The 115,343-nt window shown below is 57.7% G+C and carries 91 protein-coding genes and 2 tRNA genes (1 of these 93 only partly in view); 59 read left to right on the top strand and 34 right to left on the bottom strand.

What is annotated here, in order from left to right; translation table 11 throughout:
* Both RBB47_RS13245 and RBB47_RS13250 read left to right on the top strand, forming a co-directional pair.
* Positions 1-519, top strand: the 3' portion of a protein-coding gene (locus tag RBB47_RS13245; protein ID WP_305986290.1) for a helix-turn-helix domain-containing protein. 39 nt of this gene lie to the left of the window's left edge; the window shows 519 of its 558 coding nt (coding positions 40-558); its start codon lies off the left edge, out of view; it ends in the stop codon at positions 517-519.
* Complete coding sequence (locus RBB47_RS13250) at positions 516-1,052, top strand: GNAT family N-acetyltransferase (RefSeq protein ID WP_305986291.1); 537 nt, start codon at positions 516-518, stop codon at positions 1,050-1,052. Before RBB47_RS13245 ends, RBB47_RS13250 begins: the two co-directional genes overlap by 4 nt.
* A gap of 199 nt (positions 1,053-1,251) precedes the next feature.
* On the opposite strand, the gene RBB47_RS13255 is transcribed toward RBB47_RS13250, so the two are convergent.
* A complete protein-coding gene (locus RBB47_RS13255) occupies positions 1,252-3,057 on the bottom strand; it encodes an ATP-binding cassette domain-containing protein (protein WP_305986292.1) in 1,806 nt (601 codons plus the stop codon).
* A 205-nt stretch (positions 3,058-3,262) separates the two neighbouring features.
* Between RBB47_RS13255 and RBB47_RS13260 the strand changes: the two genes are divergently transcribed.
* The 5 genes from RBB47_RS13260 (at position 3,263) to RBB47_RS13280 (ending at position 9,400) form a co-directional block, all read left to right on the top strand.
* On the top strand, positions 3,263-3,799 hold the full coding sequence (locus RBB47_RS13260; protein WP_305986293.1) for a BA14K family protein: 537 nt from the start codon (positions 3,263-3,265) through the stop codon (positions 3,797-3,799).
* Positions 3,800-4,021: 222 nt separating this feature from the next.
* Positions 4,022-5,608 (top strand): peptide ABC transporter substrate-binding protein, encoded by a 1,587-nt coding sequence (locus RBB47_RS13265; protein WP_305986294.1) that lies wholly within the window; start codon positions 4,022-4,024, stop codon positions 5,606-5,608.
* Positions 5,609-5,702: 94 nt separating this feature from the next.
* Positions 5,703-6,626 carry an oligopeptide ABC transporter permease OppB gene (gene oppB, locus RBB47_RS13270; RefSeq protein ID WP_305986295.1) on the top strand — a complete coding sequence of 308 codons (924 nt, stop codon included), beginning with the start codon at positions 5,703-5,705 and terminating at the stop codon, positions 6,624-6,626.
* A 19-nt stretch (positions 6,627-6,645) separates the two neighbouring features.
* A complete protein-coding gene (locus RBB47_RS13275) occupies positions 6,646-7,764 on the top strand; it encodes an ABC transporter permease subunit (protein WP_305986475.1) in 1,119 nt (372 codons plus the stop codon).
* A 10-nt stretch (positions 7,765-7,774) separates the two neighbouring features.
* Positions 7,775-9,400, top strand: coding sequence for an ABC transporter ATP-binding protein (locus tag RBB47_RS13280; protein WP_305986296.1), 1,626 nt, complete (start codon positions 7,775-7,777; stop codon positions 9,398-9,400).
* Positions 9,401-9,438: 38 nt separating this feature from the next.
* Here the strand turns inward: RBB47_RS13280 and RBB47_RS13285 are convergent, their stop codons facing one another.
* Both RBB47_RS13285 and RBB47_RS13290 read right to left on the bottom strand, forming a co-directional pair.
* Positions 9,439-10,155 (bottom strand): GntR family transcriptional regulator, encoded by a 717-nt coding sequence (locus RBB47_RS13285; protein ID WP_305986297.1) that lies wholly within the window; start codon positions 10,153-10,155, stop codon positions 9,439-9,441.
* Positions 10,156-10,549: 394 nt separating this feature from the next.
* On the bottom strand, positions 10,550-11,617 hold the full coding sequence (locus tag RBB47_RS13290; protein WP_305986298.1) for a dipeptidase: 1,068 nt from the start codon (positions 11,615-11,617) through the stop codon (positions 10,550-10,552).
* A gap of 155 nt (positions 11,618-11,772) precedes the next feature.
* On the opposite strand from RBB47_RS13290, the gene RBB47_RS13295 reads away from it, so the two are divergent.
* Positions 11,773-12,504 carry a L,D-transpeptidase gene (locus tag RBB47_RS13295; RefSeq protein ID WP_305986299.1) on the top strand — a complete coding sequence of 244 codons (732 nt, stop codon included), beginning with the start codon at positions 11,773-11,775 and terminating at the stop codon, positions 12,502-12,504.
* A 69-nt stretch (positions 12,505-12,573) separates the two neighbouring features.
* A complete protein-coding gene (locus tag RBB47_RS13300) occupies positions 12,574-13,107 on the top strand; it encodes a hypothetical protein (RefSeq protein WP_305986300.1) in 534 nt (177 codons plus the stop codon).
* 21 nt (positions 13,108-13,128) lie between these two features.
* Here the strand turns inward: RBB47_RS13300 and RBB47_RS13305 are convergent, their stop codons facing one another.
* The 3 genes from RBB47_RS13305 to RBB47_RS13315 form a co-directional block, all read right to left on the bottom strand.
* Complete coding sequence (locus tag RBB47_RS13305; protein ID WP_305986301.1) at positions 13,129-13,773, bottom strand: hemolysin III family protein; 645 nt, start codon at positions 13,771-13,773, stop codon at positions 13,129-13,131.
* A gap of 15 nt (positions 13,774-13,788) precedes the next feature.
* Entirely contained in the window at positions 13,789-15,141 is a 1,353-nt protein-coding gene (locus tag RBB47_RS13310; protein ID WP_305986302.1) for an MFS transporter, read from the bottom strand.
* A gap of 102 nt (positions 15,142-15,243) precedes the next feature.
* Positions 15,244-16,197 (bottom strand): LysR family transcriptional regulator, encoded by a 954-nt coding sequence (locus tag RBB47_RS13315; RefSeq protein WP_305986303.1) that lies wholly within the window; start codon positions 16,195-16,197, stop codon positions 15,244-15,246.
* Positions 16,198-16,275: 78 nt separating this feature from the next.
* Here RBB47_RS13315 and RBB47_RS13320 point away from each other — a divergent pair, with 78 nt between their 5' ends.
* Both RBB47_RS13320 and RBB47_RS13325 read left to right on the top strand, forming a co-directional pair.
* Positions 16,276-17,196, top strand: coding sequence for a DMT family transporter (locus RBB47_RS13320; protein WP_305986304.1), 921 nt, complete (start codon positions 16,276-16,278; stop codon positions 17,194-17,196).
* A 99-nt stretch (positions 17,197-17,295) separates the two neighbouring features.
* Positions 17,296-17,880: a nitroreductase family protein gene (locus RBB47_RS13325; RefSeq protein ID WP_305986305.1), complete on the top strand. Its 585-nt coding sequence runs from the start codon at positions 17,296-17,298 to the stop codon at positions 17,878-17,880.
* A gap of 46 nt (positions 17,881-17,926) precedes the next feature.
* On the opposite strand, the gene RBB47_RS13330 is transcribed toward RBB47_RS13325, so the two are convergent.
* Both RBB47_RS13330 and RBB47_RS13335 read right to left on the bottom strand, forming a co-directional pair.
* On the bottom strand, positions 17,927-21,076 hold the full coding sequence (locus RBB47_RS13330) for an efflux RND transporter permease subunit (protein ID WP_305986306.1): 3,150 nt from the start codon (positions 21,074-21,076) through the stop codon (positions 17,927-17,929).
* 15 nt (positions 21,077-21,091) lie between these two features.
* Positions 21,092-22,195, bottom strand: a complete 1,104-nt coding sequence (locus tag RBB47_RS13335) for an efflux RND transporter periplasmic adaptor subunit (protein WP_305986307.1) — start codon at positions 22,193-22,195, stop codon at positions 21,092-21,094.
* Between RBB47_RS13335 and RBB47_RS13340 the strand changes: the two genes are divergently transcribed.
* Positions 22,161-22,283: a hypothetical protein gene (locus RBB47_RS13340; protein ID WP_305986482.1), complete on the top strand. Its 123-nt coding sequence runs from the start codon at positions 22,161-22,163 to the stop codon at positions 22,281-22,283. The two genes, RBB47_RS13335 and RBB47_RS13340, sit on opposite strands and share 35 nt — an antisense overlap.
* Positions 22,284-22,458: 175 nt before the next feature.
* Positions 22,459-22,995: a DUF2867 domain-containing protein gene (locus RBB47_RS13345; protein ID WP_305986308.1), complete on the top strand. Its 537-nt coding sequence runs from the start codon at positions 22,459-22,461 to the stop codon at positions 22,993-22,995.
* Between the two features lie 9 nt (positions 22,996-23,004).
* On the opposite strand, the gene RBB47_RS13350 is transcribed toward RBB47_RS13345, so the two are convergent.
* Positions 23,005-23,661 (bottom strand): cupin domain-containing protein, encoded by a 657-nt coding sequence (locus tag RBB47_RS13350; protein ID WP_305986309.1) that lies wholly within the window; start codon positions 23,659-23,661, stop codon positions 23,005-23,007.
* 237 nt (positions 23,662-23,898) lie between these two features.
* Between RBB47_RS13350 and RBB47_RS13355 the strand changes: the two genes are divergently transcribed.
* Together RBB47_RS13355 and RBB47_RS13360 are read left to right on the top strand one after the other, a co-directional pair.
* The gene (locus RBB47_RS13355) at positions 23,899-25,374 is read left to right on the top strand and encodes an ATP-binding protein (protein WP_305986310.1); all 1,476 of its coding nucleotides are present in this window, start codon (positions 23,899-23,901) and stop codon (positions 25,372-25,374) included.
* A 369-nt stretch (positions 25,375-25,743) separates the two neighbouring features.
* The gene (locus RBB47_RS13360; protein WP_305986311.1) at positions 25,744-26,214 is read left to right on the top strand and encodes a DM13 domain-containing protein; all 471 of its coding nucleotides are present in this window, start codon (positions 25,744-25,746) and stop codon (positions 26,212-26,214) included.
* Positions 26,215-26,262: 48 nt separating this feature from the next.
* On the opposite strand, the gene RBB47_RS13365 is transcribed toward RBB47_RS13360, so the two are convergent.
* Positions 26,263-26,580, bottom strand: a complete 318-nt coding sequence (locus tag RBB47_RS13365) for a hypothetical protein (protein WP_305986312.1) — start codon at positions 26,578-26,580, stop codon at positions 26,263-26,265.
* Positions 26,581-26,802: 222 nt separating this feature from the next.
* On the opposite strand from RBB47_RS13365, the gene hmgA reads away from it, so the two are divergent.
* The 9 genes from hmgA (at position 26,803) to RBB47_RS13410 (ending at position 37,720) form a co-directional block, all read left to right on the top strand.
* Positions 26,803-28,176, top strand: coding sequence for a homogentisate 1,2-dioxygenase (gene hmgA, locus RBB47_RS13370; protein ID WP_371932783.1), 1,374 nt, complete (start codon positions 26,803-26,805; stop codon positions 28,174-28,176).
* 6 nt (positions 28,177-28,182) lie between these two features.
* Positions 28,183-29,052 (top strand): MBL fold metallo-hydrolase, encoded by an 870-nt coding sequence (locus RBB47_RS13375; RefSeq protein WP_305986313.1) that lies wholly within the window; start codon positions 28,183-28,185, stop codon positions 29,050-29,052.
* Positions 29,053-29,057: 5 nt separating this feature from the next.
* Complete coding sequence (locus RBB47_RS13380; RefSeq protein ID WP_305986314.1) at positions 29,058-30,065, top strand: fumarylacetoacetate hydrolase family protein; 1,008 nt, start codon at positions 29,058-29,060, stop codon at positions 30,063-30,065.
* Positions 30,066-30,162: 97 nt separating this feature from the next.
* Positions 30,163-31,122: an MBL fold metallo-hydrolase gene (locus RBB47_RS13385; RefSeq protein ID WP_305986315.1), complete on the top strand. Its 960-nt coding sequence runs from the start codon at positions 30,163-30,165 to the stop codon at positions 31,120-31,122.
* A gap of 5 nt (positions 31,123-31,127) precedes the next feature.
* Positions 31,128-31,652: a DinB family protein gene (locus tag RBB47_RS13390; protein ID WP_305986316.1), complete on the top strand. Its 525-nt coding sequence runs from the start codon at positions 31,128-31,130 to the stop codon at positions 31,650-31,652.
* A 100-nt stretch (positions 31,653-31,752) separates the two neighbouring features.
* Positions 31,753-33,390 (top strand): FAD-dependent oxidoreductase, encoded by a 1,638-nt coding sequence (locus RBB47_RS13395; protein WP_371932784.1) that lies wholly within the window; start codon positions 31,753-31,755, stop codon positions 33,388-33,390.
* A complete protein-coding gene (locus RBB47_RS13400; RefSeq protein ID WP_305986318.1) occupies positions 33,387-33,578 on the top strand; it encodes a DUF2783 domain-containing protein in 192 nt (63 codons plus the stop codon). The genes RBB47_RS13395 and RBB47_RS13400 overlap by 4 nt, the downstream gene beginning before the upstream one ends.
* Before the next feature lie 301 nt (positions 33,579-33,879).
* Positions 33,880-35,046, top strand: coding sequence for an ABC transporter substrate-binding protein (locus RBB47_RS13405; protein ID WP_305986319.1), 1,167 nt, complete (start codon positions 33,880-33,882; stop codon positions 35,044-35,046).
* 157 nt (positions 35,047-35,203) lie between these two features.
* On the top strand, positions 35,204-37,720 hold the full coding sequence (locus tag RBB47_RS13410) for a methyl-accepting chemotaxis protein (RefSeq protein WP_305986320.1): 2,517 nt from the start codon (positions 35,204-35,206) through the stop codon (positions 37,718-37,720).
* A 136-nt stretch (positions 37,721-37,856) separates the two neighbouring features.
* On the opposite strand, the gene RBB47_RS13415 is transcribed toward RBB47_RS13410, so the two are convergent.
* Both RBB47_RS13415 and RBB47_RS13420 read right to left on the bottom strand, forming a co-directional pair.
* On the bottom strand, positions 37,857-38,822 hold the full coding sequence (locus RBB47_RS13415; RefSeq protein ID WP_305986321.1) for an AraC family transcriptional regulator: 966 nt from the start codon (positions 38,820-38,822) through the stop codon (positions 37,857-37,859).
* A 978-nt stretch (positions 38,823-39,800) separates the two neighbouring features.
* On the bottom strand, positions 39,801-40,829 hold the full coding sequence (locus RBB47_RS13420) for a helix-turn-helix domain-containing protein (RefSeq protein WP_305986322.1): 1,029 nt from the start codon (positions 40,827-40,829) through the stop codon (positions 39,801-39,803).
* A 1,012-nt stretch (positions 40,830-41,841) separates the two neighbouring features.
* Between RBB47_RS13420 and RBB47_RS13425 the strand changes: the two genes are divergently transcribed.
* The 7 genes from RBB47_RS13425 (at position 41,842) to RBB47_RS13455 (ending at position 53,652) form a co-directional block, all read left to right on the top strand.
* Complete coding sequence (locus RBB47_RS13425) at positions 41,842-44,208, top strand: hypothetical protein (protein WP_305986323.1); 2,367 nt, start codon at positions 41,842-41,844, stop codon at positions 44,206-44,208.
* A gap of 291 nt (positions 44,209-44,499) precedes the next feature.
* Complete coding sequence (locus tag RBB47_RS13430; RefSeq protein WP_305986324.1) at positions 44,500-45,483, top strand: LysR family transcriptional regulator; 984 nt, start codon at positions 44,500-44,502, stop codon at positions 45,481-45,483.
* Between the two features lie 420 nt (positions 45,484-45,903).
* Entirely contained in the window at positions 45,904-49,083 is a 3,180-nt protein-coding gene (locus RBB47_RS13435) for an S-layer family protein (protein ID WP_305986325.1), read from the top strand.
* 94 nt (positions 49,084-49,177) lie between these two features.
* Positions 49,178-50,917 carry a type I secretion system permease/ATPase gene (locus RBB47_RS13440; RefSeq protein WP_305986326.1) on the top strand — a complete coding sequence of 580 codons (1,740 nt, stop codon included), beginning with the start codon at positions 49,178-49,180 and terminating at the stop codon, positions 50,915-50,917.
* Entirely contained in the window at positions 50,914-52,284 is a 1,371-nt protein-coding gene (locus RBB47_RS13445) for an HlyD family type I secretion periplasmic adaptor subunit (protein ID WP_305986327.1), read from the top strand. The genes RBB47_RS13440 and RBB47_RS13445 overlap by 4 nt, the downstream gene beginning before the upstream one ends.
* Before the next feature lie 248 nt (positions 52,285-52,532).
* Entirely contained in the window at positions 52,533-53,021 is a 489-nt protein-coding gene (locus RBB47_RS13450) for a twin-arginine translocation pathway signal (RefSeq protein WP_305986328.1), read from the top strand.
* 19 nt (positions 53,022-53,040) lie between these two features.
* On the top strand, positions 53,041-53,652 hold the full coding sequence (locus RBB47_RS13455) for a ferric reductase-like transmembrane domain-containing protein (protein ID WP_305986329.1): 612 nt from the start codon (positions 53,041-53,043) through the stop codon (positions 53,650-53,652).
* A gap of 15 nt (positions 53,653-53,667) precedes the next feature.
* Here the strand turns inward: RBB47_RS13455 and RBB47_RS13460 are convergent, their stop codons facing one another.
* Together RBB47_RS13460 and RBB47_RS13465 are read right to left on the bottom strand one after the other, a co-directional pair.
* Entirely contained in the window at positions 53,668-54,825 is a 1,158-nt protein-coding gene (locus RBB47_RS13460) for an alpha-hydroxy acid oxidase (RefSeq protein WP_305986330.1), read from the bottom strand.
* Positions 54,826-55,190: 365 nt separating this feature from the next.
* Entirely contained in the window at positions 55,191-55,847 is a 657-nt protein-coding gene (locus RBB47_RS13465) for a protein ligase (RefSeq protein WP_305986331.1), read from the bottom strand.
* Positions 55,848-56,107: 260 nt separating this feature from the next.
* Here RBB47_RS13465 and ilvA point away from each other — a divergent pair, with 260 nt between their 5' ends.
* Positions 56,108-57,364, top strand: coding sequence for a threonine ammonia-lyase IlvA (gene ilvA, locus RBB47_RS13470; RefSeq protein ID WP_305986332.1), 1,257 nt, complete (start codon positions 56,108-56,110; stop codon positions 57,362-57,364).
* 214 nt (positions 57,365-57,578) lie between these two features.
* On the top strand, positions 57,579-60,371 hold the full coding sequence (locus RBB47_RS13475; protein ID WP_305986333.1) for a bifunctional aconitate hydratase 2/2-methylisocitrate dehydratase: 2,793 nt from the start codon (positions 57,579-57,581) through the stop codon (positions 60,369-60,371).
* A gap of 148 nt (positions 60,372-60,519) precedes the next feature.
* Here the strand turns inward: RBB47_RS13475 and sstT are convergent, their stop codons facing one another.
* Positions 60,520-61,785 carry a serine/threonine transporter SstT gene (gene sstT / locus RBB47_RS13480; protein WP_305986334.1) on the bottom strand — a complete coding sequence of 422 codons (1,266 nt, stop codon included), beginning with the start codon at positions 61,783-61,785 and terminating at the stop codon, positions 60,520-60,522.
* Positions 61,786-62,471: 686 nt separating this feature from the next.
* On the opposite strand from sstT, the gene RBB47_RS13485 reads away from it, so the two are divergent.
* Both RBB47_RS13485 and RBB47_RS13490 read left to right on the top strand, forming a co-directional pair.
* Entirely contained in the window at positions 62,472-67,118 is a 4,647-nt protein-coding gene (locus RBB47_RS13485; RefSeq protein ID WP_305986335.1) for a cellulase family glycosylhydrolase, read from the top strand.
* Positions 67,119-67,361: 243 nt separating this feature from the next.
* Entirely contained in the window at positions 67,362-68,099 is a 738-nt protein-coding gene (locus RBB47_RS13490) for an alpha/beta fold hydrolase (RefSeq protein WP_305986336.1), read from the top strand.
* A 358-nt stretch (positions 68,100-68,457) separates the two neighbouring features.
* Here the strand turns inward: RBB47_RS13490 and RBB47_RS13495 are convergent, their stop codons facing one another.
* Together RBB47_RS13495 and RBB47_RS13500 are read right to left on the bottom strand one after the other, a co-directional pair.
* A complete protein-coding gene (locus tag RBB47_RS13495) occupies positions 68,458-69,282 on the bottom strand; it encodes a hypothetical protein (protein ID WP_305986337.1) in 825 nt (274 codons plus the stop codon).
* A 534-nt stretch (positions 69,283-69,816) separates the two neighbouring features.
* Positions 69,817-69,969 (bottom strand): hypothetical protein, encoded by a 153-nt coding sequence (locus RBB47_RS13500; protein WP_305986338.1) that lies wholly within the window; start codon positions 69,967-69,969, stop codon positions 69,817-69,819.
* Positions 69,970-70,409: 440 nt separating this feature from the next.
* Between RBB47_RS13500 and RBB47_RS13505 the strand changes: the two genes are divergently transcribed.
* Positions 70,410-71,243: an oxaloacetate decarboxylase gene (locus tag RBB47_RS13505; protein ID WP_305986339.1), complete on the top strand. Its 834-nt coding sequence runs from the start codon at positions 70,410-70,412 to the stop codon at positions 71,241-71,243.
* A 120-nt stretch (positions 71,244-71,363) separates the two neighbouring features.
* Here RBB47_RS13505 and RBB47_RS13510 read toward each other — a convergent pair whose 3' ends face one another.
* The gene (locus RBB47_RS13510; protein WP_305986340.1) at positions 71,364-72,821 is read right to left on the bottom strand and encodes a peptide MFS transporter; all 1,458 of its coding nucleotides are present in this window, start codon (positions 72,819-72,821) and stop codon (positions 71,364-71,366) included.
* A 492-nt stretch (positions 72,822-73,313) separates the two neighbouring features.
* On the opposite strand from RBB47_RS13510, the gene RBB47_RS13515 reads away from it, so the two are divergent.
* Together RBB47_RS13515 and RBB47_RS13520 are read left to right on the top strand one after the other, a co-directional pair.
* Positions 73,314-74,510, top strand: a complete 1,197-nt coding sequence (locus RBB47_RS13515) for a hydantoinase/carbamoylase family amidase (RefSeq protein ID WP_305986341.1) — start codon at positions 73,314-73,316, stop codon at positions 74,508-74,510.
* A gap of 204 nt (positions 74,511-74,714) precedes the next feature.
* Positions 74,715-75,251 carry an AAA family ATPase gene (locus RBB47_RS13520; RefSeq protein WP_305986342.1) on the top strand — a complete coding sequence of 179 codons (537 nt, stop codon included), beginning with the start codon at positions 74,715-74,717 and terminating at the stop codon, positions 75,249-75,251.
* Between the two features lie 218 nt (positions 75,252-75,469).
* Here the strand turns inward: RBB47_RS13520 and RBB47_RS13525 are convergent, their stop codons facing one another.
* A complete protein-coding gene (locus RBB47_RS13525) occupies positions 75,470-76,327 on the bottom strand; it encodes a hypothetical protein (protein ID WP_305986343.1) in 858 nt (285 codons plus the stop codon).
* 297 nt (positions 76,328-76,624) lie between these two features.
* Positions 76,625-76,701 (bottom strand) — tRNA-Pro (locus tag RBB47_RS13530).
* Between the two features lie 338 nt (positions 76,702-77,039).
* Here RBB47_RS13530 and RBB47_RS13535 point away from each other — a divergent pair.
* Positions 77,040-77,114, top strand: a tRNA-Gln gene (locus RBB47_RS13535).
* 57 nt (positions 77,115-77,171) lie between these two features.
* On the opposite strand, the gene RBB47_RS13540 is transcribed toward RBB47_RS13535, so the two are convergent.
* Complete coding sequence (locus RBB47_RS13540) at positions 77,172-77,675, bottom strand: PilZ domain-containing protein (RefSeq protein ID WP_305986344.1); 504 nt, start codon at positions 77,673-77,675, stop codon at positions 77,172-77,174.
* A gap of 121 nt (positions 77,676-77,796) precedes the next feature.
* Positions 77,797-78,300, bottom strand: a complete 504-nt coding sequence (locus tag RBB47_RS13545; protein ID WP_305986345.1) for a PilZ domain-containing protein — start codon at positions 78,298-78,300, stop codon at positions 77,797-77,799.
* A gap of 650 nt (positions 78,301-78,950) precedes the next feature.
* On the opposite strand from RBB47_RS13545, the gene cysQ reads away from it, so the two are divergent.
* From cysQ to RBB47_RS13565, 4 genes are all read left to right on the top strand, one after another.
* Entirely contained in the window at positions 78,951-79,790 is an 840-nt protein-coding gene (gene cysQ, locus RBB47_RS13550; protein WP_305986346.1) for a 3'(2'),5'-bisphosphate nucleotidase CysQ, read from the top strand.
* Positions 79,791-79,860: 70 nt separating this feature from the next.
* A complete protein-coding gene (cysD, locus tag RBB47_RS13555) occupies positions 79,861-80,790 on the top strand; it encodes a sulfate adenylyltransferase subunit CysD (RefSeq protein ID WP_305986347.1) in 930 nt (309 codons plus the stop codon).
* A 1-nt stretch (position 80,791) separates the two neighbouring features.
* Positions 80,792-82,702: a sulfate adenylyltransferase subunit CysN gene (gene cysN, locus RBB47_RS13560; RefSeq protein WP_305986348.1), complete on the top strand. Its 1,911-nt coding sequence runs from the start codon at positions 80,792-80,794 to the stop codon at positions 82,700-82,702.
* 232 nt (positions 82,703-82,934) lie between these two features.
* Positions 82,935-83,948, top strand: coding sequence for an SDR family NAD(P)-dependent oxidoreductase (locus tag RBB47_RS13565; protein ID WP_305986349.1), 1,014 nt, complete (start codon positions 82,935-82,937; stop codon positions 83,946-83,948).
* A 13-nt stretch (positions 83,949-83,961) separates the two neighbouring features.
* Here RBB47_RS13565 and RBB47_RS13570 read toward each other — a convergent pair whose 3' ends face one another.
* Complete coding sequence (locus RBB47_RS13570; protein WP_305986350.1) at positions 83,962-84,438, bottom strand: YbaK/EbsC family protein; 477 nt, start codon at positions 84,436-84,438, stop codon at positions 83,962-83,964.
* A gap of 440 nt (positions 84,439-84,878) precedes the next feature.
* The gene (locus RBB47_RS13575) at positions 84,879-86,078 is read right to left on the bottom strand and encodes an FAD-binding oxidoreductase (protein WP_305986351.1); all 1,200 of its coding nucleotides are present in this window, start codon (positions 86,076-86,078) and stop codon (positions 84,879-84,881) included.
* Between the two features lie 31 nt (positions 86,079-86,109).
* On the opposite strand from RBB47_RS13575, the gene mnmD reads away from it, so the two are divergent.
* Positions 86,110-86,898: a tRNA (5-methylaminomethyl-2-thiouridine)(34)-methyltransferase MnmD gene (gene mnmD / locus RBB47_RS13580; protein WP_371932785.1), complete on the top strand. Its 789-nt coding sequence runs from the start codon at positions 86,110-86,112 to the stop codon at positions 86,896-86,898.
* Positions 86,899-86,904: 6 nt separating this feature from the next.
* On the opposite strand, the gene RBB47_RS13585 is transcribed toward mnmD, so the two are convergent.
* Positions 86,905-87,780: a LysR family transcriptional regulator gene (locus RBB47_RS13585; RefSeq protein WP_305986352.1), complete on the bottom strand. Its 876-nt coding sequence runs from the start codon at positions 87,778-87,780 to the stop codon at positions 86,905-86,907.
* Positions 87,781-87,936: 156 nt separating this feature from the next.
* Between RBB47_RS13585 and bla the strand changes: the two genes are divergently transcribed.
* The gene (gene bla, locus RBB47_RS13590) at positions 87,937-88,818 is read left to right on the top strand and encodes a class A beta-lactamase (RefSeq protein WP_305986353.1); all 882 of its coding nucleotides are present in this window, start codon (positions 87,937-87,939) and stop codon (positions 88,816-88,818) included.
* A gap of 45 nt (positions 88,819-88,863) precedes the next feature.
* Here bla and RBB47_RS13595 read toward each other — a convergent pair whose 3' ends face one another.
* Both RBB47_RS13595 and RBB47_RS13600 read right to left on the bottom strand, forming a co-directional pair.
* On the bottom strand, positions 88,864-89,817 hold the full coding sequence (locus RBB47_RS13595) for a 2-hydroxyacid dehydrogenase (RefSeq protein ID WP_305986354.1): 954 nt from the start codon (positions 89,815-89,817) through the stop codon (positions 88,864-88,866).
* 137 nt (positions 89,818-89,954) lie between these two features.
* Entirely contained in the window at positions 89,955-90,320 is a 366-nt protein-coding gene (locus RBB47_RS13600) for a metalloregulator ArsR/SmtB family transcription factor (RefSeq protein WP_305986355.1), read from the bottom strand.
* 222 nt (positions 90,321-90,542) lie between these two features.
* On the opposite strand from RBB47_RS13600, the gene RBB47_RS13605 reads away from it, so the two are divergent.
* From RBB47_RS13605 to RBB47_RS13615, 3 genes are all read left to right on the top strand, one after another.
* Positions 90,543-91,559: an acyl-CoA desaturase gene (locus tag RBB47_RS13605; RefSeq protein ID WP_305986356.1), complete on the top strand. Its 1,017-nt coding sequence runs from the start codon at positions 90,543-90,545 to the stop codon at positions 91,557-91,559.
* A gap of 344 nt (positions 91,560-91,903) precedes the next feature.
* Positions 91,904-93,553: an energy-dependent translational throttle protein EttA gene (ettA, locus tag RBB47_RS13610; RefSeq protein WP_305986357.1), complete on the top strand. Its 1,650-nt coding sequence runs from the start codon at positions 91,904-91,906 to the stop codon at positions 93,551-93,553.
* A gap of 589 nt (positions 93,554-94,142) precedes the next feature.
* Positions 94,143-95,126: a peptidoglycan-binding protein gene (locus RBB47_RS13615; RefSeq protein ID WP_305986358.1), complete on the top strand. Its 984-nt coding sequence runs from the start codon at positions 94,143-94,145 to the stop codon at positions 95,124-95,126.
* A gap of 139 nt (positions 95,127-95,265) precedes the next feature.
* Here RBB47_RS13615 and RBB47_RS13620 read toward each other — a convergent pair whose 3' ends face one another.
* Entirely contained in the window at positions 95,266-95,583 is a 318-nt protein-coding gene (locus RBB47_RS13620) for a DUF2834 domain-containing protein (RefSeq protein ID WP_305986359.1), read from the bottom strand.
* Between the two features lie 250 nt (positions 95,584-95,833).
* Here RBB47_RS13620 and RBB47_RS13625 point away from each other — a divergent pair, with 250 nt between their 5' ends.
* From RBB47_RS13625 to RBB47_RS13640, 4 genes are all read left to right on the top strand, one after another.
* Positions 95,834-97,933, top strand: a complete 2,100-nt coding sequence (locus RBB47_RS13625) for an FUSC family protein (protein ID WP_305986360.1) — start codon at positions 95,834-95,836, stop codon at positions 97,931-97,933.
* 176 nt (positions 97,934-98,109) lie between these two features.
* Positions 98,110-98,898: a hypothetical protein gene (locus RBB47_RS13630; protein ID WP_305986361.1), complete on the top strand. Its 789-nt coding sequence runs from the start codon at positions 98,110-98,112 to the stop codon at positions 98,896-98,898.
* Between the two features lie 187 nt (positions 98,899-99,085).
* On the top strand, positions 99,086-99,703 hold the full coding sequence (locus RBB47_RS13635) for an MOSC domain-containing protein (RefSeq protein ID WP_305986362.1): 618 nt from the start codon (positions 99,086-99,088) through the stop codon (positions 99,701-99,703).
* A 67-nt stretch (positions 99,704-99,770) separates the two neighbouring features.
* Positions 99,771-100,145, top strand: coding sequence for a RidA family protein (locus RBB47_RS13640; protein WP_305986478.1), 375 nt, complete (start codon positions 99,771-99,773; stop codon positions 100,143-100,145).
* Between the two features lie 8 nt (positions 100,146-100,153).
* On the opposite strand, the gene RBB47_RS13645 is transcribed toward RBB47_RS13640, so the two are convergent.
* The 3 genes from RBB47_RS13645 to RBB47_RS13655 all read right to left on the bottom strand — a co-directional run bounded on the left by RBB47_RS13645 (position 100,154) and on the right by RBB47_RS13655 (position 103,408).
* Entirely contained in the window at positions 100,154-100,474 is a 321-nt protein-coding gene (locus RBB47_RS13645; RefSeq protein ID WP_305986363.1) for a DUF2293 domain-containing protein, read from the bottom strand.
* Positions 100,475-100,518: 44 nt separating this feature from the next.
* Complete coding sequence (locus RBB47_RS13650; RefSeq protein ID WP_305986364.1) at positions 100,519-102,516, bottom strand: bifunctional diguanylate cyclase/phosphodiesterase; 1,998 nt, start codon at positions 102,514-102,516, stop codon at positions 100,519-100,521.
* Between the two features lie 433 nt (positions 102,517-102,949).
* Positions 102,950-103,408 carry a GNAT family N-acetyltransferase gene (locus RBB47_RS13655; protein ID WP_305986365.1) on the bottom strand — a complete coding sequence of 153 codons (459 nt, stop codon included), beginning with the start codon at positions 103,406-103,408 and terminating at the stop codon, positions 102,950-102,952.
* Positions 103,409-103,828: 420 nt separating this feature from the next.
* Between RBB47_RS13655 and RBB47_RS13660 the strand changes: the two genes are divergently transcribed.
* Positions 103,829-104,473 (top strand): metalloregulator ArsR/SmtB family transcription factor, encoded by a 645-nt coding sequence (locus RBB47_RS13660; RefSeq protein ID WP_305986366.1) that lies wholly within the window; start codon positions 103,829-103,831, stop codon positions 104,471-104,473.
* A 30-nt stretch (positions 104,474-104,503) separates the two neighbouring features.
* Positions 104,504-106,387, top strand: a complete 1,884-nt coding sequence (locus tag RBB47_RS13665) for an ABC transporter ATP-binding protein (RefSeq protein WP_305986367.1) — start codon at positions 104,504-104,506, stop codon at positions 106,385-106,387.
* A gap of 9 nt (positions 106,388-106,396) precedes the next feature.
* On the opposite strand, the gene RBB47_RS13670 is transcribed toward RBB47_RS13665, so the two are convergent.
* Positions 106,397-107,491, bottom strand: coding sequence for a hypothetical protein (locus tag RBB47_RS13670; RefSeq protein ID WP_305986368.1), 1,095 nt, complete (start codon positions 107,489-107,491; stop codon positions 106,397-106,399).
* Between the two features lie 325 nt (positions 107,492-107,816).
* On the opposite strand from RBB47_RS13670, the gene RBB47_RS13675 reads away from it, so the two are divergent.
* Positions 107,817-108,662: a helix-turn-helix domain-containing protein gene (locus RBB47_RS13675; RefSeq protein WP_305986369.1), complete on the top strand. Its 846-nt coding sequence runs from the start codon at positions 107,817-107,819 to the stop codon at positions 108,660-108,662.
* A 30-nt stretch (positions 108,663-108,692) separates the two neighbouring features.
* Here RBB47_RS13675 and RBB47_RS13680 read toward each other — a convergent pair whose 3' ends face one another.
* Complete coding sequence (locus RBB47_RS13680; RefSeq protein WP_305986370.1) at positions 108,693-109,046, bottom strand: nuclear transport factor 2 family protein; 354 nt, start codon at positions 109,044-109,046, stop codon at positions 108,693-108,695.
* 287 nt (positions 109,047-109,333) lie between these two features.
* Here RBB47_RS13680 and RBB47_RS13685 point away from each other — a divergent pair, with 287 nt between their 5' ends.
* The 4 genes from RBB47_RS13685 (at position 109,334) to RBB47_RS13700 (ending at position 113,358) form a co-directional block, all read left to right on the top strand.
* Complete coding sequence (locus RBB47_RS13685) at positions 109,334-109,840, top strand: hypothetical protein (RefSeq protein ID WP_305986371.1); 507 nt, start codon at positions 109,334-109,336, stop codon at positions 109,838-109,840.
* A gap of 157 nt (positions 109,841-109,997) precedes the next feature.
* Complete coding sequence (locus RBB47_RS13690; protein WP_305986372.1) at positions 109,998-110,681, top strand: PspA/IM30 family protein; 684 nt, start codon at positions 109,998-110,000, stop codon at positions 110,679-110,681.
* Between the two features lie 2 nt (positions 110,682-110,683).
* Complete coding sequence (locus RBB47_RS13695) at positions 110,684-111,442, top strand: YqiJ family protein (protein WP_305986373.1); 759 nt, start codon at positions 110,684-110,686, stop codon at positions 111,440-111,442.
* 65 nt (positions 111,443-111,507) lie between these two features.
* Positions 111,508-113,358 (top strand): flotillin family protein, encoded by a 1,851-nt coding sequence (locus RBB47_RS13700; RefSeq protein WP_305986374.1) that lies wholly within the window; start codon positions 111,508-111,510, stop codon positions 113,356-113,358.
* Positions 113,359-113,477: 119 nt separating this feature from the next.
* Here RBB47_RS13700 and RBB47_RS13705 read toward each other — a convergent pair whose 3' ends face one another.
* A complete protein-coding gene (locus RBB47_RS13705) occupies positions 113,478-115,157 on the bottom strand; it encodes an FMN-binding glutamate synthase family protein (protein WP_305986375.1) in 1,680 nt (559 codons plus the stop codon).
* Positions 115,158-115,343: the final 186 nt, after the last annotated feature.

Raw genomic sequence — 115,343 nt, forward strand, 5'->3', positions numbered from 1 at the left:
GGATTGCGCAAGGCACGGGAATGGCCGTTGGAAACACTTGCGGAAAGATCGGGAGTAAGCCGCGCGTCCTTGTCACGGATCGAGCGGGGAGACACCAGTCCGACGGCAGTTGTGCTCGGTCAGCTTGCCCGGGCGTTTGAAATCTCCATGGCCGATCTTTTCGGTTTTGGCGCGCCCGTCCTCGATGCAAAAATCGCACATACCGATCAGCCCGTCTGGGAGGACCCAGCGACAGGATTTCGCCGCCGCAGCGTGTCGCCGGCGAGCGGCGGTTTTCGCGGATCCGTCATCGAAGCTGAGCTGCCTGCGGGGGCAACGATTTCCTATTCCGTGCCGCCACTACCGGATCTTGAGCACCATCTGGTGCTTCTGGAAGGGAACCTGGTGATGACGATCGGTGAGGACCGCCACGAGCTTTCAGCCGGAGACTGTCTGCGCTTCCGGCTGAACAGCGCCAACGCCTACCACGCGCCGGGACCTAACCCGGCACGCTATTTGTTGACAGTGATCACGCCATGACCGAGTTTTGCCCGGAACCGCCGGTTTTTGTCCTGACGCCGGCCGAAGTCCGTTCGTCTGTGCCTGCACTTGGCAGCTTGTTGAGAGCCTGCGTTGAAGACGGCGCCGGCATCGGTTTCGTTCTGCCGCTGCCCCGGGAAAGGGCCGCCGCTTTCTGGAGCGCGCAGGTTCCCGCTTTGGAGGCGGGACAAACCTATCTGATGGCAGTGCGGGAAGGAGAGGCGATCGCCGGTGTTGTCATGTTGGCGCTCGCCCCTCAGGACAATGGCCGCCACAGGGCGGATGTCGCCAAGCTGATGGTGCACCCGGATCACCGGCGCAAAGGGCATGCCCGCAAGCTGATGGCAGCGATAGATGGTCTCGCCCTGTCGCTGAACCGGTGGCTGCTTGTCCTCGACACGGTCACTGGCGACCGCGCCGAACAGCTCTATCCCACTTGTGGTTATAGCAAGGTCGGCGTCATACCCGACTACGCCTATCGCAGCCACGGCTCCCTCGATGCAACGACCGTGTTTTTCAAGGACCTTCGGTAAGGGTTTCTTGCCGACTGTGAGTCCTCGACATTCTGAACCTCATCCTGAGGAGGACCGTCAGGTCCGTCTCGAAGGATAAGCAGCACACGCGCTCGCAAGCGGCCATCCCTCGAGACAGCGCTGCACGTTTCCTCAGGATGAGGGTCATTGTATTGAGGACAGTCTTGCAGTCAGGTCGTGCGCAGGTGTTGGCCCGTGATCACTCGTTCAGCAACTCCAGCTCCAGCCATTGTTCTTCGGCCGCATCCTTTTCCGCTGTCAGCTTGGTGATCTGTTGCGAGAGCTTTTGAAACCTGTCCGGGTTCTTCGTGTAGAGCTCCGGGTCGTTCATTTCGGACTGTAGGGTCTCAAGCTTTGCTTCAAGTTGCTCGATCGTGTCGGGCAGGGTTTTCAGAAGATGCTGCTGGGTGAAGCTCAGCTTCGATTTCGCTTTAGGGCTTTCCGCTGAACCATTTGATTGACTCTGCTTTTCCTTCTTTGCCGGCGCTGCTTTTTCTGTCTTGCGCGCGGTCACGCCTTCGCCGCGCTGGGCCAGCATGTCGGTGTAGCCACCGGCATATTCGCGCCAAAGGCCGTCGCCTTCCGAAACGATCACCGAGGTCGCGACCCGGTCCAGAAAATCTCGGTCATGTGAAACGATGAGAGCAGTCCCGGAATAGTCGGCAAGCAGTTCCTGCAGCAGATCAAGTGTCTCGAGGTCAAGATCGTTGGTCGGTTCGTCGAGCACCATCAGGTTGGATTTGTTTGCAAGCGCTCTGGCGAGCATGGCCCGCGCACGCTCGCCGCCGGACAACGCGTCAACCGGGGTCCTGGCCTGCTCCGGGGTGAACAGGAAGTCCTTCATGTAGGACATGACATGCTTGGTCTCATCGCCGATGACAACCGTGTCGCCGCGCCCTCCGGTCAATGCGGATGATAGCGTGTCGTTGAGATCGAGGTTCTCACGTTTCTGGTCAAGCGTGACCATTTCCAGGTTGGTGCCGAGCCGCGTGCTGCCAGAATCCGGTGTCAGCTCGCCGGTGAGCATTTTCAAAAGCGTCGTCTTGCCGGCGCCGTTCGGGCCGACAAAGCCGACCCGGTCTCCACGCTGAATGCGGGTCGAGAAATCCTTGACGATGGAGCGGGGGTCATAGGCCTTGGAAATGGCCTTGGCTTCGATCACAAGTTTACCCGAAACCTCTGCATCCGCCGCACTGAGCTTGGCAGTGCCTTGCGGCCCCCTGTGCTCCCGTTTTTGCTTCCTCAGGTCAGCAAGTTCGCGCACCCGACGCATGTTGCGCTTTCGCCGGGCCGTGACGCCATAGGTCATCCAGTGCTCTTCGCGCTTGATCTTCTGCGCGAGCTTCTGCTGGTCGATTTCTTCCTGCTCGAAGACTTCATCGCGCCAGGCTTCAAAATGCGCAAAGCCTTTCTCCAAACGCCGTGAGACGCCGCGATCGATCCAGATCGTGGCCCGGGAGAGATTTTCCAGAAACCGGCGGTCATGCGATATCAGCACGAGCGCGGATTTCAGGCTCTTCAATTCTTCTTCCAGCCATTCGATGGCCGGAAGATCCAGGTGGTTTGTCGGCTCATCCAGAAGCAGAATGTCCGGTTCCGGTGCCAGCGTACGAGCAAGAGCCGCGCGCCGGGCCTCACCACCGGAAAGCGCGTTCGGGTCTTCCTTGCCGGTCAGGCCGAGGACTTCGAGAAGATAGGCACCGCGATAGGGGTCATCGCCTTCGGTCAAACCTTCGTTGACATAATCGAGTGTCGATGCGTAGGCCGAAAGATCCGGATCCTGCGGCAGGTAGCGCACAGTGCGGCCGGGCTGGAAGAACCTTTCACCACTGTCCATTTCGATCTGTCCGGCGGCAATCTTCAAAAGAGTGGACTTGCCCGAACCGTTGCGGCCGACAAGACACAGACGCTCGCCTTCTGAAACGGACAGCTCGGCACCCGTCAGGAGCGGCGTGCCGCCGAAGGTCAGATGGACGTCGCGAAGAGTCAGCAGGGGCGGGGCCATGGCAACCTGTCTGGTGGTCGAAAGAACGGCGCCCGGTTTACTGGTCCCGTAGCACCCGCGCAAGCGTCAAAGCGGCGCTGGAAAAAGGGTGCGCAGATTTTTGATCGTTTTCAGCCGGATTTTTCTCCGGATTTGCGCTATGATCTTCCTGTGGTCAGGGGCCGATCATCAAATCGCCGGCTGAAAAGCCGGCAGGAGACTAAAGATGTTTGATCTGATCAAGGGTCCCGTCAAAGCCGGGAAAATCCTCAGGATTGTGAGATCCTGCGGTCTTGCGCTTGCCCTGTGTGTGGCCGGGACAGGCCTGACGAGCCTGGCAACTTCGGACACTGCGGAAGCCGACAGTTTCTATTTCGGCGGCAGCGGTATCGGTTTTGCGTTCGGTACGCGCGGATATCGCGGCGGTTTCTATTACGGCGGGCGTGGCTTCTATGGGCCCCCATATCGTCCGTATGGCGCTCCATATTATTATCACCCTTATGACCGCCGGGCTTATCCTTACCGCTCGCGCGTCTATGTCGCGCCTCGGCGCTATGTAGCTCCACGGCGTTATGTAGCTCCGCGACGTTACGTGGCGCCGCGCGCCTACGCCCGTGGACCCCAGCGTGTGCCATATACCAAGACCGGGCTGCCACCGTTTACGCCGCAATGGGTTGCTTATTGCTCGCGCAAGTTCAAATCCTTTAATCCCAACACCGGCACATATCTCGCCTACAGCGGAAAGTATCGTTTTTGCCGATAGGATTGAAATTTTGTTTCGTGCCCGGCAATCGGATTATTTGACGAAATAGCGATCCGGGGAAATATCCTTCCTTTTTTCTGGCGGTAGCCGCAAAAACATCGCCTTTTTGCGGCGTCGCTTGGAATATGCCGTTGGGAGATGCTTGATTGCTCGTAAAGAGCGTGGAATCTTGTCTACTATCGTTTCAATAGCTTCAACAAAAACCCATGAGGGGAGAGCGATATGTTCAAGTCCATGCGTGTGACAGCGCTTGCGGCTGCTTTGATGGCTGCTACTTCACTGACCGCATTTGCCGAGGTGGTCTACCACCGGGGTAACACCGCCGATCCGGAGACACTGGACCAGCACAAGACGTCGACGACTTACGAAGCGCATATCCTGCGCGATCTCTATGAAGGTCTTGTCGCCTACAGTGCGGACGGCAAGGTGATCCCGGGTGTCGCCAAGGACTGGAACGTTGCCGAAGACGGCATGGTCTACACCTTCAACCTGCGCGACGATGCCAAGTGGTCCAATGGTGACCCGGTCGTTGCCGGTGATTTCGTTTATTCCCTGCGCCGCATCATGACACCGGAAACCGGCGCGAAATACGCCAACATCCTTTATCCGATCAAGAACGCGGAGAAGGTCAACAAGGGCGAGCTGGCACCGGAAGAAATCGGTGTAAAGGCGCTGGATGACCAAACGCTGGAAATCACGCTTGAATCTCCGACCCCCTACTTCATTGAGCAGCTGACGCACCAGACCGGACTGCCTGTCCATCCGGCATCTGTCGAAGCGCACGGCACGGATTTCGTGAAGCCGGAGAACATTGTCACCAACGGCGCTTACACGCTTGCTGAGTTCATTCCGAACGCACACGTCAAGGCCGTCAAGAACCCGAATTTCCATGACGCGGACAATGTCCAGATCGACACTGTCTTCTACTATCCGACCGAAGATCGCGGCGCTGCGCTTCGCCGGTTCCAGGCTGGTGAGCTTCACACCAACAATGATGCTCCGACCGAGCAGGTCGCCTTCATGAAGGAGAGCCTGGGCGATCAGTTCCGTGTCGCACCATATCTCGGCACCTACTATTATGCCCTGAACCACGAAGACGAGACGCTGAGCAATCCGGACGTCCGCCAGGCTCTTTCCATGGCGATCGACCGTGAGTTCCTTGCTGACGAAATCTGGGGCGGCACCATGGTGGCCGGATACTCTTTCGTCCCGCCGGGTATTGGCAACTACGGCGAACCTGCCTTTGCCGACTACATGGACATGTCCCAGATTGATCGCGAGGAAAAGGCGATTGAGCTTCTGGAAAAGGCTGGCTTCGGTCCGGACAATCCGGTCAAGCTGACCATCAACTACAACACCTCCGAGAACCACAAGAACACTGCTGTCGCGATCGCCGACATGTGGAAGCCGCTTGGTGTTGAAGTGTCCATGCTGAACACCGACACGAAGACTCACTACGCGATGCTTCGCGACCGCCAGGACTTCGACGTTGCACGTGCCGGCTGGATTGGCGATTACTCCGACCCGCAGAACTTCCTGTTTATGGTTGAAAGCGACAACACCGGCTTCAACTATGCGCGCTACGAAAATCCGGAATACGACGCGTTGATGGACGAAGCTGCCGCCACGGTCGATCTGGAAAAGCGCTCGGAAATCCTGAAGCAGGCCGAAGAAATGTTCATGCGTGACCTGCCGTTCATTCCGCTGATGTACTACGGCTCGATGAACATGGTGTCCGACAAGGTCTCCGGCTTTGAGAATAACCTGCTCAATGTCCATCCGACCCGTTTCATGAGCATTTCCGAATAACCCAAGAACCAGAACCGGCAGGGACCTCCCTGCCGGTTTTTGCAAGGCGGCACTAAAAAAGACCGCCGGCACAACAACAACAGGGGCAGAACCTATGCACCGCTATGTGCTCGGTCGATTGCTCAGTGCAATCCCGACCCTCTTTCTGATCGTGACAATCTCGTTTTTCCTGATCCGGATCGCGCCTGGCGGTCCGTTCGATTTGGAACGTCCCCTCGAAGCCAAGGTGATGGAGAATCTGAACAAGATCTACCATCTCGACGAGCCGCTCTGGAACCAGTACCTGCTCTATCTGAAGAGCATCGTGCAGCTTGATTTCGGACCGAGTTTTTATTTCCGGGACTTCACGATCAATGAGCTCTTTGCGGCAAGTTTGCCCATTTCCATTCAACTTGGTCTGACGGCGCTGTGCCTGGCGCTCGTGGTTGGCGGCACCCTTGGCGTCATCGCGGCCCTCAGGCAGAACCAGGCGACCGATTACACGGTGATGGCTGCTGCGACACTCGGCGTGACCATACCGAATTTCGTCGTCGCACCGATCCTGACCCTGATCCTGGGAGTCTGGCTGGGCTGGCTGCCTGTGGGGGGCTGGAACGGAGGGGCCTTCGTCAACATTATCCTGCCGGTTGTGACGCTTGCACTGCCGCAGGTCGCCGTTGTCGCGCGTCTGACGCGTGGCTCGATGATCGAAGCGCTTCGCTCCAATCATGTGCGCACGGCACGGGCTTACGGGCTGACCGGTTACATGGTCGTTGTCGTCCATGCATTAAGAGGTGCGATCCTGCCGGTCGTTTCCTATCTCGGGCCTGCGGCGGCGGCGCTGCTGACCGGGTCGGTCGTGATCGAGACCATCTTCGGCATCCCCGGTATCGGCCGCTATTTCGTTCAAGGCGCGCTCAACCGCGACTACACGCTTGTCATGGGCACCGTCGTTGTCGTCGCCTGTTTCGTCATCCTGTTCAACCTCGTCGTGGATCTGCTTTACGCGCTGCTTGATCCGCGTGTGCGCTACGATTGAGGAGGGACAGACCATGACAATGACCGCAACAAGCAACGACGTTCCGGCAAAAGGACGCTCCTTATGGGACGACGCCCGCGACCGACTGCTCGCCAACCGGGCCGCCGTCGCCTCCATGTTCGTCCTCGTGACAATTGCACTCGTATCGATTTTCGGACCGATGCTGTCGCCGCACCAGTTCGACACGGTCTACCGCGACTACGTCAAGGTACCGGCCAGCCTGCAGGCCTATCCGAAGCCTGAGCAGGTCGAACCGGCATTCATGTCGGTCGCCAAGCGCGCCCGCATGACGGTGGACAGCTACGAACGTGACGGCGACACGGTGGTTGCAAACGTGACGTCAAGCCGGGAGATCGATCCCAGAGCGTCCCGGTACTTTGACCGGAGCAACCTCTTCAAGGATACCGAGATCGTCGACCTTGCCGCGGACAACAAGTCCGCGACCGTCCGGGCGCAAATCAACTTCATGCACTTTTACTTCGGCACCGACGCGAACGGCCGGGACATGATGACCCGGACTTTCATCGCCGGCCGGATTTCGCTGACGATTGGTCTTCTTGCCACCGTGGTTGCGATCTCCATCGGCGTGATCTACGGGGCTACCTCCGGTTATCTCGGTGGGCGGGTCGACCAGATGATGATGCGGGTCGTCGACATTCTTTATTCGCTGCCCTTCATCTTCTTCGTCATCATGCTTGTGGTGTTTTTCGGCAGGAACTTCATCTTGATGTTCATTGCCGTTGGGGCGGTTGAATGGCTTGATATGGCCCGTATCGTGCGTGGCCAGACACTGACCATCAAACGTCAGGAATACGTTCAGGCCGCCGAGGCGATGGGTGTTGCCGACGGTGGCATCCTGAAACGTCATGTCATCCCGAATACGCTCGGCCCGGTCGTTGTCTACATGACACTGCTTGTGCCCAAGGTCATCCTGCTGGAGAGCTTCCTGTCCTTCCTGGGGCTCGGCATCCAGGAACCGATGACAAGCTGGGGCGTCCTGATTTCAGAAGGCGCACGGAACCTTCAGGGCGCTGCCTGGATGCTCATCTTCCCGTCGATCTTCCTGACATCGACGTTGTTCGCGCTGAACTTTATCGGCGACGGACTGCGCGATGCGCTGGATCCGAAGGACAGGTAAGGAGATGACAATGACAACGGAAAACAACAAGACCGTCCTCTCCATCAAGGATCTGAAGGTCGATTTCGAAACCGCCACCGGCACCGTCAATGCCGTGCGCGGCGTTGATGTTCACGTAGAAGCCGGCGAGACGGTCGCCATCGTGGGCGAGAGCGGCTCCGGCAAGAGCCAGACCATGATGGCGGCGATGGGGCTTCTTGCGTCAAACGGGCGCACGCAAGGCGAAGTCATTTACGAAGGGCGGAACATCCTCGGGCTGCCGATTAGCCAGTTGAACAACGTGCGCGGCAAGAAGATCACGATGATCTTCCAGGAGCCGATGACGTCGCTCGATCCGCTCTACACCATCGGACGGCAGCTTGCCGAACCGATGGTCGTCCATGGCGGTCTCTCGTGGAGGGCGGCCAAGGCCAAGGCGCTGGATCTCCTGAAGCTGGTGAACATTCCGGAGCCGGAGCGCAAGATCAAGGCCTATCCCTATGAATTGTCAGGGGGGCAGCGTCAGCGCGTGATGATCGCCATGGCCCTTGCCAACGATCCGGATGTTCTGATCGCGGATGAACCGACCACGGCGCTGGACGTGACCACACAGGCGCAAATCCTCGATCTTCTTCGTGACCTGCAGAAGCGTCTCGGTATGGCGGTAATCTTCATCACCCACGATCTCGGCATCGTTCGCCGGATCTCCGATCGCGTCTACGTCATGAAAATGGGGGAAGTCGTGGAGAGCGGCGAGACCCGTCAGATCTTCTCACAGCCCGAGCATCCCTACACGAAAATGCTGCTGGACGCTGAACCGACAGGGCACAAACCCCCGGTTCCGGACACCACGCCCGTTCTTCTGGAAGCGCAGAAGGTGGAAGTGGAGTTCGAACTCGATTCCGGGTTCCTTCAGCCCAAGCATATTCTGCGCGCGGTTGACGATATCAGCTTCTCCCTGCGGCGGGGACAGACGCTCGGTATTGTCGGCGAAAGCGGCTCGGGCAAGTCGACGCTCGGCCGCGCAATTTTGAACCTGCTGCCTGCCGGAGGCCGAGTTGTCTTTCAGGGCCAGCAGATTTCCGGAATGGACAAGGCAGCCATGCGCGCCCTGCGCAAGGACATGCAGCTCATATTCCAGGATCCCTTCGGATCTTTGAGCCCGCGCATGACAGTCGGGCAGATCATCTCCGAAGGCTTGTTGGTTCATGAACCGTCATTGACTGCAAAGGACAGGGACGCGCGTGCCTGCCAGGCTCTGGAGGAAGTGTCTCTGGACCCGGTCATGCGCAATCGCTATCCGCACGAATTCTCCGGCGGGCAGCGTCAGCGCATCGCCATCGCACGGACCATGGTCCTGAAACCGGAACTCGTGGTGCTTGACGAACCGACATCGGCGCTAGACCGCACGATCCAGAAACAGGTCGTTGAGCTGTTGCGGGATTTGCAGAAGACCTACGACCTCACTTATCTGTTTATCTCGCACGATCTGGCAGTCGTCCGGGCCTTGTCCGATACGGTCATGGTCATGCAAAGCGGCAAGGTTGTGGAAGCCGGGACCGCGGACGCGATCTTTGAAGCGCCCAAGTGCGACTACACCAAGGAGCTGATCGGCGCTGCCATGCTGACGCAACAGCAGATGATGGAAACTGCCTGACTTTGGTGAGTTCTCGGCGATCGATCAGGGCGCGCTGCTCAGATCTTCGCAAAGACCTCTTCACGGATTTCCGTTTTGACCTCGATCGAGTTTGCAGTGGCATGTTCAATCACAAGCCGATTGGCCGCTGCCTTGTCACCGCTTTCGATCGCGTCAAGAAGAGCCTCGTGTGAGGCTTCAATGTGGGTGGACCAAACCATGTTGTTGCGATGACTTGTGACGATGAACAAGTGCAGATGCAGCAGGGTGCGCATCAGCACCGGTTCCAGGATCGGCATGTCGGCGACACGCAGCAATGCCATGTGAAAGGCAACATCAGACTGCGATATCATCAATTTGTCGCGTCTCAAGCGCGCCACTTCATAGTCTTCTGCAAGCGAACGCAGCTCTTCCATGACGGAGGCAGACATCTTGTCGATCACTTGTTCAATGACTGCCGTTTCAATATTGAGACGCAGGCGCAGCAGGATAACGGCCTCAGTATTGCTGGTCTGCGTTACAAACGTGCCCTGGTAACCCCTGCGAACGACAAGACCGTATTCCTGAAGAGCCATGAGCGCTTCACGAATTGTACTTTGTGAACAGGCGTACTCTTGCGCCAGGGATTGTTCCGTTATCGGGCTGTCGGATGTCAGCGCACCGGTGAAAATCTGCCGCTTGAGATCCAGAAAGACGGACTCGGACTTCCGCGTGCGCTTGTCGCCCGAAATCTCTTTTGCTTGCGACTCTTTGCCTGCAGCAACTTGAATATTCACGCCGTTGCCCCCACCAATGGCTCCGGACCGGTGCGGCCACATCGCGTTCGCAAGTCATCGCCGGGACAAAGCCGGCCCAGATGTGCTTCGTGTCGCCAGGTCCACTACCAATGGCAGGAAACTGGCCGATGGGGCATACCAGTCTTCCGCAGCCGCCCATCATTTTTTGAGATTTGTCCGCGCGTCTTGGTCATTGAAATGGTTGAAACCAGTCTCACACGGACTTTTCACATTGCCTGAAAAGCTATTGGGTCGGCCACATAATTTAGAATGAATTTAAATATGAACGGCTACTCAGATTTTGCAATCGCGAATTTGATAGATCCGGTAACAAAAATGCGAGCTTGAGAAATCCCGGAAATCTCCCGTTTCCGTGGGCTGCTCTCCTTAAGCGCTAGGCGGCCGCTTTTTCCAGGGCAGAAATCCAGTTCTTGTAGGCTATTTTTTCAAGCGCCGCGCTGCTGAAGCCGCGCGCGCTCAAGGTTTCAAACAACCTCGGCAATCCCGTCACGTCGCTCAATTCCTGCGGCGCGATACAGCCGTCGAAGTCGGAACCGAGCGCAACCCGGTCCTCTCCGAGACGTTCGACGAGGTAGACGGCGTGGTCAGCGATGACCTCGAGCGGCGTGTCCTTTTGAAAACGGCCATCGGGCCGCAGGAACGCGACGTGAAAATTGATGCCGACGAGGCCGTCGCTCTCCTTGATCGCATCAAGTTGTTTGTCCGTCAGGTTCCGGCTGCTTGCGCAGATAGAATGGGCATTGGAATGGCTGGCGACGATCGGCCTGTCGGTGGTCCGGGCAAGGTCCCAGAAACCCTTTTCGTTGAGATGCGAGACATCCAGCAAGACACCCAGCTTGTTGCAGGCGCGGACAAGGTCGTAACCTGCGTCGGTCAGACCCGGTCCGATGTCCGGCGACGCCGGGTATGACATCGGCACGCCGCACGCAAAGGCGTTTTCACGGCTCCAGACCGGACCGATTGAACGCAGGCCTTTACTGTGGAGCTCTTCCAGCGCCTTGAAGTCCGTGTCGATCGCCTCGGCGCCTTCAATGTGAAGGCTGACGGCAAGCTTGCCCGCATTGATCGCGGTCCGGTTTTCCTCTGCAGTCCGGCAGATCACAACAGACCCTTCTGAATCGGCTTCAATGCGTTCCGCACGCTCAACCATCCTCATGGTGAACTTGTAAGCCTGTTCCTGGGGCACTTCCTGAAAGTTGACCGGGTCCTTGGGGTCGAATGGCTTGGTGAAATCCTGCTCAGGATTGGACGGCACGAACATGGCGAAGAGACCGCCGGAAAAACCGGCCTCTTTCGCCCGGACAAAATCCAGATGCCCGGTTTCCGAACGGTCGAAAAAACTGCGTTCGTTGCCTTTGATCGCATCGATCTCAAGTTTCAGCAGCGTATCGTTGTGACCGTCGAAAATAGGGAAGGGTGTTTTTTCGGGTGTGTGTTGCACGAAGTGTCCTTGAAAGCGCCGGGCTGTGAATCAGCCTGAGACATATTTGCCATCAATCTAGTGATTAGTGCGCAGATTGTAAGGCGCATGAAAGAATGTGACTTGAATCTGCGAAAAACCTGCCTCAAGAAGGGGCCAGAGTTTTCGGAGGCCCCATGACGCGCGAATTGCCGCTGAACGAAACGTCGGACATGTCTCAAAATGGTCTGATGAACCGACGCACCCTTTTGGCAGGCAGCCTGCTGCTGGCCGGCAGTGCGCTTGCCGGATGCCAGTCGGTCGTCGGTCTTCCCGACCAGGCAGAACTGCCGGACGAAGAATTCGACTATGCAAGCGCCTATGCGGAACAGCCGGACGGGGATTTCACCTGGCCCGCGATCAATTATGAGAACTTTGATCAAACTTATTGGCGCCAGGTCGTGGAATACAAAACGCGGGAAATGCCCGGCACGATCATTGTCGACCCGTACAACAATTACCTCTACTGGACGCTCGGAAACAAAAAGGCATTGCGATACGGCATCGGTGTCGGAAGAGCCGGTTTTGACTGGTCTGGAGAAGCGCTTATCCGCGTGAAGCGCGAACACCCGATCTGGCGCCCCCCACGGGAAATGATCGCGCGCAAACCTTCACTCGAGCGATATTGGGAAAAGGGCTTTCCACCTGGTCTGAGAAATCCGCTTGGCGCAAGAGCCATGGATCTCTGGCAAGGCTCGACCGACACGCTCTATCGAATCCACGGCACCAACCAGCCGTCTTCGATCGGAAAAAGCGTTTCGTCCGGCTGCATCCGCATGTGGCAGCAGGACGTGATCGATCTGTTCAACCGTGTGCCTCTCAGGACCAAGGTCGTCGTGTTGAGCGAGGATCCCAACAAGGAAGCCTGATCTGGTTGCGCAGGTGACAGAAGCAGCTCAAACTCGCAAGGCCTAACGCGAGTTTGAGGAAGCTTCCATATGTCCAGAATACCTGTGCCGGACGACAAGGAGCTCGATGAACGCACGCGCGCATTCATCGCAAAGCTGCCAAATCTGAACATGGTGCGCATGCTGGCGCGCACCGGCATCGCACCGGAAATCTACACAAGCGTTTCTGCGATCTTCAACGACGATTGGTTTCCGGCGCTCGACCGCGAAATCATGCTTTTCCGGACCGCGCATGCGAACAATTCACCCTACGAGATCGGGTTCCACAAAGCCGTTTATGAGTTTCCGGACGGGTTGATCGACACTGTGTTGTCCGAAAACCTCGAAGGTCTGGACCCTTGGCACAGACGGCTTTGCCAGATGTGCGATGAAATGGCGAACAAGACCCAGCTTTCGCCGGAAAGCGTTGCCGATCTCGTCACCCACTACGGAGACTACAATCACGCGACACGTGCGATCTTTGTCATGTCCTGGTTCAACTGGCTGTCGCGATTTGCCGACAGCACCGGCGTGCCTCCCGAGACGGAAGATCAGCTCAAGGGCGTGCGCAGCCCGACAACCTGAAAACAAGGACCTGTGACGCTTTCAGGTCAGCGCAACGTCGGAGACAACCGCGCCGAAATGACAGATTGCTGCGGCAAGGACGAAGGCATGCCAAATGGCATTTTGAAAGGGCAGCCGTTTCCAGGCATAGAAAACAGTGCCGACCGTATAGAGCAGACCGCCTGCCAGGATCATGTAGAAGCCAAATGTCGACGCTTTCTCGATCAGCGGGTTCGCGGCGAAAACCACGACCCAGCCAAGGCCGAGATAAATCGGAACCGTGAGCTTTTCCAGACGCGACAAATGCGCAAGTTTCACGATCGCGCCCGTCAGTGCGCCGGTCCAGACCACGGCCAGGAGAACCCCGCCCGTCCAGCCGCCGATGATGACGGCGGCGAGCGGCGTATAGGTGCCGGCGATCATGAGGAAGATTGCTGCATGGTCGAGACGCCTCAAAATGCCTGACTTGTGATCCTTGGCCAGCATGTTGTAGAGCGCCGAGCAAATTAGCATGGTCATCAGACAAGCAGCGTAGATCATGACGGTGATTTGCCGTGTCGGATCACCGACATTCCAGAGCATCACGGTGAGGATGACGGTTGCCGTCAGGCCAAGACAAATGCCGATCGCGTGTATTGCGCCATCTGCGATCAGTTCGGCCAGTGTCTGCGTTCGGAAAGTTGTCATTCGGCAATTCCCGGTTTATGGCGTCGGGTCGTGTTCAAGTGCAATCGAAGCATAGGCGCAGGCAAGCGCGATCAGGACGCCCATGGTCACGAATATGGACGTGAAGTCCGCGCCCATGGCGAGCAGAACGCTCCCGAGCGTCACGCCGAGCGTTCCGCCGACAAGGCGCGCGCTGATGATGAGGCCGCTGACTTCTCCTTGCTTGTCCCTCGGCACGGCATTCGCTGTGATGCGGCCGGTCGGGATCATCGCAAAGGGCAGGAAAATGCCCCAAAGGAGCAGCATGGGTGCAAGAATCAAATAACTGTTCAGGAGCAAGGTCACTCCGATCAGGATACAGGACACGGCGAGGAGAGCCATCGAGATCAGGACCGGTTTTCGCGACCCGTACTTGTCGGAAAGCTTACCCGCCGGAGACGCGAGAATCGGGATCGGCAGCACGGCAATAACTGTTCCGAGCCCTGCCCAGAATGCCGAGTATTTCAGCTCCAGCTGAAGAAAATGCGGAATGTAGATGGCAACGACAATCTTGCTCATCTGGGTGAGCAGAATGATCGATGTGCTTGCGTGAAAAGGGGGCAGCTTAAACAGCCTCACGTCGATCAGGGGCTTTGCCTTTCTCGCTTCGAAAATGACGAAGACAGTAAGACCGGCAACCCCTCCAACAATGGTGGCGAGGACGACCGGCGAGATCCACCCGAATTCAGGACCTTCCATCAAACCGAAGATGAATGCTGTCAGGCCGACAAGCAAAAGCACCAGTCCAATCGGATCAACGACCGGCCTCGGTCGCGGATGTTCAGGGTCGCGCCAAAGAAGGCAGGAAAGGGTCGCGCCTGCAACAACCACCGGAATGTTGATCCAGAAAACCCATCGCCAGGACAGGAACTCCGTTAGGACACCGCCGAGGAGAGGGCCGGCCGCCAGGAAAATGGTCGCCATTGACGCAAGTATTCCAATTGCCCGGCCGCGTTCGTTCTCACTGAATGTCAGCGTGGCCGCAGCAAGCGTCATCGGAAACATGATCGCGGCGCAAAAGCCCTGAACAACGCGCATGGCAATCAGGATTGCAACACTGTCGGCAAATCCGGCGACGAGACTTGCAACGGCAAAGACGGCGCTGCAGGCAATCAGGGCAGGGCGAAATCCAAAGAGATCAATTGCCTTTCCTCCAACGGCAGCAAGGCACGTGAACGCAAGCATGTAGGAGTTGATAATCCAGTGCGTCGTCGTCTGCGAAAGGTTGAACTGTTCGCGTATCGCCGGCAGCGACACTCCAAGCACCGTTTCGTCCAACATGACAAGGCCGCCCAGGCAACCGACGGCGAGGACAAGACCTCGCTTACGTTCTTTGTCGGAAAGTGCCATCCTGCCTCTATCCTCACGCCATACCGGGCTCTGCCCGCAATCGTCCTCAAATAGCCTAGTTCAGTTCTGAGACAGTAGCATAGCTATTTTTCCGATACGTCTTCAAAGGCTTGGCTTGTCCGGTGCGAATCCCAGCGTGGAAAGGGCACGATCTGACTGCCGGCTCCAGGACAGCAGCGCATCGGCTAGTTGCGCCGCCGGACTGTCGTCCGGATCCGATGCGCGCCTGACGCACCACCAGTCAAGATACATGCCGTCATCGGCGATGGGGCGTGCAACCAGCGTTCCGTCTGCCAGTTCCGGTTCGATCGCCCACTGGCTGAAAAGCGCGACTCCAAAGTTTGCCCGAACAAGGTCAATCACCGCTTCGGGGGTCGGCATTGCGGTCAGGCGGCGGAAAGGGAGCACGGGCGCGCCCAAAAGCGTGGTCCAGTCGAAACCGGGTTCGGCGGCAAGCGGATAAACGAAAAAGCGTTCGTCCCCCATGTTCAGACTGTTGACGACCGGGTCAGCAGCCAATGGATGATTTGCCGACATGACAGCGACAATCGGGTCTGACCCCAGCTTGGTTGCCTTGAACTGGGCAAGCGCAGGTTCTCGCCCGAAGACAAGCGAAACATCGACCGACCCGTCAATCAGCGAGGCGAGGGGGCGCGCGGTGGCACTGCCGGACAGGTCAACGGTCAGCCTGGCATCTTCGGCTTCAAGATAATTCAAAAACGCGGGGAACCAGTGATAGCGGCTGTAGGTGGCCTGACCGAGCCGAACCAAAAGGCGTTTCTCGCGAGCGGAGGCTTCCAGTTCCTGCTCAAGGCGGAACAGTTCTGCCAGGAAACTCTCCCCAAGGCGCCGCAGACGCTCGCCTTCCGGCGTGAGCTGCAACCCCGTGTCGGCGCGTTGGACCAGGGAGATCCCGATACGGCGTTCCGCCTCTCTAAGCCTGTGGGATGCTGCTGACTGTGTGATGCCAAGCCGGGAGGCGGACAGCGTCATGCTTCCGGTTTCATGCAGAGCGGAAAGCAGCGTCAGGTGATTTACGGTCAGTTTCGGTATCATCGCCACATGAAATCATTTCATGAAGAGAATGAAAACTAAGAATTTTATTTGTGAGAGAGCGTGTTGTATCCATGAAGCATGCCAAACGTTTCATTGCCACGACCGAGCTTCAATCCGCTGACCGCCACGCTCACCATCATTGCCGCAGCGCTCTGCTTCGGACTTGTGCCGGTGTTCGTGCGTGAATTGCAGAGCCTCGGGACCGGACCGGCAACGATTGCGCTCTACCGTTACGGTGTGTCCGTTCTGATCTTGCTGCCATTCTTACCCCGTGCAAGGCACAAGCTCGGCCCGGCATTGCTGCTCGCCGGGGCAGGCGCGGTGTTTGCGCTCAGCATGATCGGATATGTGGAAGCGCTCAGCGTTGCACCGCTCGCTGCTGCCGGCGTCGTCTACATGTCCTATCCGGCATTTGCAGCGTTCTTTGCCTGGATATTGCTGAAGCAGAGCCTGTCCTGGAGAACATTTGCCGCCGCGGGGCTGGTGATCGGTGCCGCAGGGCTTCTGCTCGACCCGTCAACGTTGTCGCCGGACGTTTTTTCCGCGCTGGTCTGGGCGATCCCGACCCCGGTGGCCTTCGGGTTTCTCATTGTCGTCCTGAGTGGACTGGCCCGTGACCTGACTTCGCTTGAGCGTGCCGTGAGCACGTTGATTGGCTCCATTGTCGGACTGTTGCCGCTTGCGCTTCACGAGAGTGGCGGCGCCGTCCTGCCTGCGACACCGAACGAGTGGTGGCTTGTCTTACTGATGGGGCTGGTGACTGCTTTGATCCCACAATTGATGTATACGGTCGCTTGCCAGAAGATCGGCGCAATGCGGACTGCCGCGGCAGGAAGCTTTGAATTGCCAACCATGTTCATCGTCGGCTGGTTTGTCTTTGGCGAGAACTTTGGAACTCTGGAGCTTGTCTGTGCACTCCTGGTGCTGTCGGCGATCCTGGTGGCACCGGCTCCCGGTGAAGACCCGGCCAAAGCACGGCAGGCAGTTCAGGCAGGTTAGATATCTTTTTATAAAGTATCTTGATATTAAGATAATTTTCCACTATCTCCGGCTCCCACAGGCGGGTAGAAGCCCGACAACGAACTGGAGATATTGCTTATGACTGGCCGCAATCCCGACCACCCCGTCAAGAATCTTTTCGTGGAGCGTTGGTCGCCGCGCGCCTTTGACGGCTCCGACATGCCGGAAGCCGATCTGAAAACCATTCTCGAGGCAGCCCGCTGGTCACCGTCAGCGTTCAATATTCAGCCCTGGCGGTTCGTCTACGCGCGCCGCGGCGGCGCGCATTGGGAGACGCTGGTAAACCTGCTCAATCCGTTCAATCGTGACTGGGCTCAGCATGCGTCTGCACTGGTCTATCTCTTTTCCGACACGGAAGTTGACGGCAAGGATGGCAAACCGAACCGGGCGAGCGGGACCCATTCCTTCGACGCCGGGGCAGCCTGGGCGCATGCAGCGCTCCAGGCAACCGAACTTGGATATCACACCCACGGCATGGCCGGGATCGTGAGGGACGAGATCCATGAGCAACTGGGTGTACCGGAGCGGTTCAAGGCGGAAATCGCGTTTGCGATCGGCAAGCGCGGCGATGTGGCCGCATTGCCGGAAAGTCTTCAGGAACGTGAAACGCCGAGTGGGCGTAAACCCTTGAGCGAAATTGCGTTTGCAGGAAGCTGGGGCTGAGGGAACGGCGGGGGCGGTCACGTGAGCGCCCCGCCGACAACAGGTGTTATTCCGCGGCTGCCGCCTCGCCGGATGGTTGTTTCGACTTCGGGGCCCCGAAAACCTTCTCGCGGAAACTCTGGATCGCGACATAAAGAACCGGGATCATGAGAAGCCCGATCGTGCTGTCCAGGATCATGCCGGCAAAGACCGGCAGGCCGATGGAGATCCGGCTCGACGACCCCGCGCCCGAAGCAAAGACCAGCGGCAGAACACCGATGATGAAGCAGAGGCCGGTCATCGTTACCGGACGGAAACGCGTATGGGCTGCGCTGATCGCCGCTTCGGTGATGCTCATGCCGTCGTCCCGGCAATTGCGCGAGAACTCGACCAGCATGATCGCTTTCTTGGCTGCAAGTCCGATCAGCAGGACCATGCCGATCTGGGCGTAAATGTTGTTGTTCAGCTGGGCGATCAGGTAGAGCGGGATCATCGCCCCGCAAACCGCAAAGATGGCTGACAACATGACGGATATCGGCAACAGCCAGCTTTCGTACTGCGCGACCAGACAGAGGTAAGCGAACAGGAAAGCCAAGAGGAAAATGTAGATCACATAGGATCCTGCCTCGATTTCCTGAAGCGACATTCCCGTCCATTCAACAGAGTAGCCCTCCGGCAGCGCACCCTGTGTCACCTTCTCAAAGGCTGCAATGCCGTCACCCGTGCTGAAGCCGGTATTTGTCAGGCCCTGAACGGCGGCGGATCGGACCATGTTGTACCGGGGCACACTCTGCGGGCCGACGACCGGGGCAAGGTTCACCAGCGTACTGATCGGGATCATGTCCCCGGACGACCCTTTGACGTAGATGTTGCCGACATCCTCCAGGGTCTGGCGATACTCCGCTTCAGATGCCAGGATCACCCAGAAAATCTTTCCGTCGAGTATGAAATTGTTGACGTAGTAGGACCCCAGATTGGCCTGAAGCGCCGTAAAGATGTCGCTGACATCGACGCCCAGGGCTTCCGCCTTGTCGCGGTTCAGGTCGACCTCATATTGCGGGGTGCTGGCCGACAGCGAGCTGAACACCTGCATGAAGGTCGGATCGGCGTTGGCGGCGGCCAGAACGGCATTTGTCACCGCACCGAGGTCGACCACACTGGCGCCGTCATCGTCCTGGATCTGCGCCGCTATGCCACCGGATATTCCAAGGCCGTCAATCGGCGGAAGAGGAAAGACAAAGGCGATGGCGTCCTCGACCGTGGCAAGCCGTTCGTTCAATTCGCCAAGGATGCTGTACCACTGCGTCGCCTGGGTTTTTCGCTCGCTCCACGGGGCCAGGATCGGGATCAGCGTGACGAAATTCGAGCCTTCTCCGGCAATGATGCTGAAGCCCGTTACCGAAATGACATCGGTTACGCCTTCAACTTCAAGCATCATCTCCGTCATGGATTTTGCGACCGCATCCGATCTTTGCAGCGAAGCGCCGTCCGGCAGCTGGACATTGGCAAAGAGCACGCCCTTGTCTTCAAGCGGAATGAACCCGGTAGCCGTTTCGCGGAACATGAAGACCGTGGCCGCCGCCGCTGCAACCAGAATGAGCAACGACAGGGCAACGTGCCGGATCATGACCTTGACCAGCCAGACATAGCCGTCGCGTACCTTGTCAACGAAAGCGGCAAAGAAACGCAGGAAACGGGGCGGCTTGGCATCCGACTGCCTGAGCAGCATGGAGCAGAGAACCGGTGACAGGGTCAGCGCGTTGACCGCCGACAGGCAGAAAGCAACCGTGATCGTCAGTGCGAACTGCAAGTAAATCCGCCCTGTGATCCCGGGAAAGAAGCAGACCGGGATGAACACAGCCAGCAGCACGAACGTGGTGGCGATGATCGGGCTTGTGACCTGGCTCATGGCCTTGAGCGTTGCCTCGCGCGGAGCGAGACCTTCTTCCACCATGATGCGTTCGGTGTTCTCGATGATGACGATGGCGTCGTCGACCACAAGCGTGATGGCAAGCACGATCCCGAACAGCGTGATCAGGTTGGCCGAAAACCCGAGCAGGAAGAGGATGGCCAGCGTTCCGAGCAACGACACCGGAATGGCCACCGCCGGTATGATGACGGCGCGCCAGTTCATCAGGAACATGAACACGACGAAAACAACCAGCGCGGTGGTGATCGCGAGCGTCGTCAGGATTTCCTCAATCGATGCGCGCACCGCCTTGGTGATGTCGTAAAGGAGCTCGTATTCGACCCCTTCCGGGAAACTCGCCTTCATCTTTTCAAGCTCGTCAGAGACGAGCTTTGCCACGTCCAGCGCGTTGGCACCCGGGCTCTGATAGACGGCGATTGAGGTTGCCGGTTTGTTGTTGAGCGCGGAATAGGCCGCATAGGAGCTTGAGCCGAGTTCGACCCTGGCCACGTCCCTGAGGCGTACAAGCTGTCCCGACGTGTCGCCGGACACGACGATGTCGCCGAATTGTTCGGTTGTTTCCAGCAGTCCCTGAGCCTTCAGCGTGAACTGAAAATCTGTCGGCCCGGCAAAGGGGGCGCCGCCAATCTGGCCTGCGGTCGCCTGGGCGTTCTGCGCCTGGATGGCGTTGGAAATGTCGGTCGCTGTCAGGTTGAGCGCGGTCATCTGCTCCGGGTTCATCCAGACCCGCATGCTGTAGTCCAGCGGACCGAACTGCGAAACGCTGCCGACACCCGGGATGCGCGACAAGCGGTCCTGCATGTGAATGGTGGCGTAATTGCTCAGGTAAATGGCATCCCGGCTCTCGTCGGGAGACACCAGGTTGATCACCTGCAGCATGTTCGCGGACTGTTTCTGGGTGGCAACACCCAGCGTTCTGACCGCCTCCGGCAAGGTCGGTTCCGCAAGCGCGACGCGGTTTTGAACGTTGACCGCCGCAATATCAGGATCGGTTCCGACTTCAAAGGTGATGGTCAGCTGATACGACCCGGAATTGGAGCTGGTCGAAGACATGTAGAGCATGTTCTCAACGCCGTTGACCTGCTCCTCGATCGGAATTGCGACTGACTTTTCAATAAGTTCGGAATCTGCACCGGGATATTGCGCGGTCACGACGACCTGTGGCGGCGTGACGTCAGGATATTCCGAAATCGGAATGAAGACGATGGCAATGATCCCGATGAGCGAGGCGATCAGCGACAGAACCAGCGCGAAATTCGGACGGTCTATGAAAAACTTTGACAGCATGGCCGGACGCCGCTCCTAACCTTTTGCTTCAACCGGATCGACGGTCATGTCGGGAGCGATTTTCTGCAATCCCTGAACAACCACGCTTTCGCCGTCCTTGAGGCCGGATTTTACCTCCCACAGTGTGCCGGATTGCCGGCCAAGCACGATGTCCCGCCGCTCCACCTTGTCGTTTGCACCGACCACGAAGACGAAATGGCCCTTGGCGTCGAGTTGGATTGCAGACTGGGGAATGGCAGCCACCGTTGCCTGGCTCTCGTCTTTGGCAGTGACGTTCACAAATTGACCGGGAATCAGGAGATTTTTCGGATTGTCGAATGTGGCGCGCAACTCGACGGAGTCGCTGCCTTCATCGATCGATGTACCGACATACGTGATCTTTCCTTCTGTGGCATATGCCGTTCCGTCGGCAAGGGTCAGCGCGACCAGAAGCGTCGATCCGTCGTCGCCGATGAGGCCCGCTTCCCGGTTCCTGATCAGGTCTCTCTCACCCATGTAGAAGCTGACATAGATCGGATCGACACTTGTCACGGTCGCAAGTGTGCCCGTGTTCGAATCGACCAGATTGCCGACATTGACATTGGTCTTGCTGATCCGTCCGTCGATCGGGCTGTAGATCTCCGTATAGCCGAGATTGATGTCGGCTGTGTCCAGGTTAGCCTGTGCTTCGTCCACGTTGGACTGATCGACACCCGTGGTTGCCTTTGCGCTGTCGAAGGTGGCTTGCGAAACATCACCCCTTTCAAGGAGCTGACGTTGCCGTTCCAGCTCGATCTGGGAATTTGTGAGCGTCGCCTTGGCGCCTTCAAGGGTCGCCTTGGCCTGATCGACGCTTGCCTGGTAGAGGTCCTTTTCGATGACGTAGAGCAGGTCGCCCTTCTTGACGGTGCCGCCTTCGGTGAACTTTCGCTCGGTCAGGTACCCTTCGACGCGCGCCACAATGTCAACGCTGCTCGTCGCTTCGACGCGTCCGACATATCGCGCGCTGTTGTCGGGCGTGATCATCCGGACCTTCGCGACGGTGACCTTTTGCGGCGAAGACCCGCTTTCCTGGGCGTGTGAGGGGACCGCGGAGAAAAGTATAATGGTCAGTATCGACAATACTTTGGCAGCTTGCATGTCGCCTCCAGCCGAAACGATTTCAAATCAAATTGGAAGCATCATAGCTGAAACAGGCGGTGAAGCGATTGAAATTATTGCCACTTAACAAGATGCTGATGTCCGGTCTCACCGGCAAACACACAGCCTGAAGACATGTCATCGCAGATCTGGGACTGCGTTTTGCGGACCATTTGAAGGTCCAGGGGTGTGGCAAAGAGCGCGGCGCTGGATACAGCCTTTTGATGTAGTGTTCTACAAGGACAATCTTTTCGGAACGCGACATGAGCATCAGCGACAGACTTCCGGCTGAAAGCAATCTCAATTCATATGTCTCGACGAGAGACTACATGGACGTCTTTTCCGTGCCGCTGGAAAATCGTCCGGATCTTGAAACCGTGGACATGCGCGTCCTTGCAGATCACATTCTGATGGCCGACATCGAGTGGATGAACAAACTCATCTCGCTTCGGGACAGGATCGTGAGACCGCTTGGACTGAAAACAACCAAGGATCTTGCACAGGAGCAGTCCGGACGCGCCTTGGAGGAGCGGACACCGGGCGACCGCATCGGATTTTTCAGGATCTTCCAGATTGATGAAAACGAGATCATTCTTGGCGAGGACGACTGGCACCAGGACTTCCGGCTGTCGATTTTCCGCCGCCGGGGCCGCCGGCCGCGGATTTATGCGTCAACCTGCTGCAAGCGACACAACCTGTTCGGCCATATGTATCTCGCCATGATCCTTCCGTTTCACAAAAGGATTGCCTGCTCGGTGTTGGACCACGCCGTTGAGAATGGCCTGCCGCAGGCGGCATGATCCGCCAAACTATCGTCCCAGGTGACCCGTCTTGCGCCACACACGCGCGCCTTCGGTCGTTCTGATCGTCTGGCTGCTGCCAGGGGGCAGGCGGAGCCAGGTTCCTGTTTCGTAGCGTCCGTCCTGATCTTCGAAACCGCCTTCGACCACGAAATATTCAGCCCCGCCCGGAAAGGTTTGCGCGGGAAAGCGCGCCTCGCGCTCCCAGTTCAGCATGACGACTTCCTCATCGGGCCGCACGTGAAGCGGCAGGATCGTCTCGCCAGTCCGTCCGGCCTGCCAGCCGCCCGGATCAAGCGTGTTCACTCGCACATAGGCGGCATCGTCGGGCTGCATCTGGCGCAATTTAACGAGGATAACGGCACCCGGTTCACTGGAGGGGATGTGGCTGGAGCCAGGAGGGTTCCGTACATACATGCCTTCGGGAAAGTCGCCGCTTTCATCGGAAAAGACGCCGTCAAGAACCAGGAACTCCTCACCCATGTCGTGGTCATGCGCCGAAAAGGATGACCCCGGCGCATAGCGGACAAGGCTGGTCGCACGGGCGACCTCGGCTCCATCGCGTTCCAGCATGCGCCGCTCAACGCCCGCCATCGGCGAGGGCACCCAATCGAGGGTGGAACTGTTGACAACGGCCTTTGCGGTCAGGTCCGCATGGATCTTCATGAAGTCTCTCCTGCTCAACGCATCCTGTCCTTAAAGATGGCATATCGAAGACGCATTTGAAGGCTTCCTGGAATGCGGAGGCCTTTGCGGAAGCCAGAAGGTCGGTGGAAGTCTTGGAAAACGACGGTTTTGCCAGCCTCCGGCTTTGCAACGGTTACGGAATCGTGCTGACTCGCGTTCTGCAGGCGAGCAAATTGTGGAGTAATTACAGCGCCGATACGCGCTGGATCAGATTGCATGACGGTTGAAATCGATATCGGCGAAATGACGGGCGGTTCGCGCGCCGGCCTCGATCTGGAAGAGCTGCTGGCAACGCGTCTGCTGGTTCAAGGCAATTCCGGCTCGGGAAAATCGCACCTTCTCCGGCGTCTTCTGGAACAATCCGCAAGCTGGGTGCAGCAAGCCATCATCGACCCTGAAGGGGACTTCGTGTCACTGGCTGAAAAATTCGGTCACGTTGTCGTCGACGCTGTCGGCACGGAAAAAGACCTTCAGATGATTGCCGGAAGGGTGCGGCAGCACCGCGTTTCGGTCGTCCTGAACCTGGAAGGTCTCGACGCGGATCGTCAGATGAAGGCCGCTGCGACCTTTCTCGACGGTCTTTTCGATGCGGACCGCGATCTCTGGTATCCGATGCTGGTGGTGGTTGACGAGGCCCAGCTTTTTGCACCCGCCGCGGCCGGCGAAGTCACGGAAGAAGCCCGCAGACGCTCGCTCGGTGCGATGACCAATCTGATGTGCCGGGGGCGCAAACGGGGACTGGCCGGGATCATCGCAACACAGCGACTGGCGAAACTTGCCAAGAACGTTGCCGCTGAAGCGTCCAATTTTCTGATGGGGCGCACCTTTCTCGATATCGATATGGCCCGTGCGGCAGATCTGCTCGGCATGGAACGGCGGCAGGCGGAAAGCTTCCGCAATCTTGACCGGGGGCACTTCATCGCCCTTGGTCCGGCACTCTCACGGCGTCCGGCGCCGGTCAAGATCGGTCCAGTCGAAACGATGGGGCGCGGCGGCAGTCCGAAACTGATGCCTTTGCCCGAGCAGCCGAGAGGCGAGGCCAAGGACCTCATTTTCACGCCTGCAGAAGGTGAAACGCCGCCGGTCCGGCAGCGATACGTGGAGCCGGTGGCGTCCACGGGTGAGGTGCTCGATCAGCTCACGAATGCCGGTCAGATGAATGTTGACGCTGCGCCAGAAGCCGAGAACCTTCTGGATTTCGGCGAACGTGAGGAGAAGATTGCCGAAATCATTGCCGGCATCCTGGAAGACGAAGACGCAGCGTTTCAGCCGATTGCAACCCTCTACCAGGATTTCCAGGTCCGCTGCCGCATCGCCAAACTTGCGGGTGGCGCCCCGGATCTACAGACCTTCCGGGAAAAGCTTTCGGTCGCACGCGCTGGGGTCGACAAGGGCGAGATGGACGACGGTGCTTGGTCCCAGGCTGAACTGATCGCCGCCGAATTGCCCGAAGACATGCGCGGTGTCTATCTTTTGCTTGCAAAGGCGGCACTGGCCAAGGCGCCATGCCCTGGCAATGTCGAAATCGCGACGGCCTACGGCACCCGCTCACCGGGCAGGGCGAGATGGCTGTTGAGCCATATGGAAGAGCGCGGCTTTCTCGTCTGCGCAACCGATCTGCGCGGCAATCGCATCGTGACGTTGACGGATCTCGGATGGCAGACCGCACCTGGCGACGAAGCGGCTGCCTGAGAGGGCATAAACTTTTATGCACGCAAATGTCATCAGCGTTTTGTTGAACAGGGCGCTGGGTTTCATAGGGTCAGGACCCATTAATTTGGTTGAATTGGTAGGGATGAATTTGTTCGGATACGAGGCGCAAGGCTGCAGGAAACCGCCCGGTTTCCAAAGATTTGCAACGACGTTGCCGGGCAAATTCACCCTATCCTGCAGGACGCAAAAACGGCTTCAATCTGCGGCGTCAAACCGCTCAACCGGGCAGGAAGCCCGCTTGTCGCGCTTTTCCTTGCAGCTAATCGCCGTTTGCTGCGCCAATTCAATCAAATTCATGAGTCCTGACCCTAGGTCTTGCACACGTCAATTTGAATACGAGTAACTGAAATGGTCCGCCTGTTTGTTCTGTTGTGTTCCCATGGTGCGATGCTTGCCGTCGGGTTTGCGCTTGGCATCTATTTTCTACCGATCCTGACAGCGCCACAGGGGCCGGACGAGGCAGTGCTCGCTGCCGCTGCTGAACAGGCGCGTTATGAGACAACGCTGACGCGGGACCTGAAAGGCAGCGACCTGCTCCATTGGGGCGAGGGCACAATCAGCGTATCTGAAAACCAGATCGTTCACAGTGGCGCCCTCTCTCCCGGACCGGACTACAAACTCTACCTCGTGAACGAATTCGTCGAAGACGAAGCCGGTTTCCTTGCCGTCAAGGACACGGCTGTGCAGCTTGGTGATATCAAGACCTTTGACGGCTTCATCGTCGACGTTCCTGACGATGTGAATATCGAGGACTACACCACCGTATTGGTGTGGTGCGAAGCTTTCGGCGAATTCATCACGGCCGGCAAATACCGCTAAGGCGAGGATCCGGTTGCGCGAGCTGAATTTGCCCGATGTAAAGCCGGATCAAATTGCAGGGCGCATGCGGCGCGCGGACGATGCGGCTTCAGCAGTCTCAGCGGGTTTCCGCGCCAGAAGATAGTCGAGCTGCGACAATTCAAGCGTGATGCCGTCGATCGTCCGTGTCAGGACGCTTTCCATATAACTGCCTGCCGGGGAACGGTCCCGAATGGCCATCGCCCGGTCTTTCGCCTTGCGCAGGTAGATGATCATTTGCCGGACGTCTTCTGGTGTGACATCGGTCGGCGCCGGCAGTTCGAGGCTGGGCGACTGCGCAGACAAGACAACAGCATATTGGCCTTGATAGGGACTGACAAACTGCATCGCGCACCTCAAATGTTCTTTATTTGTTCTTTTACCGCAATCAGGCTGACCGATCAAGATGCACCCTCGAAAATTCGGATTACGCCCGGTGCCCGTTCCTGAAAGCGATTGAGAAGTGTTCTAGAAAACAAGGCTTTACAAAAAGGTCCGGAATGCTCCTTGAACAGGTTCTGAAAATTGGTTACATATGTAACTAAATTGCCCCTGAACCGGGAGAACGTCATGGATCAGAGAACCGACAGCGCACACACGGAAGCTGGCAGCGGCCGCAATTCCTCAAGTTTTGACTATATGCCGGGTTTCGGTAACGACTTTGAAACCGAGGCCCTGCCGGGCTCTTTGCCACAAGGAATGAACAGTCCGCAGAAATGTGCTTACGGGCTTTACGGCGAGCAGCTTTCAGGCACCGCCTTTACCGCACCGAGCCACCAGAATGAACGCACATGGTGTTATCGCATCCGACCGTCGGTGAAGCATACGAGCCGCTTTGAAAAGATTGATCTGCCCTATTGGCAGAGCGCTCCGAACGTCGTTGATGACGTGATTTCGCTTGGCCAGTATCGCTGGGATCCCGTGCCGCATGCCGACGAGGAGCTTTCCTGGCTGACGGGAATGCGCACCATGACGACGGCAGGTGACGTCAACACCCAGGTCGGCATGGCGAGCCACATCTATCTGGTGACCAGATCGATGGAGGACGAATATTTCTTCTCCGCGGACAGTGAGCTTCTAGTGGTGCCTCAGGAAGGGGTGCTGCGGTTCTGCACCGAGCTTGGCGTGATCGAACTGGAACCGAAGGAAATCGCCATTCTACCACGTGGATTGGTTTATCGCGTCGAGCTAGTGAAAGGGCCCGCCCGTGGCTTTGTCTGTGAAAATTACGGACAGAAGTTCGAGCTTCCGGGCAGGGGACCGATCGGTGCCAACTGCATGGCGAACCGCCGCGACTTCAAGACGCCGGTTGCTTGTTTCGAGGACCGCGAAGTTGCTTCGAAACTGACCGTGAAATGGTGTGGTCAGTTCCACGAAACAAAGATCGGACACTCGCCGCTTGACGTGGTTGCCTGGCACGGCAATTACGCCCCGTGCAAATACGACATGCGCAATTACTGCCCGATCGGGGCCATCCTCTTCGATCACCCGGACCCGTCGATCTTTACGGTGCTCACGGCGCCGTCCGGCGTGCCGGGCACGGCCAACATCGACTTCGTGCTGTTCCGCGAACGCTGGATGGTGATGGAAGACACGTTCCGACCACCCTGGTACCACAAGAACATCATGTCCGAGCTGATGGGCAACATTTACGGCCAGTATGACGCCAAGCCCCAAGGCTTTGTTCCAGGTGGTCTGAGCCTGCACAACATGATGCTGCCGCACGGACCGGACAAGAACGCGTTCGAGGGCGCGTCCAATGCCGATCTGAAGCCCGACAAGCTCGACAACACCATGTCCTTCATGTTCGAGACCCGTTTCCCGCAACATCTGACCGAATTTGCCGCCAAGGAGGCTCCCCTTCAGGATGATTACATTGACTGTTGGGAGTCTCTTGAGAAAAAGTTCGACGGTACCCCGGAAGGGACGTGGGACAAGGACTGAGCGGAAATGACATCACCAGACCTCCAGGAACGCCTTGTGATTCTCGGATCAAAAGGCGGTCCCGCCATTCGGCCCGGCGGCCCGTCGCCGACGAGCTCGCTGATCGAGATCGGCGGAAGAAGCTGCGTGGTCGATTGCGGTCTGGGCGTCACCCGCGCTTTGGTCGAGCACGGTGTTTCTCTGAAGGAACTCGACCTCATCTTCATTACGCACATGCATTCCGACCATGTGCTGGAACTCGGGCCGCTTTTGCACACCGCCTGGACGACAGGTCTGGCCAGCCGGGTGAAGGTCTACGGGCCTGCGGATCTCATGGAATACTGGGACGGGTTCCTGACTTCCATGCGCTACGACATCGATCTCAGGATCGAGGACGAGGGACGTCCGGACCTGCGCGATCTGGTGGAAATCCATCTGCTTCAGGAGGGCGCTGTTCCACTCGACGATGGCACGCTGGCAATCGCCGCCCTCAAGGTGGATCACCCTCCTGTGGTCGATTGCTTTGCGTTGCGTTTCGACGCTCCGGGCTGGTCTGTTACCTTTTCTGCCGACACCGCCCATTTTCCGCCGCTGGCTAAGTTTGCGGAAAACTGCGACGTGCTCGTCCACGAAGCCATGCTTGAGCGAGGTGTCGACAAGATCGTCGAAATTACCGGCAACGGCGCACGCCTGCGCGAACACCTTCTGGCGAGCCACACCACGGCGCCTGATGTGGCGAAAATTGCGGAAGCGGCGAACGTCAAGACGCTCGTGCTCAACCATCTGATCCCGGCAGATCTCCCGGGCTTTGAAAAAGAAGAGTGGCTGGAAGCCACGAAAGCCTTTTCCGGCAAAACCATTGTCGGCCACGACGGGCTGACAATCACAAGGAGCTGAAATTCATGAAACTGGCAACGCTCAAGGACGGTAGCCGGGACGGCAAGCTGGTGGTGGTCAATGAGAGACTGACTTATTGCACCGATGCCAGCCATATCGCGCCGACATTGCAGGCGGCACTGGACGACTGGGAGACGGTCGCACCGAAGCTGGCGCTCTTGGCCGAGAGCCTGTCCCACGACGCCGTGCCGACGCTCCGCTTCCACGAGCATGACGCCCTGTCACCGCTTCCACGTGCTTATCAGTGGGCGGATGGCTCTGCCTATGTCAATCATGTCGAGCTGGTGAGGAAGGCACGGGGCGCGCAGATGCCGGACAGTTTCTGGACGGATCCGCTGATGTATCAGGGGGGCTCCGACGCATTCCTGGCTCCCCGTGATCCGATCAGGATGCGCGACGAAGCCTGGGGCATCGACATGGAAGGCGAGATCGCCGTCATCACCGGCGACGTGCCGATGGGTGTGAGCCCGCAAGATGCGCTGAACTCCATTCGACTGGTGATGCTGGTCAACGATGTTTCGCTGCGTGGTCTCATTCCGGCAGAACTTGGCAAGGGCTTCGGCTTTTTCCAGTCAAAACCGTCCTCCACCTTCTCACCGGTTGCCGTCACACCGGACGAACTGGGGGAGGCATGGAAGGAAGGTAAACTGCATTTGCCGCTGCATGTGGACCTGAACGGCGCACCGTTCGGCCGGGCAGAGGCAGGTGTCGACATGACTTTCGACTTCGGTCAGCTGATTGCCCACGCTGCCAAATCACGCGATCTGTCCGCAGGAACAATCATCGGATCCGGAACTGTGTCCAACAAACTGGACGGCGGACCCGGCAAGCCTGTCGCTGAAGGCGGCGTCGGCTATTCCTGTATTGCCGAGATCCGTATGATCGAAACCATCAACGACGGTCAGGCCAAGACACCGTTCATGAAATTCGGCGACACGGTTCGCATCGAGATGGTGGACGGTGAGGGACACTCGATCTTCGGGGCGATCGAGCAAACGGTAGAAAAGGTTTGACGGGGCGAGGGTAAACCTCGCCCATGTGAAATCAGAATGAGATGCCGGACCCGTTTCGGCATAAACGAAAATCGGAAATTGTGCCGCGGGAGGCCATATGAGCAAGCAATTCGCGTCCGCCGGGGACATGGCGGAGAAGAAGATCTCCTTCACCGAGATCGGCAAGGACCTCTGGGCCTTCACCGCCGAGGGGGACCCGAATACCGGCGTCATCATCGGCGATGACAGCGTCATGATCATCGAGGCGCAGGCAACACCTGAACTTGCCGGCAAGGTGATTGAAAAGGTGCGCTCCGTCACCGACAAGCCGATCAGCCATCTTGTGCTGACCCACTATCACGCCGTGCGCGTTCTGGGTGCTGCCGCCTATCAGGCACCGACCGTGATCATGAGCCAGAAGGCCCGTTCCATGGTTGTCGAGCGTGGCGCTGAAGATCGGGAATCTGAATTCATGCGGTTCCCACGTCTGTTCATGGGCTATGACAATGTCAACGACATTCCGCCCCTGACCTGGCCGACCACCACCTTCAACGACCGCATGACCGTTTATCTCGGCAAGCGGCGGGTCGACTTGCGCTTCCTTGGCCGCGCCCACACGGCGGGTGACATCGTCATACATGTGCCGGACCAGAACGTCATGTTCACCGGCGACATCGTTGAGTACCACTCCGCGTGCTACTGCGGCGATGGCCATTTCAACGACTGGCCGACAACGCTTGAAGCGATCCGTTCCTTCGATGTGGAAGCCATCGCACCGGGCCGAGGCGACGCGCTGGTTGGCAAGGAGATGGTGGGCAAGGCGCTGACCAACACAGCCGACTTCGTGTCCTCGACCTACCGGCCGGTCGCCCGGATCGCCCAGGGTGGCGGATCGCTGAAAGAGGCGTGGGACGCCTGCCGCGCCGAATGCGATCCGAAGTTCAAGGATTACGCGATCTACGAGCATTGCCTGCCGTTCAATGTCGCCCGGGCCTATGACGAGGCACTCGGCATCGACACACCGCGCATTTGGACCGCAGAGCGCGACGCGAAGATGTGGGCGGATCTGCAAGGGTAGACGACATGAGCCGTGCTCTCGCTCACCTTCGCCTGATGGCGCGCAACAATGCCTATGCCAACGAGCGGCTTTACGACGCTTGTTGCCGCCTCGGGCAGGCGGAGTTCACGGCCGAGCGGACGAACTTTTTCCCATCGATCCGCGAGACGCTCAATCACAACTGGGAGGTCGACCGATACTACCTCGACGCCCTTTGCCAGGAAGGCCTTGGTCTTGCGGTCTACGACACGCCGCACCTGCAAACTGCGGACGAACTGAAAGACGCGCAGGAGAAGGAGGACAAAAAGCTCATCGGTTTCTGCGATGAGTTGAGCGAAGATGACCTCGACCGAAATGTTGCACAGGACCGCGGCGACCATGGCGTAAAGCACGAGACGGTCGACAACACTCTCCTGCATCTTTTCCAGCACCAGATCCACCACCGCGGGCAGGTTCACGCCATGCTGGCCGGAACCAGCGTTTCGCCGCCGCAGCTGGATGAGTTTTTTCTTGAATTCGATCGCCACCCGGTGGCCAGGAAATACAAATAGCAATCAGATAAGAGCAGCCTGACGTCTGTGAGTGATTGCGCCGAAACGACGACATGGACCATAGTCGGGTCGGCGGCCAATACCGAAAACGGTCCAAGTGATGCGGGCGCCGGGAGGAGAACCTTTGACCAAGCTATTCGAGGCGCCGCTTTATCCCTATAGGCCAAGTCCCGACGAAGATGCTCCAGCACCGGTGCGCCATCCGGTCGTCGTGATTGGCGCCGGACCTGTCGGCCTCGCCATGGCCATCGATCTGGCTCAGGCGGACATCCCTGTTGTCATCCTGGATGACAATGACAAGGTCAGTGTCGGCTCGCGTGCGATCTGTTTCTCGAAAAGGACGCTCGAAATCTTCGACCGGCTCGGTTGCGGCGAGGAAATGGTCGACAAGGGTGTCGTTTGGAACCTCGGCAAGGTCTTTTTCGGTGACAGGCAGGTCTACAATTTCAACCTGCTTCCGGAAGACGGCCACAAGCAGCCAGCTTTCATCAATCTTCAGCAATACTACTGCGAACTCTACCTCGTGGAGCGCATCCGTGCGATGCAGGCACAGGGCAAACCGGTGGAGATCCGCGGCGGCAACAGGGTGGAAAACCTGCATCGGTACGAAGACCACACGCTGGTAACGATCGAGACCCCGGAAGGAGCCTACAACCTTGAGGCCGATTGGCTGATCGCCTGCGACGGAGCCGGGTCGCCAACGCGCCGTATGCTCGACCTCGATTTTGTCGGCCGTGTGTTTGAAGACAACTTCCTGATCGCCGATGTCATCATGAAAGCGGATTTTCCGACCGAACGCTGGTTCTGGTTCGACCCGCCGTTCAACAAGGACCAATCGGCGCTGTTGCACAAGCAGCCGGATGGAGTCTGGCGGATCGACCTGCAGCTCGGCTGGGACATCGACAAGGAAAAGGAAAAGAAACCCGAAAACGTCATTCCGCGCCTCAAGCAAATGCTGGGCGAGGAGGTCGAGTTCGACCTGGAATGGGTCTCGATCTACACCTTCCAGTGCCGGCGCATGGAAACGTTCCGGCACGGTCGGGTGCTCTTTGCCGGCGACAGCGCACACCAGGTTTCACCCTTCGGTGCGCGGGGGGCGAATTCCGGCTTTCAGGACATCGATAATCTTGGTTGGAAGCTCAAGCTGGTCCTTGACGGCAAAGCTCCTGAAACTTTGCTCGACAGCTACGCCTTTGAACGGGAGCATGGCGCGGACGAGAACATCCTGCAGAGTTCGCGTTCGACAGACTTCATCACGCCCAAATCCGAAACGAGCCGGATCTTCCGGGACGCTGTCCTTGATCTTGCCGAGCACTATGAGTTTGCCCGCCCGCTGGTAAATTCCGGGCGTCTCTCGGTTCCCTGTACGTATGACGGCTCGCCGCTAAACGGACCGGACGACGCTTCCCTGCCGAAGCGGACACGTCCCGGCAGCACTGTCGCTGATGCACCAACCGGCGCAGGCTGGCTGCTCGACAGGCTGAACGGGGACTTCGTGGTCCTCGGGCTCGGCACTGATGTTCCGGACCGGATGGAAATGAGTGGCATTTCCGTCATCGGCATCACGGTTGACCGAGATGCGATCGGCCAGGAACTGCGCGACCGATATCTGGCGACGGCTGAGGCGGCCGTCTACCTGATCCGTCCGGACCAGCATGTCGCGGCGCGCTGGCTGGAGTTTGATAGCGACAAGATAGAGGCCGCTTTGGCAACGGCGACCGGAAGGAGCGCGCCATGACGACCAATGTCACCGTCCCGAACCTGGAAGAGCCCGATACGTTCTATGCTGACCTTCTTGCCGCCCATGAAGGCCTGAGCAAGGAAGAAAGCGATGCGTTTAATGCCCGGCTGATCCTGCTGATGGCAAATCGCATCGGAAATCTTGAAGAGCTCAAAAGTCTGCTCGCAGCAGCACATCGGAATTAAGAGCTCCCGACCCTAACACCTTAAGTTGGTGGGATAGTGGGCTTTGGATACGAATGTATACCGCCTTCAGTAAGACATCTTGAAGAGTCAAAGATCCCTTCAGAATATCCGGGCCTTGCGCCCGAAGTATTGACAGTTCCCTAATGCTGAATGAGGCACTGATATAGTATTGCGTGCCTTTATTGTGAAAATTCACATCAGAAACGCATTTTTTCTACAACCTGATTTTAATACTTTGGTTCTACCCTAAGGTGATAGCGCGTTTTTGTGCGCTGCACACTTTGAGGGGGTAAGTTTAGTAATGTCTAGTTTGCGTAAAGCGGTTGTCTCCACGTTCGCCGCGTCTCTAATGATGTCGTTCGGTCCGGCGTTTGCCGAAGACGGAGTGACGGATTCCAAGATCGTATTCGGTCAGGCGGCTGCGCTTGAGGGACCTGCTGCGGCGCTTGGCACCGGCATGAAGCTCGGAATTGAAGCTGCATTCGCTGAAGCCAATGCCAACGGTGGTGTGCATGGCCGCATGCTCGAACTTGTCAGCATGGATGATGGCTACGAGCCGGATCGTTCCATCGCAGCGGTCAACACGCTGATCAACGACAAGAAAGTCTTTGGTCTTATCGGACCTGTCGGAACGCCGACGTCCAAGGCGACACAACCGATTGCAACGGCAGCGAAGGTACCTTTTGTTGGTCCGTTCACGGGCGCAGGCTTCCTGCGTGACCCGGCACACGGCAACATTGTCAACGTGCGTGCGACCTATGCAGCTGAAACCGAGGCATGGATCGAACATCTGCATGATGCACTGGGCCTCGACAAGATCGCCATTCTTTATCAGGACGACGGCTTCGGTCGTGTCGGACTTGCCGGCGTTCAGGCGGCCATGGAAAAGCGCGGTCTGGAACTCGTTGCTGAAGGCACGTACCAGCGCAACACCACGGCTGTGAAGTCTGCACTGCTTGAAATCCGCAAGGCCAAGCCGCAGGCGGTCGTCATGGTTGGCGCTTACAAGCCGATTGCCGAGTTCATCAAGCTGGCCAAGAAGGTCAAGATGGACGCCGAGTTCGTCAATATCTCCTTCGTCGGCTCGAAGGCTCTGTCTGCAGAGCTTGGTGATGCGGGTGAAGGCGTGATCATTTCGCAGGTTGTGCCGTTCCCGTGGGACGCATCTGTTCCGATGGTGAAGGACTACCAGGCTGCTCTGAAGGCTGTGGATGCCTCTGCTGAGCCGGGCTTTGTGACGCTTGAAGGTTACGTTGTCGGCCGTCTGGCAGTCATGGGCCTCGAAAAAGCCGGCAAGGATGTTTCCCGCGAAAACTTCCTGAACGCTTTCTGGTCGACAGGTACGTTTGATCTGGGTGGCGTAACTCTGAGCTTCGGTCAGGACGACAACCAGGGCATGAACGACGTCTTCATGACGACGATCAAGAAGGACGGCGGGTTCTCGCCCCTCGACAAGCCTGCGAGCTAAACGACGCTTTATCACCGGCCCGGACAACCGGGCCGGTGAACTTATTTCATCTGGGGATGTATCAAAGAGCAAGTATTGCTCTTAAGGGGCTGTAGGGGACATGGCTGGGTACAGAAGTATCTTTTCGGGCTTTTTTGATAAGCGGCACAAATTTGGTTTGAGAACACGCGGAAAGCTGTTCACCGCATTTGCAGGGCTCGTTCTACTGACCGTTTCCGCGATTGGAATCGGTCTTTTTTCGTTTCAAAGGGTTGAAAGCGGTTTTGCGGAGCTGTCCGAAAAACGTCTGCCTTCAATTGAAAACGCAGCGCAACTGGCGCTTTCAAGCACCGAGGTCGCCACTGCCGCAGCGGCTGTTGCCAACAGCGTGACGCTTCAGTCTCAGGAAGTTTCCTTCCAGGCTCTGCAAAAGTCGGTTTCTGTCATCAAGGAAATCGAAACAACGTTCGTCGCGTCCGACGCTAACCGTGAAATTGTCGATGAACTGTTCACGCAAAGCCAGACTTTCCAGGAGCGGCTCGGCGTTCTCGACCAGGCCACAAAGGAAAAGATTGCGGCCCGGGAAGCCAAGGACGCGCGCATGGCGGCGCTGTTCAAGGCCTATGACGGCGTCAACAGTGCCATCACGCCGATCGTGGACGACGCCTATTTCACCGTTGTTCTTGGCGGCGAAGAGGCTGCCGAGCAGAGCAAGGCTCTGGTCGACAACCTCGCCAACACCGAAATGGCAAAGCTCAGGCTCTACCTGGAGCTGCGTGCAGAAACCAACCTGCTTGTCGGTCTGGCCGAAACCGTCGCCTTTGTGGACGACACCTCCCTGTTGACGCTCTTCGAAGACAAAATCATCGCGACGCAGACCAAGATCGCTGAATACCGCGAGGAATTGGGCACTCTGGAACTGAGCACCGGAGCCGAAACGGAATTCGACCAGCTGACTGAGTTGGTGGCACGCACGCTGTCCAAGAGCAAATCCAAGTCGATCACGGCCGGCCAGCAGAAACAGACCTTGCAAGAAGCGATCGGACTGCAGAAGGCAATCGACGATGCGCTCATCATGCAAATCGATGATCAGCTCTTCACCCTGACAATCGACACCGAAGAGGCTGTCACGGAAAACTCTGAAATCATTTCAGATCTTCTGAACAACCAGGTCGGTCAGCTTAAGAGCACCCTTGAAGCCCAGGCTTTCGCCAACAAGTTTGTTGCGACCCTGGTCCAGGGTGGCCTGACGCAGGATCCGGCATTGCTTGTGCCGCTTCAGGAGAAGATTACGGCCGACGCCAAACACATGATGGACGGTCTGGATGGCCTCGGGTCGGACGACATCAAGCAGCAGCTTGAACAGCTGCTGGCGTATGGCAACCCGGACAACGGTCTTCTGAAGGATCACCTGGAAGAACTCCAGAGCACGGCAAAATCGAATGAGCAGGTGACGGAGATGTTCAGTGCGGTTGAACGCATTGGCCAATCCGTCGCGTCGCTGATTGAGTTGGAACTGGCGGCTGTCGATCAAGCGACGACGCAGATCAACCAGCTCTTCGACAATGGCTCCATGGCTCTGATCGCCATCGGAATTGCAAGCCTTGTCATTGCCGGCGCAATCGGGTTCTTCGTCGTGGATCGCGGCCTTGTAAATCCGCTTCTGGGCCTCGTCAGGATCACGCGTGACCTGGCAGACGGGCACGTGGATGTCAGTGTCGTGGGCACGGGCAGAAACGATGAAATCGGTGATCTTGCAAAGGCTATGGAAGTCTTCAAGGAAAACGCCGTAGAGCGCAACAACCTCGAAGCGATCTCGCGCGACGAGCAAAACGCTCAACTGGAACGTCAGGACCGCATCGAAGCCCTGATAACGGAGTTCCGCGACGAAATGGAAGCCGTCCTTGGCAACGTGACTGCGAACATGGATCAAATGCAGTCGACGGCCCAGGTGCTGAACCAGATTTCCACCGAGACCGCCAGTCAGGCGTCTGAAGCGGAAGGCAGCTCGACAGCGGCGTCTGAAAATGTTGGTTCCGTCGCCGCGGCAACCGAACAGCTGGCCGGTTCGATCGCAGAAATCGGGCAGCAGGTCTCCCGCGCGACAGAGATCGTCACCAACGCATCCGGCAGTGCCCGGATGACGACGGAAAAGGTTTCTGAGCTCGCAGATTCGGCCAACAAGATCGGTGAAGTGGTGACTTTGATCCGCGCCATCGCCGAACAGACCAACTTGCTTGCACTGAATGCGACCATTGAAGCTGCGCGCGCAGGCGAGGCCGGAAAGGGCTTCGCGGTGGTTGCGTCCGAGGTCAAGGAACTTGCAACGCAGACATCGAAGGCGACCGAGGAAATCGCAACGCAGATCGAGGCGATCCAGTCATCCACCGGTGAATCCGTCGTTGCAATCCAGGAAATCCGGGACACGATGGAACAGGCGGACGAAACGACGTCAGCGATCGCGGCCGCTGTCGAGGAGCAAGATGCTTCAACAGCAATGATTTCCCGGAATGTTCGCGAGGCGGCGGAAGGAACCCAAGGCGTCGCCGACAACATTTCGCAGGTCATGAAAGCTGTGGCGGAAGCTGCACAGTCTGCCGGCCAGGTCGAAGTGGCTTCCAACGAAGTTGCGGATCAGGCCAGGCATCTCAAGCTGGTTGTCGACGACTTCCTGGCAAAAGTGGCTGCAGCCTGATCTTCCCGGCATTCGCCGGATCGCGCATGGCGACACGGCTCTTTCAGCAAAAAAAAAACCACCGGCTTCTGGCCGGTGGTCTCTGGGACCAGCATCTGGGTCCCGTCTAACCTTGCGCTCTGCCAAAGGAGAGCGTCTAGGGGCTGGTTGCCTGCGGAGCTGCGCCGCTGAGGCGGTCTTTTCGCCAGCTTCCGGGGGGACTGCCGAACTCGCGTTTGAAGGCTGTCGAAAACGATGGTTCAGAATCGTAGCCCACGGACAACGCAACCGCGCTGATGGGGTGGGTTGGCTCTGTTTCCAGCTTGTTCGCAGCAACGATCATGCGCCAACGTGTAATGTAGCGAACCGGCGTAACGCCCGTGACGTCGGCAAAGCGCGACGCAAAATTGGACCGGGACATGCCGACCTCCCTGGCCAGGTCAGTCACGTTCCAGTCTCGTCCAGGATCCTTGTGTATCAGTTGCATCGCCTTTGCGACTTTGGGGTCCTTGAGACCGGCAACCAGACCTGATGCTTTAGGCGATTGTTGCTTCAGCCAGCCGCGCATGAAGGACAAGTAGAGAAGATTGACCAGCCCATCGAGTTGAGCCAGGGCTCCAGGATCATCGGAGTGCGCTTCAGCGGCAACTTCGCGCAACGCCGGTTCAAGGGCAGCAAAGGACGATGGATTCTGATCCTGCAACACGACCTGATCGGTTAGATTGTCTACGAGGTCTTTGGCCGTCTGACTGCTGAAGTTGAAGCGTGCGCAAATGATCGATGTTTCCGGTCCGTCAGCACTTTTGATGACTTCGGACACGTCGCCGGCCTCCACACTGTGCATGCGCACCCGGGTGTCATTCTCGGCAAACGTCACATGTTGGGCATTCGGCGCACTTCCCAGGATATGCCCATGTCCTTTCGTGAACATGACCATATCGCCTTGCTTCAGCTGGATGGTCTGGCCACGGAAAGTGACGCAGGCTGTTCCCTTGAAAATACAATGAAACACGGCCTCATCAGCTTCGGGCGACTCAAAGGCCCATTCGCCTCGCAAACTCAACAATCCCGTAACCCGGTTTTTCACCGTGATGTTGTTCAGGATATTGCTGATCAAGTCCAAACTTCATCCCCCATGATGCGAATTGTGACATGGTTGGTTAATACTTGCACTCAAACGAAATTAGGCATTTTTTAACCAATGGGAAGATGCGCTTGCGCATTTTGCATACTTTTCGGACGATCGAAAAAAAATCTGAGCGTTTCGGATAAGATTTTGGATTGCATCATTGAAAAATTAACACTTATAGATTGTTCAATTGCAGAAAAGCAGATTTCCAAAGAGAATCTTGGTCGAGTACTTGGTCCAAGAGCAATACATTTTCTTTGGCGCTCGAGCACTTGATTGCATGTGTAAATTTGATGACCTCTCGAGCGGTGAAGAGGGCGGACCGGACTTTGGAAAAAGAATTCCGGCGCTTCGAAAATTGCTTTGCCTCCCGGTTTTGCCAACCCTGTGGCTGACAGTGAAACATAGGGAAAGCATGGGGTTTCACGCAGATTTGGGAGCAACTAGCAGGCTTAAATCCATTGCCCAATGACGGGTGAATTCCCTGAACTCACTGACCGGTCGGCGGGCAGAATTCACTGCGCCAGCATCCTCAAGAAACAGAATCTATAACGAAACGGACCTTAGGCTATGGTAGGAGGACGGATTTTTGTCAGCATTTTTCTCGGAGCCCTTACTTCGTTGATTGTGTTGATGGTCGGATTTGATTACGTTTTTGCTCTTATATTCTATTGTTTCACTGCAAATTTTCTTTTCGTGGGCTTGTATTATTTTTCAATTGTGAACTTCTCCAAAGAAGAAGTTGAAACCGCGCTAAAGCGAATGCCGCTTACCGGCCATGAAGATTGACATTTGAGACAGGCATCCGGGTCGAGACTTTCCCCAAGCTGCAAATCTGCCAAGGAAAATAACCTCCCACTCTTAATCGCTACTTTGCTTAGCTTGCACGGCCAACCGGAGTGGGTCTTCTTGTGAAATGGCATCCATCAACGAGGTCAAACCGACTTTATTGATAAGTCCGTACCCTGGTCACTATGACTCGAGCTGAGCCATTGTCTTCCTTCGAGTTTCCGAGGGCTGTTCCCCGAAATGCTTGCTGTAGTCGGCGGTAAATCTGCTCCAGTCCCAAAAGCCCTCTCGCGCGGCAACATTTCCGATGGATTCCTCCAGGAAGTCCGCATCGCGCAGCTTTTGTCGCGCGTTGTGCAGCCGAATGACGCGCGTGTAGGTATTCGGCCCCATCTTTACGTGGCTGGAGAACGCCATTTCCAGGGATCGTGTTGAACCGAGCTCTGCCAACGCGTCGCCAAGACCGGCATTCAGGCCAAAATCGTGTTCAGCGATGACGCGCTGGGCCTTGAAAAACCTTTCCGAAGCCGGTGTTAGGCGCTCAGTCGCGAACCTCTTTTTCACCATCCATTCCAGTGAAAGAGAGGACAAAATACTTGAAATCAACGCCTGACAGAGTTCATGGGCGTTCTTCCGCCCGCTCGCGAACGGAAGCCCTTCAGTCCCCAGCAACGACAACAGGACGTCTTCCCTCAATTGGGAGGCAAGCCGTTTGGAACGGACGAATATTCCTTCGCCTTTCAGCGCGCCGAACCAGGATTTGGCTTCAGGCCTCAAAAACTCGTTTTCGAGCATTGCATCGCTGTCGACTGTCAGAAGCAGAAGCGTGCAGTTTTCAGGCGCCGGCATTGCAGCCCTCCCGCCTGGTGGTAGCACATAAATCCAGGATCCCGGATCTTTCAGACCGAAGACGAATCCGTCTGGGCCTTCTTGAAGGCATACGCAAAACAGAAACTTGTCCTGGTCGGTCTCCATGCGCATTTCAACTGACTGTGCGCATCGTGAAATGTGAATGGAGATCCAGTCCAAAAGTGCAAAAACCACACTGCCACTGAACTTGCCGGAACTGAGCTGAATGCCCTCGAGTGCGACACCGTCGAACAGGCGGGAGAAATACTCCGGTTCACTGCAGGTGAAGCTTCGGAAAACCGAAGACGTGGCCAGGGTGTCTCCAGACTCAATAAGGTTATCTATTGAGTGTATCATATTCATTGAGTGGACCTCATCGAATGAATTGAAGAGGAAACTTCGACTGGATCTTCTGGTTCTTGTGCACGCAATGACGGCACACCTGACGCAAAGGCGAATAGGAACCTCATAGAGGGGAAGGGACGTCTCATATACGGCATGCCTTCTCATCAATGCGGCTCTGAAGCCGCTAGACAAAGATCACTCACAGGCTGCATCCACATGCCGATTCAGTACCAGACAGCAAATTAGTTGGGAGCGGCCCGCAAGCTCCGCGAAGCAATACTTCCGAGTCAAATTCTACCAGCCCGGTTTCCGCACCGCTTCTTCGCAGCTCTGAAATCCTTTTGCCGTCCTCCAGGAGTTGTAAGGACATTTTGCGCAACGCGCGACACTCGGAAGGTAAAAACCTCTATCCAAAACAGATAGATAGGTGTTCTAAATCCTACACTTTCCGAGAAATGGAACTGAAAACCAGGTTCACCATTCAGGTAGTAGAGGCGGACGTTCGGTGGCGCCTACACACTTGTCCACGCACTCCGTATTCGGCAATGCCCTCTACGCTGAATTGGAGGAATGAATAAGAAATCTGGATTTTGGAAAATGGCCGATTTTAGCGGTCAGTGCGATCAATGCGCCTGAGTTGGAAGTGCTGAAGTTCGGCTGTGTGTTGGGTGTCCGGAGCCAGTCACGAGACGAAAAATGTGCAGTTCAGAGGCATTACTGTTTTGTCTGAAATAGGTGAAGTGTCACTCGCAAAATATATTGCCACGACTGTGCAGCTGAGGAGCCCACAGACAATCAGACAGGATGCGCAGAAGTACTCTCTGTCTGCTCTCACTGTTCGTTCGCGTATCGCCAGCGCAGCAATTCCACTCGCCCTTCAAAGAACCAATGAAGTCAAGCAGAACGCGCACGTCAGGATGTGTGGTGAGAGCAGAATTGAACAGCTGTTCTCTTCCGGCATGCGCCTTTCTGCTCATTCGCGCATTCAAGCAGCCGGCGCGTTGACCGTGCAGCACAAGGAAGACAGAGCATGAACAATCCACTCGCAAGCAAACAGCGCCTACCGCTGATATGCGCCCTTCTCGGGTCGACGGCGATGGCCCTGCCGACACAGGTATTTGCGGAAGATATCGTGATCTCAGTGGATGTCCCGGGTTTCGACTCTTCCCGAGCCAATGGCTCGATCGACATTCCGGTTGGCGTTAACTCGGTGACGCTTACCGAAGGCACGGAAATCGACATAATTGACGCCGTTGGGCTGGAGATCTTTTCGAGGGACGGCGTGACGGTTACCAACAATGGGCGCATTGTCACGTCAGGTACCAACGCGGGCGTCAACACGGCTGATCCGCAGTCACTTGGGTATGGTGACGGCATATTCGTGTTGGGATCGGACAATGCCACGATCATCAACAATGGCTTCATCAGCGTCGGCGATTACTTCGGGAATGCGATTTTCGGCTATGACGCAAACAAGTATACGGTTGTAAACACTGGCGATATCGTCATCAGCGAAGAGATTCTGGAAGACAACGAAGACTACCTGACCTGGACGCCAACTGCTCAGCAGCCTACTAACCCCCACATCGACCCGGACACCGGGTTGCCTTACCAAACGGCCGGAGCATCGGCCGGTGTCAGGATCAATTCGTTTCTGGAGGTGACCAATTCACCCTCGATAGGGTTGGGCGGACACTATGTCGTCAACACCGGCACAATCACGTCCTACGCGGTTCAGAGCCGCGGCATTTATTTGGATGGAGCGTCGCGTGTGACTTGGGATCATGACAACGATCCCACCACAGACGAAGTCGAATTGTCGGACGATTTTTTCTCGATTTATTCGACTGCCGAAAACAACGGCAGGATCCTGATGCTTGCGACCACTCCCAGCAACGGAATCTACGACGTTTCCGGACTGAGGGCCGAGGCCAATCATGCGACCCTTATCAACAACGGTTACATCGAAATCCGGCCGCAAGGGTTCGGTATCGACTACAACGGAAACAGTGGCACGATCATCAACAACGGTACGATCCTGGCGTTTAATGACGACTCGCACGGCATCGAGCACTACCGGAACGGCACGTCCATCGACAACCTGAAGATCGACCTGACCGTGAACACCGGGCATATATCCGTCGAGGGCGACAACACCCACGGTATCACGCTCAGTGGACATGACGGACATGATCTCTTCAACTACGGACGGGTGTTTTCCCGTGACGGATACTCGATCGATGTCAATACGTTTGGATCGGGTGGGCTGGCAGCGGATGACAGGAACACCGTCTACCTGCTGGACGGATCGATCCTCTATGGCGATGTGTTCATCAGCGATGCAAGCCTGGAATATACTGACTTCCGGCTTGGTGACGGGTTGAACGCAGCTGTTCGGTTCGACACGACCAATGGAAATCTGCCGCTCGAAATTGCCTCAAGGCACGGTCACGTGATCGTCGATGACACGCTCTATGTGGCAGATCTCGACAGTTACGCCCAGCAGGACCAGGTCGCTTGGTCGATGTTCTCGCAGATCCAGAATGCCATTGACGATGGCACCGAGGCGCGCCCGCCCGCAGGCGATTTTGCCTTCAACGGTGACGGTGAGGGCATGTCGAACAAATGGATGCGGGTCTTTGGCGGCTGGGTTTATGAGCCTGGTGATGATGATGTTACCTATCTTGACCCTGGTGCAGATCACACACCCGACTACACTGGCTACTGGGCCGGCACGATCATCGGGATGAACAAGGAAACTCTCAGCTTCTATGCGGGGGCGTCCTATAGCAGCGTTTCCGGCGACGAGGATGTTTCCTACGACACCTATTCCGGCACGCTTTTCGGCGGTGTCGCCAAAAGCATTGCCGCGCGGGTGGAGGCGTCGCTAACGGCAGGCGCAGCCTATAACAAGACCGACAGGGATATCGCCGACAACCGGGTTATGGGTGGCATCGACACGGACACCGCTAACTACGCGTCCCTGTTTGTCTCGCCTTCGCTGCTTGTCAAAGGTCCGATCGCGGGCAGTTCCTTCCGGGTGAACTACCTCGGAGCCTGGACGCAAGGTCATGATTTCGACTTCTCCGGTGGCACCCAGCTGGACGTGGAGCAGCGTTTCAACAACGTCTTCGGGGCGCAGTTCCAGATGGCGCACAAGCTGCCCCTTGTGAATGACACATTCGAGACCAGGATCCGTTACGGGGTGGAGGGCAGTTATGCCGACGGTCAGGCTGTTGGCTACAACCTGATGGGTACAGATCTCGAAACGCCTTATGACGATGGCTTCTCAGCCCGCGGCTTCGCCGCGCTGGAAGTCGGTCCGACCTTCATCGAGGCCGGCTACAACACGAATGAACAGGTCTCCATCAACGCAGGCCTGAAACTGAAGTTCTAAAGGGGAATGCCTCGTCGCAGGGCGGCCTTGTGAGGCCTGGCTGCCCAAAGCTGGCCGCCGGCGGGCTTTTGGGCGGCCAGCTTTTTATAGAGCCGGTTTCATGTGATCGGAGGGCACATCACATTTGGCGCCGTCCCGGACCCGATCCGGGACCTGCGACCGGCGGTGGTCTGCGGTCCGGCTTGAGGTGGGGTCGAGAGGGCTGACACCCATACGTGAAGTAAGTTCATTTCAACTTGTGCGGGCCCTGGTTCAGTCTGCGGCTGCAATTGAGTGACTTTCGGGTAGGAAATGAACCTTCGGGACTTGCAATACGTCGTGGCTGTGGCGCAGCACAGAAACTTCACACGCGCGGCCCGGTCCGTTCACGTCAGCCAGCCGGCGCTTTCAAACCAGATCAAAAAGGTTGAAGCCGAACTGGGTGTCCGGATTTTCGAGCGGGTGCGAAACGACGTTCTGCTCACGAAATTCGGGGAACAGGTTGTTGAAGCCGCGACCGAAATCAACGGTCTGGTCGATCGCATCTCTGAAACTGCCCAGCACTATCGAAAACTCGACGCAACGCCGTTCCGGCTCGGGATGACGCCGACGCTTGCGGCTTATCTGTCCGGCTATTTCCTGGACATGCTCGCCGACCTTTATCCCGATCTCAAGCTGGTGATCGTTGAGGAAAAGCCGCTCGAACTGGCCAGAATGGTCGAGCAGATGCAACTGGACGCGGCACTGATCGCGCGCAACAGCCACGTCATGATCTACGGTGAGGAGTGCCACGACGCACCGGAGTTCACACCGCTGTGGTTCGAACCGCTCTACCTGGGCATGCGGCAAGGCCATGTGCTTGCCGGCCGCAATGGGATCCGGGCAGGAGACGTTCCAGCCGAGTTTCTGATCCGTTTCGACGTGCCGTTCGGGTACGATCTTGAAAAGGACCTTCCCCCGGCGTCTTCGGATGCGGCTGAGCGGCTGGGGATCGACGTCCGCTCTGCCCGCTTTGAAACTCTATGCCGGCATCTGGCCCATAGCGATGCCTGTACGATCGTCAACGCGATTGCTGCCGAACAGTTCAAAAGGGACAATCTCGGTCTGACCTTCGTACCTTTTGACGGCGACGGCAGGCTGCGCGAACTGGGCGCGATTTCGCGCCAGGACTATTCGCGATATGGCGTGATTTCCTCCATCAGGTCCTTCATCGAAAACGCGCCTCCCAGTGGCACGCTTCCAGCATGCGAGCCCGAAACACGCAAAAACCATCCGGGCGTCGCGGCTCTGGTCTGAGCGGCAATTCTCCTCAGCAAAACTCTTCGTCTTGGCTTCCGGTCGATCGTCTTCGGTTGGTTCAGGCGCACGGCCGACGCTACTCTGCCCGGAGGGTTTTCGCTTGCCGATATTCGGCGCTGTCATTCTGTCCGGGGGGCAAGGGGTTCAATCCCTCCAATAGCAGTGTTTTTTACTTCACGTTTTTTCCATCTCAGGTGAACGGCCGGAATCAAATTCTCGGGGAACGCCTCCAGGGCGCTGAAATAAATGAGGAAATCAAATCACGTCGATAACACGCTGCGTGATTATTTCCGAAGGTTATCGCCCGCATTGGCAATATGAATTTCAAGAAACCGGGTGCTCACAACACCTCCACGAGTACCGGGCGCCGTCATGCAGGGGGCGTTTCCGGAAGACAACTCAGATGGAGATTTCCAAATGGTATCTGGTTTTTTTGCCGGACTTCGGGCGCGCTTGCTGACGACGTCCAATCTGTCCCAGGAAACTGTTCGTGACGGTCAAACCCTCACAAATGGTTTTTTCAACAACGTGGTCGTTGACGACACGCCGGCCTTTGTTCTCGACAATGACTTTGCGCGGTTTTTGAATTTCGGTCTGGTAACCACCAACAATGCCGCCGCTGCTGTCTCGGTGGAAGGTGAGGACGCTCAGGTTTTCAATTTCCGCTCCGCGCGCATTGAGGCCAACAGCGGACCCGACGCCCTGGCGACAGGCATTCAGGTCAGCGGTAGCGCCGACATCCGCAACTTCGGCGAAGTCGCCGGCGAGTTCAACGGCGTGCAGTTCGCCGGAGCAGACTCTTCGGGTCGACTGGACAACTTCCGGGGCGGTGTCATTTCCTCCGACAGCCGGGCCGTCGACATTCAGGGCCAGGGCGTGAGCGTTCGCAACTTCGGCGATATTGTCGGCACCGGCGATCAGCGCAACGGCACAATCTATACCAACAGCACGGCGGAAGACTTCTCGATCAGCAACTTTACCGGCGGCACCATCGATGCCGGCGAGGGCAACCAGGGCGCAGGGATCTCGCTTCAGGTTGGCGACGAGGTGAACGACGTCGTTCAGGGCAATATCTTCAACGGTTTTGGAGCTGTCATCCAGGGTCGGGGCGATGAGGCTGCCTCCAACACAGGGCTCGCAGGCGACGGCATCCGGATCGACGACGGGGCAGAAGGTGCGGTGCTGGAAACCGACATCTTCAACAGCGGCCTGATTTCCACCGAAAGCAACCAGGGCACCACGGCCGGTATCCGGATTGCCGACGGCGTGGCGGCGGAAGGACGGATCTTCAACTCAAGCACCGGCACGATCGAAGGACCGCGCAACGGCCTTTACATCGGCGACGCCGAGCATGACCTCGATGTCCAGAACTTCGGCACCATCCAGTCCGGCAGCCGTGCGGTCAACATTGATGGCTCAGGCGTTGACCTCCTGAACGGTGGTACCATCCTCGGCACCGGCGATCAGCGTAACGGGACCATCTATGCCGACGACACGGCGCGCGATTACACCATCTCGAACCTCCCGAGCGGTGTCATCGATGCCGGTGAACACAACAATGGTGCCGGTATTTCGCTGTCTCTGGCCGCCGACGGCAATGGCGAGGTCGAAGTCGACAACGCCGGTACAATTGCCGGACGCGGACAGGCATCTGCTGCAGCAGGCACTGCAGGTGACGGTATCAGGCTTGAAGGTGGCCGGTTGCCGGAAGGTGGTTTCGCCGCGGCTCTCTTTACCGGTACGATCACCAACTCCGGCATTGTCAGTGCCGAAAGCCAGCAGGGGACCGTCGGTGCCTTCAGGGCCGTCAATGGTGTCGATTTCCAGGGTTCCCTCGTTAACGAGGCTGGTGGCGTCTTTGCCGGTGCGCAGAACGGTGTCTATTTCGGAACCGGCGATCATTCCGGCGGATCGTTCGTCAACCGGGGCACGGTCAGTTCCGACAGCCGCGCGCTGAACATCGACGGCAACGGGCTGGATGTTGTCAACCAGGGTGCCATCCTGGCGACCGGCGATCAGCGCAACGGTACCGTTTATGCAGACGGCACGGCCGACAACTACACCTTCACCAACCAAGGCACGGTTGATGCCAACGGCAACAACGCCTCCGGTGTCTCACTGCAAACCGGTGACGTCGACGGCGACATCGTGTCGGCCTCCATCATCAACCAGGGAGCGATCCTGGGCGGCGGCGACGCGAGCGAAGGCAACACGATCGGTGATGGTCTGCGTCTCTTCTCCAATGTTGAAAACGCAGGCTTTGCCGGCGTGGTTGAAAACGAGGGCGTTATCGCAGGATCTGAATATTCCGACGTTGCAGCGGGTATCCGGATCGACGGCGGCCTGGAAATCCTCGGCGCCATCATCAACGAAGGTGAAATCTCCGGCACGGTCAATGCAATCGACGCCCGCGATGCCGGATCGGTGACCATCGTCAACGACGGCGGTGTCATTGACGGCAATGTCCTGCTAGGTGCCGGGGACGACATCCTTGTCGATCTGGGCCTCGTGGACGGCGTCATCGACGGCGGAGCCGGCGACGATACCCTGATTGCGGGCGACGGCGACAACGTGCTCGTTGGCGGTCTCGGCAATGACTTCCTGGATGGCGGTGAAGGCACCGACACGGCGGACTTCTCCGATCTGGACGTTGCGGTCAAAGTGAACCTCGGCGCCAACGGAAATGGCACGGCAACCCGCGACACCGGTTTCACCGTACGTGTCGACAACGCCGTGGTCGCAGCTCCGAACCAGTTCGGATCGTCCATTGCCGATGGTGCCGCGTTCGTGGATCAGGCCGTTGCGGGCAACCTCTACTACAACATCCACACCTCGGACTTCCCGGGTGGGGAAATCAGAGGGCAGCTGCTTGTCGACAGTGATGTCACCGAACACGGCTTCCGGACGATCGAGCTTTCCGGCGGTCTGGATGCCGCACAGGAGCCGGGTCCGCTGTCTGACAGCGAAGCGACCGGCGAGGCGACAGTGACTATCGTTCAGAACCTGACAACAGGTGAAGTCACCTATTCCAGTGTTCTCGACGTAACCGGCCTCAACGAAGCTGATCTGCAAACCCCGATCCCGGGCGTCGTCTCTGCCATTCACCTGCACAACGCCCTGGCCGGTCAGAACGGTCCGGTTGTCCAGGACACGCTGGTGGACGCCGGTGCAACGCTCGATACGGCCGAACCGATTGCCAACACCGGCGTCGTCGGCGAGGACGTGATCGACAACCGGGTTGAGACCGACGTGCTCAGCTCGATCGAAAACGTGGTCGGCTCGAACGATGGCGACATCATCACCGGCAGCGATTTCGACAACGTTCTGAATGGTGCCGGCGGCAACGATCTGCTGTCGGGCGGTGATGGTTCCGACATCTTTGTCGCAAGCCAGGGTGATGACACCGTCAACGACTTTGAACTCGGCTCCGACCGGATTTCCGGAGGCGATTTTGCCCCGGACTTCGACGTCGCCGAAGTTCTCTCCGGCGCGGTCCAAGATGGCTCGGATGCAGTCCTGTCCTTCGGGTCGGACAGCACACTGCGCCTGGTCAACGTCGACGCGTCGCAGCTGAGCGAAGACGACTTCCTCGTCTAAGCCGGTTGCTCAGGACGGCGCCGGTGGCCACCGCCGCCGTCCTGGGGCTTTCGCCCGCTCACCAGACCCGAACCTCATGACATGGAGCAGAAAAATGTTCCGCAAAGTTTCTCCCGTCCGCAAAGCATGGTCCTCACTTGGTGCCGGTTTCTGGGCAATCGCTGCTTTCAGCATGGCCCTCAATGTCCTCGCGCTCGCCGCACCGCTCTACATGCTTCAGGTCTACGACCGCGTTCTGACAAGCCAGAACATGGATACGCTCATCGCACTGACCGTCCTGCTGGGTGGTGTCTTTCTCGTCACCGGTCTGCTCGACTGGATCCGCCAGCGCATGCTCAATCGGCTTGGTGCAAGATTCGAACTGAAAGTCGGTGTCCCGGTCCTGAGCGCTGCCATGCGCCGCAACGTTCAGGGAAATCAGTCGGCAAACGACAACTCGATCGAGGATGTGAACGGCTTCAGGGACTTCATCTCGGGAAGCACGCTTTTGGCATTCTTCGATGCGCCCTGGATCCCGGTCTATATTGGCGTCCTTTACATTCTCCACCCCTATCTCGGGCATCTTGGTCTCGCGGGCGCACTCATCCTGACGGTTCTGGCGCTCATCAACAACGCCCGGAGCCATGACACGATGGCGGAAGCCGCAGAAGCCCGCAGACGCAGCGACACGCTCTACAGGACCGGGGAGGCGAACGCTGAAATCGTTCACGCGCTGGGCATGCACAGTGATCTCGCTCACCGCTGGCATCAGCTTCAGGTCGAGGCTCACCGGCTGAAAACGCGTGTAAACGATCGCATTTCCACATTCTCGGTCGTCTCCAAGACGTTCCGCACCGGACTGCAGTCGGCGATCCTCGGACTGGGTGCAGCGCTGGCCATTACCGGCGAAAGCACCGCGGGCATCATGATCGCGGCGACAATCGTTCTGGGCCGGGCACTTGCGCCGATCGACCAGCTCATCGGGCAATGGCGCAGTTTTCTTGCGGCAACCGGATCCTACGCCAAGCTCAGGAAGCTGGTTCATGACTTTCCGGTGGAAGAAAAGCGCCTGCACCTGCCGAGCCCGCGCGTTTCGGTAAGTGTTGCAATCCAGAAGGCTGGTCCGCCGATGGCCCAGAGCGCGACGCTCTCCGACATCCGCATGAACCTTCAGGCGGGCGACGCGGTTGCCGTGATCGGCGCCAGCGGTTCCGGGAAAACGACGCTCGCCAAGATGCTGGCCGGCATCTGGATGCCCCAGCGCGGCACCGTGCGTCTCGACGGCAATCCGACGGCCAAGTGGGACAAGGAGGAATTGGGACGTCACATCGGCTACCTGCCTCAGGAAGTGGTTCTTTTCGACGGCACGATCCGCGAAAATATCGCCCGGTTCGCAGCCGAGATCGACGATGACCAGGTGCTTGAAGCGGCTCTGGCGGCCGACGTCCACGATCTGATCACCAACCTGCCGGAGGGTTATGAAACGCGTCTCGGTGGCGGGTTCTTCCTGTCTGGCGGCCAGCGCCAGAGGATAGCGCTCGCCAGGGCGCTTTACGGAAATCCATTCCTGATGGTGCTCGACGAGCCGAACTCGGATCTCGATTCGACAGGAGAGGCGGCCCTTCACAAGGCCGTCCGCAGCGCGCAGGAGCGTGGCGGCATCGTCGTCATGATGACCCACCGGCCGAGCACGCTGCAGGTTGTCGGCAAGGTCCTGGTCCTGAACCACGGCATGCAAACCGCTTTCGGCGACAGGGACGACGTGCTCCGAGACACAAGACGCAATGTGCTGCCTGCCAGCCGGCAAGCAGCAACGGACACCGAGCAAACAACACAGGAAAGGGCAGTCCAATGAAAGAGTTGACCGTCTCACCCGCAAGCAGACACGTTTCGCACCTTCAACAGCAAAAAAGCCTGGCGGACCGATCAGATGAGCCGCGGATCGGGTTCCTGGTGCTCTTCGGTGTCCTCGTCCTGTCCTGTTTCCTGGGGGGAGCAGCCTACTGGGCGTTCCAGACAAAGCTGGATGGAGCCGTTGTCGCGCAGGCGTCCTTTGTGGTCGATGGCAATCGCAAAACCGTGCAACATCTGGATGGCGGCATCGTGCGCGACCTGCTTGTGTCCGATGGCGACGTTGTCGAGGCCGGACAACCTCTTGTCGTCTTTGACAGTACGGAGACGGAAGTCGATTTGACTGTCCTCAGCAGCCAGATCGGAGAATTTGCCGCCCGACGCGCACGCCTGCTGGCCCAGCTCAACAATGAGGGGACATTTCGACGAGACGCCATCAAGGAGGTTGTCGGTGAGGACATCCCCGAGATCCTCTGGGAAAGCTCCTATCTGACGCAGAAAAGGGTTTTCGATACGGACGCAAGGGCCCGGGCAAGCGAAAGGGATGTGCTCAAGCGCCGCATCAGCGCCCTGGAGGAGGAGATCGACGGTCTTGAGGAGCAGCGCCGGTCCAACGAGCGCCAGATTGAAATTTCCAAAAGTGAGCTTGCCTCCCTGCAAACGCTCCTGGAAAAAGGCCTCGTGACCGCGGCAAGGATCAATTCGATCCGGCTGGATATCGAGCGCCTTGTCGGCCTTGATGCAGCCTTGCGCACGGATCAGGCGCGGGCGCGCAACGAAATCGGTGAGCTGGAGCTCAATGATGTCAGCGCCCGGCAACAACGTCTTGAATCCGCTTCGGAGAATCTCGCTGCCGTCGAAGCCCAATTGGCCGTCGTGGAACCCCGGTTCAGGGGAGCCGTGGAACGCCAGAAGCGCGTCGTCGTCAGTGCCCCGGTCAGCGGCACCGTCGTCAACATGGCGCTGCACACGCTTGGCGGTGTCGTACGCCCGGGTGAGGATATCCTGGAGCTGGTACCGCATAGCGAAGAACTGATCGTCGAAGCGCGCATCAACACCACCGATATCGAGAAACTCAGCGTCGGGCAGTCTTCGCGCATCAGGCTGAGCGCGTTCGATCAGGAAGAGATCCCTGAAGCCAGAGGACGCATCTTCGATATCTCTGCAGACGCGGTGACAGACGAGCGAACAGGCAACGCGTTTTATGTCGCGAAGGTCCGGCTTGACGAGCGCCAGCCAGAAGACGTGCAAGGCTTGGAGATCGTCCCGGGTATGCCCGCCGATCTGTTCATAACGACAGGTGAACGCACCGCGCTCAGTTATCTCGCGCAGCCACTCAGCGAACGCCTGTCGCGCACCTTCATTGAATGAGCTGGTCCGGGGTCCCGGAAACGGGATCCCGGTTCAGGCTGACTTTGCGTTTTCATCGCGCTAGCGAGAACGCGGCAAAAGGGGAGGGGTTAGCCGATCATGTGATCACGAAACCGTGAGGTGTGTTTGTTTCGCACATGCACCCAAGGGTCTCGGAAATGGTCACAATCGCGCTATAATTTGGCATCAGCAGAGGTCAGACCCATATGGCAGATCGGGTACTGCCACGCCTGATAGGAGAATTCTTGATGAAGACCGACCTGATCACCCGCCGATCCCTTCTTGCCGCCGGCGGTGCCGTTGCGGTGACCGGGGCGTCCGGGCTTCTGGTCCCCGCGCAAGCGCAAGGTCTTGCTCCCACGCGGTCAATGCGCGGTGGTTCGAACAACTACCGCCCCGGCGCCCCCATTGTGGACCGGATCGGAGGCGGCGGCTTCTGGATGACCGGCACTGTCCGCCGGGCTGGCGACGGCGCGCCGCTTGCCGGCCAGCGCATCCAGATCTGGGCACATACGACCGAGGGACATGAGCGCGACGCGCGCAGCCACGGAGCGACGCTCACCAATGCGAACGGTGAATTCCGGCTCGAGATGCCGCAGATCGTCCCGGCCTTCGGACAGCCGCATGGTCACCTTGCCTATGACAGCGAGGAGTTTGAAACCGTGTTCCTGCGCCCGATCATGAGCAGCTCGAAGGACACCACCCTGGAGGCGCATTTCGTGCTTCAGCCTGCCTGACCCGACCGGGTTCCGAGGCATGAGCCGGTTGCGCGCGATCTTGATCTGGGCGGCCTTGGCGGCTTGTATCGTTGTTCCGATTGCTGCCGCCGCTTTCAGTCCATTGCTTCAGTGGCGTGACGCTGTCTACATTGCCGCCGGATTTGCGGGCATTGTCGCCATGACACTGCTTCTCGTCCAACCGTTGCTGGCTGGCGGATATCTGCCTGGCTTTTCAGCCTATCGGGGCAGGCGCCTGCACCGCTGGATCGGCGGATGCCTGGTTGCCGCCGTCGTGCTTCATGTCGCAGGTCTGTGGATCACCAGTCCACCGGACGTGATCGACGTTCTTCTGTTCCGCTCACCGACGCCTTTCTCGCTTTGGGGCGTGATCGCGATGTGGGCTGTTTTCGCGGCCGCGCTTCTGGCAGTCCTGCGGAAACACCTGCCTTTGCGCCCGCGCGTGTGGCGACTGGCGCACACTTCGCTGGCGCTGGTGATCGTTGTCGGCACCGTGGTTCATGCGCTCCTGATAGAGGGCACGATGGAAACGGTGACCAAGTTCGTTCTTTGCGCGCTTGTGCTTGCGGCATTCCTGAAGGTTGCCGTCGACCTGAAAGCGTGGGCCATCCGTCCGAGACGCGACGCCTGACCCTGGATAATTCCCCTACGCCGCGTTCCGGAACCGCAGATTGTCACGGCTGAGCTGGTCGAGACTGGTGATCCCCATGAGTTTCATGTCGCGCTCGATTTCCGTGCGCAGGTTCCCCAATGCGCGTTCGACGCCCGGCTGGCCGGCGGCCGCAAGTGCATAAAGATAGAGCCTGCCGCCCGAACACGCTTTTGCGCCGACCGACAGTGCCTTCAGAACATGCGTTCCACGCTGAATGCCGCCCTCGCAGATGACATCGATCTTGTCGCCAACCGCGTCACAGATTTCGGCAAGCTGGTCGAACGGGCTGCGTGAGCCGTCAAGCTGCCGGCCGCCGTGGTTCGACACCATGATGCCGGTGCATCCGATATCGACCGCGCGCTTGGCGTCTTCCACGCTCATGATGCCCTTCAGCGCGAACTGGCCGTTCCACTTCGCGCAGAGTTCTTCCGCATCCTTCCAGTTCATGGACTGGTCGAGCATCGTTGAAAAATAATTGCCGACCGAGACGGCGACGTTCGTACCTTCGCTGACATAGCCGGAGAGGTGCGGCATATCGAACTTGGGCTTTGTGTAGAAGTTCCAGGCCCACATGGGGTGCATCGCAAAACTGAACAGGGATTCCAGCGTGAGTTTCGGGGGAGAGGTGAAGCCCGTTCGCAGATCGCGTTCCCTGTTGCCGCCGGTGATGGTGTCCACGGTCAGCGCCATGACCTCGAACTTTGCGTCACGAGCTCTTTCGAGCAAAGCGTCATTCAGGCCACGATCCTTGTGGAAGTAGAATTGGAACATCTTCGGTGTGGTCGCAATTTCCGAGATTTCCTCGACCGTCACGGTCGCGAGCGAGGACACACCGAACATCGTTCCGTATTTGCTTGCCGCACGCGCCACCGCACGTTCGCCGTCGTGATGGAACAGGCGCTGCAGCGCGGTCGGCGCGCAATAGACCGGCATGTCCAGTTTCTGGCCCATGACCTCCACGCTCATGTCGACATTCTCGACACCGGCGAGCACGTTCGGAACAAGGTCGCACGACGCGTAGGCTTCGGTGTTGCGGCGGTATGTGACCTCGTCATCCGCGGCCCCGTCGATGTAGTGGAAAATCGGCCCGGGAAGACGCTTTTTTGCGAGTTTCCGGAAGTCCTGGAAATTATTGCAATCACTCAGTTTCACACCACCACTCCCAAATCCTGGATCAAGCGTCGCCGCGCTATTGGTATAAATTTCTTACCAATCGGGCGGGAGATGTACAAGGAACTATTTGGATCGCGCGGAAGAACGCACACGGATTGATGACATTTGGATGGATGCAATAAAAGATAATATATTATTGAAAAACATATGTTTGCATAAATTGCTTAAACAGATTAATTAGGGTAAGGCGCCGCGATGGCGAAACATTTTTTCTAAAATGTGCTAAATGGAAGTGGATTATCAATCGAGATTTGCTTCCGGGGCCCGCAATCGCGGCTGCCGACATGCCGGCAAAACAAACAGATCGCCGTTTGCAGGTCGGTGAAATGAAAATCTCGTCCGGTTTACGCCAGAAAGGCTTCGCGCAGGTTAGCGACAAAGCTGTCCCTGGAATAGCTGCGCGGCAGGTTGGTGTGTGCTGAAACGTCAATCCGGCGTTCTTCGCCGAGCAGCCCCAAAAACAAATTGATCGCCTCGATCGCCTCGCCCGAAACCGGATCGATCAACATGATCGCGTGCGCGAGGATCGCGCTTCGGGATTTGTCGGCCTTGCTGCGGCGAATGCGCATGGCGGTGCCGGCAAACTTCAGATCGTTGAACTGGACGTTATAATCGCCGTCGCAAAACGCCCCGGGTTTCCAGCCTCTGCTCGCCCCTTTACCGAGAGCCTTTTCGATCGGGGAACACAGACGGTCATACTCTTCCTTCAGATCAACCGGATGGCCGGCTTGCGTGGAATAGACATGGGAAACGTTCAGAATGCCAGGACCTTGTGGTGTGACGTCACCGCCCGTGCTGCGCAGGTTCACCGGCCATCCAGCTGCTTCCAGGCTCTTTGACGCGTGCTCGAACTCAGGCTTGGTGCTCAAGCTCTTCGGCGAGACGAGACAGCTCGGACTTTCCCAAAACCAGAGGTGCCTGTGTTCCGGATTGAGACTGACGTCCTGAAGAAGCTCCATTTCTTGTGCCAGCGCATCAGCAGCGTCCAGGAAATCTACCAAGCGTCACCTTCATTTCGGATGGGTTTTCAACCGGATGAATGGTCTAATCTACGACGCGGGGAAACACAACGGCGGCCATGCCGTTGCACGTGATTCAGAAGGTGGTCAGGGCCACGAGTTTGTGCCTCAAACCATTGCAGTTTCTGAAAAACAGGTTTAGGCCGCATTAGGAGCTAGAGGGAGGGAAAGAGCAGGTCTTTGGCGAACGACGCGTAAAACTTGTCGCGCCAGCGCCTCGACGGTTCCGGGAAGGACAAAACGTGGGTCAGTTCGCAGACGATACAGACAAGATTCATGCGCTTTTGGCGGATATCCTGAAGCCGACGCCATTTCAGCGAAGCCAGTACCTGTCGGATCTTCACCAGGCAGATATCTGGTTGAAACGGGAAGATCTGACGCCGGTTCGAAGCTACAAGGTGCGAGGGGCTTATGCCTTCATACGCGAGGCGCTTGAAACCGATCCCGACCGATCCTTGTTCGTCTGTTCTTCCGCAGGCAATCACGCACAAGGGTTTGCCTTTGCCTGCCGTCATTTCGGCAAGCGGGGTGTCGTCTTCATGCCGCTGACCACACCGCAGCAGAAAATTCAGAAGACCCGGTCTTTCGGGGCACCTCTGGTCGAAATAAAGCTGCTCGGCGACGGCTTCGACGATGCCAACAAGGCCGCCATGGATTACTGCGCCGCTGAAAACGGCTTGATGGTGCCGCCTTTCGATCACCCGACAATCATTCGGGGACAGGCAACCGTCGGGAAAGAGATTCTCGAACAGAGCCCAGACGGTTACGACTGGGATCGCTTGATCCTTCCGGTCGGCGGCGGCGGGCTTGCAGCAGGCATCACGCGCTATTTCAGCGAAGTCGGCAAGGCGCCCGAATACAGTTTCGTCGAACCGGACGGCGCGCCCAGTCTTTTTGAAAGTCTGCAACAAGGCGAGCGGGTTCGCATCGCTCGTGTCGACAACTTTGTGGACGGTGCCGCCGTCGCCCAGGTCGGGCTTGAGACCTTCAAGCACCTGTCTGGATTTTCGCCCAACCAAGTCGTGCTTGCCCCGACCGACGGCGTGTGCGCAACCATGATCGACATGCTCAATATTGAAGGCATCGTGCTGGAGCCGGCGGGAGCGCTCTCCATCGACGCATTGAACAGGCTGCCTTCGGATCAGGTTCGCGGCAAGAAAATCGTCTGTGTGATCTCAGGCGGCAATTTCGATTTCGAGCGTTTGCCGGAGGTCAAGGAACGGGCGCTGAAATTCTCCGGTTTGAAAAAATACTATGTGATCCAGTTGCCGCAGCGGCCAGGAGCCCTGAAGGATTTTCTGTCGCTCCTCGGTCCGGAAGACGATATCGCCCGTTTTGAATACCTGAAGAAATCGGCGCGCAATTTCGGCTCCGTGCTCCTGGGCATTGAGACGAAACGGCCGGAAAACTTTCAGTCGCTTCACGAGAGTTTCGACCGGTCCGATGTCAGGTGGGAAGACATTACCTCCAACGAGGCGATTGCGAATTTTGTGATCTGAAAGAGCGGCACGACGCGACGGCGAGTGCCGGGCCGAAGCTGGTCAGGCGCCGGCATACGCAAACGTGACAGGGATCATCAAAAAAGAGGCCGGAAGATATTGCATACCGTTGTATACTGAATTATGAGAAGGCCAAGCAAGCTTCCCCCGGCCAGCCAGATTTGTTGCGGTCGGGCGTTCAAGCTACATCCAACATCTAGTCTTTGGGGTTATCATGAGCTTGTACACTGACTACCTGAGTGAGATCGAAAACCGGAAAGAGCAGGGCCTGAACCCCAAGCCGATTGACGACGGCGCGCTGTTGAAGGAGCTCGTTGCACAGATCAAGGATGCCGAGCACGCGCACAGGGACGACTCCCTGAAGTTCCTGATCTACAACACGCTGCCGGGCACAACGAGCGCAGCTGGCGAAAAAGCAAAATTTCTGAAAGAGATCATTCTCGGCGAAAGTGTCGTCGAAGAGATTTCTCCCGCCTTTGCCTTCGAGCTGTTGTCACATATGAAGGGCGGTCCATCGGTCGAGGTCCTGCTCGACGTGGCTCTCGGCGACGATGAGGCGCTCGCCCGCCAGGCTGCTGAGGTTCTCAAGACGCAGGTGTTCCTTTATGACGCCGACACCGACCGGCTGAAGGCGGCGTATGAAAACGGCAATGCCGTGGCCAAGGATATACTTGAGAGCTACGCCGACGCCGAATTCTTCACGAAACTCCCGGAGATCGACGAAGAGATCAAGGTGGTCTCTTATGTCGCCGCTGAAGGCGATATCTCCACCGATCTGCTGTCGCCAGGCAACCAGGCCCACTCGCGCTCGGATCGGGAACTTCACGGCAAGTGCATGATCTCTGAACGGGCGCAGAAGGAAATCGAAGCGCTCAAGCTGCAGCATCCGGACAAGCAGGTCATGCTTATCGCGGAGAAGGGCACAATGGGTGTGGGCTCGTCCCGCATGTCCGGCGTCAACAACGTTGCCCTTTGGACAGGCAAGCAGGCCAGCCCCTACGTGCCCTTCGTCAACATCGCTCCGATTGTTGCCGGCACCAACGGAATCTCACCGATTTTCCTAACCACGGTCGGCGTGACCGGCGGCATCGGCATTGACCTGAAAAACTGGGTCAAGAAGATGGGTCCGGACGGCAACCCGATCCTGAACAACGACGGCAACCCGGTCCTGGAAGAGAAATACTCCGTCGAGACCGGCACGGTTCTGACGATCAACACCAAGAAGAAAAAGCTTTATAACAGCGAAGGCGACGAAGAACTCGTCGACGTGTCCTCATCGTTCAACCCGCAAAAAGTGGAGTTCATGAAGGCCGGCGGCTCCTACGCGATCGTGTTCGGAAAGAAACTTCAGACGCTTGCCTGTGAAACGCTTGGGATTGAACTGAAGTCCGCCTTTGCTCCTTCAAAGGAAGTTTCCCATGAAGGCCAGGGACTGACTGCGGTTGAAAAGATCTTCAATGCAAACGCCGTGGGCGCAACGCCGGGCAAGGTGCTGCATGCCGGATCCGATGTCCGGGTCAAGGTGAACATCGTCGGTTCGCAGGACACGACCGGATTGATGACGTCGCAGGAACTTGAGGCCATGGCCGCGACCGTACTGTCTCCCAAAGTCGACGGGGCCTACCAGTCAGGCTGTCACACTGCTTCGGTCTGGGATCTGAAGGCTCAGGCAAACACGCCCCGCCTGATGGCGTTCATGCACAAGTTCGGCCTGATCACCGCGCGTGATCCGAAGGGCGTCTATCACTCCATGACGGACGTGATCCACAAGGTGCTGAACGACATCACAGTCGACGACTGGGCGATCATCATTGGGGGCGACTCCCACACACGCATGTCCAAGGGCGTTGCCTTCGGCGCGGACTCCGGCACCGTTGCCCTGGCACTTGCAACCGGCGAGGCCAGCATGCCGATCCCGGAATCGGTCAAGGTCACCTTCAAGGGCCAGATGGCTGATCACATGGACTTCCGTGACGTGGTCCATGCGACCCAGGCGCAGATGCTGAAGCAGTTCGGAGACAATGTCTTCCAGGGCCGGATCATCGAAGTTCATATTGGCACCCTTTTGGCCGACCAGGCCTTTACCTTCACGGACTGGACCGCTGAAATGAAGGCCAAGGCGTCGATCTGTATCTCTGAAGACGAAACCCTGATCGAATCCCTGGACATCGCTAAGAACCGCATCCAGGTCATGATCGACAAGGGCATGGACAATGACGCTCAGATGCTGCGTGGCCTGATCGACATTGCTGAAAAGCGTATTGCCGAAATCAGGTCCGGCGAAAAGCCCGCGCTGGCGCCGGACGGCAACGCCGAGTATTTCGCCGAAGTCGTCGTCGATCTCGATGAGATCAACGAGCCGATGATCGCCGACCCGGACGTGAACAATGCGGATGTGTCCAAGAGGTACACCCACGACACGATCCGGCCGATCTCCTACTACGGTGCGGAAAAGAAGGTCGATCTCGGTTTCGTCGGTTCCTGCATGGTTCACAAGGGTGACGTGAAGATCGTTGCCCAGATGCTCCGGAACCTTGAAAAGGCAAACGACAAGGTGGAGTTCAAGGCGCCGCTCGTCGTGGCGGCCCCGACCTACAACATCATCGATGAACTCAAGGAAGAGGGCGACTGGTCCGTCCTGCAGAAATATTCCGGGTTTGAGTTCGACGACACTGCACCTAAGAACACGGCTCGGACCGAATACGAGAACATCCTCTATCTCGAGCGTCCGGGCTGTAACCTGTGCATGGGCAACCAGGAGAAAGCCGCAAAGGGCGACACCGTTCTGGCGACCTCCACGCGCCTCTTCAAGGGACGAGTGGTTGAAGACAGTGACGACAAGAAAGGGGAATCTCTGCTTGCCTCGACCCCGGTCGTTGTCCTGTCTGCAATCCTGGGCCGGACCCCGACCGTGGAAGAATACAAGACAGCCGTTGAGGGCATCGACCTGACCAAGTTTGCCCCGCCGCTGCAAAAGCCTTTGGATACGCAGTCGGTCCATTTTTAAGATCGGTTTTGAGCGGCTGCGGGACACCGGGTTCGCGCTCGCGCGCAGCCGTCACAAGCAGGACTTATGGATCTCAAAAAAGCGCCGCCGGCTTGCAAAAGCCGGCGGCGTTCTTGTTCGCTCTTCACTTGATGTGAGTTGAATAGTCTTAGGAAGACGCTTCCTTGAGGTCCAGCATTTGCGGCTGGGGTTCAATCTCTTCAAGCGGCAGTTTGCGCGGGTAGGGATCTCCTTGCTTGTAGGACCCGGCGGCTGTGAACAGGACATCCGAAGAGGAGTTCAGTCCGGTTTCGGCAGAGTCCTGCAGGACGCCGACGATGAAGCCGATGCTGACCACCTGCATGGCCGTCGCGTTGTCGATCCCGAAGAGGCTCGCGGCCATCGGGATCAGCAGCAGCGATCCGCCGGCTACGCCCGAGGCTCCGCTCGCCGCAATCGAGGCGATGATGCTCAGAAACAGGGCCGAGAAGAAGTCCACTTCAATTCCCATCGTGTGAACCGCCGCCAGGGTCATGACGGTAATGGTGATGGCTGCACCGGCCATGTTGACTGTTGCGCCGATCGGAATGGTCACCGAATAGGTTTCCTCGTCCAGGTTCATGCGCCTGCAAAGTTCTATGTTGACCGGAATGTTGGCGGCGGAACTGCGCATGAAGAATGCGGTGATCCCCGATTCCCTGAGGCATGTGAACACCAGCGGATAGGGGTTTTTCCGCAAGCGCAGGAACACGATCAGCGGGTTGACGACAAGGGCCATGAAGATCATGCAGCCGATGAGCAAGGCCAAGAGGTTTGCATAGCTTGCCAGCGTGCTGAACCCGGTTTCGGCGATGGTCGAAGCGACAATGCCGAAGATGCCGATGGGCGCCAGCCGGATAATGGCGGCGACGATCTTGGTGATCGCGCTGTCGAGGTCCGACATGAGAGCCTTGGTCGTGTCGTTGGCGTGACGAAGGACAAGCCCGAAGCCGACCGCCCAAGCAAGAATGCCGATATAGTTCGCCTGTGCGATGGCATTCACCGGGTTGTCGACCATCTTCAGCAGAATGTTCTTCATGACTTCACCAAGCCCGCCGGGTGCGCTCATGATCTCAGGGGTCCCGGTCAATTGAAGCGTGACGGGAAACATGAAGCTTGCTGCGACCGCAAGAAGGGCGGCTGAGAAGGTGGCGAGGACATAAAGAGACACGACAGGACCCATTTGGGCCTGGCTGTCCTTTTTGTGGTTGGTGATGGCGGCGCACACCAAAATAAGCACCAGAACGGGTGCAACTGCCTTCAGCGCGTCGACAAAGAAATCGCCAAGTATGCCCACCGCGCTGCCCGCTTCGGGCCAAACGGTGGCAAGAAGAACGCCGGCACCTAATCCGACGATGATCTGAGATACCAGACTGCCTGGTAGAAAGGATTTCATCGCAATCATCCTATCTGATTGTGTTTCGTTGATGAAAACGCGAACACTCCACCCGCCATTAGGAGAGTGCTGCGCCTGCTTATCGGGAAATCAGACTGATCGCGGTCTGCCTCAAACCCCGGACCTGGCTCCTCACGAGCCAAGAGGAGGAAAGCGATACGGCACTGTCCGGCGCATCGCGTTCATCCTTGTGGCTGCATCTGGGAAGGCAAAGTGAACAACGCGTGTCCGGAAGATTACGCTTTTGCAATCAGGGTTCCCTAAGGGCAGGCAGATGGCGGTTCCTGGCCGTTTTCTCGTGTTGAAAGAAATACCTGGTAGCCGCTTCAAAGGCGCTTGGACGAGACAGGCAGAATTGCCATGAAGCCCCGGTACTCCGCACCATGCTCTCCAGACCACAACGAAACGGGCTGCGTGCCGCAGGGTTTGAGATCGTCTTGTGTCACAGACCAAAAGCGCGCTACCAATTCGCAAATTGGTAAGTAAAGGATGGAAATAAATGGAAATATTTAGAAATAAAAGTGGAATATTTGTCTTTTATTTGAGATAAACGATGTAATATTGAAATTAATTCGAATTTAATACGAAAAGTTTTCTTGAAAATATTTGAGGATTGCGTTTTTCCGCCGCATTGATTTGTTCATGGTTGGCTTTCGGGTTGTCGGGGCAAGTACCGGAGGTGACGCATGCCAACTTTTTCTTCTGCATCCAATACGCTTGATCTTGATGTGCGCAGCAGTTGGGGAGCGGGGCTGGTCGCCGATCTCAGTCTGACACCAACACAATCGTTGAACGGTTGGACCGTCACCTTCGACTATCCCGGCGAGATCGTGAACATCTGGAACGCCCGTATTGTCTCAAGGGTTGGCGACCGCTACGTCGTCGAAGCCATGGGATACAATTCAAATGTGGCCGCAGGCGGAACTGTGTCCTTTGGTTTTCAGGGCAGCGGGAGCGTTCATGAGATCGCCCCGGTCGCGCTTGTAGGCGAACCGCTGGACGGAACGGGTGATCCGGCGCCTCTTCCGGTGGTTTCCGTTGCCGATGCATCGTCGTCCGAAGCAGACGGTGAGATCAGCTTCGACCTGCAACTGTCCGAGCCATCGACCACGGACGTCACGATCACCTACCAGACCAACTCCGGTACGGCTGATGAGGGAAGCGACTACACCGGAGCGAGCGCACAGATTGTGATCCCTGCCGGGCAGACGACGGCCACGATCACGATACCCTTGATTGACGACATGTCGGCGGAAAGCGCTGAAACCTTTGGTCTTGAACTCGTTTCTGCCGACGGTGCCGAAATCGGCGACGGGACTGCAACCGGCACAATTCTGGACAACGACACGACCACTCCGCCAGCGGATCCACCCGTGTTGAGCATCAGCGATGCAAGTGTAGCGGAAGGCAATCCCGGGACGGGCTCTGTGGCGACAGGCCAGCTGATCGTTGACGGACCGCTCTCGACCTCCGGAAATCAGATCATCGACAGCAATGGCGACGCCGTTCAGATACGTGCAGTCAACTGGTTCGGCGCCGAAAACGACGTGCGCGCGCCCCACGGGCTTTGGCAGCGCCCCATGACCGAGATGATGGATCAGATGGTCGACGAGGGCTTCAACGCCATCCGTCTTCCGTTCTCGGTACAAAACATTCTGGAAAACCAGGTTGCCACATCCGTGGGCGGTGACCCGAGCCTTGTTGGGCTCACCACGCTCGAAATCTTTGACCGCATCATCGACTACGCCGAAGATATCGGAATCAAAATCATTTTGGATGCGCACCGGATCACCCAGGGAAACGGCGCCGAAGGGATCTGGTATTCCGGCGCTTATGACGAAAGCGACTGGATCTCCGCTTGGGAAACCCTTGCAACACGTTACGGAGACTCGTCTGCCGTCATCGGAGCGGACCTTTTGAACGAACCGCATCTGGGGACCTGGGGGACCGGCGAACGAAACGATTGGGCGGCGGCCGCTGAACAGGCCGGCAATGCCGTGCTTGATGTGGCACCCGACTGGCTGATCCTGGTCGAAGGCATCGGCAACTACAACGGCGACAATTACTGGTGGGGAGGGCAGCTTCAGGGCGTGCGGGACCGGCCGGTTGAATTGTCGGTCGACAACAAACTCGTCTACTCCCCGCATGACTATCCTGCCTCGATTTTTCAGCAGCCGTGGTTCACCGATGGCTCGGACCTTTACGAGGTCTTCCGCGAAAACTGGGGCTTCATCTATGAGGAAGGGATCGCACCGGTACTCCTGGGCGAGTTTGGCTCCCGCCTGGAAAATCCACTGGACCTCGTTTGGGCAGAGGCGATCACCGATTATCTTTCCGGAGACTTTGACGGCGACGGAACCATCGATCTCGGTGCCGGCGAAGTCGGTCCAAGTTTTGCCTGGTGGTCGTGGAACCCCAATTCCGGCGATACGGGCGGATATGTCCTGGATGATTGGACGACAGTCCGCCAAAACGCTGCCGACTTGTTGGACCCGCTGCTGGAAGCCGATACGGGGACGGGCGAGGGCACCGGAAGCGGGACTTCGGTTCTCACGTTCGACGTGTCGCTCGATGCGCCCGCAGAGGAAGCGCTGAGTTATAGCTACGAGACACGCAACGGTTCCGCGGTCGCGGGTGAAGACTATGTCGCTGCCAGCGGGTCAGTCGCGTTCGCCATAGGGCAGCAAACCGCGCAGATCACCGTCGAAGTCATTGCGGACACGCTTGAAGAGCCAGACGAGACGCTCACGCTTGTCATCACCGATGCTGACGGAACAGAAGTCTACGCCACCGGAACCATCTTTGACGATGATGACGGCGACGGTGGTACGGGAGACGATGATACCGGCGATGATGATACGGGTGACGACGATACCGGCGACGATGACACGGGCGACGACGATACGGGTGATACCGGCGGCTCCGGTCCGTTCGTTGGTGGCGGAACGACCTATTTTGTCGGCCAGACCTCGGTGGTGACCGGGTTCGACCCGACGACCGATGTGCTCGATCTGGGGCCGAACTCGATCCACAACCAGATCCCGGTCGATACGCCCGACGGCTTCATGATGCTGCATATGTTCAACAGCAGCCAGTCGCTGTTGCTGGAAGGCGTCAGTCTTGCCGATCTCCACCCCGAAAACTTCGCGCCGATCTCTGACTCCCATCTGCAGCAGGACCTCAGTGCGGTTTTGGCCTATGAGAACGGCACCGGTCTGGTGCGGCCGAACACGGTCTACATCCGCTCGCATGAAGAGGGACTGGTGGAGACCGTCGACTTCAACCCGGCGACCGATAAGATCAGCTTCTTCTATCTGTCTGTACGCGGCGACGGTCAGCTCAACTTCGCGGTTGAGGACACGGCCGACGGCGCGCGTTTCTATAACCCGCTGACGGGGCAGAGCCTGACGCTGAACGGGGTCTCATTCTCCGAGCTCGACAGTTCTCACTTCGAGTGGCGTGCCAACCAGCTTGAAGACGGCATTGCCGGAAGAATGGGGTTGGAGGCCGTGATCGAAGGCTTCACCTATGTCAATGAGAACATCTTCACCGGCAAGAGCGTTGAGATGGCCGGCGGTGTCGACCGCGCGCCCTATCACAGCGGACAGGGCTATGAGGACTATACGGGCACCCCGATCGGGGGCGGCTCGGATGATGACACTGGTGATGATGGCACTGGAGACGACACAGGTGACGACGGCACGGGGGACGGCTCCACTCCGATTGGCGTGACTGTCACCGGGGGTGCCGTCACGGAGGCCGATCCAGGGATGGATCATGTTCATGATGACGGCTCGACCCATGTGCATGATGACGGGCACCGCTACATCACCTTCACAGTCACGCTTGATGAGCCAGTCAGCGAAGAACTTACATTGAGCTACACGACGGCGGACGGCACTGCCGTAGCCGACACCACCAGCGACGTTGCATGGGACTATCACACGGCGACTGGAGATCTGGTATTCGCTGTGGGTGAGCAGACCCGGACCGTGGCGGTCGCGGTGCATCCTGACACGCTGGTGGAAGATACAGAAACCTTCACCTTTACCGTCTCCGGCGACAATATCACCGGCACGCTCGAGGCGACGGGCACCATATACGACAATGACGATGATACCGGCGACGATGACACGGGCGACGACGATACGGGTGATACCGGCGGCTCCGGTCCGTTCGTTGGTGGCGGAACGACCTATTTTGTCGGCCAGACCTCGGTGGTGACCGGGTTCGATCCGACGACCGATGTGCTCGATCTGGGGCCGAACTCGATCCACAACCAGATCCCCGTCGATACGCCCGACGGCTTCATGATGCTGCATATGTTCAACAGCAGCCAGTCCCTGTTGCTGGAAGGCGTCAGTCTTGCCGATCTTCACCCTGAAAACTTCGCGCCGATCGCCGATGCCCATCTGCAGCAGGATCTCAGTGCGGTCCTGGCCTATGAGAACGGCACCGGTCTGGTGCGGCCGAACACGGTCTACATCCGCTCGCATGAAGAGGGACTGGTTGAGACCGTCGACTTCAACCCTGCAACCGACAAGATCAGCTTCTTCTATCTGTCTGTACGCGGCGACGGTCAGCTCAACTTCGCGGTTGAGGACACGGCCGACGGCGCGCGTTTCTATAACCCGCTGACGGGGCAGAGCCTGACGCTGAACGGGGTCTCATTCTCCGAGCTCGACAGTTCTCACTTCGAGTGGCGTGCCAACCAGCTTGAAGACGGCATTGCCGGAAGAATGGGGTTGGAGGCCGTGATCGACGGCTTCACCTATGTCAACGAGAACATCTTCACCGGCAAGAGCGTTGAGATGGCCGGCGGTGTCGACCGCGCGCCCTATCACAGTGGACAGGGCTACGAGGATTATACGGGCACGCCGATCGGGAGTGGCTCGGATGATGATGATACCGGTGACGACGGCACGGGAGATGATACAGGCGACGATGGCACGGGGGATACCGGAGACACGGGTGACACCGGCGACACGGGTGACACCGGGGAGGGAGACGGCTCCGATGTTCTCGATGCGGCGCTTGTTGTTAGCAATGACTGGGGATCCGGCGCGACGGTTCTGCTGGAAATCAGCAATGTCGACACCTTTGATTTCAGCGGTGGCTGGACCGTTGAAGTCGATCTCGACCCGTCCCTCATCAGCGGAAACTGGAACAGCGACTGGAGCGAGAACGATGATGGCAGCGGGATCATTGTGTCGGATGTCGGCTGGAACGCGGATATTGCCGCCGGTCAGGCCGTCGACGTTGGCTTCCAGCTCAATCAGGGTGGGCTTGACGAGTTCATGCTGAACCAGGACGCCGATTTCAGGTTCATCTAGGGTCCCCGTAATCCAGGGTCTGAAGACGCGTGCACAGCGCCTTGGTCTGCATCGCCGGGGAGGTGTCAAGCCATCTCGGCGGTGCATTCCGCGATTGTTCAAACGGCACAGCGCGCCGCAAGGCAGCATCGGGAAACCAGTCTTTGCCTGTTGACTGCAGCAGAATGCAGGTTGGCTTTGAGTGCAAATTGGCGGATGCATCAGCGCCATGCTAGCGTCCGCTTAAAGCCTACGGAGACCGCAATGCCTGCCGAAGCATCAAAGCAGCCTGCTCAAGAACGCGACACACGGCCCACAATTTTGTTCATCGCGGGCTTCGGTGACAACGCCAGCATGTTTGAGGGAATGGCCGGCACCCACCTTGCCGACAGGTATCGTCTGGTCCCCGTCAATCTGCCGGGTTTTGGCGCCCCGCCTCTGACGGAAACAACCACTCTCGAGGCACTTGCCCAGACAGTTGCGGACGAAGCTGTGAGGAACAGAGCCGAGATCATTGTCGCGCATTCTGTTGCGTCGATCATCGCATCGTTGGCCGCCAGGCGGCCCGACTGTCCTTTGACAAGGATCATTTCCCTGGAAGGAAATATCACGGCCGAGGATGCTTATTTCTCAGGGACAGCGGCAGACTATGATGATCCGGTGACCTTTCGCACAGCGTTTCTTGAACGGCTGGACGAAATGGCGAAAACCGTGCCGGTCATAAGGCGGTATCGCCGTGAAGTCTCAAAAGCGGATACTTTGGCGCTTTGGCAGCTTGGGACCGACGCACGGCGTTTTTCAGCCGAGCACGTGCCAGGTGTGGTGTTGCGGGACGCAGCAAACGTGACTTACCTCTACAACCCCGACAACTGCCCGGACAGCACCAACCGTTGGCTGGAAGAAAACGAGATGGATCGGATCGTCCTTGAAAACGCCACGCATTGGAAGAGCGTTGATCAGCCCGAAATGCTTGCGGACAAAATTGCTGAGGCATTGCAATAGTTGCAGAAAGCAGCCGTGCGACCCAGGTTGCGACGGAGCTGGAAGCAAGCCTCGGGCTTGGAGCCGTGAGAGGACGGTCGGGTTTCGCGCGAAAAGTCCATGTAGCAGATGTTCACGCGGAGGAGGTTCGCGGCCGGATTCGGACCGAAGCTACGGTTGAACCTTTCATCGACGAACTCCAACTTTGCGCCGCCAAAGGCGCATTCGACGCGCTAAAGCTCAAGCCCGAAAGTAGAAATTCAATTCATGCGCGGCAGATTTGCGGGATGGATGGGAGGAAATCAGTCGTTGAAGCAAACCAAGCGCCGACTGCTCATGCGCTACAAATGGTGTGATTGCGTTTAGCGAAAGACGCGCGCTATTTTTTGCTATTTCCGCCATCGAGTTGAGCTCTCTCGAAAGAAGAAAGATTGTCACCAAACTCATACGCCTCGCGATTGCCATCCCATGACTCTTGCCAGTCGTGCACGCCGAAGTTCTTGTTGTCCAGGAAACCGTTCATGAAGAAATCGCAATTGGTTATCGCATCGTAGACGGGCAAGCCAGTCACGGATCGCAGCAGGTTCGCATATGGCGGCAGTTCCGTGCACTCCAGTAGCAGGCACTCAATCTTCGGCTTGTTTCTCAGTACTGTATTGGTAAGACCAATCAGACCCTTGCCCACCTTTTCGGTGTCGACCCTCTGCCCCTTTGCGACGGCCTCGAAGCCCGGGACATCCTGGCACCCAACGATCTGGAGGCGGTGGCTGTGTTCTTGCAGGCCGGACATTCTGTCGAGTTCTGTTTCAATTTGCGCCAGGCTTGTGCTGTTTGCCGTGAAGATAGCGATTTCAGCTTCCGAATTGATGGTATTGATGATGGTGGGCAGTTGCACGAGGCAGGACATGAACACCGGTACGTCGGAATGGTCCTTCACGAGGTCCTGAATGTTGAGCATGAAACCGCAATCGCCCGTGATCGCATTCACATGATAGCTGTTCAAAAAGCGAACGGAATCGACAACGGCGTTTGTGACGTCCTCCGTCAGTTCACCGCTTTGACACATTGAAAAGGTCAAGCCCGGAACAACCTTGTACAGAACGTCGTAGCTGAACGAATCCGGATCATCGACATCCCCGAGTGCCGGCGGGTAGTCGTAGTCGAGCCGCAGCACACCCAGTGCCGGTGCTTGTCTCTTCCGCATTCCCCTTTGACCTCCGTCGCTTGTGTCGCAACAACGCATCAGAGCATGTTGTGCGCCCGGCCTACAAGACCCTTCAAGCCAATGACTCGATTGTCATTTTGTGGGTCGCCATGGGTCGCACCCGCCATTCTAGCCTTGGTAGATAGCTTTGGACCGATCCCGTAAAGAGCCAAGTCGCGATGCTTAAGCGGTATGGATGAACGGTGCTCACCCAACCCTATGATTTGAGACAACATGAAAGCACCTTGGCCTTCGTGGTTTCATCAAAAAGGGAATACGATTGTTTAGGCAAAAGTCTGTCATGTCGGTGCCGCATCCGTCTCCGGGCATCGCTGCACTTGACTGTCCCTGAGCCGCAACTGGAAAGCTGCCCACCAATAGCGCCGGTTGCCGCCCAACCAATTGAGTCCGGGCCAACCCTTCGGATTGTCTGCTGTGAACTTAGGCGTTGCAATTTAAAGCTAATATTCTTCGTTTCAAAACTAGGTAGTGAAGAAAATTGAACCGCCCTGCGCGGTGCTCAGGGCGGTATCTTCAGGAAAAATGCTTCCAAAACTTATAGGAGCGATCGAGTTGTCGCAGACGCTCGCCTTCGCGGGAGGAGGACAGGATCTCCTGTCCCTGCAGCAGAACTCTGATCTCGTTTGTTGCATAGTTCATCCGGTTTTGAGCATATCTCTTCAGCATGTTCGGTTCCTTTCATTTCTTTGAATTTTCATGCAATTGATGTAATTATCGCGCCTTATTTTTCAAATTAACTTTGATTAATATGTAAATTCATGTAAGTGTTAAGTAAATTTGGAAAAATAATTACTGGAAAGTCCGCTTGTGAGTGCGCCCCAATCCGCAAAAACGCACGAATCCATCATACTGCGCAAGGTAGTTCTCGTCACTTGAGTTGGAATATAAGTAATTGATTTTATTTTGATTCAGTGAAAAGGTGGCGGTATAGGTGCACGATAAATCATGGGTGGCGCTGCCGATGCTTCGTTCATTTTAGCAACATGCAGTCTGGCCAATCATTACTTCAATTTAATCTGTGTCGGCTCTTGGGATTTTTCGATCAGATGACACATGTTGGGCGAGAAGATCGATCTGGCTTCTATGTCATTGCAAGGAAGAACATCATGCAGACCACCAAAGACCGACGCGCGGCTTTTAAGGCCCTCCACGAAAAGGGCGCGGCATTTCTGATGCCAAACCCGTTCGATGCCGGTTCGGCACGCATACTGGACGGAATGCGGTTTGACGCCTTGGCAACGTCGAGCGCCGGATATGCCTGGACCAAAGGCGTTCGGGATGCAGAAGGACTGATCAGTCGCGACGATGCCCTGGCACATGCCCAAGAGATTATCGCAGCGACAAGCGTCCCGATAAATGGCGATCTCGAAAACGGCTTCGGAGATAGTCCCGAGGATGTGGTCGAAACAGTGAGGGGAGCGATCGAAATCGGTCTTGCAGGCTGTTCCATCGAAGACAAAACAACAAATCCTCACCATACCTATTATTCGCACGAAGCGGCGGTGGAACGGATCAAAGCCGCCGTCGATCTGAAGAAGCGGCTCGCCCCTGACTTTGTGCTCACGGCCCGCAGCGAGGCGCCGATCAGCACGGCGCAGGATCTGGACGAAACCATCCGCCGCCTACTCGCCTTTGAACAAGCCGGCGCAGATTGCGTTTACGCGCCCCGCCTGAAACAAAGGGACCAGATCTCCAAAGTTTTGGCCGAGGTCAAAACGCCTTTGAATGTGCTGGCTGGTCGGCAGAGTTTTCAGATGACCCGCAAGGAGCTCGCCGATATGGGCGTTGCGCGCGTCTCGGTCGGCGCAGGCCTGGCCCGCATTGCGCTCGGAGCGGTGTTTGCCGCGGCCGAAGACATGAAACACGGCGGTGCGTTTGGCTGTTTCGATCGGGCGCAAAGCATGCGGGAATTTCAGCCGTTCATGAAGTCCGTCGCCTGACAGCGCGTGTGGCATGGCGTTTCGGCAGTCAGCCGCCGGACGTGTAAGGTAAGTCATGGTTTTCGCCAATGCCCGTCCGCTGCAGACACAGCCGACCGATGTCCTTTGAATAGGAGCAGGTCACGCGTCCCCTTCGGTGTCGTCCGTTGCATTGCGCCGTCTGGCAATCACCGGCAGCAGGGCAACCAGCAACAGACCGGTGCCCAGGGCGAGCAGGCCATAGTCGAGAAACGCCGCCTGGCTCGCCGTCACTTCGCCGGCCGGGCCCGTATCCTCGGGAACCGCAGCGAGCCTCGCAAGAAGACCACTGCCGTAGTTTCCAAGCGCGTGAGTCATGAACCACATGCCCATGGCAAAGCCCATCAACTCGCGGGTCGCGAGGCGGCTTACCATGGAAAGTCCGATTGGCTCAACCAATAGCTCCGCGACACTGAAGAGCAGAAAGAATACTATCAGCCACAGAGGCGATACCAGCCCGGCAGCACCCGGAGGCGCCAACGAAAGCGAGCAGTAGGCTGCACCGAGCAGCAGAAGCCCGACGGCAAACCTGGCGCTTTCGGACGGTGTTATGTCGCGCCCCGCAAGCCGGAACCACAAGATCGACATCAGTGGCGCGCCGATAATGATGGTGAGCGAATTGAGCGACAGGAAAGAACTCGATGGGATTTCAAAGCCCATGACAGTCCGATCGACCCCCTGAGCTATGAAGAGCAGGATTGTATCGGCATCCTGGTTGTAGACCGCCCAGAAAATGACGCCGAAGGTAAAGAGCATCAGCATGACAAGCGCACGCTGCCGGCTTGTTGCATCCAGGCGCAGAACCGTGAAAAGGAAAAACCCGAAAACCGCGACGCAGATGACAGCGATGATCTCGCCGGCAGCGAAGGCATGAAACAGGAGCAAGTTGCTGAGCACGACCAGAGCGATTGTACCGACCGCAAGCCACAAGAGGTTTGGGAGTCCGGCAAAGTCTGCCCGCATCAGCGGCCGGTCAGCGGGTGCGGCGCCGACACTGCGAAAAACGCGACCGCCCGCCAGCAGCGCAGCGAAGCCGAGCAATTTACCGAGCCCGGCGACGAGGAAGGCCGTGTGGTAGCCGAACTCGCGCGCCAGAAGCCCTGCGCAAAGTGCCGCGCCGCCGGCACCGATATTGATGCCCATGTACAAAAGCGTATAGCCGCTGTCGCGCCGAGGATCGTCCTTTTCGTAAAGCAGGCCCAAAAGGCTGGAGATGCTGGGCTTGTAATAGCCATTGCCGACCAGCAGCGCGGCCAGGCCGACAAAGGCGGCTGCCTTCACGCCAGTGGCGAGAAGCAGGCTGCCGCTGGCCATGATGGCAAGACCGATGAGTGCTGCTGCGCGGAAGCCAAGCAATCGGTCAGCGACAATGCCGCCGGCAAAAGTCGTCGAATAGATCAGCGCCGTATAGGTGCCATAAAGCAGCGACGCCTCGACCTCGGAAAAGCCAATCCTGGTGACGGCATAGGGAACAAGGAGAAATACCGCCGTATAAAAGCCGTAGCGCTCACACAGTTCAACGAGGAAGAGAAGGTAAAAGCCTTTGGGCTGCGGCGTCATGGCGGCGGGACTCGGCAGGCGTGCGCATATTTGCTCCGAGAGTCGGGACGAAAGTACCGACCGTTGAACACGCCCTTTATAGGAGTGCGCTGCGATTTGGCAAAGCGCCTTCTTCCGATCTGCTATCCGGGCCCCGACAACGTCATGCAGCATGCCCGCTCCCTGCAGAACGGAAAAACCTTGTCGCCGCGTGTCAACCAGCTTCCAAAAAAGTTGCCGGCAAAAGGGAAAGACCAGCAAAGCGGTCAGTCAGACCACCTACCCATATGCCGGTTTGGTGTGCCTGCGTGGCAAGCCGCTCACCTCGAACGCAGCGAAGGTTCGGAATGGGCGCGCGTTTCGGAAGTTCTCTGGCGCAAAATACCAACGCCAACCACGCCTTTGGATCAGGTAGCTTGAAAGGTGAGCAAATCGGTTGCAGCATCAAAAGAGAACGTTGCAATTGTGGGGTGTTGGGCAAATTCTGGGAGTTTTCAGTTTGAGAAAGTCAAGATGAACGTTCAGCCGGACAAGTTTTTGAGAGATCTTCACACGCTCCGCTCCTTCGGCGCCAGTGGCGTGGGCAAGGGAGTGGTGCGGCCGGCGTTTTCTGAACCAGACGTGGCTGCCCGAAAGTGGCTGATCGAACAGTTTAAAGCGGCAGGACTGGCCCCACATGTGGACCCTGTGGGCAACGTCTTCGGCCTGACCGATGCTCCATCCATGCTTTTGGGGTCTCACACCGATACCCAACCCGAAGGGGGCTGGCTGGATGGGGCGTTGGGTGTCATCGTCGCTTTGGAGATCGCGCGAGCTGCGAAAGAGGCGGGTGGTCCGCCGGTGTCAGTTGTGAACTTCCAGGATGAAGAAGGGCGGTTTGGCGCGCTGACCGGATCCAGCTTTTATTCAGGCAAGACCACACTTGCCGAGGCCGACGAATTCACGGACCGGAACGGCGTCTCCTTCCGTGAGGCGCGGTCTTCAGTGGCGGATCTTGCAGGGGCGTTCGTGCCATACAACCAGTTCGTGGGTTTCATTGAACTCCATATCGAACAGGGCAGCACATTGCACGACGCGGGCGAAGCGATTGGCGTTGTCACAGATATTGTCGGATCCCGCCAACTGCAGATTACCCTGACTGGTCAGCAAAACCACGCCGGCACCACGCTGATGCACCAGCGAAAAGATGCGTTTCAGGCGCTGTCGGGATTCAACGCCGCGCTAAACGACCGCCTTCGAAACATTGTAACACCACGCACGGTCTGGACGATTGGCCGGATACAACTGCGGCCCAATGCGCCCTCCATTGTGCCCGGTGAAGTGGTGTTCGACGTGCAGTGGCGCGATGTTGATGATGATCGGCTGGCCCGCATGGAAGCACTTGTTCGCGATCTTGTTGCCGAGATTGCAGGTGACCATGGAATGCAGTCTGAAATTGTGCCGATCAAGGCGCTGCAGCCGGTTCCAATGGACGCCAACCTGCGCGCGGCCTTGAGCGCCGCAGCTGAGGCGCAGGCTCCCGGTAAATGGCGCGAGATGCCGTCGGGCGCCTTGCACGATGCTTCAAACATGGCGCGATTGATGCCGTCAGCGATGTTGTTTGTTCCATCGATTGACGGGATCAGCCACGATTTTGCCGAGGACACGCACGAGGCCGACTTGATAACCGGCCTGCGTGTACTGGCGGACGCCGTCAGCCGAGCAAGCTGAAACAGGTGTCAAATCAGAGCCCCGTTGCTCAAACACACGGTTGCTTTCGGGCCAAGGCTTCAACGCGGAAATTGTCAGTTTTGAGGGCGCGTTGTTGCCGTTCGGAACACTCGCAGCGAAGGTCGGATTGAGCCCTTCTTGCAGTTTTCAGCATCGCAGCATCAACTGCATTGAAGGTCATCGAGCCACGGAAAGGGAATTGATTTGAGCCGTAGGTTTGTTCTGCTGACGGGGTGTTCTGGCGGTGGAAAATCAACTCTGCTGAAGGCCTTGAAAGAGCGCGGGTTTCCGACAGTGGAAGAGCCCGGCCGCCGTATCGTTTCAGATGAACTGGCCGGACAAGGCACGGCATTGCCATGGGTGGACATGAAGGCGTTTGCGCTGCGCGCAGTTGAGATGGCCAAGTCCGACTTACAGGCCGCGAAACACGTTGATGGCATTGTGTTCTTCGACCGTGGCTTGATCGACGCGGCGGTCGCTTTGGCACGTTCTGGTGGCCAAACGATGGAGGAGACACTTGGTGAAACCCAGGCATACTGGAAGCGCGTTTTCGTGGTCCCGCCCTGGAGGGAGCTGTTTGCCAATGACGCTGAACGACGGCACTCATTCGATGCAGCAGTGCAGGAACACCTCCGCATCGAGGAGGCTTTGGACGCGCTTGGTTACATCAGAATTGAACTACCCAAGGTGTCGGTTCAAGAACGGGCCGAAATCGTCTTGAAGGAGTGCGGAGCACTGTAGCTCGGAGGTCTTCTTTGTCCGAATCTCGTTTTTTCCATTTGACAGTGACGAACGGCTGCTCACAGTAACAATGCGATAGCACTCGAACGTGCGCAATGCGGGCCAATTGTTGCCGTTCAGACCACTCGCAGCGAAAGCCGGTTTTGAGGCAGAGAGGAGGCTGTCGGGATTTCGGCGCATTCTCGCAGCAAAAAAAGATGGCCCCAGCCACCTTAAAATCAATTCAAGCCGTTCAAATATCCGGACGCAGACCCGCTTCCGGACATGGAGAAGAAGACGCCATTGTCGCGCTCAGCGCTGTTGGGCTTCTGCCGGACCCTGTTCCTCAGCGCCTCTGCTGTAATGGAGACCCCAACCTCAAGATTTGAATGGTGTTCACCAAGGCTCGGATCAATCAGGCCATGCTGGTAATCGTCCACAATCGCTTCAGGCAGATCAACCAGCCAGAAGTTTTCATCAGAATGGTAGGACAAAAGGATCTTATACGGGTCAATCCCGTGTTCCTTGATCATCGCCTCAATCAGAACCATGCGGTCAACAGGTGAAAGGCCAAGCGCCTCGCGAACGGCCCGCGGGGCTTCTGTGTATCTGTAGGCGGGCGGCGCCCTGCGCGGCAGTCGAAAGAACAATGGCGGCTTTTCAAGCAGGCTGGGGCAGAGAGCCCCGATTTTTTCGATAAAGACCTTTCCGACGCCGAAATCATCGCCATGAAAGGCAATCAATTGCTCGACCGATTTATAGGCAATCTGTTCGTGCCCGGCGAATTCTGCGGAATTCGCATCACCGATCCAAACGTCGTTCTGGTAATCGACATCCAACAGCTTGAATTCACATCCGGTGATCCCGATGCTGAAATTCCATTGGTGCTCAAAAAGACGATCTGCGTCTCCCGGATTGCGCGTCAGTATCTTGATCCCAATGACACCAAATGGTGCTTCGCGCGAGATCATCTTCTGAACGGCGCCGTCCTGAATATCAAAGACTGTTGAGGTGTTCCACAAGTCGATGAGATGAGACTGGAACTCTGCACCTATCGCATCAATCAGTCTTTCAACGCGGCCCTTGCTTGGTGACACATCAGTCTCCGGTCTCTGTTTGGTCACTCAGTCTACCAAACCAATATATGTCATCTGCGCCTTGCCGGTAACTCCTTGCTTTTCAAAAAAAGGCGTACCTGAAGAAGTTTGATGCGCCCGACACATCAGCGCATTGCAGACGTGAGCTGAAATGGCCTGGCTGACCGGCATCGCTTCCAAACAACAAACCACCCTGAAATGTTGGCCCAATCATTGGCCCAGCAATCTGGAAAATCTGACTCAGATCCCGAGAGGCCGGAAAAGGCCTTAATTTCAGATCTAAGCTGCAAAGAAAAATGGTCGGAGTGAGAGGATTCGAACCTCCGACCCCCTCGTCCCGAACGAGGTGCGCTACCAGGCTGCGCTACACTCCGACACCTTGTTTGGATCTAGCATAGATCCATCGGGAACAGCGGGGCAAGGCCGCGCTGCGTGGAGGGTCATGTAGCAAAGCTCATCTGATCCCGCAAGTGGTTTGGAAGCCCGCGCGCCGTTTTTTTGAGACGATGAACAACCTGGGCGGAAAGGGTTTAGGTTGTTGCCGCAGACAAGATTTAGCAGGCGCCTTGAAGTGGAAAAAGCCAAGCTCTTTGAAGCCTTTGGCCGCATATCCTGTCTGGCTTGGGGAAAACTCCAATCGCGTCCTATAAGTTAGGGCAGGGGAAGGCTTGCGCTTCAAAGGCGACCTCGCTATACAGCGTTCCCACGGCATTGGGGTGTAGCCAAGCGGTAAGGCAGCGGTTTTTGGTACCGCCATGCGCTGGTTCGAATCCAGCCACCCCAGCCAGCTTTTCAGAAAAAACGGGAAATGAGCTTGTCGTGCAGCGCCTGCGCGGCCGGCGGCCTACCGCCGTCTGCCGAAGCCCGGCTTGTCAACCGCGGTCGGACGGGTACGCCGGACGGGCTGTTCAGCCATCTTCTTCTTTTCGTCCTGAACGCGCTTGCGCGAGAAGAAATTGTCCGGTGAATCCCGCACCTCGTCGATGTCATCCTTGAGCGCTTCTTCGGATGATTTCAGGATCTGCGCGCGCTGCTGGCTGACCTTGCGTTTCTCGCTGACGAACTCAACGCCAATGCGCAGACCTTCTTCCCAACGGCGTTCACAGGTGACTTCAAAGTCTTCCAGGTCGATCTGCAGAACGAATTCCGGCGGCAGCAGATAGGCCTGTTCGAACTCCAGCTTTGCACCGTTTTCCGACAGGTTCCGGACGATGCAGGGAACGGATCTCAAACCGCGATTGAAGACCAGTTTGCCTTTCTTGAGCGCGCGCATGCGCCTGGCACGTTCGGTCGGGTCGCCGTCTTTGTCTTCCGGGGTCTGCTGCGGTTCTGGCATCGTGTCTGACATGGTCGTTCCAAATCTCAAGGCTATTCAGGGGTGAAGGTCACCCGTGAACCTGTTCTTTTTAACAGGAATACCTTGTCATTCGGTGAATCTGCGGAGGGTATCCAAATGGACGGCGTGATCATCAGCGGCGCTTGCCGAAGGCCGGCTTGCCGCCAGCCGGCGGAGTGTTACGGCGTCCAGTGTCTTCCGAGGCATCCGGCTCCTGCTCGTGCTCCTCAGCTTCCAGAGGCTTTTCCAGGTCACCCCAGGCCGGGTCCAGACGCGCCTGCAGCGCCGTTTCGGAAGATTTCAGCACCTGGGCGCGCTGCTGACTGACATGCCGCTTTGAGCTGGTGAACATGACCCCGCATTTCAGGCCTTCTTCCCAGCGGCGCTCGCAGGACACTTCATAGTCTTCCAGATCGATATAAAGCTCGAAGTCCTTCGGCAGGATATAAGGTTGCTCGAATTCCAGCATGGCCCCGCCGTCGGAGATGTTCCGGACAACGCAGGGGATGGACCTCAACCCGTTCTGAAAGACCATTTTGCCTTTTTTATAGACACGGGCGCGCCGGGCGCGCGGCACAAAGTCCTCTGCCTCTTGTGGGTCCGCATTTTGCTGCGGTGCAGGATCAACATTCGACATGGTCATCTCGCATTGGCTAGATAAATACGGTCAGCCCCTTTTCCGTTACAAAGTTACTTGAAAGCTCTTGCCAATAAGTGAATCGAATTCGAGAAACGAAGGGATATCTGCGTTTTATTGATTTCCGTCGCGTAAATAGAGGACTATATTAGTTTCTTAATGAAGATATTTCCACGTCTTGACCGTTGTATTCGTTTGTTAACGTAAAAAGATAAAAATGAAATAAAAATCAAAGTAATTTCTGGTTGAATGCTCGTCATCTCTTGCAATTTTTACAAGAGTCTTGTTGCGATTTCTAAACGCAGATTTTAGACTGGCCAAAAGACGCGCTGTCGCAACGCAGCATGAAAGGGGAGCGTTGGCCGCAAGGTCATCCGCCGACCTGGTGCTGTTTGTGCGGCCGTCCGGGAGGAATGGCGATAAGCGCCGTATCTGTTCGTATCTACCCGTGCCCGGTTCCTTCTATGGGACACGTGTGCGAGGAACAAACACCCCCGGAGGGGCGGTCGATAACCGAAGCATTTTCCATTCCAGCATATTCGTGGAACGTGGTTTCTTGAATTGATACATGCGTTCCCGTTACTTACGGCCATGCAGGAATTACCGAACCCGCCCGAAATCCTTGAGGTTTCGGGCAACCAGAGGCGTCTATGACAGAAGACCGGATATCCTTTTTGATCCAGCTTGCTATTCGGGCTGGCGAGGAAATCTTGAAAATTTATGCCGAGCCGTTTGAAGCCGAGAGCAAGGCGGACGGGTCGCCGGTGACCAAGGCAGATGCTGCCGCGGAAAAGATCATCCTGGAGGGTCTTTCGGACGTCTTTCCGGAACTCCCGGTCGTCGCCGAAGAATCCGTCGAGGCGGGCAACCTGCCGGCGGTTGGCGACAGTTACTTCCTCGTTGATCCGTTGGACGGCACCAAGGAATTCTTGAAGAAAAACGGTGAGTTCACTGTAAACATCGCCTTGATCGAACACGGGCGCCCGGTGTTTGGAGTCGTTGGGGCGCCGGCGCTCGGCGAGATTTTCTGGGGTGGCGTGACGGCCAGCGGTGAAAGCGCCGCACGCGCATTCAAGGCACGGATTGACGCCGGGCGCGCAGTTGACGTGACCCCGGTCGAAGTCAGGACGCCGCCATCTGCCGGCATTAGCGTATTGGCGAGCCGGTCGCATTTGTCTGAAGAGACATCCGCCCTGATTGACCGGCTCAACGTCGCTGAGCGTCTGTCTGTCGGCTCGTCGCTGAAGCTTTGCTGGGTGGCGGAAGGCAAGGCCGATCTCTATCCCCGGCTTGCGCCGACCATGCAATGGGACATTGCTGCTGGAGATGCGGTGGTGCGTGCGGCGGGCGGCTGCGTCGTTCTGGCTGAAAACGGAGAGGACTTTGTCTATGAAGTGCCGGAAGGCGCTTCCAAGGACGATCTGAGAAACCCGCATTTCATCGCCGTCAGTTCAAGGGAACTCCTGCCGGAACCGGTGCCGGCGGTGTGATGCGCCGCCACAAAAAAGACAGGTCACACAAAGATAAAGCCGGCTCGCCGGACAAATTGGAAAAGTGAAAATGAATATGCAATCTCACGGGATCACGCCCGAGCGCCTCAGCAATTTGAAGCGCCTGGAAGCGGAAAGCATCCACATCATCAGGGAAGTCGCGGCCGAGTTCTCCAATCCGGTGATGCTCTATTCCATCGGCAAGGACTCCGGAGTGATGCTGCACCTGGCGATGAAGGCGTTTTATCCGTCCAAACCGCCGTTTCCGCTGCTTCACGTCGACACGACCTGGAAGTTCCGGGACATGATCCAGTTCCGCGACGACACTGCAAAGCGCCTGGGGCTCGATCTTCTGGTCTACACCAATGCCGAAGGCGTCGAGAAGAACATCAATCCGTTCGACCACGGCTCTTCGGTTCACACGCACATCATGAAAACGGAAGCCCTGAAACAGGCGCTCGACAAATACGGCTTCGATGCCGCATTCGGTGGTGCGCGCCGGGACGAGGAAAAGTCGCGCGCAAAGGAACGTGTCTTTTCTTTCCGAAATTCCAGCCATGGCTGGGACCCGAAAAACCAGCGCCCGGAATTGTGGAACCTCTATAACGCCCGCGTTGCCAAAGGCGAGAGCATCCGCGCCTTTCCGCTGTCCAACTGGACCGAACTGGATATCTGGCAGTACATCCTGACGGAGAACATTCCAATGGTTCCGCTCTACCTTGCCGCCAACCGGCCGGTGGTCGAGCGCGACGGCATGCTCATCATGGTCGACGACGAGCGCATGAAGCTGCAGCCAGGTGAGATCATCCAGGAAAGAAAGGTCCGGTTCCGCACGCTCGGCTGTTATCCGTTGACCGGCGCGATTGAATCAGATGCCGACACGCTCCCCGCCATCGTCCGTGAAATGCTGATTGCCCGCACCTCCGAGCGGCAGGGCCGGTTGATCGACAAGGACGAAAGCGCGTCCATGGAGAAAAAGAAGCGGGAAGGGTATTTCTAAGATGAGCACGACAAACGTTCAGGAAGCCGCTGAAACGGCGGTCACCGATTATATCCTTGCGCAAGAATCCAAGGACCAGCTGCGCTTTCTCACCTGCGGTTCCGTCGATGACGGCAAATCGACGCTCATCGGCCGGCTGCTTTATGACACCAAGCTGATCTTCGAGGACCAGCTGGCGGCCCTGGAGCGCGATTCCAAGAAACACGGCACTGTGGGCGAAGACATCGATCTCGCGCTTCTGGTCGACGGCCTGGAAGCCGAGCGCGAGCAGGGCATTACCATTGACGTTGCCTATCGCTTCTTTGCGACCGAAAAGCGCAAGTTCATTGTTGCCGACACACCAGGCCACGAGCAGTACACCCGCAACATGGCAACAGGCGCCTCGACGGCAGATCTGGCGGTGCTGCTGGTGGACGCCCGCAACGGACTGATGGTCCAGACCCGCAGGCACGCCTTCATAGCATCGCTGCTCGGCATTCGCCATGTGGTTCTGGCGGTCAACAAGATCGACCTTGTCGGCTACTCGCAGGAGCGGTTTGAGGAAATCCGCAAGGAGTTCGAGGTTTTCGCGAACGGGTTCGACTTTGAAACCCTTCAGGCAATTCCGATGTCGGCCCGCTTCGGCGACAATGTGACGGCCAGGGGCCAGAGCATGGACTGGTATTCCGGCCCCACGCTTCTGGACCATCTGGAAACCGTCGAAGTTGGCGAACACGCCCTGGAAGCGCCCTTCCGGTTCCCGGTGCAGTGGGTCAACCGGCCCAATCTCGATTTCCGCGGCTATTCCGGCACAATTGCCAGCGGACGGGTGTCGGTCGGTGAAGAGCTAGTGGTTGCCGGACCTGCAAAGTCCTCCAAGGTGAAAAGCATTGTCGGTCCGGGTGGGGAAGTTCCCGAAGCCAAGGCCGGCGAAGCGGTCACAATCACGCTCGAAGATGAAATCGACATTTCGCGCGGCGATCTTTTGTCTTCGGCCGCACACAGGCCCGACGTCGCCGACCAGTTCGCTGCCCATGTCATCTGGATGAGCGACGAGCCGTTGCTTCCGGGCCGTCCGTACCTATTGAAAATCGGCACCAAGACGGTCACTGCAACGGTTTCTGAAATCAAGCACAAGATTAACGTCAACACATTCGAGCATATGGCGGGCAAGACGCTTGAACTCAACGAGATTGCCTTCTGCAATTTCGCGCTGTCGTCGTCCGTCCCGTTTGACCCCTACGAGGCCAATCGTTCCACGGGATCGTTCATCCTGATCGACCGGATGTCGAACGCAACGGTTGGCGCCGGCATGATCTGGTTCGCACTACGCCGGGCCAGCAACATCCACTGGCAGGCGCTCGACGTCGACAAGACAGCGCGTTCGGAGAAACTGGGCCAGAAGCCGGCGGTGCTCTGGTTCACGGGCCTGTCCGGGTCGGGCAAATCCACCATCGCCTCGATCGTGGAAAAGAAGCTGCATATCGACGGCAAACACACCTATACGCTCGACGGTGACAATGTCCGTCATGGTCTCAACAAGGATCTGGGCTTTACCGACGCGGACCGCGTCGAGAACATCCGCCGCGTCGGCGAAGTTGCAAAACTCTTCACCGATGCCGGTTTAATCACGCTCGTTTCCTTCATTTCACCCTTCAGGTCCGAGCGCCGGATGGCCAGGGATCTGCTGGGCGAAGGGGAATTTGTCGAGGTCTTCGTCGATACGCCGATCGAGATCTGCCGCCAGCGCGATCCCAAGGGTCTTTATGCCAAGGCGGATCGGGGTGAGATCAAGAACTTCACCGGCATCGACAGCCCGTACGAGGCGCCGGAAAACCCGGAAATCCACATTCGGAACGTGGACCGGGACCCGGAAGACATTGCAGAAGATGTGATCACGTATCTGCGCGAGGGCGGCTTCCTGGGCAGCTAGGCTGCGGTGGCGTCATTGTCCTCGCAGACGTTGACCGGCGAACAATCGGGGAGAGGCGGACCGTCTCTCCCTTTCTTTTTTTGCCGGCGGCCATCGGCGAAGACCTTTGCCCCTTGAATGGAAACGACCGCGATTTTCAATGCCGATTTCAGACTTTGCCGTTGCCCGGATTGGCGAACCTCGCTAAGACGCGAGCGACTGATGCTTTTCAGCTAAAAGGCTATGGACGCACATGAAAACCGTACTGGTGACCGGTTCTGCTGGGTTTATCGGCTACTTCCTCTGCACGCGTCTGCTCAAGGACGGTTTCAGGGTCGTTGGCCTTGATGCCATGACCGACTATTACGATGTCCGGCTCAAGGAACGCAGACAGCAAATGCTGCTGCAACATGAGCATTTCCAGGCGATCAATGACCGTGTTGAAGCTTCAGACGTGGTCATGTCCATCTTCAAGACGCAAAGCCCGGATTTTGTGATCCATCTGGCAGCGCAGGCCGGGGTGCGCTACTCGATTGAAAATCCGCGCTCTTATCTTCAAAGCAATATCTGCGGCACGTTCGAGCTGCTCGAAGCAGCCCGGGCATTTCCGCCCGAACACATGCTTTTGGCATCGACCTCGTCAGCCTATGGCGCCAACGTGAACATGCCCTACAAGGAGACGGACAAGGCCGATCACCAGGTGTCGTTCTATGCCGCCACCAAAAAGGCAACTGAATCGATGGCGCATTCCTATGCCCATCTTTACGACCTGCCGATCACCATGTTCCGGTTTTTCACGGTCTATGGCCCCTGGGCCCGGCCGGACATGGCACACCACAAGTTTGCCAAGGCCATCCTCGAAGGCCGGCCGATTGATGTCTACAATCACGGCGACATGCGGCGCGACTTCACCTATGTCGAGGATCTTGTAGAAGGCATTCGCCTTTTGATGGACGCCGTACCGGTTAGACCCGAGGAGGGCGAGGAGGTTCCTGAAGGCGACAGCCTGTCTCCTGTGGCACCTTGGCGTATCGTCAATATCGGCAATTCGGAAAGCGTGCAGCTGACCGACTTCATTGATGCCATCGAGGACGCAATCGGCAAGAAAGCGGAGCGCAATCTGATGCCGATGCAGCCCGGGGACGTCGAGGCGACCTGGGCGGATGCGGATCTCTTGCAAACGTTGACCGGTTACACGCCGAAGACCACGGTCCGCGAGGGCATTGCCAAATTTGTTGAGTGGTACCGCGATTACTATCGGGTTTGATCGATAGTCCCGGTTAGTCTGCGTTTCTGGGCGGTTGGCAAACGTCGACCCACTCAGCACCGGTTATCTCTGCCATGCGCGTAGGCGCGATACGGACGGCGGCGTTGGTGGCACCGGCTGCCGGTATGACGACATCAAAGTCTTTCAGAGACACATCGCAATAGACCGGTAACGGCTGGGCCAGCCCAAAGGGGCAGACACCGCCGACGGGATGCCCTGTCAACGCTTCGACCTCCTCAAGGCCGAGCATCTTCACCTTGCCGCCGAAGGCCGCCTTGGCCTTCTTGTTGTCCATGCGGGCATCGCCGCGAGCCACGACAAGAAAGATCCGGTCCTTCAGCTGAAAGGAAAGGGTCTTGGCGATCTGCCCCGGCGCCACGCCATGTGCTGCGGCAGCCAGATCCACTGTTGCGCTGCTGTTCTCCGTCAAGATGATTTCCAGATCGGGCGCGGCTTCGGCGAGATGCTCGCGAACACTTTCGAGGCTCATGCGTAGGGTACTTTCTGTTTCTGCGGCGATATTCCTGGCTCGACGCTATCGATGTCATGTGAAAGTCAACAAGCCCAAAATCGGACTGTCTACAAGACTGGTCCTGTCCACGGAAGGCAAGTGCAAAAATCGCAATGAAATTCGCTACTTGATTTAATGGCATTCAGTCCCCCGGGAAATTGGCCCTGTGGGGTGAGCGCCTGTTTTACGCTTGTCATTCCGGCTGGAGCGCGGCGGAAGGCCGGAATCAAGTAAACTCTTGTCCAGCCGGTGTTTCAAAGAACCGGTCACACGGAATACTGGGTCCCGGTCTTGTCGCTCGCGCGGCAAACCGGGACGACAACCTTAAGAAATTGCTCTGATTATCGACTTGGCGCAGTAAGCTTTGCTGTTTTCCGATCGACGCGCATACACTTGAACACTGGAAACCTGCCGGCAATTCACGCCTTCACCCAACCGTCCGCCGCCAGACGGTTCGCGCCGAAATGATGGTCCGGTCGGAAGGTCTCCGGCAATTCCAGTTGCGGCGCTGTGCCGGTGATTTCCGACACAAGACAGTCGGCAACAAGATGGGCGATGCCGAACGAAATCTTGAAGCCGCCTGTCGCGGCAAAAAGCGTCTCGTATCCCGGCAACCTGCCGATGAGCGGATCGCGTTTGTTGCATCTCGGCCGGATCCCGGCCCAGTCGGTCAGGACCTGGCGGCCTTTGAGCCCGGGGCAAAAGGCGGTGGCCCGTGCCACCAGTTCCGCCGAGCGGGCCGGCGAGGGAGCAGCATCTTCAAAGTCGCGGTCCGCCGTGCTGCCGATGGCCACCGTGCCTTTGTCATGCGGGACGACATAAAGCCCATCGCAATAGATCGCCGGGTGGTGTTCAAGACCCTTTCCCTCAAGAAGCAGGGCCTGGCCTTTCTCACCGCGCCCGATCTGTTCTCCCGTGAAGTGTTGGATCAGGTCAAATGCTGCAAACCCGCCGGAAAGTACCAGCCTGGCGGCGCTCACCGGGTCTTTGTCCGCAAGTGAAATCTTGCCGGTCTGCTCGTCGAAACCGGTGACACGGGCCCCCTCCAACAACGTGCCGCGGTGCCTGACAAAGCCGGCGAGGGCAGCGAGATAGTCTCGAGGAGACGCGCGCGCGGCCAGCGTTTCATAGACAATACCGTAGGGCGCGGCGGAAGCCTCCAGCCAGTCAGAGCGGCTCCCGGCTGGTTCCACGACGTAGGAAAACCCGGTCTGTTCGGGATGCCAGCGAAGTTTGCTTTCCTTGGCGCGTTCAAGATGGTGCTCAAGCTTGTCTTCCGTCGTGAGGGGCAGGATGCGGCCGCAGCGCGCATAGCAGCAATCCGCCCCGGTTTCCTGCTCCAGTTCTCGAATGTGGTTTTCAAGCGAGCGGAGTGCCTGAAACTGAAATTCCTTCTTCGGATTCCACCGCGCCGGCATGTGCGGCATCAAGGCACCCAGCAATCCACCGCTCGATCCGGCTCCCACGTGCTGCGCTTCCAGCACGACGACCTTGAGCCCTTGCCTGATCGCCCGGTGGGCAATCGAGAGGCCGAAAATACCAGCACCTGCAACTGCAAGATCGTAGGTGGGGGCGGCGGCTGGCACCATGATGTGTCCGGTCTCCGGGATTGATTGCATTGATCGGCTCTCTTATGAGAACACGGCGCACTTGGCAAAGATTTTAGCGGCACTGACTTGTCGCAAGGACCGCTTCTGGAAGGCAGGAACACCGGACATGCCGACAAAGGCACCTGAACTTGAGTGGCTCGACAGCGATGTCCCCCGGGCGGAAGGTTTCGGCGACACCTACTTTTCGAAAGCAGGCGGTTTGGCGGAAACGCGTCATGTTTTTCTGAATGGCAACGGCTTGCCGCAGCGGTTTTTGGGACGTGAAACCTTCACAATCGCAGAATTCGGTTTCGGAACCGGCCTCAACTTCCTCACAACGCTCGCAGCACTCGCCGAATTAGAGGAAACGCCAAGGCTCACGTTCCTGTCGTTCGAGCTGTTCCCGCTGACAGTAAACCAGCTCACCCGCGCGTTGGGGGCGTTTCCCGATCTCGCAGACCTTGCCGATGAACTGACTGCCGTTTGGGTGCCGGAGCCGGGCTGGAACAAGATGACGGTGTCCGGTGCCGAGCTGTGTCTCGGCGTCGGCGATGCCAGGGAAATGATCGCTGATGTTGCGCTGGAAGGTCACGGTCAAGAGCCTGGAGCAATCGCCATTGCACCAATCGATGCCTGGTATCTGGATGGTTTCAGCCCGGCGAAAAACCCGGAGCTTTGGGACGCGGACCTCCTGAAATGGGCCGCGGACCTGACGGCGGCGGATGGAACGCTCGCCACCTACACGGCCGCCGGCTGGGTTCGGCGTAATCTTCAATCCGCCGGTTTCTCCGTTGAGAAGAAACAGGGTTTTGCCGGCAAGCGCGAAATGGTCGTCGGTCGCAGGGGCTGATGTGTCTTATGTTTCCGCAGCAACTTGGTTCGTAATCCAGCTTCGGAATGCCTGCATCGCGGTTGTCTCCTGGCGCGACTTGAGCCAGGTGAGCCAATAGCTCCCGGTTTCGATGCCGATATCGAACAACTGAACAATCCGTCCCTCTGCCAGGTCGCGTTCGAACAGACGGACCGGCACAAGACCGACGCCGGCTCCTTTTGCCGCCGCGTCGACAATGGCAAGCGAATTGTCGAACATCCAACCGCGACTGCGTGGAGACGGCAAGCCGGCCGTCTGAAACCAGAGCGCCCACTCATTCAGTCTGTAGGAGCGGAGCAAGGGCCTTTCCAGCAAATCCGGCGGTTCGCAAATCTCCTTGGCCAGATCAGGAGCACAGACCGGAAACAGCCTGGCGCCGAAGAGGCGGATTGCTTCCGTGCCATGCCAGCTGCCGTCTCCAAAGCGAATGAAGCAATCCAGCCCATCTGTCAGCAAATCGGCGCGGTTGTTGTTCGTTTTCAGGCGTATGTCCACGTGGGGATGAAGAGACGAGAAATCGCCGAGGCGGTTCAGGAGCCAGCCGTTCGCGAAACTGGATACAACACCAATTGTCAGAACTTCCCGGAAATTGCCGTCTTCAAAGCGGCTGAGCGCATCGCTCATGCGGCGGAAGGCGTCACTGAGAACAGGCAGCAAAGCCTGGCCTTCATCGGTCAGCGACACGCCTCGCGGCTGCCGCTTGAACAAGGACACCTGCAGGATTTTCTCCAGGACTTTCACCTGATGACTGACAGCAGTCTGAGACACCCTGAGTTCTAACCCGGCCCGGGTAAAGCTCTGAAGCCGTGCAGAGGCCTCGAATGCCCGTAAGGCATTGAGAGGTATTCTTGAAAATTCCATGGGCGTGCTCTATGGCCAAGTTTTTCTCATGTCTAACCCCACTAATCATCATTTGTGTAATGTGTCGAGGGACGGCACTGTCGAACTCACTTGCTCGACACCCGACCGGGGGGCTGGTTCGGCAAGCAGATTAGAAGACCTCTTCAGGAGACCATCATGAGATCAGGCATCTGCAAACACGCCCTTCTGGGCGTCCTGTTGCCATTTGCGGCCCTAGCCCCGGCGGAAGCTGCTGAGTTCGATCCGGCACCGATCGCATCTGTCGTGGAAGACATCGAAAGCCGGCTCTCGGCAAGGGTCGGGGTGACAATCATCGATACCGAAAGCGGGACAACCTGGTCGCACAAGGGCGATGAGCGGTTTCCGACAAACAGCACGTTCAAGGCGTTTCTTTGCGCAGCCCTTCTGGACGCCGATTCTAAAGGCACGGTTGATCGCACGCAGTCCGTCATCGTTGAGGAAAGCGACATTGTTTCTTATTCACCGGTGACGGAAAAGCTGGTCGGCGGCAAAGGTCTCTCCCTTGAAGAACTCTGCGGGATCACCGTCACGATCAGCGACAACGCCGCGGCCAATATTGTAATGCAGGCGCTCGGCGGACCACCGGAAGTGACAGCCTTTCTGAGAAGCATCGGTGATGACAAAACGCGGGTGGACCGATGGGAGCCGGACTCAAACACAGGCATCCCGGGCGATGAAAGAGACACGACGACGCCGCGCGCCGCGGCTGAAACGCTGCAAAAACTTGTCCTTGAAGAGGGGCTGAGCGAGACAGCAAGAACACGTTTCACGGACTGGCTGGAAGGTAACAAGGTCGGCAACAAGACCTTGCGCGCAGGACTGCCGAAGACCTGGCGCATTGCGGACAAGACAGGCGCGGGCGCCAACGGATCGCGCAACAACATCGCCGTCATCTGGCCGGAGGGACGCGCACCCCTTGTGATTGCTGTCTACATCACCCAGACCACAGCTGCTTTCGAAACCCGAAACAAGGCGATTGCCGGGATCGGCGCTGCGCTTGCCGACAGCCTGCGCTAACGGAAAGGCCGTCTGGCGCCGGGAAAACCTTTCGGCGCCTGCCGGTTACTTCATTTCCGGGACGGGTGTCAGCGGGCGCCCGGTCGCAAACCAGTTTTTCAGGTTATCGACGACAAGTTGGCCCATGTCGTTGCGTGTCGCCTGCGAGGCGGAGCCGACATGGGGCAGTGCGGTCACGCGCGGCAGCTTCAGCAGGCTGTCCGGGACGCGCGGTTCATGTTCGAAAACATCGAGACCGGCCCCGTAAATCGTGCCGTCTTCGAGAGCGGCAATCAGCGCTGCTTCGTCGATGACGGATCCGCGGCCGATATTGATGACAACGCCGGCAGGGCCGAGCGCTTTCAGCACCTCGGCGTTTACAGCGTGCTGGGTCTCCGCGCCACCGGGCGCAACCACCATCAGCGTGTCGCAGGCAGCCGCAAGACCTTCCAGGCTTGCATGATAGGGATAGTCGACGCCTGGTTGCTGCGAGCGGCCGTGGTAGTGGATGGAGAGGCCGAAGCTTTCTGCGCGCTTTGCAATCGCCTTGCCGATCCGCCCGAGCCCGAAAATACCGAGCGTGCGCCCCTGCAGGGTGGCCTGGGTCAGCGGGTAGGGGGCGTTGGGCTTCCAGTGGCCGTTCCTGAGATATTGCTCAGCCTGTCCCAACTCGCGCACGGTCATGATCATCAGGCCGATAGCGGTATCAGCGACCTCCTCTGTCAGCACATCCGGGGTATGGGTGACCATGACCTTGGCCTTGAGGCACGCATCGGTGTCGACATGATCGTATCCAACGCCAAAGCTCGAGACGATTTCGACATTGGGGAGCTGTTTGAGGAATGCTTCATCAACCCGCGCCCAGGAAAGCGCGACACCCCGGATCCTTTCGCCGATCTCCGCCAGCATCGCCTGCTTGTCTTCCGCCTGATGCAGACGGTGCACGGTGAACTCGGCGTCCAACTGCTCCTCGACAATAGGCAGCATCGGTTTGGTCATCAGGATTTCGGGTTTTTGCATGGGGGTGTCCGAGCGTGGAGAGAATTTGAACTCTTGGAATTTATGCCGGACTTTACAAGAATTGACGGTTCGCGAAAGAGGAAATGTGAACGATCACATACCGGCGCACACACTGACTGTTTCCGGCATTCAATCGCTCAGCTTTCTTCGGAAGCCTTCTTGTCGCGCAAAGAGGCACTCTCCTTCTTCAGCGGCCGCGAAACCGGGCAGACCTCTTGCACATAGCCGTTCAGCGTGTTCGCAAGGCTTTCCTGAACAATTGAATAGTGCACGTATTGGCCGCGCTTTTCCTTTTGCACCAAACCGGCGCTTTCCAGCACGTTGAGGTGTTGGGAGATCGAAGGCTTCGACATGTCGAAGCGGTCCGCGATCTCTCCAGCTGTCAGGGAACTGTGGGCCAGATAGGCAAGGATCTTGCGGCGCGGCGCAGATGCCAGCGCTTCAAAGACTTTCTGGATGCCACCGGGTTCGGCTGCGCTCAAGATGTCCGGCTGGTCGCTCATGGCCTCAGGTGCTCCTGCGAAAAGGCGTTAATCATCTCATAATTAGGTAATTGCCTAATTATATAATTGATGGTAATTAGCTTACTGCCTAAATAATGGACGTCCCTTCTGAAGGCAAGAGCTCATCGGTTTCGGTGGGCGGATTTACAACCTTTTTTGAGGTTCGGGTCAGCCCCGGACTGCGAGAACGTCTGCCCGGCTGCGGGCGGAGGAGGGGAAGTTATGTCTTCGACCTGCAATGAGCATTCGCAAGCGGTATCGACGGAACGCGTGTTTGCCGATGGCAGCGCCAATCCGGTCCACGGCACAGTTGTTCTGAAACCGGTCAAAACTGTCTGGATCGCCGGCATGACTGCGGTCGCATTGATCGCCGGACCGCTAACATTCACCTGGCCGGCCTTCGCTGTCTTTGTTCTGCTTACGGCGGTGACGATTTGCGGTGGCCATTCTGTCGGCATGCACAGGCTGTTGATCCATCGTTCCTTCAAGACGGTGCGATGGATCGAAAAGTTGCTGGTTTATCTCGGCGTGCTGGTCGGCATGGCCGGTCCCTTCGGCATGATCCGCCTGCATGATTTCCGCGACTGGGGCCAGCGGCAACCGGATTGTCACGACTTTTTCGCCCACCGGGCCGGGTTTTGGAAAGATGCTTACTGGCAATTGTGCTGCGGCATCAATCTGAAGCAGGAACCGCGCTTCGTGATCGAAGACGATATCGCCCACGATGCCTTCTACCGGGTCGTTGAAAAGACATGGATGGCGCAGCAACTTGTGATCGCGGTTCCACTCTTTCTCCTCGGCGGTCTGCCTTTCGTCGTCTGGGGCATATGCTGCCGGGTTTCTGTCTCGCTGATCGGTCACTGGCTTGTCGGCTACTATGCCCATCAGCCGAAGGAGCAACTGCTTTACGTCAAAGGCGCCTGCGTCCAGGGGTACAATCTCCCGCACTTTGGCCTGGTCACCTTCGGCGAAGCCTTTCACGAAAACCATCACGCCTTCCCGAAATCGGCGCAACTCGGTTTTCTCCCAGGACAGACCGATTTGGGCTGGTGGCTGGTGAGAGGGCTTGAACGGCTTGGGCTCGCCTGGGAGGTGAACACACCGGAGACCCTGGAAGCACGATCTGGATTGACGCTCAATGAGGCATACGCTGTAACGCCCGCAGCGACAAAAGCTTGGCTGTCGGACCTGCAAAAGGCGCAAGCCGAGTGCCTCACACAGCGGTCATCCCCGACGTGATCGGGGATCCAATCCACACATTTATCAATGCCGAACGAATTTGGTGCTCTAGGCGAAGCCGCTCGTGGCGGGGAATACGCCAACGATACAAGAACCAATGGATCCCCGATCAAGTCGGGGATGACTATGATGAGGTATCCGGATTGTACCAATGGAGGTGCTACGCGCCACGGCCCAGTTCCCTGCGGTCTATTCGTTGGCCAAAGACCTTCTGTGCGCAGCGTTCAGCAAATCACACGGAATGCGGACAGATCCCCATTGCCCCCGGCGCCCGTTTCCCCTAAAAGACGCGGCAGAATTCCAAAGATTCCCGTCAGTTTTCGAAAGTGGAGAAGCGGAGCCCCATGGCGCGCCAGTTCATCTATCACATGCATGGCCTGTCCAAGGCCTATAACGACAAGAAAGTCCTCGACAATATCCACCTGTCCTTCTACCCGGACGCCAAGATCGGCATCCTGGGTCCGAACGGGGCCGGTAAGTCGACGCTTCTGAAAATCATGGCAGGCCTCGACAAGGAATATTCCGGTGAGGCCTGGGCTGCCGAAGGCGCCAAGGTCGGCTATCTGCCACAGGAGCCGCAGCTCGACGAAACCAAGACGGTCATGGAAAACGTCATGGAAGGCGTTGCCCACAAGCAGGCCAAGCTCGACCGCTACAACGAGCTGATGATGGACTACTCGGACGAGACCGCTGACGAGGCCGCCTCGCTTCAGGACGAGATCGACGCACAGGACCTGTGGAACCTGGAAAGCCAGGTTGAAATGGCGATGGAAGCGCTCCGCTGTCCGCCGTCCGACAGTGGCGTGGAGAGCCTCTCCGGCGGGGAACGCCGCCGCGTTGCACTCTGCAAGCTGCTCCTGTCCGAACCGGACCTTCTGCTGCTGGACGAACCGACCAACCACCTGGACGCCGAAACCGTCCACTGGCTCGAGCGTCACCTCAGAGAATTCAAGGGCTCTGTCCTGATCATCACCCACGACCGCTACTTCCTGGACAATGTCACCGGCTGGATCCTGGAACTCGACCGCGGCCAGGGTATCCCGTATGAGGGCAACTACTCGGTCTATCTTGAAAAGAAGACCAAGCGCATGGAGCAGGAAGGCCGCGAGAACATGGCCCGCTCCAAGGCGATCGCCCGCGAGCGTGAGTGGATGGGCATGAGCCCCAAGGGCCGCCAGACCAAGTCCAAGGCCCGTATCCGCGCCTACCAGGATCTCGTCGCCATGCAGGAAGAGCGCATGCCGACCATTGAGCAAATCCTCATTCCGGTAGGCGAGCGTCTGGGTGCGAATGTCATCGATTTGGAAAAGGTCTCCAAGGGCTTTGGCGACCGCCTCCTGATCGAGGACCTGACCTTCAAGCTGCCGCGCGGTGGCATTGTTGGCGTGATCGGCCCGAACGGTGCCGGCAAGTCGACGCTCTTCAAGATGCTGACGGGTCAGGAAAAACCCGACGGCGGGTCGATCACCATCGGCGACAGTGTCAATCTCGGCTATGTCGACCAGTCCCGTGACAAGCTCGACGCAAACAAGACGGTCTGGGAAGAGATTTCCGACGGCAACGAGATCATCTATCTCGACGGCAAGGAGATCAATTCGCGCGCCTATTGCTCGTCGTTCAACTTCAAGGGCCCGGCCCAGCAGGCGAAGGTCGGCGACCTCTCCGGCGGTCAGCGCAACCGGGTGCACCTTGCCAAGGTGCTGAAGAAGGGCGCCAACGTTCTCCTGCTCGACGAACCGACCAACGACCTCGACACCGAAACCCTGGCAGCGCTTGAGGATGCCCTTGAGAACTATGCCGGCTGTGCTGTCGTGATCAGCCACGATCGTATGTTCCTCGACCGCATGGCCACTCATATGCTCGCCTTTGAGGGTGACAGCCACGTGGAGTGGTTCGAAGGTAACTTCGAAGACTACGAAAAGGACAAGGTCCGCCGCCTCGGCGCTCACGCCGCCGACCCGCGCCGGATCAAGTACAAGCCGCTGACCCGGTAAAACTTGCGCAAAAAAATGCTGAAAAAGGGCAGTCAAATGACTGCCCTTTTTTATTTCCAACGCAAGCGAACCGCTCACAGGGTCGAGTTTACGCGGCTTCATCCTGAGGAAGCACGAAGTGCTGTCTCGAAGGATTGGCGGCGCGCTTCGGAGGTCTCTGCCCATCCTTCGAGACGGACCTTGCGGTCCTCCTCAGGATGAGGGCGAAGGCGAAACTCGGTTTTTCGGGGCCATTTTTTCCAAGCAGCGGCGCATCCGGGAACAGCGCATGAGTGAAGCTGACGCTTTGTCACCGGCAACTCTGACGGGTGATACAATTGATACCAAAACCTTTTGGCAAAGCGGGCAGAAAAGCACCACATTAAAGCCCAGCCCGGTGAAATTGCGCCGGAAGCGACTGTGTGACCGACCGAAAAACTGTTCGGGTGCTTAGACATTTTTTTGAGGTTTACCGCCGGCGCTAACTTTGGCGTGGCCCCGCAGAGCACATAAAGGACCGCCTTCGGGTTTTCGCCGACGGCCTCCGGAATTTCATGTGCAAGGGCCTGAAGCCGTTTCCAGTCTGCCGGCAGACAGAAGGATGACAGCGATGCGACTGACGTCTCCGCGCTTCAACTGGAACATGCGGCTGCAGCAGACAGCGGACAACAGTCCGCCGATGAAATTCGGCGATACCGGGCTCTATGTCCGCCACGTGCAACAGGCCTTGATAGACCTAAAACATCCGCTCCCGAAATCCACGGCAAAATACGGCTCGCCAGACGGTGATTTCGGATTTGAAACCAAGGGCGCGGTTATCGATTTTCAGCGCAAGCAGCGAAAGTCCGATCCTGATTTCGGTGTCGACGGTATCGTCGGTGAACAGACAATGGGGGTTTTCGACAAGTTGCTGCGCACGCCGGTGACGCTGGCGCGCATCCCGACCATGGGCGATGCCACGGACCCCAACGCAAACCTCGCCCAGTCCATCATTAGCGTTCTTGATCACCCGCGCCTGGCCGACGTGAATTTCATTGTGCAGGGTACCCACATTTCGCGAAGCAGTTTTCAGGAAGTGCGTGACGCGATCCAAATTGGAGACATCACCGCGGAACAGCACGTGCTGCCGCCGAACGTGTCCGCAGTCTATTTCGCGCGCGACGCCTTGAACAAGTTTACCGGCGACGTGATTGTCGGAGCAAACACATTTGCCATGTCTGTTCCGCGCATAACCACGGATCATGAAAGGGCCGTGGTGGTCCACGAAGCAACGCATGCCTTTTGTGATATCCGTGCATTCGGCAGCAACCCGTCCGGGCCGGCATTTTCGCGAGACAAATCTGAGACCATCGCCCACGTTGCCCAGGGTACCTTTCACCACATTCTCACCGGTGGAGCCCAAACCGATCCTCAAACGTCGGTGGCGACCCAGGGCCTCAACCCGATCTTCCTGAAAGCGGACGAAGTTGCCAGGCAGCTTCTTGGCACAAAAGCCATCCAGACACAGACATTGAACGAACTGGCAACCCTCGTGCGGACCAACAGGGTTGCTCTGGGGCAAAACAATCGGACCAATTTCGATGGTGTCGCCTGAGCGTTTGGACTTTTCGCAAAAAAAGCAGCCTAAAGCGACCGGCCAAGCCGGTCGCCTGATGGGCGGGGAAATCGAAGAACACTTCGTGCTCTGACGCTCTGTCTCACGACCTCGTCACAGCGCGCTATTCTATTCAAGGTCATTCGTGACTTTCCCTCGCGCGCTCGCGCATCCACAGATAGAGGGGGAGAGCAAGCGAGAGCCCGACGAGCCAGACGGCTGGGAGTGTCAGCCACCAGCCCGGTACGGCGTTTTCACGCGCGTCCCGCCACGACCAGATCCAGAAGACGGCGCAACAGATCAAAAGATCGGCGGCAAACCCGGTCGCCGGTCGGGTCGCAAAAACTTCGGCGACGAAAAGAGGAAGAGAGACGCCGTTCTCGGCGATGAAGCCAGCGAAGAAGAGCCAGGGAACCAGCGTTCCGAAGATGGCGGCAGCAAGATAGAGGGTTTTCATTGCACTTCATTTTCCGCGTGTCAGACAGTTGACTTGTGCCACAAGGCAGCCGGAACGCAATTCCCTTGGAGGGAATGGAACAGTCGGCGGGGGGCTTGAAGATCACGGCAATCCAATCCGACGGACCTTTACGAGCGGCGCAAAATGACGGCATTCTGTCAGCATGCGATCGGGATTCCAGTCCGGCAGGTTTCCGTTACATTTAGTTTAGTCATTGCAGTCGATTACCGGGATAAGCTCAAGCCACGTCATGCACCAGATCGTCTCCCGTACCGTGTCACGGATCATGCGTTACGACCCTGGTGGGCTGCGCGTCGTGCGCGGACTGCATCTGACGCTGGCCGTCGTTGTCGCTGCTCTGGCTGCAGATCACCTTGCATCCTATGTGGACGGTATCTCGGGCTTTACCCTGTCAGTTGTTTGCGCTGCCGCCACCGCGCACGTCCTCCTGTTCACACCTATCTCCACGCGCCGGCACGAGGCCATCGAGATCGCGAAATTCGGCTCGATCCTGGTTTTGCTGACGGCCGTCGGTGCGGCGCTGGGGACGGTTGCAGGGGCCTCGGCCTCCAAGGTTTTGCAGCCACTTTGGATCGTGGTGATCGCCGTCGGTTTCGGTCTCGACGGGCTAGGGCCTTTCTGGATGCGGGCCGGGCGCATGATCTCGATCTTCTGGTTGTTCGTGATCATGTCCAGTCTGCCGCATTCTGCCGGTATCTGGTTGCCCGCAATGACGGTTTTGGGGGTGGCGGTCGCCGGCGTGGTCCGCATCGGCTTTTGGCGACCCTCGGCCTCCCGGACGTTCGAGCAGGTGGAAAAAACCAACCGCAAGGCGATTGCCGAATATCTGGACCTGGCTGCAAACGGCAAGATCACCGACGAAAGAAGCCGCCGCGTAACGCTCCACGATCTCGCCGGTCTGCGATCCGAGCTTGAGTTTTGCGCCGATCTGGCCGGTGCGGATCATGATCTGCGCGGCCTATCGCCTGAATCGGCCACCATGATGCGTCTGGCGCTTGAAGTCGTCCGGGACGCAGTCGCAGTCCTTCCGCAGGACGTCCGGGCTTCTCTCATCGCGGACAAGGCTTATCGTGAAGCGCTTCGCGGCATACTCATGCGCATAAGGTCCGGCAAGGATGTGAAGGGCATGACCAAGCCCGACCTCGAGTGGGTTCGGGGCGAGAGCGGTCTTCGCAAGGAAGACGAGTTCCAGATCTTGCGCATTGCGCAGGCCTTTTTCCGCCTCTGGACACTGTCCGACGGCAATGCAGAGATCGAAACGCGTCCCAAGGCTCCGGCCCAGACAGGCTCAAATGCAGGGCTGATTCAACGGCTCTCCTGGCGCCTGGCCGTCCAGGCAAGTGTCGCAGCAACGGTCGGATACGGCATCGGTACCTATTTTCAGCTATCGCATGCTTACTGGATCACGATCACGGTCATCGTGGTCATGTGCAGCAGTCTGGGTGCAACGATCCAGAAAACCATTCAGCGGACTGTGGGAACCGCCGTGGGCTTCATCCTTGCCATTGCCCTGGAACCGGTTCTGGCAGATTTGCCGGAAGTCCGGCTGTTCCTGATCGTCGCCCTTTTGCCGCCGATCATCATCCTGTTCGAACGCAATTACGGCGTCGCTGTCGGTTTCATCAGCTTCCTGGTTCTGATCGGTTTGGAGACGCTGACGGGGTTGCCGGTGTCCGGCTTCTGGGAGCGGCTTTACGACACGATGATCGGAGCCGCGGTCGGTCTCACGGCGGCCTGGCTGTTGTTTCCCAAACGCAGCGGCGAAAGCGTCAAAGGTCTCGCTGGCAGCTACCTGACGACTTGTGAAGAGTTTCTCAAGTCCGGCAGCACAACGCCCGCGCAGGACAGGCAGGATTATGCCAGGCTCAGAAAAGACGCGATGAACCTCGTTGCCTCCACCAAGAACTACCGCGCCGAACAGGTCCCGTGGTCGTCTTTCGGCCACGCAACGGCAGATCTCGATGTTCTGGTGATCGTCCTTGCCGACTATGTGATTTTGTACCGGCAGGCCCGGGCCACTGTTCGCAAGGAAGCAGCGGGCAATCCCTCCGACGCCACGCTGGAGGATTTGCTCGCACGGATGGACAAACGCGTGCTCGATGAATTCGAAACCGTTCTGAAGGACAAGGCGCGGCAGACGGTCCCTGGCCTTGCCGAAGAGTGGCTGGCGGCAATGCCACCACCGGAAAAAGCAGACATCAAGCTGATGACCGATTGGGTCGCAACACTCTACTACGCAAGGAAGGTGGTTCGCTGCCTTGACGGCTTGAGGCAGGAGCACATCTGGTCGGCAGCGTCCGATCTTGAGCCTGCCACCGGATCAGGTTGAGACTTACCGATATTTAATTTCCTGGCCTTCATCCGGCTTCAATTAGCAACAAAGACTGTGTTCTATGTCACAATCTGAACGGGAGGTGTGTGCAAGGTTTGCGTATCAGCAAACGGGCACCCCGCATGGCCCGGAGGAGGTACTTGAAGATGAATTGCTTGAGATTTCCACGTGGTATGATGATAGGCGCAGGCCTTCTGGCCGCGATGGCGACCGGAACTGCGAGCGCCCAGAACGCTCAGCCCGTGAATGCGGACCCGACGCCGCCGCCGACATACGACTTCGTGCAGCAGGCAGGTGAAATGTCATACGACGGCAGCTCGCTTACGCTGTCGGATGCCAATACCGGCGTCCTGTTCTTCAGTGACCGCCCCTACCGCGTTGGCGGCCAGATTTCGAACGAAGACTTCACGGCGTTCTGGACTGCCGAAGACGGATTCAAGGGGGACCCTCCCAACGCAGTTGTTTCCGTTTTGAGCGCGACCGACAAGGCACCTGCGCTGGTGGAGCTGACATCCGCGAAAATCGAAGGATCTTCTGTTGTCTATGGCGTGAAAGTTCTGCGTGGTGAACTGCCGGAGAGTGCAACAGGCGTTGCGCTATTCATTGACCGCAGTTCGCGTCCGCCGCGCCATCACAGCACGACTGCGGTGCATCATTCCGGTTCGGTCGGCTTCGAGCCCTATGGGCCGTACTGCTATCACTCGCCTCAGGATCCGCGTTGCCGGGCCTGGCATCACCCGTATCACCCCTACTATCCGCCGTATCGCCCATACTACCCGCCTTACGGGCCTTACTATCACCCGGGTGCCTACGCAGCGGGTGTTGCGACCGGAGCGGCCATAGCAAACGCGTCGAAACAGCCGACTTACTACTACTACCCGATCCCGACGGGCCAGCTGCCGCCGAACTGCTGGATCAACTCACAGCACACCTCAATGGTTTGCTCTTATCCGCTGCAGTAAACGGTAAAGCCTGAAGAAAGGCCCGCACAGTGTAGCGGGCCTTTTGCTTGTCGCTTTGGGTTCGCTGTCCTGATCCGAAGGCGCACCAAAAGGATCAAGACATTTGATGTTTTGATCAAATTGATTTGCTGGCGTCTATGGACGGACAGAATTAAGTCTTCTCGTTCACGACGGACAGGAGAACCCGATGACCGAACAGCTCACCTTGCTTCCCGAAGAATTCAAGGTTGCCCCGAAGTTCAAGGTGGATGGGCAAGTGGAAGGTGTCTTTCGAACAACCTCTCCGGATGATTTTCAGACCACCGCCATTGAAGATCTTGAGCTTTCTTTTGAGGGTGTTCCAGGCGACCGCCATGCCGGTTTCACGCGCAAGTCGGGAGGCCGGGAACCCTGGTATCCGCGCGGGACGGAAATGTGTAACGAGCGACAGGTTTCTATCCTGTCGGTTGAAGAACTGTCGGTGATTGCCGGCAAGATGGAAATCGATGTTCTGAGGCCGGAGTGGATCGGCGGCAACATTCTCCTGTCCGCGATCCCGAACCTGACCAGAATACCGCCGCGTACCCGGCTGGTTTTCCAGGGAGGCCTGGTGATCCGCGTCGACGGCGACAACGCCCCCTGCCGCTTTGCGGGCGCGGCGATAGCCGCAAATTATCCGGATCGGCAAGGTCTCGATCTTTTGTTTCCCAATGTCGCCCGCGGCCTGCGTGGACTGGTCGGATATGTCGAAAAACCCGGCGTGATCAAAGGCGGGGAAACCGTGACCGCGCATATCCCAGAACAATGGATTTATCCGCGCGGCTGACGCGGTATGCTTCCAGGCATCTCAAATTCGAACGTCCCGGGAGAGTAACGTGCTACCCATTCATCACATGATCGGCAATGCGCCGCAGCCCGTCGCCCCGTTTTCGCACGCAGTCGAAGCGGATGGCTGGGTTTTTGTCACCGGGCAGATGCCGACCGATCCGGATGATCCGGGTGCACCGTTGCCGGACGGTGTCGAGGCCCAGACGAGGCGGGTGATGGACAACCTGAAACTGGTGCTTGCCGGTGTTGGCCTGGGGCTGGAACATGTTGTTTTTGCGCGCGTTTATCTCACCGAATTCAAGCGCGACTACAAGGCGATGAACGAAACTTACCTGACCTATTTTCCGCCGGACAGGCTTCCGGGAAGGACCTGCGTGGGTGTCTCCGGTCTTGCCGTCGATGCGCTTGTCGAGATCGATCTGATAGCCCGAAGACCCTGATATCCCTGTCAGCTCACCTCATCCTCGGCTGCGTTGGTGACTTCACGATTGCAGCCCCAATCGCGCAGGATTTCGTTCATCGTCTCAAGGACGAAGAAACGCGCGGAATCCCGGTCATAACCTTCGTCCAAAAGAGCATCGTATTCGGTGAGTTCGTGCCGGATGTGGCTGGTCGTTGCCTGCCAGAGCGAAATGGTCGGCGGCAGGTGGCGCAGGTGCCCGGCAAGTGCAATCGTCAGGATCGCTTCCGCGTCATGCATCGGTACGCGCGGCAGAAGGGCCCTGAGGGCCTTGCGCATTTCCTTTTGCCGCTTTGTGCCACCACTCATGCCACTCGTCTCATTTGCGCCGGAAGCTTTGCAGAACTGTCCCGTCAGGCTCGCGAAAGCCTCAACTCCTCCATGCCTTCGGCGCTGGAAAGAGGCAGCCCGACGACGTGTGCACTTGCACGTACGCTGTTGATCACTTCATCAAACGGCAGGGGCGGGGCAAAGTGATAGCCCTGAACCAGGTTGCACCGCAGGGCTTTCAGCAGCTCGAGCTGGTTTCTGTCCTCAACGCCTTCAACAACGCAGAGCATCTCCATCGAGCGGCACAGATTAATGATCGACGTGATGACACCGCTCGCAACAGGGTCGTGAATGCCGGCAACGAAGCTTCGGTCAACCTTGACGCAATCGATCGGCAGCCGGTGAAGGTAGCCGAGGCTCGAATAGCCTGTTCCGAAATCGTCAAGCGCAAGGGTCACGCCCGCGCTGCGCAGTGTCTGCATGCAGGTTTCAGCGGCTTCGTAGCTGTCGATGACCGATGTTTCGGTGATTTCGAACGTGATCAGTTTCGGATTGAGATCGTGCCGGGAAACGATCTCCAGCAGTGCGTCGACCGTTTCGACTGATGTGATGTCCTGAGCGGACAGATTGAAGGACAGGCACAAGTCGCCGGGAAGCATCTTGATTTGCCGGACCGCCGTCTCGAAAAGCGAGAGCGTCAGCCGATTGATTTGGCCGGTGCGCTCGGCAATGCCAATGAACGTGTCTGGTGGAACGCAGCCAAGAACCGGACTGTTCCAGCGCGCCAAAGCTTCGAAGCCGACGATGAGCCGTTCCGGCAGAGAAACGACGGGCTGAAAATAGACCTGAAACTCCTGGTCCAGATCCGCGCTCTGCATTGCGTTTTCAACGGCGCGTTCGGACCGGATACGGGCCTCGTGCTCTGCGGAATAGACCGTTGCCTTGCCACGAGACGTTGTCTTTGAGTTGTACAGCGCATAGTCGGACCGGTCGAAGAGGACATGCGCGGTGTTGCCGGCTTCCGGATAAAGCGCAATGCCGCAGGAGGCGCCGACCGTCAATTGCAGATCGCCTATCCGGTAAGGCTCGCTGATGCGGTCACAGATCGCCTGACCGGTTGCAGCGGCTTTCTCAGGGTCGCCGAGGAAGAGAATTCCGAATTCGTCACCACCAAGCCGGCAAACTTCGATATCCGCAAATTCGAGCGATTTCAGCCTCAGCCCAACGTCCATGAGCAATTGGTCGCCAAGCTTGTGTCCGTAGGTATCGTTGACCGGCTTGAAGCGATCGAGATCCATCACGCCGACCGCAAATTTCCTGTCAGCGCCCTCAAGGTCGTCAATCAGAGCTTCGAGACGGTTGAAGAAATAGCGGCGGTTCGGCAGGTCGGTGAGCGCATCGGTTTGCGCAAGCCGCTCGTTCTCCGCGTTCAGCCGCTCGGTTTCCTTTTGCTTGGCTGCCACTTCCAATTGGGATCTGACGAGCTTGACGAAGCCTCTGTAGCTGCTGATCAGAACCTGCAACACAACCAGACACACCAGGAAAATGTTCATGGCAATCGCGTGATAAACATCCTGGTCCTGCATCGCATAGTAGATGAGGTAGGGCACGGTCACGATGATCATGACCATGAGCGCTGCCTGTGGCAGGTTCATCAGGCAGAAGATGCAACCGATCACGGTAATGGCGATGAAAAGTGCCACGTGCCCGCGCTCTTCCGGACCGCCATATCCGTCCAGGCTGAGTGACCATGTGATGTAGATGACGGCGATGAGGCTGCCCAGGATAACGGTCTGGCGCAACTTGCGGATGGCTTCCTCGGGCTCCGGCGTCAGCCGTTGCGCGCGCAGCCATGCAACCATGCGCACCGAGGTGAGCAAGAGCATCGGAATGAGAACGCCGACGGTCAGATAAAACGGTGCGACATCGTAATGGGTGTAGGCGACCGCAACGGCGTTGACCATCAACAACGCGTAAAGCGAAGGGACCTGGGTTTTCAGCTCGTTGTATTGCGCTTGAGCGACCTCGGGATGACTTGGGTCAATCATCATCCATCTAAGGAAAGCCCGGATCCTGTCCATCAATCCCTCCAAATTTATTCGTTTCTAAAGGGAAGAAACTAAAAGAAGAGTTAGAATGGTCGACTTTATTATCTTCCGAACGCCAAAAGGTTGTAACGAAGTGTTTCCGGAGCGCAGTATTTTTGTCTCTGGATCACAATGTATCCTTTTGCGTGGTCTGACCAGCCATAAAAGACGGCAACGCCACCTGCGCGATTGTCCTTGCCTTGATCGTCGATCTGCTTGGCAGCCGGCGTGAGATCAAGAAGTGCGGCTAGAACGGGCGTCGGTGGTCAGGCCTGATCCCGGAGCGTTGAGTCAATATTAGAGACTCGTTTGCTGTCAGCTGGTCACAGGAGTGTTGTCGAGCGGCGGGCGATGATTGATTTGCGAGACAAAGCGAAAAGCGGCGCAACCTAAGCTGCGCCGCCTTCGTTTGGCCAGGGGCTGGTCCCTAGAGAGCTTTCCAAAAGACGACTTTGTCGTCACCTGCAGCCCAGAAGCTCCGAATTCGGGCCTCTTCGGTGTAACCGTACTTGCGATAAAACGCGCGGGTTTGAGCAAATTCATCCGTGCCGGACGTATCGGCGATCAACACCCGGTTGCCTCGGTCAGAGAGGAGCTTCTCCAACGCGGTGGCCAAAGCGCCGCCTGCGCCACCACCTTGCTTTTCGGGAAGCACTGCGATCGCGAGCATGTTCCATGTACCGTCGGTAAAGGTTTCGGGTGTCGCAAAACAAAAGCCAATGGCGTCTCCATCCTCTATGGCGGTCAGCCATACGCTCCCGTTTTCATCACCTGAAAGGAAGTCGCTCACCATTCCGGCAAGCAAATCGCTCGGAAAGAGGTGAGTTCCATCCAGTACCAATTTGAGGGCTGGAATGTCTTCTGACTTTGTGGGTCGTATTTTCATTGAAACTGTCTTTCAATCAGCCGCAACTGCGCTCTTTGGCTTGCAGAAACGGACTTCGGGCCTGTTGCCCATGTCTGATTTTCGATAAGGGTGAGGGTGTTCAGGCCACAAATTTACACTCGGCTGAAACGGCAAGCCGTCAGCCCGTTTTCAGAATCGGCCACCCCAATGCGTGGGGTTAGCGGTTGCCCGCAATCGTGAACATAAAATCTCCGTGGCTCGGCATGGGTGCCGAGCGTTCATGAGACGTATCCTAACGAGGCTTTGAACTCAATCCAATGGTCGAATTGGCTCAGCGATGATACGTCCACGGCCTGGGCCTCGATCCCGGTGAAAATACGGTTTTGCTTATCCCGCCAGTGCGCATCAATAAGATAAGAGATCTATTTTTTTATGTGTAAATGACCCTATATTAGCCGCATGGCAGATCGAACCCGCAACCGCCTTTTGCATGCACTGAAAGCCACCGGTCCACAGACGGCTGCAGATCTGGCCAAGGGCCTGAATGTGACGCCCGTTGCCGTCAGGCAGCATCTCGACGGATTGCATCGGGACGGACTTGTCGGGTTCGCGGACCAAAAAGGCTCTGTCGGGCGACCCAAACGGATCTGGGATCTGACGGACGACGGACACCAGCAGTTTCCGGACAGCCATTCCAATCTGGCTGTGAGCCTCTTGAGCGGCGTAAGCGACCTTTACGGCGAAGAGGGGCTGGAAAAGCTGATTGCACACCGAGAGGCGAAATCGCGTCAGACCTACCGGAACGCCATGGAGGATGCCCCGGATCTTGGCGGCAGGGTGCAGGCGCTTGCCGAACTTCGCAGCCGTGAGGGTTACATGGCTGAAGTGATCGAAGAGGAAAACGGATTTCTCCTGGTCGAAAATCATTGTTCGATCTGCGCGGCTGCGACCGCCAATCAAGGGTTCTGCCGCTCTGAGCTCAATCTGTTCCAGGAAGTGCTTGGGCCGGGCGTAAACGTCAGCCGAATCGAGCATCTGCTGTCGGGTGATCGCCGCTGCATGTACAGAATTGCGCCACACGATAAGTCAAGGGATCCTCTTTAGGGTACGGACACAGTTTCAGGAGTTGAAGGCGTGGCATTCGCCAGACCGCTCTTTGCGGGATTGATCGATCGGTACTTTCGTCCGTTTGAAACGCACTTGAAGCCGCTTGACCTGCCGGTTGAACCGCTGCCGGACCAGGGGCCGCTGCGGCTGGTGTGGCATTTTGCCAAGATGTTCCGCTGGCAGCTCGTCATCGTGTCCGTGCTGGCGATGATTTCCTCCGCCCTTGGATTGGCCGGCATCTGGGCAATTGCCTTTGTTGTCGACGGGGTCACGACGTCGGGAGCCTCGGCGTTTTTGTCAGATCATGGCTGGATGCTGGTCGGGTTTTTCGTGCTCTTTGTGCTTCTTGACCCACTGGCTTTCCTCCTGCGGCAAACCTTTGCCTTTCAGACCGTTCGTATCCTGCTTCCAGCGGCAATGCGATGGCAGGCGCACAAGGCCGTGGAAGCCCAGGATCTGGCGTTCTTCGAGGACACGTTCGCCGGCCAGGTCGCGTCCCGGATTGCTCAGGTCACCATGTCGGTGCATCGGCAGATGATGCTGGCGATTGAAAGAATTCCGTATCTCATCATTCAGTTTGGCGGCTCGTTTATTTTGTTGCTGGCGCTGTCCTGGCCTTTGGCGCTGCCGGTATTCGTCTGGATCGTCGCCAATTCGCTCGTCGCCTGGCTGGCGATCCCCGCTTATATGCAACGGTCTGCCAAAGTTGCCGCAGCCAACTCCCGCGCCACGGGTGCAATGACCGATGTCTATTCCAACATAGCCATGGTCAAGCTGTTTGCCGCCGAGGATTCTGAGGCCGGTGCTATCCGGAAAGTCATTGGCGAAACGATTGACACCCGGCATAGCGAGAACCGGTCCTACATCCTGACCGACAGCGGCGTTTATTTCCTCAACGTTCTCATGATGCTCGCGGTTGTCGTGATCGGCTTCTGGGGCATGATCGGCGGATGGGTGACGATCGGTGATTTTGTTGCGGGCCTGACAGTCACCCGGAGCCTGGCTGCGGCGTCTTCCAGCTTCATTGGCGTCGGGCAATCCATCACCAGCACGCTCGGGACCATCAAGGATGCCATGCCGATCATGACCAGCCGGCCCGAGATCACGGATGACCCGGAGGCATCGGAACTGGATGTTACCAGCGGCCGGATAGACTTTGAAAATGTCTCATTTACCTATCAGAAAGACCGCAAACCGGTTCTTGAGACCTTCAATCTCACCATCGAACCGGGCGAACGTGTTGGTCTTGTGGGTCTGTCCGGAGCCGGCAAGTCGACGGTGATTTCACTGCTCATGCGCCTGCGTGACGTTTCCGCTGGCAGAATCAGGATTGACGGCCAGGACATTCGTGAGGTGACGCAGGCGTCGCTGCGCAACCAGATCGGTGTCGTCACGCAGGACATTTCTCTTCTCAACCGCTCCATTCGCGACAACATCCGCTATGGAAAGCCGCAGGCAGGAGAGGATGAGATCCTCGCCGCTGCGAAAGCCGCGGAAGCTCTCGACTTTATTCTGGAACAAAAGGACAGCAAGGGCCGTGAAGGTCTTGACGCCCATGTCGGCGACCGAGGCGTCAAGCTTTCCGGAGGGCAGCGCCAGCGCATCACGATTGCCAGGGTGCTCCTGAAAAATGCGCCTATTCTGATCCTTGACGAGGCGACCTCTGCTCTCGACAGCGAGGCCGAGCTTGCCATTCAGCAAAATCTCGCACGCATCATGGAGGGCAGGACAACTCTTGCTGTTGCCCACCGACTGTCCACGATCGCGGCGATGGACCGTTTAGTCGTGATGGACAAAGGCCGCATCATCGAGCAAGGCACGCACCGGGATCTGCTTGCAAATGGCGGTCTCTACGCCATGCTGTGGGAGCGTCAATCCGGCGGGTTTCTGGCACTCAGTGCAGCGGAATAACCCTATTCGTCATCGCCGTCGAAGGATCACGCGCGTGTGCCATTGTTCGCAGGCGTAAATGGACGTCTTTTCCCGGTAGAGTGCATCAAGGCGCCTGAAGAACTCGTCTTCCAGCCATTGCGCATCCTTTCCGGCACTCGCGCCTGGTTCAAATAGATGGGCGCGCAGGGACGTTGCAGCGAAAGCCTTGGTATAGCCAGTGTATCGGCGGGCATAGTCCACCGGATCGCTCAGATAGGCGGAAAAGAGGTCGCCGCCGTCATCGAGGGGAATGACGGCAATGGTGTCGATTTCGAATGCTTCGTCCAGATCCGCGTGTTTTTCAAACGGCTTGCGGGCTTCTGCCTCCGTCATGAACCACAATCCGAAAACAAAATGATCGGCCGCATCACGGTCCAGCAGCCCGTCTTCCACCATGGACGCCGTGACCGCCTGCAAGGCACGGTAAATTCCACGCCCGGAGGCGGCGGTCTGGTTGATTTCACCTTCTTCGGGCACAGCGCCCAGTGACGAAACATATAAGTAACCGCCGGGCTGCAATTCCTCTGCCCGCAGACGCAGGAAAAGCGTCCAGTCGTCTTCTGCCCTCTGCCACATCTGCTGGCGTGCATCTCCCGTCAGGTCGGCAAACCAGATCGTCTCGGGTGCATGGAACCGGACGGAAGTCCGCAGCCAGTGGCCGGCGAAAAAGCAGGTCGCAAGCGAAACCGATGCATCTGGCACCATCCGTTCGTAAAAAGACCCGACTGCGGTCTGGACCAAAGGCGCGTTTGGACCCGCTGCGTAGCCGGTCTCGCCGAAAACCAAACCCGTCAACCCGTTCCAGTCGTTGCCGGGAAGGTCTGCGTGGCAAACCGACAATGCTCGCGACGGGTTCGATTTCTGCCATGTCGCCAGCGCCGGTCGGACCGTCTCGATCGCGCTTTGCCCGGGACCGCATCCATAATCGGTGAAATTCAAGAGGCCAGGGAGTGACGAAATGCGTGCGGCAAGCTCGGAGATGACATCCGAGTTTCGCAAAGCATGCTGTTTTTGCGCGAGGGAGTTTGCATCGTAGTCGACCATTCCCTCGGTCGAACGACCGTCCGTGTCCGATTCTGGCATGTTGCCCCCCAACTTGATTTCGTCATTGATGCTATACGTTCATTGCAGAATTGCGCATTTTCGTGTCGTGTTGAAGGCCTCAGGTGAAACCTGCATGCATGAGCGCCGGGGCAGCCCAATCCCATCCGTCAGGTATGCTCGGCCAGGCATGCGTCGTAGGGGCGAGCAAGCGATTGGAAAGGGGTGCCGGATGGCCGGCAGCATAACCAGCAAAACGCTGCCGCTGCGTTCCCCGTACTGCTGAAATACGAACCTATAGCGTCGATGTGTTGACTGTTGTCAGCGGTCTGTTGATTTTCAGAAATAGAGCTGACAATACTCCCGCATGGATAAGCGAGAACGCGCAGAACTCTTTCGGGAACGTCTTTCCGACGCCATTCGCAGCCGGGACATGAACCGCAGCGATCTGGCACGGGGCGCAAAGCTCGATCGCTCAACCGTCTCCCAGCTCCTGTCCGAAGACGCTCCGCGCCTGCCCAACGGACAGGCGCTGGCATCGATTTCAACAGCGCTGGGTGTTTCCGCGGACTGGCTCCTCGGTCTGTCGACCCACAGGGGGGCCGCAGCCGAAATCCTCGATCAGGCCGTCCAGATCGCGGAAACAGAACGGCATCCGGTCGATGAACACCTCCTTGCCTGGTTCCGGGACGCTGTCGGTGCGAAAATCCGCCATGTTCCGGCCAACCTGCCTGATGTTCTGAAGACCGAAGCCGTTCTTGCCTATGAATATGCTGGCGAGACCTTGCGCACGGCAGGCCAGGCGATCACCGGTACAAGGGACCAGCGTGCCCTCTTGCACCGGGCGGAATCGGACATGGAAATCGCGCTCTCCCGTGAGGCGCTGGAGGGGTTCGCCAGGGGTGAGGGGCTATGGGCGGGGCTGTCAGGCGATCAGCGACGCGAACAGCTTAACGTGATGGGGCAAAGCCTGTCGGATCTCTACCCCTCTTTGCGGCTGCATCTGTTTGGCGCAACGGACAGGTATTCTTCGCCCTTCACGGTTTTCGGCCAGAAATGGGCAGCGCTTTATCTCGGACAAAGATATCTGGCGTTCTCAAACACACGCCACGTCCAGTTGTTCGCGTGGCATTTCGATGATCTGGTTCGGCATGCGGTTGTGCGCTCGCATGAGGCAGGTGAGTTTGTATCGGGCCTGGCGGCAAATATCTGACCCGGATACCGCGTAGAACAAGGGCTTCCGTTATTCGATCGGAAGCCCGTGCATCTTCAAAAACGACAGTTTGTCCCAATACCCTCGCTGGAAAGCGATTTTTCCGTCTTTGACGGTGAAAAAACCGCAGCCTCGAAGGCCTGTGGGGTCTCGCCATTCCAGGATCGCGACGTCATCCGCCTCATGAATGAACTCCACAAGGCAGGTCATGTCGGCAGTTGCGAACTCCTGTTGGAACATTGTCCTGATCGCGTCGCGCCCTTCGACCGGGTCTTGCGTGACCTGGTGGTTCACGGCGTTCTCGGCATAGAGCGCTGCCAACGCATCCGAATCGCCGGCGTTGAAGCACTTTACCCACTCTTCCACGACTGCCTTGGGTGTCATTCTCTCTCGCTTTGGATTGGTGACTTGGTGACGCCGCACCTGAACGATCCAGCTTTATTGTATTCTCAACTGGGGCTTACCGGAATGGAAACATTCCTTTCATGGGAGCTTGATCAGATGGCGTCGCCGGGTCGGAATCCGGGCCGGTTTCAATGGCAGCCCGCTTTCAGGAAAGGCGCGTGCATGAAACAAAACGTACATCCATGAGACGATTTTTCTTGACAATTGATTACTTTTGATTACATATGTAAACATATCGATACAAACGAAAACGATTGGTGAGGCAAATGCCGAAAAGCATCCCGATCAGCGTAAGGCTCAGTGACGACGACGTTGCATTTTTGGCGGGGTACGAGGTTCAGGGCGCCCGAACCCCAAGCGACAAGATGCGGGAAATCCTCAAGGCAGCGCGCGAGCGCGAGGAGGGGGTCCAGGATGTTGCCGCCTGCGAGGATTTATTGCAGACCATGGTGCGTCCGGCCGAAAAGGGCTTGCGACAATTGCAGAGGGAAAGCGGGATCAGATCCGACTTTGTCATGAAACTGTATGAACGCTTGCCCGAAATGGTCGCCGAACTGATCGCGTCCGCACCGGGGGCGGATGGCGACAAGCAGGATCTGGTCCGGTTTGAGGCAGCATTGTCCGCGGAATTGTTTTCGTTGATCGAAGAGATTTTCGACCTGGGCCTGACCACGCCGAGCCGAACTTATGACCCGGGGCTGATGGACAAGAAAATGGAGCCGATCCTGGAAGTTGCCCGTCTTCTGGATCAGCGGCGTCAGGCAAAGAGTTGAAATATGAAAAGTCGTGCAACCTTGCGCTTGACACAGCCGGCGTTCGGGGAGCGTGTGGTGTTCGTATTTTTGAATGTGCCGCGACCGGTGGCGGTCGCCCATAGGCAGCTGATTTCAATTTGTTGAATTTCTTAGAACGAAATGGAAAGGAAGGAAAATGGCAGAAGGTCTCGTTGCACGCGTCAAGCGTCTTGTCTCCGGCGGGGTGAACCAGCTGGTGGATTCCATCGAAAACACTTCCCCCGAAACCGTCATGGCGGAAGCAATCCGTGAAGTCGACCGGGCCATTGACCAGGTACGTGATGAATTGGCCGGCGTGCTGGCGAACAAGCATCTGGCAAATACGCGCCTTGGTGAGACGACGTCCCGCCACGAAGAGCTGCAGGGTCAGATCGCCCTGGCCGTGAAGGAAGGCCGTGACGATCTCGCAGAAGCCGCGATCGCACGCCAGCTTGATCTTGAAGTGCAGATCCCTGTTTTGGAGACCGCAGTTGCGGATGCCAGCCGGGAAGAGAAGGAACTGGAAGGCTACATCAGTGCACTCCAGGCCCGGAAGCGCGAGATGGAAGCTGAGCTCGATAACTTCCGCCGGGCACAGCAGCAAAGCGCGACGGACAGCGCCGCCTCCGGCGCTGCTGCCCAGTCCGACAGCGTCGAAGGTAAGACCCGCAAAGCGGAAGAAGCCTTTGACCGGGTCATGAAGGGTGCGACCGGTTTGCCGGGAGGGATCTCCACCGACAAGGCCGACGCAACCAAACTGGCCGAACTGGACGATCTGGCGCGGAAAAACAGGGTGTCTGAACGTCTTGCTGCATTGAAGGCGTCGGCGAAAGACGCTTGAACATGATCGAGTTCATCCTAGCCGGGCCGAACACACCCTTTGCGGTTGCTCTCGGCCTGATGATCGCGATCGCGCTTGCAGAAGGCGTCGGAACGCTTTTGGGGTTGGGGCTGTCGAGCATGATCGACAGCCTGCTGCCGGAAGTCGACCTGCCGGACGCAGACTTGCCCGACTTGGAAGCACCGGACTTTGATGCAGATCTTCAAGCGGGTGCGCTTCCGGGCGATCTCGAGACGGTAGCTGCCGGGACCGAAGTGACCGGACCCGGGCAGGGGATCTTCTCCCAGATCCTTGGTTGGCTGTGTTTCGGAAAGGTACCTGCGCTCATCATCCTGGTAATCCTTCTCACCGGCTTCGGTCTTGTCGGCTATGTCCTTCAGAGCCTGGTTCAGTCCGTCTCAGGCTTCCTGCTTCCGGGCATCGTTGCATCGGCCGTCGCGTTTGCAGGGGCATTGCCCTTTACGCGGGTAACCGCGCTTGGCGTGTCGAAAATCATGCCCAAGGACGAAAGCGATGCCGTTTCACGCCGAAGCTTTGTCGGGAAACCTGCGCGGGTGGTCCAGGGCCACGCCAAAAAGGGGCTTCCCGCCCAGGCGCGGCTAACCGACCCGACCGGGCAGAGCCACTACGTGCTTGTGGAACCGGATGTCGAAGGTGAGGTGCTTGAGCAGGGCGCGGAGGTTATCATCGTGCGCCAGCAGGGCCCGCATTTCACCGCGATCAGGAATACCAACGCGACTTTGACCGGCGCCGGCGACTAGGGTCCTGACCCTAGCGCCCGCGCCGGGCATTCAATTTCATCAAGTAAGTAAAGGAGTTGAGAGTTATGGAGCAACTCATAGGCATTTTGATCCTCGTAGGCATCGGCTTTGTGGCCTTGCTTGCCATCGGTTTGATTATTTCGCGGCTCTATCGCCGGTCTTCCAAGGAAGTCTCGTTCGTCCGGACCGGTTTCGGTGGACAGCGCGTCGTCATGAATGGCGGAACGCTGGTTCTGCCAGTGCTGCACGACGTCATTCCCGTCAACATGAACACATTGCGCCTGGAGGTGCGTCGTTCCAACGACCAGGCTCTGATCACGAAGGACCGCATGCGTGTTGACGTCCTGGCGGAGTTCTACGTCCGTGTTCAGCCGACAATCGAATCCATCGCCAACGCGGCCCAGACGCTGGGTCAGCGCACCATGAAGCCCGAGGCGCTGCGTGAGCTGGTCGAAGGCAAGTTCGTCGACGCGCTGCGCGCGGTGGCGGCCGAGATGGCCATGGAAGAACTCCATGAACAACGGGTGAACTTTGTTCAGAAGGTGCAGGCCGCCGTTTCGGAGGACATTCTGAAGAACGGCCTGGAGCTGGAATCCGTTTCGCTCACGGGGCTCGACCAGACCAATCGTGAATACTTCAATCCGGAAAACGCCTTTGATGCCGAAGGTCTGACCAAGCTCACCCAGGAGATCGAGGAGCGCCGCAAGAAGCGTAACGACATCGAGCAGGAGACCCAGGTCCTGATCCAGCGCAAGAACCTGGAAGCTGAGCAAGAGCGGTTGCAGATCAACCGGGAAGAGGAATTTGCACGGCTCGAGCAGCAGAGGGAGATTGAAATCCGCCGGGCGGAGCAGAGTTCTCTGATTGCCAAACAGCAGGCGGAGCGGGAGCGTGAGGCCGAAGAAGCCAAGATTCTGGCCAGCCAGAAGGTCAAGGAAAAGGACATTGAATCCAGCCAGGCCGTGACCGAGCGCCAGATCGCCATGGACCAGCAGGTGCGCGAGCGGGAGATTTCCAAGGAACGTACCGTTGAGTCGGCGAATGTCGAAAAGCAGAAGCTTGTCGAACTTGCCGAACAGGACCGCGACATTGCCGTTGCCGCCAAGTCGCGCGAAAAGTCCGAGGCCGAGGCAGAGGCTGATGAGGCCCGCGCCATCGCTGCCCGTGCAGCCGAGCAGGTTGCGACGGCACGCGAAACGGAAGTTGCAGAACGTGACAAGCAGATCGAGCTGATCGAAGCCCGCAAGGCTGCCGAAATGGAAGCCGTTGCGGTCACGGTCGGTGCGGAAGCCCAGAAGCGGGCTGCGGTCGATCACGCTGAAGCTGTGCGGATCTCAGCAGAGGCCGAGGCAGCCAAGCAGCGCATCGAGGCCCAGGGCTCGGCTGAAGCCGACAAGCTCCGTGCAGAGGCCGAAAAGGCGCTTTATGAAGTGGAAGCAGCCGGTCAGCGCGCGATCAACGAGGCCGCCAACCTCTTGTCGCCCGATCAGATCGCGATGCAGGTTCGCATCAAGCTTCTTGAGCAATTGCCTGAAATCATTGCAGAAAGCGTCAAGCCTATGGAGCAGATCGACGGCATCAAGATCATCCAGGTGGATGGTATGACCGGTGGCGCGGGAGCGTCTGCCAACGGGCAAGGCGGCAATGGCGGCGGCGGAAACCTCGCCGACCAGATGGTCTCCTCCGCGCTCAAGTACCGCTCACAGGCGCCGCTACTTGACGCCATGATGAAGGAAGTGGGACTGGACGGGTCCGGGTTGTCGGGCTTGACGTCAAGTCTCGGGGATGCCGCAACCGCGGCCCCGGAAGCCGAAGGTGCATCGGAAAGCGCGTCAAACGGCGTCGATCCGAAGCCGGTCGCAAAGCCGACGGCGCCGGCAATCGCCCCGAAGGCAGCGGACAATCCTGAAGCCTGAGCTCAGGTCCCTGACAGGAAGAATCCGGCGGCGAAAGCTGCCGGATTTCGTGTTTCTTGGCCGCGGCCAAACTGATGCCTGTTCGGGAAGCTGGCTTAAGCAGGGTCGACACGCGCCGATTAATGATGAGCCCTGTGGTGGTTCAGTGTCTTGGCGAGATCGAGGCTCTTGCTTGGCTTGAAGCTATCTGCTTCGGCCATCGCCCAGAACGCGGAATAGCCCGGAAGGTCGTGCGCTTCTTCAAGAAGTGCGCCTTTCTTGAGCCAGGTAAAGGCCGCATTGGCCGACATGATCTCTCGCGGGCCGCCGCGCAGGAAAAAGTGCTCCGGCTTGAATTCGCGCGGGTGGTTCAGCCCCGCAGCAGCAGTGAAAGCCATGAGCGATTTCAGCGTGTTGCGATGGAAATTGGTCACGCGTTCGGCCTTGTCAGGCACCACCAGCGCCTGCTGGCGCTTGTGGTCCTGGGTCGCCACGCCCGTCGGACAGCGATTTGTGTGACAGCTTTGGGACTGGATGCAGCCGACGGCAAACATGAAGCCGCGGGCTGAATTCACCCAGTCGGCACCCAGGCACATGGTACCGGAAATGTCGAAAGCACTGATCAGTTTGCCGCTCGCACCCAGTTTGATGTCGTCGCGAATGCCTGTGGCCACCAGGCTGTTATGGACGAAAAGAAGCCCTTGGAGGAGGGGCGTGCCCAACCGGTTTGCGAATTCAATCGGTGCCGCGCCCGTGCCGCCTTCGGCACCGTCCACAACAATGAAATCAGGTTTGATGCCGGTTTTCAGCATGGCCTTCACGATGGCCATGAATTCCCAGCGGTGGCCGATGCAAAGCTTGAACCCGACCGGCTTTCCGCCTGACAGCTCGCGAAGCGTTTGAATGAACTCAAGCAGCTCGATCGGTGTTGAAAAGGCCGAATGAGAAGCCGGTGACACGCAGTCCACACCAACCGGAACGCCGCGCGCCTCGGCGATCTCCTCTGACACCTTCGGACCGGGCAGGACGCCGCCATGGCCGGGCTTTGCGCCCTGGCTCATCTTGATTTCGATCATCTTGATCTGCGGATCTGACGCCTGGGCCTTGAATTTGTCAGGATCGAATTTTCCGTCTGCCGACCGGCAGCCGAAATAACCGCTACCAAGTTCCCAAACGAGGTCGCCGCCGCCTTCGCGGTGATAGCGAGAAACGCTGCCTTCACCCGTGTCGTGATAAAAGTGCCCGGCCTTCGCCCCCTTGTTGAGCGCGAGAATGGCATTTCCCGACAGAGAGCCGAAGCTCATCGCCGAGATATTGTAGAGCGATGCGGAGTAGGGCTGTTTGCAGTCCGGCCCGCCGATCGTAACCCTGAGCTCGTCGTGGTTTTCCGGCTTTGGCGTGATGGAGTGGTTCACCCATCCGTAGTGGTCGTTATAGACGTCAAGTTCCGTGCCGAACGGGAGCACGTCCTCAATGTTCTTGGCGCGGTCATAGACCATCGACCGGCGTTCCCGCGAGAACGGCCGGCCATCCTGGTTGCTTTCGAAAAAGTACTGTCTGAGCTCCGGCCGGATCGCTTCAAACAAGAAACGAAAATGCCCGATAACGGGGTAGTTCCTGAGGACCGCGTGCCTGGTCTGCTGCAGGTCGAAACAGCCAATCAGCGACAGGATGCCGAATACGAGGAACGGCCAAAAGAAATGAATATTGACGGCGAACATCAAAACGAAAGTGACAAACGTCACCAGAATGCAAAGCGCAAAAACAGTATAGCGGGCAGGAAACACGACCGGTGACCCCTCTTGAATTCTCTCCTGCATAGTTGTGTCAGCCCACCAGCCAAAAGAAAAGGGAGATCGTGAAACACTGACACATCTGCCGTGAAAAACACTGCAAGCGAGAGGGGTTGGTTGATCGCAATGCGGACTTTCGGTGCGCTCGCGACGTTCCGGATGTTGCTGCCGGTTCAAACTCTCCTCGCTTCTGAATGTCGGAGGCTTCGCCAT

Source organism: Roseibium sp. MMSF_3544 (genome assembly GCF_030732845.1).
Taxonomy (GTDB): Bacteria; Pseudomonadota; Alphaproteobacteria; order Rhizobiales; family Stappiaceae; genus Roseibium.

Coding starts and splice junctions, on each gene's coding strand:
- RBB47_RS13425 (WP_305986323.1), top strand. CDS start 41,842: ATGAACAATCCACTCGCAAGCAAACAGCGCCTACCGCTGATATGCGCC.
- RBB47_RS13275 (WP_305986475.1), top strand. CDS start 6,646: ATGACCGCAACAAGCAACGACGTTCCGGCAAAAGGACGCTCCTTATGG.
- RBB47_RS13635 (WP_305986362.1), top strand. CDS start 99,086: ATGACCGAACAGCTCACCTTGCTTCCCGAAGAATTCAAGGTTGCCCCG.
- RBB47_RS13600 (WP_305986355.1), bottom strand. CDS start 90,320: ATGAGCGACCAGCCGGACATCTTGAGCGCAGCCGAACCCGGTGGCATC.
- RBB47_RS13670 (WP_305986368.1), bottom strand. CDS start 107,491: ATGCCAGAATCGGACACGGACGGTCGTTCGACCGAGGGAATGGTCGAC.
- RBB47_RS13380 (WP_305986314.1), top strand. CDS start 29,058: ATGAAACTGGCAACGCTCAAGGACGGTAGCCGGGACGGCAAGCTGGTG.
- RBB47_RS13355 (WP_305986310.1), top strand. CDS start 23,899: ATGACGGTTGAAATCGATATCGGCGAAATGACGGGCGGTTCGCGCGCC.
- RBB47_RS13615 (WP_305986358.1), top strand. CDS start 94,143: ATGCGACTGACGTCTCCGCGCTTCAACTGGAACATGCGGCTGCAGCAG.
- RBB47_RS13305 (WP_305986301.1), bottom strand. CDS start 13,773: ATGACAACTTTCCGAACGCAGACACTGGCCGAACTGATCGCAGATGGC.
- RBB47_RS13630 (WP_305986361.1), top strand. CDS start 98,110: ATGATGATAGGCGCAGGCCTTCTGGCCGCGATGGCGACCGGAACTGCG.
- RBB47_RS13475 (WP_305986333.1), top strand. CDS start 57,579: ATGAGCTTGTACACTGACTACCTGAGTGAGATCGAAAACCGGAAAGAG.
- RBB47_RS13500 (WP_305986338.1), bottom strand. CDS start 69,969: ATGCTGAAGAGATATGCTCAAAACCGGATGAACTATGCAACAAACGAG.
- RBB47_RS13455 (WP_305986329.1), top strand. CDS start 53,041: ATGAGCCGGTTGCGCGCGATCTTGATCTGGGCGGCCTTGGCGGCTTGT.
- RBB47_RS13545 (WP_305986345.1), bottom strand. CDS start 78,300: ATGTCGAATGTTGATCCTGCACCGCAGCAAAATGCGGACCCACAAGAG.
- RBB47_RS13295 (WP_305986299.1), top strand. CDS start 11,773: ATGACGCGCGAATTGCCGCTGAACGAAACGTCGGACATGTCTCAAAAT.
- RBB47_RS13570 (WP_305986350.1), bottom strand. CDS start 84,438: ATGAGCCTCGAAAGTGTTCGCGAGCATCTCGCCGAAGCCGCGCCCGAT.
- RBB47_RS13490 (WP_305986336.1), top strand. CDS start 67,362: ATGCCTGCCGAAGCATCAAAGCAGCCTGCTCAAGAACGCGACACACGG.
- RBB47_RS13375 (WP_305986313.1), top strand. CDS start 28,183: ATGACATCACCAGACCTCCAGGAACGCCTTGTGATTCTCGGATCAAAA.
- RBB47_RS13345 (WP_305986308.1), top strand. CDS start 22,459: ATGAGCATCAGCGACAGACTTCCGGCTGAAAGCAATCTCAATTCATAT.
- RBB47_RS13335 (WP_305986307.1), bottom strand. CDS start 22,195: ATGCAAGCTGCCAAAGTATTGTCGATACTGACCATTATACTTTTCTCC.
- RBB47_RS13300 (WP_305986300.1), top strand. CDS start 12,574: ATGTCCAGAATACCTGTGCCGGACGACAAGGAGCTCGATGAACGCACG.
- RBB47_RS13350 (WP_305986309.1), bottom strand. CDS start 23,661: ATGAAGATCCATGCGGACCTGACCGCAAAGGCCGTTGTCAACAGTTCC.
- cysN (WP_305986348.1), top strand. CDS start 80,792: ATGAGCACGACAAACGTTCAGGAAGCCGCTGAAACGGCGGTCACCGAT.
- RBB47_RS13655 (WP_305986365.1), bottom strand. CDS start 103,408: ATGAAAATACGACCCACAAAGTCAGAAGACATTCCAGCCCTCAAATTG.
- RBB47_RS13675 (WP_305986369.1), top strand. CDS start 107,817: ATGGATAAGCGAGAACGCGCAGAACTCTTTCGGGAACGTCTTTCCGAC.
- RBB47_RS13395 (WP_371932784.1), top strand. CDS start 31,753: ATGCGGGCGCCGGGAGGAGAACCTTTGACCAAGCTATTCGAGGCGCCG.
- RBB47_RS13260 (WP_305986293.1), top strand. CDS start 3,263: ATGTTTGATCTGATCAAGGGTCCCGTCAAAGCCGGGAAAATCCTCAGG.
- RBB47_RS13625 (WP_305986360.1), top strand. CDS start 95,834: ATGCACCAGATCGTCTCCCGTACCGTGTCACGGATCATGCGTTACGAC.
- RBB47_RS13705 (WP_305986375.1), bottom strand. CDS start 115,157: ATGCAGGAGAGAATTCAAGAGGGGTCACCGGTCGTGTTTCCTGCCCGC.
- RBB47_RS13505 (WP_305986339.1), top strand. CDS start 70,410: ATGCAGACCACCAAAGACCGACGCGCGGCTTTTAAGGCCCTCCACGAA.
- cysD (WP_305986347.1), top strand. CDS start 79,861: ATGAATATGCAATCTCACGGGATCACGCCCGAGCGCCTCAGCAATTTG.
- RBB47_RS13575 (WP_305986351.1), bottom strand. CDS start 86,078: ATGCAATCAATCCCGGAGACCGGACACATCATGGTGCCAGCCGCCGCC.
- RBB47_RS13320 (WP_305986304.1), top strand. CDS start 16,276: ATGCCAAACGTTTCATTGCCACGACCGAGCTTCAATCCGCTGACCGCC.
- RBB47_RS13385 (WP_305986315.1), top strand. CDS start 30,163: ATGAGCAAGCAATTCGCGTCCGCCGGGGACATGGCGGAGAAGAAGATC.
- RBB47_RS13365 (WP_305986312.1), bottom strand. CDS start 26,580: ATGCAGTTTGTCAGTCCCTATCAAGGCCAATATGCTGTTGTCTTGTCT.
- RBB47_RS13660 (WP_305986366.1), top strand. CDS start 103,829: ATGGCAGATCGAACCCGCAACCGCCTTTTGCATGCACTGAAAGCCACC.
- RBB47_RS13445 (WP_305986327.1), top strand. CDS start 50,914: ATGAAAGAGTTGACCGTCTCACCCGCAAGCAGACACGTTTCGCACCTT.
- hmgA (WP_371932783.1), top strand. CDS start 26,803: ATGGATCAGAGAACCGACAGCGCACACACGGAAGCTGGCAGCGGCCGC.
- RBB47_RS13330 (WP_305986306.1), bottom strand. CDS start 21,076: ATGCTGTCAAAGTTTTTCATAGACCGTCCGAATTTCGCGCTGGTTCTG.
- RBB47_RS13680 (WP_305986370.1), bottom strand. CDS start 109,046: ATGACACCCAAGGCAGTCGTGGAAGAGTGGGTAAAGTGCTTCAACGCC.
- RBB47_RS13485 (WP_305986335.1), top strand. CDS start 62,472: ATGCCAACTTTTTCTTCTGCATCCAATACGCTTGATCTTGATGTGCGC.
- RBB47_RS13700 (WP_305986374.1), top strand. CDS start 111,508: ATGGAGCAACTCATAGGCATTTTGATCCTCGTAGGCATCGGCTTTGTG.
- RBB47_RS13565 (WP_305986349.1), top strand. CDS start 82,935: ATGAAAACCGTACTGGTGACCGGTTCTGCTGGGTTTATCGGCTACTTC.
- RBB47_RS13440 (WP_305986326.1), top strand. CDS start 49,178: ATGTTCCGCAAAGTTTCTCCCGTCCGCAAAGCATGGTCCTCACTTGGT.
- RBB47_RS13310 (WP_305986302.1), bottom strand. CDS start 15,141: ATGGCACTTTCCGACAAAGAACGTAAGCGAGGTCTTGTCCTCGCCGTC.
- RBB47_RS13510 (WP_305986340.1), bottom strand. CDS start 72,821: ATGACGCCGCAGCCCAAAGGCTTTTACCTTCTCTTCCTCGTTGAACTG.
- RBB47_RS13495 (WP_305986337.1), bottom strand. CDS start 69,282: ATGCGGAAGAGACAAGCACCGGCACTGGGTGTGCTGCGGCTCGACTAC.
- oppB (WP_305986295.1), top strand. CDS start 5,703: ATGCACCGCTATGTGCTCGGTCGATTGCTCAGTGCAATCCCGACCCTC.
- bla (WP_305986353.1), top strand. CDS start 87,937: ATGAGATCAGGCATCTGCAAACACGCCCTTCTGGGCGTCCTGTTGCCA.
- RBB47_RS13515 (WP_305986341.1), top strand. CDS start 73,314: ATGAACGTTCAGCCGGACAAGTTTTTGAGAGATCTTCACACGCTCCGC.
- RBB47_RS13650 (WP_305986364.1), bottom strand. CDS start 102,516: ATGGACAGGATCCGGGCTTTCCTTAGATGGATGATGATTGACCCAAGT.
- RBB47_RS13620 (WP_305986359.1), bottom strand. CDS start 95,583: ATGAAAACCCTCTATCTTGCTGCCGCCATCTTCGGAACGCTGGTTCCC.
- ettA (WP_305986357.1), top strand. CDS start 91,904: ATGGCGCGCCAGTTCATCTATCACATGCATGGCCTGTCCAAGGCCTAT.
- RBB47_RS13265 (WP_305986294.1), top strand. CDS start 4,022: ATGTTCAAGTCCATGCGTGTGACAGCGCTTGCGGCTGCTTTGATGGCT.
- RBB47_RS13280 (WP_305986296.1), top strand. CDS start 7,775: ATGACAACGGAAAACAACAAGACCGTCCTCTCCATCAAGGATCTGAAG.
- RBB47_RS13685 (WP_305986371.1), top strand. CDS start 109,334: ATGCCGAAAAGCATCCCGATCAGCGTAAGGCTCAGTGACGACGACGTT.
- RBB47_RS13690 (WP_305986372.1), top strand. CDS start 109,998: ATGGCAGAAGGTCTCGTTGCACGCGTCAAGCGTCTTGTCTCCGGCGGG.
- RBB47_RS13340 (WP_305986482.1), top strand. CDS start 22,161: ATGGTCAGTATCGACAATACTTTGGCAGCTTGCATGTCGCCTCCAGCC.
- RBB47_RS13250 (WP_305986291.1), top strand. CDS start 516: ATGACCGAGTTTTGCCCGGAACCGCCGGTTTTTGTCCTGACGCCGGCC.
- RBB47_RS13400 (WP_305986318.1), top strand. CDS start 33,387: ATGACGACCAATGTCACCGTCCCGAACCTGGAAGAGCCCGATACGTTC.
- RBB47_RS13255 (WP_305986292.1), bottom strand. CDS start 3,057: ATGGCCCCGCCCCTGCTGACTCTTCGCGACGTCCATCTGACCTTCGGC.
- RBB47_RS13390 (WP_305986316.1), top strand. CDS start 31,128: ATGAGCCGTGCTCTCGCTCACCTTCGCCTGATGGCGCGCAACAATGCC.
- RBB47_RS13695 (WP_305986373.1), top strand. CDS start 110,684: ATGATCGAGTTCATCCTAGCCGGGCCGAACACACCCTTTGCGGTTGCT.
- RBB47_RS13420 (WP_305986322.1), bottom strand. CDS start 40,829: ATGAATATGATACACTCAATAGATAACCTTATTGAGTCTGGAGACACC.
- RBB47_RS13605 (WP_305986356.1), top strand. CDS start 90,543: ATGTCTTCGACCTGCAATGAGCATTCGCAAGCGGTATCGACGGAACGC.
- RBB47_RS13585 (WP_305986352.1), bottom strand. CDS start 87,780: ATGGAATTTTCAAGAATACCTCTCAATGCCTTACGGGCATTCGAGGCC.
- RBB47_RS13405 (WP_305986319.1), top strand. CDS start 33,880: ATGTCTAGTTTGCGTAAAGCGGTTGTCTCCACGTTCGCCGCGTCTCTA.
- RBB47_RS13315 (WP_305986303.1), bottom strand. CDS start 16,197: ATGATACCGAAACTGACCGTAAATCACCTGACGCTGCTTTCCGCTCTG.
- RBB47_RS13360 (WP_305986311.1), top strand. CDS start 25,744: ATGGTCCGCCTGTTTGTTCTGTTGTGTTCCCATGGTGCGATGCTTGCC.
- RBB47_RS13325 (WP_305986305.1), top strand. CDS start 17,296: ATGACTGGCCGCAATCCCGACCACCCCGTCAAGAATCTTTTCGTGGAG.
- RBB47_RS13450 (WP_305986328.1), top strand. CDS start 52,533: ATGAAGACCGACCTGATCACCCGCCGATCCCTTCTTGCCGCCGGCGGT.
- RBB47_RS13645 (WP_305986363.1), bottom strand. CDS start 100,474: ATGAGTGGTGGCACAAAGCGGCAAAAGGAAATGCGCAAGGCCCTCAGG.
- RBB47_RS13435 (WP_305986325.1), top strand. CDS start 45,904: ATGGTATCTGGTTTTTTTGCCGGACTTCGGGCGCGCTTGCTGACGACG.
- sstT (WP_305986334.1), bottom strand. CDS start 61,785: ATGAAATCCTTTCTACCAGGCAGTCTGGTATCTCAGATCATCGTCGGA.
- RBB47_RS13430 (WP_305986324.1), top strand. CDS start 44,500: ATGAACCTTCGGGACTTGCAATACGTCGTGGCTGTGGCGCAGCACAGA.
- RBB47_RS13640 (WP_305986478.1), top strand. CDS start 99,771: ATGATCGGCAATGCGCCGCAGCCCGTCGCCCCGTTTTCGCACGCAGTC.
- RBB47_RS13595 (WP_305986354.1), bottom strand. CDS start 89,817: ATGCAAAAACCCGAAATCCTGATGACCAAACCGATGCTGCCTATTGTC.
- RBB47_RS13540 (WP_305986344.1), bottom strand. CDS start 77,675: ATGTCAGACACGATGCCAGAACCGCAGCAGACCCCGGAAGACAAAGAC.
- cysQ (WP_305986346.1), top strand. CDS start 78,951: ATGACAGAAGACCGGATATCCTTTTTGATCCAGCTTGCTATTCGGGCT.